At 71.3% G+C, this 113,521-nt stretch carries 100 protein-coding genes, 3 tRNA genes and 1 riboswitch (2 of these 104 only partly in view); of the genes, 48 read left to right on the top strand and 55 right to left on the bottom strand.

Features of this window, described 5'->3' with window-relative positions; all coding sequences use genetic code 11:
• A protein-coding gene (locus AC5L38_RS17940; RefSeq protein ID WP_495243932.1) for a DAK2 domain-containing protein crosses the window boundary here: on the bottom strand, positions 1-747 show its 5' portion. 846 nt of this gene lie to the left of the window's left edge; 747 of the gene's 1,593 nt are visible here — the first part of the coding sequence; its start codon is at positions 745-747; its stop codon lies beyond the left edge, outside the window.
• A gap of 398 nt (positions 748-1,145) precedes the next feature.
• On the opposite strand from AC5L38_RS17940, the gene rpmB reads away from it, so the two are divergent.
• Positions 1,146-1,331 (top strand): 50S ribosomal protein L28, encoded by a 186-nt coding sequence (gene rpmB, locus AC5L38_RS17935; protein WP_012894387.1) that lies wholly within the window; start codon positions 1,146-1,148, stop codon positions 1,329-1,331.
• 130 nt (positions 1,332-1,461) lie between these two features.
• On the opposite strand, the gene thiD is transcribed toward rpmB, so the two are convergent.
• From thiD to AC5L38_RS17920, 3 genes are all read right to left on the bottom strand, one after another.
• Positions 1,462-2,271 (bottom strand): bifunctional hydroxymethylpyrimidine kinase/phosphomethylpyrimidine kinase, encoded by an 810-nt coding sequence (gene thiD / locus AC5L38_RS17930; protein WP_495243931.1) that lies wholly within the window; start codon positions 2,269-2,271, stop codon positions 1,462-1,464.
• 154 nt (positions 2,272-2,425) lie between these two features.
• The gene (locus tag AC5L38_RS17925) at positions 2,426-3,385 is read right to left on the bottom strand and encodes a hypothetical protein (RefSeq protein ID WP_495243930.1); all 960 of its coding nucleotides are present in this window, start codon (positions 3,383-3,385) and stop codon (positions 2,426-2,428) included.
• A 225-nt stretch (positions 3,386-3,610) separates the two neighbouring features.
• On the bottom strand, positions 3,611-4,567 hold the full coding sequence (locus AC5L38_RS17920) for a thiamine-phosphate kinase (protein WP_495243929.1): 957 nt from the start codon (positions 4,565-4,567) through the stop codon (positions 3,611-3,613).
• A gap of 51 nt (positions 4,568-4,618) precedes the next feature.
• Between AC5L38_RS17920 and AC5L38_RS17915 the strand changes: the two genes are divergently transcribed.
• Both AC5L38_RS17915 and AC5L38_RS17910 read left to right on the top strand, forming a co-directional pair.
• A complete protein-coding gene (locus AC5L38_RS17915) occupies positions 4,619-4,852 on the top strand; it encodes an Lrp/AsnC family transcriptional regulator (RefSeq protein WP_389914761.1) in 234 nt (77 codons plus the stop codon).
• 88 nt (positions 4,853-4,940) lie between these two features.
• The gene (locus AC5L38_RS17910; RefSeq protein WP_495243928.1) at positions 4,941-5,387 is read left to right on the top strand and encodes a DUF3515 family protein; all 447 of its coding nucleotides are present in this window, start codon (positions 4,941-4,943) and stop codon (positions 5,385-5,387) included.
• A 56-nt stretch (positions 5,388-5,443) separates the two neighbouring features.
• Here AC5L38_RS17910 and AC5L38_RS17905 read toward each other — a convergent pair whose 3' ends face one another.
• From AC5L38_RS17905 to AC5L38_RS17890, 4 genes are all read right to left on the bottom strand, one after another.
• Entirely contained in the window at positions 5,444-6,553 is a 1,110-nt protein-coding gene (locus tag AC5L38_RS17905; protein WP_495243927.1) for a D-alanine--D-alanine ligase family protein, read from the bottom strand.
• A 50-nt stretch (positions 6,554-6,603) separates the two neighbouring features.
• Positions 6,604-7,830, bottom strand: a complete 1,227-nt coding sequence (locus tag AC5L38_RS17900; RefSeq protein ID WP_495243926.1) for a trans-sulfuration enzyme family protein — start codon at positions 7,828-7,830, stop codon at positions 6,604-6,606.
• A 16-nt stretch (positions 7,831-7,846) separates the two neighbouring features.
• Complete coding sequence (locus tag AC5L38_RS17895; protein ID WP_495243925.1) at positions 7,847-8,857, bottom strand: NAD(P)H-dependent glycerol-3-phosphate dehydrogenase; 1,011 nt, start codon at positions 8,855-8,857, stop codon at positions 7,847-7,849.
• A 250-nt stretch (positions 8,858-9,107) separates the two neighbouring features.
• A complete protein-coding gene (locus AC5L38_RS17890) occupies positions 9,108-9,830 on the bottom strand; it encodes a lysophospholipid acyltransferase family protein (RefSeq protein ID WP_495243924.1) in 723 nt (240 codons plus the stop codon).
• A 79-nt stretch (positions 9,831-9,909) separates the two neighbouring features.
• Between AC5L38_RS17890 and cofC the strand changes: the two genes are divergently transcribed.
• Together cofC and AC5L38_RS17880 are read left to right on the top strand one after the other, a co-directional pair.
• The gene (cofC, locus tag AC5L38_RS17885) at positions 9,910-10,569 is read left to right on the top strand and encodes a 2-phospho-L-lactate guanylyltransferase (protein WP_495243923.1); all 660 of its coding nucleotides are present in this window, start codon (positions 9,910-9,912) and stop codon (positions 10,567-10,569) included.
• A gap of 115 nt (positions 10,570-10,684) precedes the next feature.
• A complete protein-coding gene (locus AC5L38_RS17880; protein ID WP_495243922.1) occupies positions 10,685-10,888 on the top strand; it encodes a hypothetical protein in 204 nt (67 codons plus the stop codon).
• Between the two features lie 204 nt (positions 10,889-11,092).
• Here the strand turns inward: AC5L38_RS17880 and AC5L38_RS17875 are convergent, their stop codons facing one another.
• From AC5L38_RS17875 to leuC, 4 genes are all read right to left on the bottom strand, one after another.
• A complete protein-coding gene (locus tag AC5L38_RS17875) occupies positions 11,093-11,392 on the bottom strand; it encodes an HU family DNA-binding protein (RefSeq protein ID WP_329085236.1) in 300 nt (99 codons plus the stop codon).
• Positions 11,393-11,555: 163 nt separating this feature from the next.
• Positions 11,556-11,810 (bottom strand): SCO5555 family protein, encoded by a 255-nt coding sequence (locus AC5L38_RS17870; RefSeq protein ID WP_362867872.1) that lies wholly within the window; start codon positions 11,808-11,810, stop codon positions 11,556-11,558.
• Positions 11,789-12,376 carry a 3-isopropylmalate dehydratase small subunit gene (leuD, locus tag AC5L38_RS17865; protein ID WP_495243921.1) on the bottom strand — a complete coding sequence of 196 codons (588 nt, stop codon included), beginning with the start codon at positions 12,374-12,376 and terminating at the stop codon, positions 11,789-11,791. The genes AC5L38_RS17870 and leuD overlap by 22 nt, the downstream gene beginning before the upstream one ends.
• Before the next feature lie 12 nt (positions 12,377-12,388).
• Complete coding sequence (gene leuC, locus AC5L38_RS17860; protein WP_495243920.1) at positions 12,389-13,765, bottom strand: 3-isopropylmalate dehydratase large subunit; 1,377 nt, start codon at positions 13,763-13,765, stop codon at positions 12,389-12,391.
• A gap of 70 nt (positions 13,766-13,835) precedes the next feature.
• Between leuC and AC5L38_RS17855 the strand changes: the two genes are divergently transcribed.
• Both AC5L38_RS17855 and AC5L38_RS17850 read left to right on the top strand, forming a co-directional pair.
• Positions 13,836-14,552: an IclR family transcriptional regulator gene (locus AC5L38_RS17855; protein WP_329085241.1), complete on the top strand. Its 717-nt coding sequence runs from the start codon at positions 13,836-13,838 to the stop codon at positions 14,550-14,552.
• Positions 14,553-14,764: 212 nt separating this feature from the next.
• On the top strand, positions 14,765-16,504 hold the full coding sequence (locus AC5L38_RS17850) for a hypothetical protein (protein WP_495243919.1): 1,740 nt from the start codon (positions 14,765-14,767) through the stop codon (positions 16,502-16,504).
• Between the two features lie 86 nt (positions 16,505-16,590).
• On the opposite strand, the gene AC5L38_RS17845 is transcribed toward AC5L38_RS17850, so the two are convergent.
• The 4 genes from AC5L38_RS17845 to AC5L38_RS17830 form a co-directional block, all read right to left on the bottom strand.
• Positions 16,591-17,103: a PaaI family thioesterase gene (locus AC5L38_RS17845; RefSeq protein WP_495243918.1), complete on the bottom strand. Its 513-nt coding sequence runs from the start codon at positions 17,101-17,103 to the stop codon at positions 16,591-16,593.
• A gap of 404 nt (positions 17,104-17,507) precedes the next feature.
• Positions 17,508-17,580 (bottom strand) — tRNA-Glu (locus tag AC5L38_RS17840).
• 13 nt (positions 17,581-17,593) lie between these two features.
• A tRNA-Glu gene (locus tag AC5L38_RS17835) sits at positions 17,594-17,669 on the bottom strand.
• A 62-nt stretch (positions 17,670-17,731) separates the two neighbouring features.
• Positions 17,732-17,803, bottom strand: a tRNA-Gln gene (locus AC5L38_RS17830).
• Between the two features lie 175 nt (positions 17,804-17,978).
• Here AC5L38_RS17830 and AC5L38_RS17825 point away from each other — a divergent pair.
• Positions 17,979-19,958 (top strand): M3 family metallopeptidase, encoded by a 1,980-nt coding sequence (locus AC5L38_RS17825; protein WP_495243917.1) that lies wholly within the window; start codon positions 17,979-17,981, stop codon positions 19,956-19,958.
• Positions 19,959-20,094: 136 nt separating this feature from the next.
• Positions 20,095-21,780: a carboxylesterase/lipase family protein gene (locus tag AC5L38_RS17820; RefSeq protein ID WP_495243916.1), complete on the top strand. Its 1,686-nt coding sequence runs from the start codon at positions 20,095-20,097 to the stop codon at positions 21,778-21,780.
• Between the two features lie 236 nt (positions 21,781-22,016).
• On the opposite strand, the gene gltX is transcribed toward AC5L38_RS17820, so the two are convergent.
• Together gltX and AC5L38_RS17810 are read right to left on the bottom strand one after the other, a co-directional pair.
• Entirely contained in the window at positions 22,017-23,348 is a 1,332-nt protein-coding gene (gltX, locus tag AC5L38_RS17815) for a glutamate--tRNA ligase (RefSeq protein ID WP_495244035.1), read from the bottom strand.
• 28 nt (positions 23,349-23,376) lie between these two features.
• Positions 23,377-24,153 (bottom strand): fumarylacetoacetate hydrolase family protein, encoded by a 777-nt coding sequence (locus tag AC5L38_RS17810; protein ID WP_495243915.1) that lies wholly within the window; start codon positions 24,151-24,153, stop codon positions 23,377-23,379.
• A 235-nt stretch (positions 24,154-24,388) separates the two neighbouring features.
• Between AC5L38_RS17810 and AC5L38_RS17805 the strand changes: the two genes are divergently transcribed.
• From AC5L38_RS17805 to AC5L38_RS17775, 7 genes are all read left to right on the top strand, one after another.
• Positions 24,389-24,883: an Asp23/Gls24 family envelope stress response protein gene (locus AC5L38_RS17805; protein WP_495243914.1), complete on the top strand. Its 495-nt coding sequence runs from the start codon at positions 24,389-24,391 to the stop codon at positions 24,881-24,883.
• A gap of 62 nt (positions 24,884-24,945) precedes the next feature.
• Positions 24,946-25,761, top strand: a complete 816-nt coding sequence (locus AC5L38_RS17800; protein ID WP_495243913.1) for an Asp23/Gls24 family envelope stress response protein — start codon at positions 24,946-24,948, stop codon at positions 25,759-25,761.
• Positions 25,758-25,946, top strand: coding sequence for a hypothetical protein (locus AC5L38_RS17795; protein ID WP_495244039.1), 189 nt, complete (start codon positions 25,758-25,760; stop codon positions 25,944-25,946). Before AC5L38_RS17800 ends, AC5L38_RS17795 begins: the two co-directional genes overlap by 4 nt.
• Positions 25,943-26,581 (top strand): Asp23/Gls24 family envelope stress response protein, encoded by a 639-nt coding sequence (locus tag AC5L38_RS17790; protein ID WP_495243912.1) that lies wholly within the window; start codon positions 25,943-25,945, stop codon positions 26,579-26,581. The genes AC5L38_RS17795 and AC5L38_RS17790 overlap by 4 nt, the downstream gene beginning before the upstream one ends.
• Positions 26,581-27,411: a DUF6286 domain-containing protein gene (locus AC5L38_RS17785; protein ID WP_495243911.1), complete on the top strand. Its 831-nt coding sequence runs from the start codon at positions 26,581-26,583 to the stop codon at positions 27,409-27,411. Before AC5L38_RS17790 ends, AC5L38_RS17785 begins: the two co-directional genes overlap by 1 nt.
• Positions 27,412-27,416: 5 nt before the next feature.
• Entirely contained in the window at positions 27,417-28,001 is a 585-nt protein-coding gene (locus tag AC5L38_RS17780) for a hypothetical protein (protein WP_495243910.1), read from the top strand.
• A 106-nt stretch (positions 28,002-28,107) separates the two neighbouring features.
• Entirely contained in the window at positions 28,108-28,524 is a 417-nt protein-coding gene (locus AC5L38_RS17775; protein ID WP_495244034.1) for an antibiotic biosynthesis monooxygenase family protein, read from the top strand.
• Between the two features lie 102 nt (positions 28,525-28,626).
• On the opposite strand, the gene AC5L38_RS17770 is transcribed toward AC5L38_RS17775, so the two are convergent.
• Complete coding sequence (locus AC5L38_RS17770; protein WP_495243909.1) at positions 28,627-29,223, bottom strand: HD domain-containing protein; 597 nt, start codon at positions 29,221-29,223, stop codon at positions 28,627-28,629.
• 341 nt (positions 29,224-29,564) lie between these two features.
• On the opposite strand from AC5L38_RS17770, the gene AC5L38_RS17765 reads away from it, so the two are divergent.
• On the top strand, positions 29,565-31,199 hold the full coding sequence (locus AC5L38_RS17765; protein WP_495243908.1) for a heparinase II/III domain-containing protein: 1,635 nt from the start codon (positions 29,565-29,567) through the stop codon (positions 31,197-31,199).
• A gap of 272 nt (positions 31,200-31,471) precedes the next feature.
• Here the strand turns inward: AC5L38_RS17765 and cimA are convergent, their stop codons facing one another.
• The gene (gene cimA / locus AC5L38_RS17760) at positions 31,472-33,046 is read right to left on the bottom strand and encodes a citramalate synthase (protein ID WP_495243907.1); all 1,575 of its coding nucleotides are present in this window, start codon (positions 33,044-33,046) and stop codon (positions 31,472-31,474) included.
• Positions 33,047-33,615: 569 nt separating this feature from the next.
• On the opposite strand from cimA, the gene AC5L38_RS17755 reads away from it, so the two are divergent.
• Positions 33,616-34,269, top strand: a complete 654-nt coding sequence (locus AC5L38_RS17755) for an O-methyltransferase (RefSeq protein WP_495243906.1) — start codon at positions 33,616-33,618, stop codon at positions 34,267-34,269.
• Between the two features lie 102 nt (positions 34,270-34,371).
• Positions 34,372-34,959, top strand: coding sequence for a Uma2 family endonuclease (locus tag AC5L38_RS17750; RefSeq protein WP_495243905.1), 588 nt, complete (start codon positions 34,372-34,374; stop codon positions 34,957-34,959).
• A 145-nt stretch (positions 34,960-35,104) separates the two neighbouring features.
• Here the strand turns inward: AC5L38_RS17750 and AC5L38_RS17745 are convergent, their stop codons facing one another.
• Together AC5L38_RS17745 and AC5L38_RS17740 are read right to left on the bottom strand one after the other, a co-directional pair.
• Positions 35,105-36,199 carry a branched-chain amino acid aminotransferase gene (locus AC5L38_RS17745; protein WP_495243904.1) on the bottom strand — a complete coding sequence of 365 codons (1,095 nt, stop codon included), beginning with the start codon at positions 36,197-36,199 and terminating at the stop codon, positions 35,105-35,107.
• Positions 36,200-36,372: 173 nt separating this feature from the next.
• A complete protein-coding gene (locus AC5L38_RS17740; RefSeq protein ID WP_495243903.1) occupies positions 36,373-37,419 on the bottom strand; it encodes a 3-isopropylmalate dehydrogenase in 1,047 nt (348 codons plus the stop codon).
• Between the two features lie 140 nt (positions 37,420-37,559).
• Positions 37,560-37,793: riboswitch (cyclic di-AMP (ydaO/yuaA leader) on the top strand.
• Between AC5L38_RS17740 and AC5L38_RS17735 the strand changes: the two genes are divergently transcribed.
• Positions 37,781-38,389 (top strand): C40 family peptidase, encoded by a 609-nt coding sequence (locus AC5L38_RS17735; RefSeq protein WP_495243902.1) that lies wholly within the window; start codon positions 37,781-37,783, stop codon positions 38,387-38,389. It overlaps the preceding riboswitch by 13 nt.
• A 499-nt stretch (positions 38,390-38,888) precedes the next feature.
• On the opposite strand, the gene serA is transcribed toward AC5L38_RS17735, so the two are convergent.
• Positions 38,889-40,478, bottom strand: a complete 1,590-nt coding sequence (gene serA, locus AC5L38_RS17730; protein ID WP_495243901.1) for a phosphoglycerate dehydrogenase — start codon at positions 40,476-40,478, stop codon at positions 38,889-38,891.
• Between the two features lie 294 nt (positions 40,479-40,772).
• Here serA and AC5L38_RS17725 point away from each other — a divergent pair, with 294 nt between their 5' ends.
• Positions 40,773-41,627, top strand: a complete 855-nt coding sequence (locus tag AC5L38_RS17725; protein ID WP_362693735.1) for a hypothetical protein — start codon at positions 40,773-40,775, stop codon at positions 41,625-41,627.
• 110 nt (positions 41,628-41,737) lie between these two features.
• Here AC5L38_RS17725 and AC5L38_RS17720 read toward each other — a convergent pair whose 3' ends face one another.
• The 3 genes from AC5L38_RS17720 to AC5L38_RS17710 form a co-directional block, all read right to left on the bottom strand.
• On the bottom strand, positions 41,738-44,335 hold the full coding sequence (locus tag AC5L38_RS17720; RefSeq protein WP_495243900.1) for an FtsX-like permease family protein: 2,598 nt from the start codon (positions 44,333-44,335) through the stop codon (positions 41,738-41,740).
• A 76-nt stretch (positions 44,336-44,411) separates the two neighbouring features.
• The gene (locus AC5L38_RS17715) at positions 44,412-45,119 is read right to left on the bottom strand and encodes an ABC transporter ATP-binding protein (RefSeq protein ID WP_495243899.1); all 708 of its coding nucleotides are present in this window, start codon (positions 45,117-45,119) and stop codon (positions 44,412-44,414) included.
• 269 nt (positions 45,120-45,388) lie between these two features.
• Positions 45,389-45,964, bottom strand: coding sequence for a PadR family transcriptional regulator (locus tag AC5L38_RS17710; RefSeq protein WP_495243898.1), 576 nt, complete (start codon positions 45,962-45,964; stop codon positions 45,389-45,391).
• Between the two features lie 88 nt (positions 45,965-46,052).
• On the opposite strand from AC5L38_RS17710, the gene AC5L38_RS17705 reads away from it, so the two are divergent.
• Positions 46,053-46,598 carry a DUF1707 and FHA domain-containing protein gene (locus AC5L38_RS17705; RefSeq protein WP_389914859.1) on the top strand — a complete coding sequence of 182 codons (546 nt, stop codon included), beginning with the start codon at positions 46,053-46,055 and terminating at the stop codon, positions 46,596-46,598.
• Between the two features lie 167 nt (positions 46,599-46,765).
• Here AC5L38_RS17705 and AC5L38_RS17700 read toward each other — a convergent pair whose 3' ends face one another.
• Complete coding sequence (locus AC5L38_RS17700) at positions 46,766-48,154, bottom strand: MFS transporter (protein ID WP_495243897.1); 1,389 nt, start codon at positions 48,152-48,154, stop codon at positions 46,766-46,768.
• A gap of 368 nt (positions 48,155-48,522) precedes the next feature.
• Between AC5L38_RS17700 and AC5L38_RS17695 the strand changes: the two genes are divergently transcribed.
• Complete coding sequence (locus AC5L38_RS17695) at positions 48,523-49,386, top strand: CAP domain-containing protein (RefSeq protein ID WP_495243896.1); 864 nt, start codon at positions 48,523-48,525, stop codon at positions 49,384-49,386.
• A gap of 170 nt (positions 49,387-49,556) precedes the next feature.
• On the opposite strand, the gene ilvC is transcribed toward AC5L38_RS17695, so the two are convergent.
• The 8 genes from ilvC to AC5L38_RS17655 form a co-directional block, all read right to left on the bottom strand.
• The gene (gene ilvC, locus AC5L38_RS17690; protein WP_362845669.1) at positions 49,557-50,537 is read right to left on the bottom strand and encodes a ketol-acid reductoisomerase; all 981 of its coding nucleotides are present in this window, start codon (positions 50,535-50,537) and stop codon (positions 49,557-49,559) included.
• Positions 50,538-50,576: 39 nt separating this feature from the next.
• Entirely contained in the window at positions 50,577-51,101 is a 525-nt protein-coding gene (ilvN, locus tag AC5L38_RS17685; RefSeq protein WP_495243895.1) for an acetolactate synthase small subunit, read from the bottom strand.
• Between the two features lie 2 nt (positions 51,102-51,103).
• The gene (locus AC5L38_RS17680) at positions 51,104-52,876 is read right to left on the bottom strand and encodes an acetolactate synthase large subunit (protein ID WP_495243894.1); all 1,773 of its coding nucleotides are present in this window, start codon (positions 52,874-52,876) and stop codon (positions 51,104-51,106) included.
• A gap of 191 nt (positions 52,877-53,067) precedes the next feature.
• Positions 53,068-55,734 carry a putative bifunctional diguanylate cyclase/phosphodiesterase gene (locus tag AC5L38_RS17675; protein WP_495243893.1) on the bottom strand — a complete coding sequence of 889 codons (2,667 nt, stop codon included), beginning with the start codon at positions 55,732-55,734 and terminating at the stop codon, positions 53,068-53,070.
• 281 nt (positions 55,735-56,015) lie between these two features.
• On the bottom strand, positions 56,016-56,924 hold the full coding sequence (locus AC5L38_RS17670; protein ID WP_495243892.1) for a 2-hydroxyacid dehydrogenase: 909 nt from the start codon (positions 56,922-56,924) through the stop codon (positions 56,016-56,018).
• 169 nt (positions 56,925-57,093) lie between these two features.
• Positions 57,094-58,875, bottom strand: a complete 1,782-nt coding sequence (locus AC5L38_RS17665; RefSeq protein ID WP_495243891.1) for a VanW family protein — start codon at positions 58,873-58,875, stop codon at positions 57,094-57,096.
• A gap of 435 nt (positions 58,876-59,310) precedes the next feature.
• Positions 59,311-60,006 carry a response regulator gene (locus tag AC5L38_RS17660; protein WP_495243890.1) on the bottom strand — a complete coding sequence of 232 codons (696 nt, stop codon included), beginning with the start codon at positions 60,004-60,006 and terminating at the stop codon, positions 59,311-59,313.
• Entirely contained in the window at positions 60,003-61,631 is a 1,629-nt protein-coding gene (locus AC5L38_RS17655; protein ID WP_495243889.1) for an ATP-binding protein, read from the bottom strand. Before AC5L38_RS17655 ends, AC5L38_RS17660 begins: the two co-directional genes overlap by 4 nt.
• A 173-nt stretch (positions 61,632-61,804) precedes the next feature.
• On the opposite strand from AC5L38_RS17655, the gene AC5L38_RS17650 reads away from it, so the two are divergent.
• The 3 genes from AC5L38_RS17650 to AC5L38_RS17640 are packed head-to-tail and all read left to right on the top strand — an operon-like array spanning position 61,805 to position 64,953.
• Complete coding sequence (locus AC5L38_RS17650; protein WP_495243888.1) at positions 61,805-62,770, top strand: tripartite tricarboxylate transporter substrate binding protein; 966 nt, start codon at positions 61,805-61,807, stop codon at positions 62,768-62,770.
• Positions 62,770-63,456 (top strand): tripartite tricarboxylate transporter TctB family protein, encoded by a 687-nt coding sequence (locus AC5L38_RS17645; protein WP_495243887.1) that lies wholly within the window; start codon positions 62,770-62,772, stop codon positions 63,454-63,456. Before AC5L38_RS17650 ends, AC5L38_RS17645 begins: the two co-directional genes overlap by 1 nt.
• On the top strand, positions 63,457-64,953 hold the full coding sequence (locus AC5L38_RS17640) for a tripartite tricarboxylate transporter permease (protein WP_495243886.1): 1,497 nt from the start codon (positions 63,457-63,459) through the stop codon (positions 64,951-64,953).
• Between the two features lie 287 nt (positions 64,954-65,240).
• Here the strand turns inward: AC5L38_RS17640 and AC5L38_RS17635 are convergent, their stop codons facing one another.
• Positions 65,241-65,618 carry an SH3 domain-containing protein gene (locus AC5L38_RS17635; protein WP_495243885.1) on the bottom strand — a complete coding sequence of 126 codons (378 nt, stop codon included), beginning with the start codon at positions 65,616-65,618 and terminating at the stop codon, positions 65,241-65,243.
• Between the two features lie 447 nt (positions 65,619-66,065).
• Here AC5L38_RS17635 and AC5L38_RS17630 point away from each other — a divergent pair, with 447 nt between their 5' ends.
• The 9 genes from AC5L38_RS17630 to AC5L38_RS17590 all read left to right on the top strand — a co-directional run bounded on the left by AC5L38_RS17630 (position 66,066) and on the right by AC5L38_RS17590 (position 75,792).
• The gene (locus AC5L38_RS17630; protein ID WP_495243884.1) at positions 66,066-66,791 is read left to right on the top strand and encodes an alpha/beta hydrolase; all 726 of its coding nucleotides are present in this window, start codon (positions 66,066-66,068) and stop codon (positions 66,789-66,791) included.
• Positions 66,792-66,888: 97 nt separating this feature from the next.
• Positions 66,889-67,533 carry a TetR/AcrR family transcriptional regulator gene (locus tag AC5L38_RS17625; protein ID WP_495243883.1) on the top strand — a complete coding sequence of 215 codons (645 nt, stop codon included), beginning with the start codon at positions 66,889-66,891 and terminating at the stop codon, positions 67,531-67,533.
• A 314-nt stretch (positions 67,534-67,847) separates the two neighbouring features.
• On the top strand, positions 67,848-67,985 hold the full coding sequence (locus tag AC5L38_RS17620; RefSeq protein ID WP_495243882.1) for a putative ATP-grasp target RiPP: 138 nt from the start codon (positions 67,848-67,850) through the stop codon (positions 67,983-67,985).
• 314 nt (positions 67,986-68,299) lie between these two features.
• Positions 68,300-69,310 (top strand): MvdC/MvdD family ATP grasp protein, encoded by a 1,011-nt coding sequence (locus AC5L38_RS17615; RefSeq protein WP_495243881.1) that lies wholly within the window; start codon positions 68,300-68,302, stop codon positions 69,308-69,310.
• Entirely contained in the window at positions 69,307-70,419 is a 1,113-nt protein-coding gene (locus AC5L38_RS17610; RefSeq protein WP_495243880.1) for a TIGR04500 family putative peptide maturation system protein, read from the top strand. The genes AC5L38_RS17615 and AC5L38_RS17610 overlap by 4 nt, the downstream gene beginning before the upstream one ends.
• Positions 70,420-70,709: 290 nt before the next feature.
• Positions 70,710-70,856 carry a hypothetical protein gene (locus AC5L38_RS17605; protein WP_495243879.1) on the top strand — a complete coding sequence of 49 codons (147 nt, stop codon included), beginning with the start codon at positions 70,710-70,712 and terminating at the stop codon, positions 70,854-70,856.
• Entirely contained in the window at positions 70,853-72,991 is a 2,139-nt protein-coding gene (locus AC5L38_RS17600) for a peptidase domain-containing ABC transporter (protein WP_495243878.1), read from the top strand. The genes AC5L38_RS17605 and AC5L38_RS17600 overlap by 4 nt, the downstream gene beginning before the upstream one ends.
• A gap of 191 nt (positions 72,992-73,182) precedes the next feature.
• Positions 73,183-74,016 (top strand): DUF4352 domain-containing protein, encoded by an 834-nt coding sequence (locus AC5L38_RS17595; RefSeq protein ID WP_495243877.1) that lies wholly within the window; start codon positions 73,183-73,185, stop codon positions 74,014-74,016.
• 204 nt (positions 74,017-74,220) lie between these two features.
• Positions 74,221-75,792, top strand: coding sequence for a hypothetical protein (locus tag AC5L38_RS17590; RefSeq protein WP_495243876.1), 1,572 nt, complete (start codon positions 74,221-74,223; stop codon positions 75,790-75,792).
• 70 nt (positions 75,793-75,862) lie between these two features.
• Here the strand turns inward: AC5L38_RS17590 and gatB are convergent, their stop codons facing one another.
• The 9 genes from gatB to AC5L38_RS17545 all read right to left on the bottom strand — a co-directional run bounded on the left by gatB (position 75,863) and on the right by AC5L38_RS17545 (position 88,509).
• Positions 75,863-77,368: an Asp-tRNA(Asn)/Glu-tRNA(Gln) amidotransferase subunit GatB gene (gene gatB, locus AC5L38_RS17585; RefSeq protein WP_495243875.1), complete on the bottom strand. Its 1,506-nt coding sequence runs from the start codon at positions 77,366-77,368 to the stop codon at positions 75,863-75,865.
• 45 nt (positions 77,369-77,413) lie between these two features.
• A complete protein-coding gene (locus AC5L38_RS17580) occupies positions 77,414-77,983 on the bottom strand; it encodes a hypothetical protein (RefSeq protein ID WP_495243874.1) in 570 nt (189 codons plus the stop codon).
• Entirely contained in the window at positions 77,980-79,068 is a 1,089-nt protein-coding gene (locus AC5L38_RS17575) for an AAA family ATPase (protein ID WP_495243873.1), read from the bottom strand. The genes AC5L38_RS17580 and AC5L38_RS17575 overlap by 4 nt, the downstream gene beginning before the upstream one ends.
• Positions 79,069-79,128: 60 nt before the next feature.
• Positions 79,129-80,619: an Asp-tRNA(Asn)/Glu-tRNA(Gln) amidotransferase subunit GatA gene (gene gatA, locus AC5L38_RS17570; protein WP_495243872.1), complete on the bottom strand. Its 1,491-nt coding sequence runs from the start codon at positions 80,617-80,619 to the stop codon at positions 79,129-79,131.
• Positions 80,616-80,915 carry an Asp-tRNA(Asn)/Glu-tRNA(Gln) amidotransferase subunit GatC gene (gene gatC, locus AC5L38_RS17565; protein WP_329085297.1) on the bottom strand — a complete coding sequence of 100 codons (300 nt, stop codon included), beginning with the start codon at positions 80,913-80,915 and terminating at the stop codon, positions 80,616-80,618. The genes gatA and gatC overlap by 4 nt, the downstream gene beginning before the upstream one ends.
• Positions 80,916-81,471: 556 nt before the next feature.
• Positions 81,472-82,935, bottom strand: coding sequence for an AAA family ATPase (locus AC5L38_RS17560; protein ID WP_495243871.1), 1,464 nt, complete (start codon positions 82,933-82,935; stop codon positions 81,472-81,474).
• A gap of 26 nt (positions 82,936-82,961) precedes the next feature.
• On the bottom strand, positions 82,962-85,043 hold the full coding sequence (locus tag AC5L38_RS17555) for a putative bifunctional diguanylate cyclase/phosphodiesterase (protein ID WP_495243870.1): 2,082 nt from the start codon (positions 85,041-85,043) through the stop codon (positions 82,962-82,964).
• Between the two features lie 139 nt (positions 85,044-85,182).
• Entirely contained in the window at positions 85,183-87,363 is a 2,181-nt protein-coding gene (gene ligA, locus AC5L38_RS17550) for an NAD-dependent DNA ligase LigA (protein WP_495243869.1), read from the bottom strand.
• A 141-nt stretch (positions 87,364-87,504) separates the two neighbouring features.
• On the bottom strand, positions 87,505-88,509 hold the full coding sequence (locus tag AC5L38_RS17545; RefSeq protein ID WP_495243868.1) for a methionine synthase: 1,005 nt from the start codon (positions 88,507-88,509) through the stop codon (positions 87,505-87,507).
• Between the two features lie 301 nt (positions 88,510-88,810).
• Here AC5L38_RS17545 and AC5L38_RS17540 point away from each other — a divergent pair, with 301 nt between their 5' ends.
• The 3 genes from AC5L38_RS17540 (at position 88,811) to AC5L38_RS17530 (ending at position 92,769) form a co-directional block, all read left to right on the top strand.
• A complete protein-coding gene (locus AC5L38_RS17540; protein WP_495243867.1) occupies positions 88,811-90,043 on the top strand; it encodes a S8 family serine peptidase in 1,233 nt (410 codons plus the stop codon).
• A 147-nt stretch (positions 90,044-90,190) separates the two neighbouring features.
• Positions 90,191-92,410: a serine/threonine protein kinase gene (locus tag AC5L38_RS17535; RefSeq protein WP_495243866.1), complete on the top strand. Its 2,220-nt coding sequence runs from the start codon at positions 90,191-90,193 to the stop codon at positions 92,408-92,410.
• On the top strand, positions 92,410-92,769 hold the full coding sequence (locus tag AC5L38_RS17530) for a YbaB/EbfC family nucleoid-associated protein (protein ID WP_495243865.1): 360 nt from the start codon (positions 92,410-92,412) through the stop codon (positions 92,767-92,769). The genes AC5L38_RS17535 and AC5L38_RS17530 overlap by 1 nt, the downstream gene beginning before the upstream one ends.
• 293 nt (positions 92,770-93,062) lie before the next feature.
• Here AC5L38_RS17530 and AC5L38_RS17525 read toward each other — a convergent pair whose 3' ends face one another.
• The 3 genes from AC5L38_RS17525 to eccCa form a co-directional block, all read right to left on the bottom strand.
• Positions 93,063-94,001 carry a WXG100-like domain-containing protein gene (locus tag AC5L38_RS17525; protein WP_495243864.1) on the bottom strand — a complete coding sequence of 313 codons (939 nt, stop codon included), beginning with the start codon at positions 93,999-94,001 and terminating at the stop codon, positions 93,063-93,065.
• A complete protein-coding gene (locus tag AC5L38_RS17520; RefSeq protein WP_495243863.1) occupies positions 93,998-94,378 on the bottom strand; it encodes a hypothetical protein in 381 nt (126 codons plus the stop codon). Before AC5L38_RS17520 ends, AC5L38_RS17525 begins: the two co-directional genes overlap by 4 nt.
• Before the next feature lie 87 nt (positions 94,379-94,465).
• A complete protein-coding gene (eccCa, locus tag AC5L38_RS17515) occupies positions 94,466-98,431 on the bottom strand; it encodes a type VII secretion protein EccCa (RefSeq protein ID WP_495243862.1) in 3,966 nt (1,321 codons plus the stop codon).
• 222 nt (positions 98,432-98,653) lie between these two features.
• On the opposite strand from eccCa, the gene eccD reads away from it, so the two are divergent.
• The gene (eccD, locus tag AC5L38_RS17510) at positions 98,654-100,039 is read left to right on the top strand and encodes a type VII secretion integral membrane protein EccD (protein WP_495243861.1); all 1,386 of its coding nucleotides are present in this window, start codon (positions 98,654-98,656) and stop codon (positions 100,037-100,039) included.
• 179 nt (positions 100,040-100,218) lie between these two features.
• On the opposite strand, the gene AC5L38_RS17505 is transcribed toward eccD, so the two are convergent.
• From AC5L38_RS17505 to AC5L38_RS17495, 3 genes are read right to left on the bottom strand one after another with little or no spacing between them, the layout of a single operon-like run.
• Positions 100,219-100,671: a YbaB/EbfC family nucleoid-associated protein gene (locus tag AC5L38_RS17505; protein ID WP_495243860.1), complete on the bottom strand. Its 453-nt coding sequence runs from the start codon at positions 100,669-100,671 to the stop codon at positions 100,219-100,221.
• Positions 100,668-101,477 carry a hypothetical protein gene (locus tag AC5L38_RS17500; RefSeq protein ID WP_495243859.1) on the bottom strand — a complete coding sequence of 270 codons (810 nt, stop codon included), beginning with the start codon at positions 101,475-101,477 and terminating at the stop codon, positions 100,668-100,670. Before AC5L38_RS17500 ends, AC5L38_RS17505 begins: the two co-directional genes overlap by 4 nt.
• An 18-nt stretch (positions 101,478-101,495) precedes the next feature.
• Positions 101,496-101,798: a hypothetical protein gene (locus AC5L38_RS17495; RefSeq protein ID WP_495243858.1), complete on the bottom strand. Its 303-nt coding sequence runs from the start codon at positions 101,796-101,798 to the stop codon at positions 101,496-101,498.
• 203 nt (positions 101,799-102,001) lie between these two features.
• Here AC5L38_RS17495 and eccB point away from each other — a divergent pair, with 203 nt between their 5' ends.
• The 5 genes from eccB (at position 102,002) to AC5L38_RS17470 (ending at position 106,122) form a co-directional block, all read left to right on the top strand.
• A complete protein-coding gene (gene eccB / locus AC5L38_RS17490) occupies positions 102,002-103,429 on the top strand; it encodes a type VII secretion protein EccB (protein WP_495243857.1) in 1,428 nt (475 codons plus the stop codon).
• Between the two features lie 108 nt (positions 103,430-103,537).
• Positions 103,538-103,852, top strand: coding sequence for a WXG100 family type VII secretion target (locus tag AC5L38_RS17485; RefSeq protein ID WP_495243856.1), 315 nt, complete (start codon positions 103,538-103,540; stop codon positions 103,850-103,852).
• Between the two features lie 22 nt (positions 103,853-103,874).
• Positions 103,875-104,180 carry a WXG100 family type VII secretion target gene (locus AC5L38_RS17480; RefSeq protein ID WP_344917995.1) on the top strand — a complete coding sequence of 102 codons (306 nt, stop codon included), beginning with the start codon at positions 103,875-103,877 and terminating at the stop codon, positions 104,178-104,180.
• Positions 104,181-104,289: 109 nt separating this feature from the next.
• Positions 104,290-104,658 carry a hypothetical protein gene (locus AC5L38_RS17475; RefSeq protein WP_495243855.1) on the top strand — a complete coding sequence of 123 codons (369 nt, stop codon included), beginning with the start codon at positions 104,290-104,292 and terminating at the stop codon, positions 104,656-104,658.
• Between the two features lie 6 nt (positions 104,659-104,664).
• Positions 104,665-106,122 (top strand): WXG100 family type VII secretion target, encoded by a 1,458-nt coding sequence (locus AC5L38_RS17470; RefSeq protein ID WP_495243854.1) that lies wholly within the window; start codon positions 104,665-104,667, stop codon positions 106,120-106,122.
• Positions 106,123-106,308: 186 nt separating this feature from the next.
• On the opposite strand, the gene AC5L38_RS17465 is transcribed toward AC5L38_RS17470, so the two are convergent.
• Entirely contained in the window at positions 106,309-106,722 is a 414-nt protein-coding gene (locus tag AC5L38_RS17465; protein ID WP_495243853.1) for a nuclear transport factor 2 family protein, read from the bottom strand.
• A 90-nt stretch (positions 106,723-106,812) separates the two neighbouring features.
• Here AC5L38_RS17465 and AC5L38_RS17460 point away from each other — a divergent pair, with 90 nt between their 5' ends.
• Both AC5L38_RS17460 and AC5L38_RS17455 read left to right on the top strand, forming a co-directional pair.
• A complete protein-coding gene (locus tag AC5L38_RS17460; protein ID WP_495243852.1) occupies positions 106,813-107,355 on the top strand; it encodes a MarR family winged helix-turn-helix transcriptional regulator in 543 nt (180 codons plus the stop codon).
• Positions 107,356-107,380: 25 nt separating this feature from the next.
• Positions 107,381-108,022, top strand: a complete 642-nt coding sequence (locus AC5L38_RS17455; RefSeq protein ID WP_495243851.1) for an MBL fold metallo-hydrolase — start codon at positions 107,381-107,383, stop codon at positions 108,020-108,022.
• Positions 108,023-108,151: 129 nt separating this feature from the next.
• Here the strand turns inward: AC5L38_RS17455 and mnmA are convergent, their stop codons facing one another.
• A complete protein-coding gene (gene mnmA, locus AC5L38_RS17450; RefSeq protein WP_495243850.1) occupies positions 108,152-109,222 on the bottom strand; it encodes a tRNA 2-thiouridine(34) synthase MnmA in 1,071 nt (356 codons plus the stop codon).
• A 165-nt stretch (positions 109,223-109,387) separates the two neighbouring features.
• Positions 109,388-110,551: a cysteine desulfurase family protein gene (locus AC5L38_RS17445; RefSeq protein WP_495243849.1), complete on the bottom strand. Its 1,164-nt coding sequence runs from the start codon at positions 110,549-110,551 to the stop codon at positions 109,388-109,390.
• Between the two features lie 113 nt (positions 110,552-110,664).
• Between AC5L38_RS17445 and AC5L38_RS17440 the strand changes: the two genes are divergently transcribed.
• Positions 110,665-111,171, top strand: coding sequence for a TetR/AcrR family transcriptional regulator (locus AC5L38_RS17440; RefSeq protein ID WP_495243848.1), 507 nt, complete (start codon positions 110,665-110,667; stop codon positions 111,169-111,171).
• 212 nt (positions 111,172-111,383) lie between these two features.
• Positions 111,384-112,586: an MFS transporter gene (locus AC5L38_RS17435; protein ID WP_495243847.1), complete on the top strand. Its 1,203-nt coding sequence runs from the start codon at positions 111,384-111,386 to the stop codon at positions 112,584-112,586.
• A gap of 85 nt (positions 112,587-112,671) precedes the next feature.
• On the opposite strand, the gene AC5L38_RS17430 is transcribed toward AC5L38_RS17435, so the two are convergent.
• A protein-coding gene (locus AC5L38_RS17430; RefSeq protein WP_495243846.1) for an electron transfer flavoprotein subunit alpha/FixB family protein crosses the window boundary here: on the bottom strand, positions 112,672-113,521 show its 3' portion. It continues 104 nt past the right edge of the window; only the last 850 of its 954 coding nucleotides appear in the window; its start codon lies beyond the right edge, outside the window — the gene reads right to left on this strand; it ends in the stop codon at positions 112,672-112,674.

The raw sequence follows: 113,521 nt of genomic DNA, 5'->3' as shown, positions 1-113,521 counted from the left end.
GGCGACCTCCTCCGCTCCGGCGTCCAGCAGGTACATGACCTCGTACCCCGGGCCCTCCCCGCTCTTCCCGGCCTCTCCGGGGGTCTCCGGGACGACCCGGCGGGCCGGGGCCGGGATGTCCACCCGGCCGGTGTAGGAGTCGGTGACGACGGCGGCGAGGCTCTCCAGGATGATCGTCAGGCCCGCTCCGCCCGCGTCGACCACCCCTCCGCGGGCCAGCACGTCGAGCTGTTCCGTGGTGCGGCGCAGCGCGGAGCGCGCCTCCCCCGCCGCCCGTCTCGCGACCGAGGCGAGATCCTCCCGCCCGTCACGCACCGCCACGGCCACGGCCACGGCCGCCAGGACGCTCAGGATCGTGCCCTCGACCGGCCTGGAGACCGCGGCGCGGGCCAGCTCGGCGGCTCTGACCAGGCCTCGTCCGAGGTCGGCGCCGCGCCCCTCGGCCTCCCTGAGCACCTCGGCGAGGCCGCGCAGCGCCTGGCTGACGATCACTCCCGAGTTGCCGCGGGCACCGAGCAGCGCCCCCTGCGCGAGTGCCCGCCAGGTGGCCTCCGCCCCCGCGTCGGCGGGCAGCCCGTCGAGCGCCTCGGCGGCGGAGAGCATGGTCAGGTGCAGGTTGGTGCCGGTGTCGCCGTCGGGCACGGGGAAGACGTTGAGCGCGTCGATCTCCTCGCGTGCCTTTCCCAGCGTCTCGGCGGCCAGCCGCGACCATCTGCGCACCGCGAGCGGGTCGAGAACCTGCAGCATTCCTGTCCTCCTGCTCCCCAGCTCCTGCTCCAGGTCCTGCTCCGGACCTTGCTCCGGGCCTTGCTCCAAGGCCTGCCCCGGGCCCTGCTCGCGCCCGCCGGACGCCCTCACCGGCCTCCGGGCGTCGCCGGTCTGGTTCCTCGGTCCGGTTCTCCGGTCCGGTTCCGCCGGTGCCGCTCTCCCGGCCCGTTCTCCGGAGGAGACCCGCCGTGGCGTGTCCTGGAATGCGCTACGGTTGCCTCCGGAGATTATCCCCGTTCGACCGTTCACGGCGGCTCGCGTTCGCCGCGGGGCCGGACATCGGATATCCTCGTGTGGCCAGCCGGTCGTCCCGGCGTGCCCGATGACCGCCGCCAGTGCGGCGGATCGAGCCTCTCGACTGATATAAGGAGCGAACCGTGGCTTCCGTCTGCGACGTTTGCGCTAAGAAGCCGACCTTCGGCAACAACGTCTCCCACTCGCACCGCCGCACCCGCCGCCGCTGGAACCCGAACATCCAGCCCGTGCGCGCAGTGGTGAACGGCACGCCGAAGCGGCTGAACGTGTGCACCTCCTGCATCAAGGCCGGCAAGGTCACCCGCTAGCCAGACCTTCGCGAAGCCCGCCGTCCCCTCGAAGGGGCGGCGGGCTTCGTCGTTCCCGGCGGCTTTCGTCCCGTCCGGCTTCCCGTCTGGGGGCCGTACCGTCCGGGAAGCCGTCCCGCCGGGGCGCGGTTCAGGGGACGCGCAGGCGCCAGGCGTGGTCCACGGGGCCGATGCCCGCTCCCAGGGGGAAGCCGTGCGCGATCGCGCCGGTGACGTACGCCTTCGCCTTCTCCACGGCGGACGGGACGTCCTCGCCGAGGGCGAGGTGGGAGGCGATCGCGGAGGCCAGGGTGCAGCCCGTGCCGTGGGTGTGCCGGTTGTCGTGGCGCTCCGCGGTGAAGCGGAACTCCCTCGTGCCGTCGGTCAGCAGGTCGACCGGGGCACCCGGCAGGTGGCCGCCCTTGACGAGCGCCCACGCGGGCCCGAGCTCCAGGATCGCGTCGGCGGCCCGGCGCAGGTCGGGCTCGTCCTCGACCTTCACGCCGGTGAGCTGCAGGACCTCCCACAGGTTGGGGGTGACCACCGTGGCGGCGGGCAGCAGGCGCGTCTTCACCGTCTCCACCGCCTCGGGGGCGAGGAGCGCGTCGCCGTGCTTGGAGACCCCGACGGGATCGACCACCACGGGCACGTCCAGCCCCGCCAGGACCCCGGCCACCGTCTCCACCAGCGCCGGTGAGGCGAGCATGCCGGTCTTGACCGCCTGGGCCCCGATGTCGCCGAGCACCGAGTCGAGCTGGGCCCGTACCGCCTCCGGGGGAAGCTCCCAGTAGCCTTGCACGCCGACCGAGTTCTGGGCGGTCACCGCGGCGATCACACTCATGCCGTGCACGCCGAGGGCGAGCATGGTCTTCAGGTCGGCCTGGACACCCGCGCCGCCTCCGGAGTCGGAGCCGGCGACGGTCAGCACGCGAGGGGGGGTCGAAACGGTCATGTTCCCCATCCAACCAGCCCCGCTCCGGCCCTCGAAGCGCTCCCCCGGCCTACCGGCGCTCCCGGGCCTCCACCCCGCTCCCAGAGCTTCCGGCAACCCTCCGAAGGCCCGGACGCGGCCCCGGGCGATCCGGACCGGTTCCGTCGCGGCGACGCGCACCGGGTCAGGCGACGGCGCATTCTCCCTGGTCGCTCCGGCAGCTCCGCGGGATCTCCGCGTCGCCGCTCGCGGTGAAGGTGACGACGAGTTCCTCGCCGGCGCCCAGGCCCTCCGGCGACTCGATCAGCAGGTCGTCCCCGACCTGCTCCCAGTCGGCCCCGTCGACCGAGGTGACCTCCCCGCTGACCGGCACGCTCACATTGAGGCGCTCGACGCTCTCGTCCGCGGCGACCACGAGCTCGACGGTATAGGTCTGCGCCCTGTCCCTCACGATGTCGGCGCCGACCGTGATCGCGGCGCCTCCGGCGAGGGGGGCCGCGCTGGAGGCCGTCTCGCTCGGCACGGGATCGGGGCCGGCGCTGCTCAGGGGCTGCTCGGGAGCCGACGTCCGGTCGTCGACGACGATGGGCTCGGGGGTGGGGCTGGACGCGGGCTCGTCGGCGGCCTCGTCGGAAAGCGACGACTCGTCGGTGTCCACCGGCGCGCGGGTGGCCTTCCGCGTCGGCGTGGGCCGGGGGGTGGAGGTGCCCTCTCCTCCGCCGCGGGTGGAGGGGCGGTCGGGGGCCGGCGTGGACCTCGCCCTCTCGTCACCCGGCCGCGGCGTCTCGTCGCCCGTCTCCGAGGGCTCGTCGGGCGCCGCGTCCTCCGAGGGCTCCTCCGCCACGGGCTCGTCGGTGGTGTCGGCCTCGGGCACCGGCTGGTTCGACGCCGCCGCGACGCAACCGGCGGGCGGGCAGTCCGCGGGGCTCTCCGAGCCGGCCAGGGAACGGACGCCGACCACGGTCCCGCCGAGCACCACGGCCACCGCCGCGACGATCAGCACCGCCTTCCTGATCCGCCCGCCGGGCCGCTCCTCGTCCTCGGGCCATGGGTCGTACGTGGTGGACGCCCCGGTCGAGTCGGACAGCTCGGACTCCGAGCTCCATCCCGATCCCAGGAAACCCGTCCGGGTCTCGGTGCTCACCGACTCCTCGGGACGGAGCCGGCGCCCGATCGGCTCGTCCTCCCATCCCGCCTCCGGAGCGGACTCCGGCTCACGTTTACCCCGGTTCGGGGAAGCCTCTTCCCCGTTTCCACCGTGGCGGCCCATATGGCCCCTTTCTCGAAGGGAATCTCGACCGCCCATCTTCATACCAGTTAGATAAACGTTTGTCGCAATTTTCACAGATGTCACAGGAAGTGGTATGGATCACTCCCGGAAGTGGTCCCAGCCTCCACGGTCGAGTGAAAAGCCCTTGACCTGCACACCTTCCCCCTCGACGACGTGACCGGCCACGTTCCAGCCCTCCGGGAGCCGTACGTGGGCCGGGAAAGTCGCGGCGAGCGCGTGGTCCTCGCCGCCGGAGAGCACCCACTCCAGCGGATCGACGCCGAGCAGCCGGGCGGCCTCCCTCATCGCGGGCGGGAGGGGGAACGCCTCCGGGTCCAGGACGAGCGCGACCCCGGCCGCCTCGGCCACGTGGCCGAGGTCCTGGAGCAGGCCGTCGCTCACGTCGAGCATGGCCGTCGCGCCCAGCCCGGCCGCCTCGGGGCCACGCGCGTAGGGAGGGCACGGGCGGCGGTGGGCGTCGATCAGCTCCACCGGCCCGGCCAGGCCCGCGCGGAGCAGCGCGAGACCGGCGGCGGCGTGCCCGAGGCGACCGGCGAAGGCGACCACGTCGCCGGGGCGGGCTCCCGACCGCGTGACGGGTGCCCGGCCGCCCAGGTCGCCCAGGGCGGTGACGGCGATCATGACGAGGTCGCAGCGGGTGATGTCGCCGCCGACCACGCTGGCGCCGACGAGGTCGCACTCGTCGCGGAAGCCGTCGGTGAGGTCGTCCAGCCATCCGGTGGCGGCGTCCGCGGGCATTCCCAGGCCGACCACGATGCCGGTGGGGTGGGCCCCCATCGCCGCGACGTCGGAGAGATTCTGCGCCGCGGCCTTGCGGCCGATGTCGTAGCCACTGGACCAATCGCGCCGGAAGTGCCTACCCTCAATCAACAGGTCAGTCGTCACGACGACCCGCCCGTCGGGAGCGCTCACCACCGCGGCGTCGTCCCCGGGGCCGAGTATTACGGTCCCACCTTGTGGCAAACGTCCGGCAATACGTGCAACAACCCCGAATTCGCCGAGATCTCCGACTGTGATGACACACCTCCCGTTCATCACAGGGTACGGTGGCCCTTCGGCACTGATCCAATCGCCCGGGAGGTCGTTATGGTGCAGGCCTATATCCTCATCCAGACCGAGGTCGGCAAGGCCGCGAGTGTGGCTTCGGCGATCTCCGGCATCGCGGGTGTCACGCAGGCCGAGGACGTCACCGGGCCGTACGACGTCATCGTGCGCGCCGAGGCCCGGAACGTCGACGAGCTGGGGAAGCTCGTGGTGGCGCAGATCCAGGGTGTGGAGGGGATCACGCGCACGCTGACGTGTCCCATCGTCCATATCTGAGATCGCGTCCGAGCCCGTGTCCGAGCGCGACCTCGCGCCCGGACCCGTGTCCGGGCCCTCATCCGCGTCCGAGCGTCTGGAACGTGACATGCCACTGCGGTTCGCCCGCCGGGCGGGGTGCGCCTGCGCCCTGCTGATCCTGGTGGGGTGCGGCGGCGCCGTCCGGGTCGAGCCGCCGGTCCCCGAGGCGCCCGCCGCCGCCGCGTGCCGGGTGCTCGCCGAGCGGCTCCCGGCGAAGCTCGACGGCGCCGACCGGACGGAGTCGACTCCCGCCTCCCCCTACGTGGCCGTGTGGGGGGAGGCGCGCATCGCCCTGCGCTGCGGGGTGCCGCGGCCGGTGACGATGTCACCGACCGACCAGGTGCCCGAGATCGACGGGGTGGCGTGGTACGCCGACCCGGCCAGGCCGACGCTGTTCACCGCGATCGGCAGGGAGGCCTACGTCGAGGTGACGATCGCGCGGGAGCACGTCCCGCAGAACGTGCTGGTCGATCTCGCGGCCCCCATCAAGAGCGCCCTGCCCCAGACCGGCTGAGCGCCCGCCCCGCGAGCGCCCTGCCGTTCGAAAACGCCCTGCCGCCCAGGAGCGTCCTACCGCAGACCGGGTGAGCGTCCGAGCGCGAGCTGGATCAGCCGGTCGACCAGCTCGGCGTAGGGCACCCCGGTGGCGGCCCACAGCTGCGGCGCCACCGACATCGCGGTGAAGCCCGGCATGGTGTTGATCTCGTTGACGATCAGCCGTCCGTCGGGGGTGTAGAAGAAGTCGACCCGCGACAGACCTTCGCAGCCCAGCGCCTCGAAGGCGCGGACGGCCATCGCCCGCAGTTGCTCGACCGTCTCCTGAGGGATGTCGGCGGGCACCGACAGGGACATGTCGCTTCCGATGTACTTGGCCTCGAAGTCGAAGAACTCGTGGTCGCCGTGGACCAGCACCTCGCCGGGCAGGCTCGCCCTGGGCGCCTCGTCGCCCGGCGACTCCAGCACCGCGCACTCGATCTCGCGGCCCGTGACGGCGGCCTCGACCAGCACCTTGGGGTCGTGCTCGCGGGCGAACTCGATGGCCCGCTCCAGCTCCTCCAGGTTGGCCGCCTTGGAGATGCCCTGGCTGGACCCGGCGCGCGCGGGCTTGACGAAGACCGGCCAGCCGAGCTCCTGGACCTCCTTGAGGACCCGGCCGCGGTCGGTCCGCCAGTCGCGGTCGCGGATCACGACGTACGGGCCGACGGGCAGGCCCGCGGCGGCGAGGACCAGCTTCATGTACGCCTTGTCCATGCCGACCGAGCTGGCCAGCACCCCGGAGCCGACGTAGCGGACCCCGGCCATCTCCAGCAGTCCCTGGATCGTGCCGTCCTCGGCGAAGGGGCCGTGCATCACCGGGAAGACGACGTCGACCTGGCCGAGCTCGACGGGGATGCTGCCGGGGTCGTACGCCACCAGCGAACCGCCTCCGGAGGCCAGCGCCAGCGTCGCGCCCGCCGCGTCGACGGCGGGCAGGTCGCCGCTCTCGATCTCGTAGCGCTGCTCCCCCGAGGCGAGCACCCACCGGCCGTCCGTGGCGATCCCGATGGGGATCACGTCGTACTTGGATCTGTCGATGGCCCCCAGCACGCTTCCCGCCCCGAGAATGGAGACGGCGTGCTCGGAATTGCGACCGCCGAAGACGACGGCGACCCTCGGTAGAGGTTCGTGCTGCTCACTCATGATGACCGAATGTACCCCCTGTTAGGGGGCAATCCGGCTGTTAGACGCGCCTACCTACCTGATGCGGGTAGCGAGTCGAGCGCCTGGGTGACGTCCATGATGAGATCCTCGGCGTCCTCCAGCCCGATGGAGAACCTGACCGCCGCCGCGTCGATCCCCGCCTCCTCACCGGTCCGCCGGCGGGCGGCCGAGGCCACGTGGGCGGCCTTGGTGCGGGTCCCCCCGGCGGAGGTGGCGATCGAGACGAGCTTGAGCGCGTCGGCCAGGGCCACCCCCGCGTCGTAGCCGCCGCGCGGGGTGATCGTCACGCCGGCGCCGTATCTCGTGCCCTCTGGGCCGGAGTCGAACAGGTGCCTGGCGAGCTGGTGGCCGGGGTGTCCCGGCAGCCCCGGGTAGTCGACCCGGCGTACGGCGGGATGCTTGGCCACGGCGGCGGCGAAGACCATCGCGGTGGAGCACATCCGGCGGACCCGCAGCGGCAGGGTCTCCAGCCCCCGGCGGAGCAGGAACGCGTCGTCGGGAGAGAGGGTGCCCCCGGTGTCGATCCTGACCTCGCGCAGCTGGGCGATCAGGTCGGGGCGGCCCACCGCCACGCCCCCGGCGCAGTCGTCGTGGCCGCCGAGATACTTGGTCGCGGAGTGGATCACCAGGTCGGCGCCGTGTTCGAGGGGGCGGCACACGATCGGGGTGGCGAAGGTCGAGTCGACCACCAGCAGCGCCCCCGCGGCGCGGGCGATCCGGTAGAGGCCCCGGATGTCGGAGACGGCCATGGTGGGGTTGGACAGCGTCTCCGCGTAAATGATCTTCGTGTTGGGCTTGATCGCCGCCTGCACCCTGGCCAGCTCGCCGTAGCCGACGAAGTCCGCGTCGACCCCGAACCTGGCCAGCACGTTCGTGATCAGCGAGTGGGTCCCGCCGTACAGCGGGTCGGGGGCCACGATGTGCGCGCCCGCGCGCAGGAACGTCATCAGGACGGCGTTGACGGCGGCCATCCCCGAGGCGAACGCCTGCCCCGTCACGTCCTCGGGCGCCGCGGCGCCCTCCAGGGAGGCCACCGCCGCGGCGAAGGCGGCGGTGGTGGGATTGTCGATCCGGCCGTAGGCGTATCCGGAGCTCTTCTCGTCGAACACCTCGGCGTACTCGGCGGAGTCGCCGAAGCCCCACGCGGAACTGCGCCACACGGGAAGGCCGAGGGGAGGCCGCCGGGGCGTCTCGGGAGCCGGCAGGTGCACCGACCGGGTGTTCTCGCCCTTGCGCCTGCGCATCCGTCTGTTCATCGACCACGCTGTCCGTTCACAGGCCGTACCGTTCCGGCTTGGGGGTCCGCGACATCAGGAGCACCCCGGCCTCGCTGGGGGGCATCGCGTCGTGGACGACGGCGACCACCACCTCGGTGATCGGCATCTCCACGTCGTGCTTTCTGGCCAGTTCGAGCACCGACTCGCAGGATTTGACCCCCTCGGCGGTCTGTTTCGTCGCGGCGATGACCTCGTCAAGCGTCATACCTCGCCCGAGATTCTCCCCGAAAGTACGGTTCCGGGACAATGGGGAGACACAGGTCGCTACAAGATCGCCCATACCCGCGAGCCCCGCGAAGGTGTGCGGGTCCGCGCCGAGCACCGTCCCCAGCCGGGAGATCTCGGCCAGCCCGCGCGTCATCAGCATCGCCCCGACGTTGTCGCCGAGCCCCATCCCCGCCGAGATGCCGACGGCCAGGGCGATCACGTTCTTGACGGCCCCGCCGAGCTCGACCCCGATGACGTCGGGGTTGGTGTACGGGCGGAACCAGGGCGGCAGGTAGCAGGCCGCCTGGAGACGCTCCATCGCCCGCTCGTCGGTGCAGGCGACCACGGTGGCGGCCGGCTGGCCCCGGACGATCTCGCCGGCCAGGTTGGGGCCCGACACCACCGCGACCCGCTCCTGGGGCACCTCGGCGACCTCGCAGATCACCTCGCTCATCCGCTTGGTGGTGCCCAGCTCGATGCCCTTCATCAGGCTGACCAGCACCGCCTCGGGCGGCAGGTGCGGCTTCCAGCGGGTCAGGTTCTCCCTCAGGGTCTGGGAGGGCACCGCGAGCACCACGAAGTCGGCGCCCTCGAGGGCCTCGGCGGGGTCGGTGGTGGCGCGCAGCGTCTCGGGCAGCACCGCGCCCGGCAGGTAGTCGGGGTTCTCGTGCCGCCGGTCGATCGCCTCGACGATCTCAGGCTTGCGTCCCCACAGCGTCGTCCGGGTGCCCGCCCCGGCGAGGATCATGCCGAAGGTCGTCCCCCACGAGCCCGTGCCGAACACGGCCGCCTTGGTCATCGGTTCTCCTCGGACGTGGGGACCCCTGCCCGGGGGCTGGGGAGGGAACGCGGCGCGGCGCCGCCTCCGGTGGTGACGGCGACGCCCCCGCCACCTGGCCGGCGGAGGGGCGGGACGCCTGTGGAACTGGTGTGGAACCTCAAGGGATTTCTCCTGGCGGGCGACCGGCGGTGAATCAGGAACTCTCACGGGCGACCGTGGGAACCCCCTCCCTTCGGGGAGGGGAGGATGTCAACACCGTACGCCGAAGTCAGTTGTCGGACGGTCGCTTGAACGGCGTCCCGGGCGCCTTCTCCCCGCGGATCTCGGCCAGCTGGGCCGTGATCGCCGCCATGATGTCGGCGGTCGCCTCGCGCAGGACGTCGGCGGAGGCGGGCTCTCCCTCGTGCCCCGCGTACTTCGACAGGTCGACCGGCGGTCCCGTCTGCACGCGGAAGGTCTTGCGCGGCAGCAGGCGGGGCCTCTTGGCGCCGTACGGCAGGATCTCCTGGGCTCCCCAGTGGGCGACGGGGATCACCGTCGCGCCGGTGGCCAGCGCGAGCCTGGCCGCGCCGGTCTTGCCCTCCATCGGCCAGAAGTCCGGGTCGCGGGTGCAGGTGCCCTCCGGGTAGAACATCACGCACGCCCCGGCTGCGAGCCGCCGCCGCGACTCCTCCAGCGAGCGCGCCGCGTCGGCGCTCCCCCGGTAGACCGGGATGGCCTGCAGCGCTCTCACCAGGGGGCCGACCAGCGGCACCGAGAAGAGACTCGACTTGGCGAGGATCACCGGCCAGCGGCCGTGGTTGTAGAGGAAGTGCGCGACGAGGATGGGGTCCAGCCACGACAGGTGGTTGGTCACCATGATGATCCCGCCGGTCCTGGGAAGACGGTCGCTGCGCCGCCAGTCCTTCTTGACCAGGAGCCACGAGATCGGCTTGACGATCACGACGGCGAAGGCCACCCAGAATCGCGAAGGCCATCCGGGGCGTCTCATGGGCTCCTCCATATGAGCGGTATGCGTCCCAAGTCTCCCGGTTGGCTCCCGGGGATGTCGAGGCGGGATGCTTAAGGCTATGTCTGCTTCGGATAGCTCCGGCTGGACCCTCGTCGTCCCGGTCAAGACGCTGGTCGCCGCCAAGACCCGCCTGTCGGCCGCGGCGGGCCCGCACCGGGCCGCGCTGGCCGTGGCGATCGCCTGCGACACCGTCGAGGCGGCGCTGAGCTGCGCGCTCGTCGCGCGGGTGGTCGTGGTGACGGGCGACCCGGTGGCCGCGAAGGCGCTCGGCGAGGTCGGCGCGCACGTGGTCGGCGACCCGGAGCGGGGGCTGAACGCCGCCCTGCGGCACGGCGCCCTCGAAGCGGTACGGCTGGCGCCCGCCGACCCCGTCGGCGCCCTCCAGGCCGACCTCCCCGCCCTCCGCCCCGCGGAGCTGGCCCGCGTGCTGGCCGCCGCCGCGGAGTTCGGCCAGATGTTCCTGCCCGACGCCGCCGAGATCGGCACGACCTTCTACGGCGTACGGCCGGGGGTGCCGTTCACGCCGGGGTTCGGCGGCGAGTCGCGGGACCGGCACCTGCGGCGTGGCGCCAAGGAGCTCTTCGTGGACGGGGTGGAGTCGGTCCGTCTCGACGTGGACACCCCGGACGACCTGCGCGTGGCGCTGACCCTCGGCGTCGGCCCCCGCACGCTGGCGACGGCGAGGCGGATCTCGGCGCCGGGGCCGGAGGGCGGGTAGGGCCCGGGCGGAGCGCGAGGCCCGGAGGACGGGACGGCGGGCGGGGCCGGAACCGCGAACGAGGCGGGGGCCGCGGGCGGGGGACGGGCGGCCGGGCGAGGGTTAGGCTGGGCGGGTGCAGGCGACGGTGCGGAACTTCGACCCGGCGACCCGGTCGGGGTCGGTCTTCCTGGACGACGGGACCGAGATCCCGTTCGGCGCGGCGGCGTTCGACGCGGGGCCGCTGCGGCTGCTCAGATCGGGCCAGCGCGTCAACATCGTCATGAACGGCGACGACGTCACCTACGTCACCCTCTCGACCTTCCCCGTTCCCGGATAGGCGGCCCCGGGCGGACGGACGGCCCTGGTCGGACAGCCCTGGCCGGACGGTTCCGGACAGACGATCCCGGACGGACGGTCCGGCGAGCGGCCCCGGCACGATCCCGGAGAAATCCGCGGGCGAGCGTCCTCGCCGGGCGAGGACCCCGGGAAAGCCGGACGCCCGGCCTCCCGTCGCGGGAGTCCGGGCGTCTGTGCCCGAGGCCTACCTCTTCTTCGACGCCTTCTTGCCGCCGGTGTTGACGAGTTCCTTGAAGTCGGAGCCCGGCCGGAACTTCGGCCCCCAGCTCTCGGCGACGCGAATCTCTGCACCTGTCGAAGGGTTGCGGGCGGTGCGGGCCGGCTTGTGCACCATCTCGAAAGCGCCGAACCCCGTGATCGAGACCTTGTCGCCATTCGCGACGGCGGTCTGGATGGCGTCGAGCACCGCGTTCACGGCCTCGGTGGCCGTCTTCTTGTCGCCCACCCGATCCGCGATGGCGTCGACGAGTTCCTTTTTGTTCATAAGGTTGCTCCCCCTGCTTACCGATGTCCGGGAGTGGGTCACGAGGCAGAAAACCCGTCTCACCCGATTTGTCACGGCGAGGGGTCTCATCACAGATCTCTCATCAACGATCACGATGAGAAACCCCTTGCCCGCTTGAAATTAGGGGACGGAGCCGTATGACTCAATCACCTTCCGCAATGTTTCCAGTGCTTGGCGTATCTGAAACCACGACATCAATACTGAGAAGGAACAAATCAAGACGCCCGGCGGCGTGTTCGAGGTCGCGTTTGGCCATATCGCAGATGGCCACCAGACGCCGGGCGAGACGTTTTCTCTCCTCGGCGGGGACGGGCAGGGACCGGACGCGGCGGTGCGCCTCGCGCAACCGCCACGCCAGCTCGTGTTCTGAACTCGTCAGACGGTCGTCGGCAGCCATGGCTGCCGACCATTCTCGTATGCCCCTATGGCGTCGGCGTTGCGCAGGGTCAGCCCGATGTCGTCCAGGCCCTCCGTGAGCCGCCAGCGCGTGTAGTCGTCGATCTCGAAGGCGACGGCCTCGCCGCCCCAGCGGACCTGGCGTTCTCCCAGGTCAACGGTGATCTCCAGGGTGGGGTCCGCCTCCACCGCGCTCTGCAGGGCCTCGACGGTCTCGCCCGGCAGGACGACCGGGAGCAGTCCCATCTTGGTGGAGTTATTACGGAAGATGTCCCCGAAGCGGGCCGCGATCACGACGCGGAAGCCGTACTGCTGCAGGGCCCAGACCGCGTGCTCGCGGGAGGAACCGGTGCCGAAGTCGGGTCCGGCGAGCAGGATCGTGGCGCCCTCGTGGGCGGGGTTGTTCAGGACGAAGCCGGGGTCCTCGCGCCAGGCGGAGAACAGCCCCTTCTCGAAACCGGTCCGGCTGACCTGCTTGAGCCAGACGGCGGGGATGATCTGGTCGGTGTCGACGTTGCTGCGGCGCAGCGGCACGGCCCGGCCGGTGTGGGTGACGAACGCTTCCATCGCGGGGACTCCTTACAGGTCGGCGGGCGCGGTGAGTTTGCCGGTGACGGCGGTCGCGGCGGCGACCTGCGGGGACACGAGGTGCGTACGGCCGCCCTTGCCCTGGCGTCCCTCGAAGTTGCGGTTGGAGGTCGAGGCGCTGCGCTCGCCGGGGGCGAGGGTGTCGGGGTTCATGCCCAGGCACATGGAACAGCCGGCCTCGCGCCATTCGGCGCCCGCGTCCTTGAACACCTCGTGCAGGCCCTCCTGCTCGGCCTGGAGCTTGACCAGCATCGAGCCGGGCACGATCAGCGTGCGCGTGACGACCTGGCGCCCGCGCAGCACGTCGGCCACGGCGCGCAGGTCCTCCAGGCGCCCGTTGGTGCAGGAGCCCACGAAGACCGTGTCGACCTGGACCTCGCGGAGCGGGGTGCCCGCGGTCAGGCCCATGTACTCCAGGGCGCGGGCGGCGGCGGCCGGGTCGTCGGTGTCCTCGGGGCGCGGCACGGCCGTCCCCAGCGGGGCGCCCTGGCCGGGGTTGGTGCCCCAGGTGACGAACGGGGTCAGCGTCGCGGCGTCGATCTCCACGACCGTGTCGAAGACGGCGTCCTCGTCGGTCACCAGCGACTTCCAGTACGTGACCGCGGCGTCCCAGTCGGCGCCGGTCGGCGCGTGGGGGCGGCCCTTGAGGTACTCGAAGGTGGTCTCGTCCGGAGCGATCATGCCCGCGCGGGCGCCCGCCTCGATGGACATGTTGCAGATGGTCATCCGGCCCTCCATGGAGAGCTTGCGGACGGCCTCGCCCCGGTACTCGACGATGTAGCCCTGGCCGCCGCCGGTGCCGATCTTGGCGATGATCGCCAGGATCAGGTCCTTGGCCGTGACGCCGGGCGGCAGCTCGCCGGAGACCTCGATGGCCATCGTCTTCGGCCGGTAGGCGGGCAGCGTCTGGGTGGCCAGCACGTGCTCGACCTCCGAGGTGCCGATGCCGAACGCGATGCCGCCGAAGGCGCCGTGGGTGGAGGTGTGAGAATCACCACACACGATCGTCATGCCGGGCTGGGTCAGGCCGAACTGCGGCCCGATGATGTGGACCACGCCCTGCCCCGCGTCGCCCATCGGGTGGAGCCGGACACCGAACTCCGCGCAGTTCTTGCGCAGCGTCTCGACCTGCACCCGCGACACCGGGTCGTCGATGGGACCGCGTACGGTCGGGACGTTGTGGTCCTCGGTGGCGATGGTGAGCTCGGGGCGCCGGATCGGGCGACCGGCCAGGCGCAGGCCGTCGAACGCCTGCGGGCTCGTGACCTCGTGAATGAGGTGCAGGTCGATGTAGAGCAGGTCGGGCTCTCCTTCAGCGCGTCGCACGACGTGCTGCTCCCATACCTTCTCCGCGAGTGTGCGGCCCATGTCGCCTCCTTGCGATCGGCTGTCCCACTCCCACTTGCTTTCTCATATGTCGAGACGGCAGTATCGGTGTATGGACAACTCTAGCGGAGTCGGCGTACTCGACAAGGCCGTCCTCGTGCTCAATGCCCTCGAAGCAGGTCCGGCGTCCCTCGCGCAGCTCGTTCAGGCCACCGGCCTGGCACGGCCCACCGCCCACCGGCTGGCCGTCGCGCTGGAGCATCACCGGATCGTCTCCCGCGACACACAGGGCCGGTTCGTGCTGGGTCCACGCCTGTCCGAGTTGTCCACGGCCGCCGGCGAGGACCGGCTGCTGGCCGTCGCCTCCCCGGTCCTCACCCAGCTCAGGGACCTGACCGGGGAGAGCGCCCAGCTCTACCGCCGCCAGGGTGACGAGCGGGTCTGCGTGGCCGCCGCCGAGCGCGCCAGCGGGCTGCGCGACACCGTGCCGGTCGGCTCGGCGCTGCCGATGCTCGCCGGTTCCGCGGCGCAGATCCTGCTCGCCTGGGAGGAGCCCGACCGCCTGCACCGGGGCCTGCGCGGGGCCAAGTTCACCGCCGCCACCCTGGCGAGCGTACGGCGCAGGGGCTGGGCGCACAGCGTCGGCGAGCGCGAGCAGGGCGTGGCCAGCGTCTCGGCGCCGATCAGGGGCGCGGGCGGCAAGGTGGTGGCCGCGGTGTCGGTCTCCGGCCCGATCGAGCGCCTGACCCGCACCCCCGGCCGCCTCCACGCCGCCCCCGTGGTCACCGCCGCCGAACGGATCACCGAATCGATGCGCCGCGCCAACTGAGATCCGGCCGGCCGGGGGCGCCCGGGGTCCTGCCAGGGCCACCTGGAGCCGACCGGGGGGCCCACCAGGTGCGGCCGGGGCCGGCCGGGAGCCGGTCCGGGGCCGGCCGGCGTCCGGCCGGTGACGAGCGGACACCTCGCGCCGGTTGACACCGGCCGACCGGAGGGCGATATGGGGAGGCGAGCACCCCTGCGGCCCCCTAGGCTGGGAAGGTGACAGATCGCATCGAGGCAGCCGCGGCTGAACTGCGTCCCCTGCTCCAAAACTTCATCCTCTGGGCGCGTGAGAACGCACCCGGCAGCGATTCCAACCTGGTCGGCTCTGTCGCCCTGTGGCACCGTCTGATCGCCTCCGACGACGTCGGCCGGTGGAAGCAGTCCGACCTGCGCACGGTGCTCCTCGATCGGATGCCACAGGTCGTCGAGGACCCCGACGCCGCCGCCGACGGCATGGTGCCCGCGATCCGCGCCTACCTGACCTTCCTGTCGGAGTCCGACCGGCTGGCCAAGGGCTCCGCCTCGCTGGGCGACCTGCTCGCCGAGCTCGACCGCCTCGAGGACGACTTCGTCGACGCCATGGAGGACCTCGTCGTCGAGGACGACGAGGACGAGGAGTACGACGAGGAGGAGTCCGAGGGGCTCGGCGACTTCGAGCCGTTCGCCGACGAGCTCTCCGAGCTGCCGACGATCCGCCTCCGCCCGGACAGCGAGCTGGCCGCGGCCACCCGCGCGGCGCCCCTGATCGCCAAGGCCCGCGACCTCGCGGTCTGGGTCGGGTCCGAGCGCCGCGTGGGCGAGACGAGCCTGCTCGACGACACCGAGATCGTCGAGGCCCTGGGGGTCCTGGGGTTCCCGGTCCCCGAGAAGGAGGGCGCGTCGCTGGCCGACTCCGTCCCCGCCCTCTGGAACATCTGGAACCTCGCGATCGACCTCGACTTCCTCCAGCCCGAGGGGGAGGACACCGTCAGCGTCGACGCCGACACCGCGGAGTGGCCCTTCGAGGAGGACGACGACGCCCTCGACGCGTGGATGGCGGGCCTGCACTCCATCGACTACGGCGACCCCGAGCTGGAGGACGAGGAGGCCACGATCGCCCTGTCCGGGCTGACCAGGGCGCTGCTGGTCCGGGTGCTGGTGGCGACGGGCTCGAAGCCGCTGGCCGAGCTGCGCGCCGAGCTGGCCGAGGCCGCCGCCGAGTACGACGACCTGGGCGCCGAGGCCTGGGCCGCCGCCACCGCGCAGTACGGCGACCCGCTCAACCCCGTGCTCGACTGGCTGGCCGGATACGGCATGGTCGAGGTGGAGCACGACCAGGTGCGGCTGACGCCGCTCGGCATGGAGGGCGTGGTCCACCTCGTGGACGAGGCCGACATCGAGCTGGACGCCCGGCCCGCCATCGACGCGATGACGGCCCTCGACCTGCTCTCCTTCGGCGCCGAGCTTCCCGAGGAGGAGGCGGACGCCGAGTTCGCGGCCTGGATGGAGCTGCGCGCCCCCGAGCAGGCCGCCAGGGACCTGCTGGAGGCCGCCGCCGAGGACGACGCGGACGCGCTGATCCGGGTCCAGGCGGCCAGCATGGTCGGCTCTCTCGGCGACGTGGCCGTGCCCGCGTGGCGGGAGGCCCTCGACGAGCCGTCCCTGCGCCCGTACGCGGCCACCCACCTGGCACAGCTGGGCGTCGAGGACGCTCCCCCGCCCACCCAGGCCGACACCCACTGGCTGATCCTCGACATGCTGACCATCTCCGCCGGTCTCGGCCGCCCGGAGTTCGTCAGCAGCCTCGACGACATCGGCAACGTGCCGAATCTGGTCAGCCTGCTCGAAGTGATCTGGAAGGTGCCGCACCCGCACCTCGAGGAGCTGCTGGAGGCGATCGGCAAGTCCCACCCCGACAAGCAGGTGGGCAAGGCCGCCAAGCGGGCCCTGTTCAAGGCCCGCTCGGGGCAGAACTAGCCTTCCGGTCCCGCTCCGGGGTCCGGGCCGACCGGCTCCGGGGCGGGGCCCGGCCCCGCCGGGGTGGAAGGCGGCCGGAGCCGGGATCAGCGCATCGGGAAGACCGCGCAGGTCGTGGTGGCGTGGGCGTACAGCTTGCCGTCGCCCTCGCCCACGACCCGCGCCTCCGAGGTGGCGACGGTCCGGCCGACGTGCAGGGTCCTGGCCTCGCAGCGCAGCGGCCCGGTGCTCGCGTGGACCGGCCGCACCATGTTCACCCCGAGCTGGACGGTCGTGTACGCCGTGCCGGCCGGCAGCTCCGTCATGACCGCGCACCCGAGGGCCGAGTCGAGCAGGGTGGCGAGATAGCCGCCGTGCACGCTTCCTAGCGGGTTGTAGAGGTGTTCGCCGGTCTCCCCCACGAAGACCGCCAGGCCGCGCTCGACGTGGGTTATCCGGAAGCCGAGCGTGCTCGCGATCGGCGGCGGCGGGATGCGGCCGTCGACCAGCCGCTCCAGGAACTCAAGGCCCGACAGTTCCGCCACGTCGGCTGGGACCACGGGCGGCGCCCAGGAGTGGGTCCGCGAGGTCGTCGGCTGGGTCTGGGGCGTCGTCGACATGGGCTCCACCATCGTGAGGGACATGACCTGAGTACGGATTACGTACTCAGCAGGGTATTGGATGGACCCGCCCGCCGGGGAGGGGGACCGCACCGGGAGGTCCGCCCGGAGAGGAACACGGTTCGCGGCCAGGGGCCCGCCTGGCGGGGAACACGGTCCGCGGTCCAGGATCCGTCCGGGCGGAGAGCCCGATCCACGCCCCGGAATCCGTCCGGGCGCGGAGCGTGATCCGCGCCGAAACGCGAGGGCGGAAACATCGGGAACACCGGGAACACCGGGAACGGCCGGAAAAAACCGGGAACAGCCGGGAACGGCTGGGAACGATCTGGAACGGAAGCGCGGGAATTCCCTGGAACCCGGAAATGCGAAAACCCCGGAAGCGACCGCTTCCGGGGTTCACGATGTAGCCCCGACCGGATTCGAACCGGCGCTACCGCCTTGAGAGGGCGGCGTCCTAGGCCACTAGACGACGGAGCCTTGCGAGAGACAGTGGTAGTCCCGACCGGATTCGAACCGGCGCTACCGCCTTGAGAGGGCGGCGTCCTAGGCCACTAGACGACGGGACCCTACACACTGTCAGCAGATCCGGAGGGGACCGAATCTGCGGCATCTTCCAGAGAAGATGCAGCTGGGGTACCAGGACTCGAACCTAGAACAACTGAACCAGAATCAGCCGTGTTGCCAATTACACCATACCCCACCGCGCTGGACCCCCTTGCGGGACTCGCTGGCGACTCCGAAAGAATAGCCCAGGTTGGGGGTCAAGACCAAAACGATTGCTGGAGGCCGAATCGCGGTATCACCCGGCTGCCGCCACGAAGGTCCACTGTGTAACGCTGCTGGAGAGATCCAGCCGCATGTGAGGAGTTCCCACCTTGATCGACAACCCGTTCTTCACCCCCAGCGAGCTGCCCTACGGGCTGCCGCCGTTCGCCCAGGTCAGGGAGGAGCACTATCTTCCCGCCTTCGAGCGGGGCATGGCCGACCAGCTGCGTGAGGTGCGGGAGATCACCAACGACCCGGAGCCCGCGACGTTCGCCAACACGATCGAGGCCCTGGAGCGCTCGGGACAGATTCTCAAGCGAACCGTGACCGTCTTCTCCACCATCTCCGCCTCCGACTCGACCGACGGCATCCGGGAGATCGAGACCCAGGTCTCGCCCAGGCTGACCCAGCACGCCGACTCCATCCGCCTGGACCGCGCCCTGTACGCCCGGATCAAGCAGGTGACCACCGACGACGCCGAGGAGGCGTGGCTGCTGGAGAAGTACCGCGTCGACTTCGTCAGGGCCGGGGCCGACCTGTCGGAGACCGACCAGGAGCGTCTCAGGGAGCTCAACGAGGAGCTGACCAAGCTCTCCACCACCTTCTCCCAGAATCTGCTGGCGGCCTCCACGGCCTCCGCGCTGGTCGTCGAGGACGTCAGGCTGCTGGACGGGCTCGCCGAGAGCACGATCAAGGCGATCGAGAAGGACGGCTCCTACGTCCTGGCGCTGTTCAACCACACCAACCAGCCCGCCCTGGCGGAGCTGACCGACAGGGAGACCCGCAGGAGGCTGTACGAGCTGTCCACGGGCCGGGCGCCGGAGAACTTCGAGCTGGCGGCCAGGATGGCGACGCTGCGCGCCGAGCGGGCGGCACTGCTCGGCTACCCCAGCCACGCCGCCTACTCCGTCGCCGACCAGACGGCCAAGACCACCGACGCCGTCGAGGAGATGCTCGGCAAGCTGGTGGGCCCGGCGATGGCCAACGCCCGCCGGGAGGCCGAGGCGCTGAGCGAGGAGGCCGGTTTCCCCATCGAGCCGTGGGACTGGTCCTTCTACGCGGAGCGGGTGCGCAAGGCCCGCTACGACTTCGACGGCGCCGACCTGCGCCCGTACTTCGAGCTGGACCGGGTGCTGCGCGACGGGGTCTTCCACGCGGCGGGCGAGCTGTACGGGGTCACCTTCTCCGAGCGGGACGACCTGGAGGGGTACCACCCGGACGTGCGGGTCTTCGAGGTGTTCGACGCCGACGGCTCGCCGCTCGGGCTGTTCCTGTTCGACGCGTACGCCCGGCCCAGCAAGCGCGGCGGCGCCTGGATGAACAACCTGGTCGACCAGTCGCACCTGTTCGACGAGCGGCCCGTGGTGATGAACAACCTCAACATCACCAAGCCCGCCGAGGGGCCGACGCTGCTCACCTTCGACGAGGTCAACACCGCCTTCCACGAGTTCGGCCACGCCCTGCACGGCCTGTTCTCCGACGTGCGCTTCCCCCGGGTCTCCGGCACGGCGGTGCCGCGCGACTTCGTGGAGTACCCCTCGCAGGTCAACGAGATGTGGGCCACCTGGCCGTCGATCCTCGCCAACTTCGCCAGGCACCACGAGACCGGCGAGCCCGTGCCCGCGGAGCTCCTGGAGAAGATGAGGGCCGCCGAGAAGTTCAACCAGGGCTTCGGCACCGTCGAGTACCTCGCGGCGGCGCTGCTCGACTGGTCCTGGCACAAGCTGGCGGCGGGCGAGACGGTCGAGGACGCCGAGGCGTTCGAGAACGCGGCCCTGGAGCGGGCGGGGATCGCCTTCGACCTGGTCCGCACCCGCTACCGGACCAACTACTTCGCGCACATCTTCTTCAGCGGGGTGGGCGGCTACAGCGCCGGCTACTACTCGTACATCTGGAGCGAGGTGCTCGACGCGGAGAGCGTCGACTGGTTCGAGGAGAACGGCGGGCTCGGGCGCGGGAACGGTGACCACTTCCGCTCCACCCTGCTGTCGGTGGGCGGCTCGCGGGACGTGATGGACGCCTTCCGCGACTTCCGCGGGCGCGACCCGCGCATCGAGCCCCTGCTGAAGCGCCGCGGCCTGCTGGCCTAGTCCTCCGCGTTCCCCGGGTCCTCTGCGCCTCCTGCCCGCGTGGCCCTTCGTCCATCGCCGGGGTGCGGGAAACCACACCCCGGCGGGGGGCGCAAAGCCAGTGCGCGCGACGCGCCGGGCGGGCATCGTAAAGGTCATGAAACCACCACGGAACAGGATCAGTGCCGCGCTTGTCGCCGGTCTGGCGGGAGCCCTGTTACTGGGAGCCGCCGACCCGGCCGCGGCCGGGTCGGAAGCGCACGACACGCGAGGAGCCGCGACCTCCTCCGCCTCCTCCGCGAAGGGGACGACGGTCCGTACCGACGCCGGGTGGGTGCGGGGCGCGGAGGCCGGCGGTCAGCGGCTCTTCCAGGGCATCCCGTACGCCGCGCCCCCGGTCGGGGAGCTGCGCTGGCGGTCGCCGCAGGCCGTCACCCCGTGGCAGGGGGTACGCGAGGCCACCGCGCCCGGCAGCCGGTGCGCGCAGCGCGCCGACAACTGGGGGCTGCCGGCGAGCGAGGCGGAGGACTGCCTCTACCTCAACGTGACCACTCCTACGCGAAATAGCGAGAACCGTCTCAAGCCGGTCGTGGTGTGGCTGCACGGCGGAGGATTGACGAGGGGCGCGGGCAGCGACTACGACGCCCGCAGGCTGGCCGGGCAGGGCGACGTCGTGGTGGTCACGGTCAACTACCGGCTGGGGATCTTCGGGTTCTTCGGCCATCCCGGGCTGGAGAACTCCGGGTCCTTCGGGATCGAGGACCAGCAGGCGGCCCTGCGCTGGGTGCGGCGCAACGCGGCGGCGTTCGGCGGCGACCCGCGCAACGTCACCCTGGCCGGCGAGTCCGCGGGGTCGCACTCGGTGTGCGCGCAGCTCACCTCACCCTCGGCCGCGGGGCTGTTCCACCGGGCGATCGCCCAGAGCAGCCCGTGCCAGGCGGGGAGCTTCGAGGGCACCCCGCTGGCACCGATCCTGAAGGTGCCCCTGTGGCTGCCCAGGGCCTCCCACGAGGGCTACGGGCAGTATTTCGCCACCCTGGTGGGATGCACCGACCCGGAGGCCGCGCTCGCCTGCCTGTACGGCAAGCCGGTGGCCGAGCTGCTCGCCCCCGACCCCCTCCCGCTGCCGGGGTACGGCAACGCGGTGCTGCCCGAGGATCCGGCGAAGGTGCTCCAGGAGGGCCGCTTCCACCGGGTGCCGGTGCTGACGGGCATCACCCGGGACGAGGGCACCTTGTTCGCTCCGGCGATCACCCAGAAGCCGATCACGGCGGAGGAGTACGAGCTCAAGGTCAACGGCGAGTTCGGCGCCGCGGGGCCCGAGGTCCTGGCCCGGTACCCGGTGGGCACCCACGACGGCCCGCCCCTCCAGGCGCTGGGGGCCATCATGAGCGACCTGGACTGGGCCTGGCAGGCGCGCGACACCGACCTGCTGCTCGCCCGGCACGTGCCGACCTACTCCTACGAGTTCACCGACCGTACGGCGCCCCCGCTCTTCCCCCTGGACTACGGGGTCAAGCCGCTCGCCGCGCACGGTTCCGAGCTGTCGTTCCTGTTCGGGGTCGGCTGGGAGTCCGCACCGCTCACCCCCGCGCAGCGGCGGCTCGGGGACACGATGATCGACTACTGGTCGAGGTTCGCCGCCACCGGCGACCCGAACCGGCCGGGCCTGCCCGCCTGGAAGCGCGTGCGCCCCGCCGACGGCACGCCGTACGTGCAGGAGCTGTCCCCGGGGAGGGGCGGTATCAAGCCCTTCGACCGCGCCTCGGCCCACAACCTCGCCTTCTGGGACGAGCTCGCCGCGCGGGGGACGGGAGCCGCGCGAGCGGCGAAGCCCGAATAGGGCGCGGAGAGCCGGTCAGGACGCGGAAGGGGAGCGTTCCTCCGGGGCCCCTTCCCGATCTCTCTCCCGCGGCATCTCTCCCGCGGCTCCGGCCACCGGCGGTCAGCCGGTGACCACCCGTGACCGGTGACCGTTGACGGAAAGCGAAGGCCCGCCCCCGGCGAATGCCCGGGGCGGGCCTTGAAGCGTTCACGTAAGCCCGGGACCGGGGCCCGGCTCCGATCCGTGGGGTCCGGTCAGGCCTGGAGCTTCGCGAGGGCGGCGCGGAGGCGCTCGATGGAGCGCTCGCGGCCGAGGACCTCGATCGACTCGAACAGCGGCAGGCCCACGGTCCGGCCGGTGACGGCCACGCGCACGGGGGCCTGGGCCTTGCCGAGCTTGAGGCCCTGCTCGATGCCGACCTCCTCCAGCGCGGTCTTCAGCGACTCGGTGTCCATGTCGACCGTCTCCAGGCGGGCGAGGTAGCCGGTGAGGATCTCCGCCGCGGAGTTCTTCATCGCCTTGTCCCATGACGCCTGGTCGAAGACGGGCTCGTCCAGGAAGAGGAAGTCGACGTTCGCCGTGATCTCGGACAGGACCGCGATGCGGGTCTGGGCGAGCTCGGCGACCTTGGCGAAGGTCGCGCGGTCCCAGCCGGGCTCCAGCCACGGCTCGCAGCGGGCGGCGAACTCCTCCAGGGGCAGCGCCCTGATGTACTCGCCGTTGAACGCGCGGAGCTTCTTCTCGTCGAAGAACGCCGAGGAGGGGTTGACGTTCTCCAGCTTGAACAGCGGCACCATCTCCGACCAGGGCATGATCTCCCGGTCGTCGCCGGGGCCCCAGCCGAGCAGCATCAGGTAGTTGATCATCGCCTCGGCGAGGTAGCCCTCGTCGCGGTAGGACTCCAGGGCGACCTTGTCGCGGCGCTTGGACAGCTTCTGGCGCTTCTCGTTGACGATCACCGGCACGTGCGCCCAGGTGGGCGGGGTGAGGCCGAGCGCCTCCCAGAGCAGCTGCTGCTTGGGCGTGTTGGACAGGTGCTCCTCGGCCCTGACCACGTGGCTGATCCGCATCTCGACGTCGTCGACGACGTTGGCCAGCACGAACAGCGGGGAGCCGTCGCCGCGCGCGACGACGAAGTCCTCCATCGCGTTGTTGGGGAACTCGACGGTGCCGCGGACCAGGTCCTGGACCACCGTGACGCCCTCGTCCGGGGTACGGAAGCGGACCGCGCCCTCGGTCAGGCCGCGGTCGCGGCAGAAGCCGTCGTAGCCCTGGTGCTCGGAGCCGGTGCGCGCCTTGACCTCGTCGCGGGTGCACGTGCAGTGGTAGGCCCGGCCGCCGGCGACAAGCCCGGCCACGGCCTCGCGGTGCTGCTTCTCGTACGAGGACTGGAAGTGGGGGCCCTCGAAGATCGGGCTGTCGCCGTTGATGCCGATCCAGGCGAGCGCCGAGAGGATGCCCTCGGTCCACTCCGGCCGGTTGCGCGCGGCGTCGGTGTCCTCGATGCGCAGCACGAACCTTCCGCCGGCCTGCTCGGCCAGGGCCCAGTTGAACAGCGCGGAGCGGGCGCCGCCGACATGGAACATGCCGGTCGGCGAGGGGGCGAAACGAACCCTAATCACGGGAGACCACCCGGTTGCTGAGAGTGCCGATTCCTTCGATGAAGACGCTGACCTCGTCGCCGATGTTGAGCGGGCCGACCCCCTCGGGGGTCCCGGTGAGGATGACGTCACCGGGGATCAGGGTCATGACCGCGCTCACGTGGGCGATCAGCGCGGGGATGTCGTACATGAGCTTGGAGGTGCGCGAGTCCTGCTTGACCTCGCCGTTCACCGACGTGACGATGCCGACGTCGCTCGGGTCGAGCTCCGTCTGGATCCACGGGCCGAGCGGGCAGAAGGTGTCGAAGCCCTTGGCCCGGGTGAACTGGACGTCCTTCTTCTGCAGGTCCCGTGCCGTGACGTCGTTGGCGCAGGTGTAGCCGAAGATGACCTCGTGCGCCCGCTCGCGGGGCACCTCGCGGCAGAGCCTGCCGATCACCACCGCGAGCTCTCCCTCGAAGTCGACCCGCTGGGAGAGCGTCGTCGGGTAGGCGATGGCCTCACCCGAGCCGATCACCGAGGTCGACGGCTTGAGGAAGACCAGCGGCTCGTCGGGGACCTCACCGCCCATCTCCTTCGCGTGGTCGGCGTAGTTCTTGCCGATCGCGACGACCTTGCTGGGCAGCATGGGCGCGACCAGCCTGACCTGGGAGAGCGAGTATCGCTCGCCGGTGAACTGGATCGGCCCGAACGGGTGTCCGGAGATCCCGGAGATGAACTCCTCCCCCGGGCCTCCCTCGACCACCCCGAACCCGACACCGTCTCCTGTGGAGAACCTCGCTATACGCACACCACAAGGCTAGTCGCGCTCGGGGTCCCGCCGGACCGTGCCCGCGCCTCCCCGGCCCGGCGTCCGGAACCTCTGCACCATATGTAACTAAAAATGTCGATAAATCCGATTTTATTGATAGTGCCATGTTTGCCCTAAGAAAAGCTATGTCCTGATTTATGTGCTTATGGGGGGTATGACGGCCTCAGAGGCATCGGGGAGGCCAGAAGGCCTTCCTACGGGGGAAGGAACGGACGTGACCGAATCCAGCACGGTGAACAGGCCCAAGGGCGACGAGGCCACGGTGCCCCGGGCACGCACCGACAGTCCCGGATCCCAGGGTGGCCTGGTCACTCCCAAGGGGACCACCACCATCGACAGCGGGGTCGTATCGAAGATCGCGGGTCTCGCGGCCAGGGAGATCCCTGGCGTATACAACATGGGCGCGGGCGCGGCACGCGCTCTCGACGCGGTACGCGGCATGGTGGGCGCCGACAAGAGCGCCACCCAGGGAGTCTCGGTCGAGGTGGGCGAACGGCAGGCCGCCGCCGACCTGGAAGTGATCGTCGAGTACGGGATCGCCATCCCCGACCTGGCCGCCGCCGTACGCCGCAACGTGATCACCGCGGTCGAGCGCATGACCGGGCTGGAGGTCACCGAGGTCAACATCAAGGTCTCCGACGTCCACATGCCCGGCCAGGACAAGGACAGGTCGGAGGACTCGTCCGAGTCGGGGCCTCGCGTCCAGTGAAGGGCCCGGCAGGCGGTGCGGCCGGACCGGGCCGTGAGCCGAGGGACCCGGCCCGCGAGACCGTGACACCCCCGGCACCGGCGGATCCCGGCCCCGGGACGGCCGGTCCCGCTCGACCCGGGGAGCCCGGCAGCGGAACGGCCGGACCCGGGCGGCACGAGAGGCCCGGCGGGACGGCCGCGCCCTCCCAGCACGAGAGGCCCGGCGGCGAGACGCCCGCGCCCGCGCGCGGACCGGGAGAGCCGGCCGGACGCGGACCGGGAGAATCCGCCGGACGCGGGCCGGGGGGACCCGCCAGGAGCGCCGTCCCGACACCGGCGACGGCCATACCCGCGCACCGGCCGGACGATCCGTCCCGCAGGCCCGCCGCCGTACCCCGGCAGAAGGCCGCGCCCGCGCGCGGGCCGGCGGACACCGCTCGCGGACCGGCCGGCCAGAGCCGGGAGGCGGGCCGTGGCCAGGAGACGGGCCGGGAGAGCGGGGAGGCGGCGAGACCATCGCGCGAGCCGGGGGACCCGGCCCGGGCGGCGGCCGCCGCGACCCGGACGGCGCCGGAACCCGCACGCGAGACGGCCGTCGTCACCCGCGGGCCGGAGGACCCGGCCCTCGGGCAGGCCGGCCTCGCGCACAGGATCGCCGACGCCGTGCTGCGCTGCCCCGACGTCGCGGATCTGTCGGGCGGGCCGTTCGGAACCGTGGCGACCTACCTGCCCGGCGAGCGGTTGCCCGGTGTCGCGCTGCGCGAGGACGAGGTGGAGGTCTCGATCGTCGTCAGGCTGGGGCGCCCGCTACCGGAGATCGCCGACGAAGTGCGAGCGGCGGTCGTCCCGATGGCGGGCGACCGGCCGGTGAACGTTCATATCGGAGGTTTGTCATGAGTAATTTCCCAGTGTGGTCCGTGGTCGGCACGATCGTCGGTGTCCTTCTGGGCTTCGCGGCGGCCTTCGGCGGCCTCGGCGCGTTCCTGCTGGTGCTCGTACTGGGCGCCGTCGGATTCCTCGTCGGCCGCTTCGCGGAGACCGGAGAGGTCGACCTGTCCCGGCTGGCGGCGAAACGTCGATGAACACTCCCGTCGAGCACCGTCCCGCGTCCTCCGGGACGGCCGGGGATCCGGACCCCCCGCCCTCGCGGCAGGCGGGTTCCCTCCCCGCGGAGACCGGGCGCTCCGGGCGGTCCGCCGTCCCCGCCCAGCCGTCACGGCAGGCCGTACCGGCCGAGCGACGCGGCAGGACCGACATATCCGACCGGGTGGTGTCACGCATCGCGGCCCGCGCGGCCGGAGAGGTGGCACGGGTACGGGAGGTCGGCGAGCGGGGGCCGCTGTCCTTCCGCCGTGGCACCCGGGCCACCCTCGACGGTGAGCTCGCGACGCTCCGGCTGGACGTGACGGTGGAGTACCCGACCCCGATCCGCGAGGTGGCCGAGGAGGTCAGGCGGCACGTCGCCGAACGGGTCATGGTCCTCACCGGCATGGACGTCGGCTACATCGACGTCCTCGTCACCGACGTGACCCCCGCCCACGACGATCACGGCGGCCGCGGGGCCTCGCGGGCCGGGGACGCCGTACCGGCCGGAGGAGTCCCAGCGGGCGGCGTGGAGCGGGCCGGCGCGGGTGCCCGGGACCGGGCCGCGACGCCCGCCGGTGACCCCGCCGACAACCCCACCGAGGACGTCGTCCCGCTACGTGAGGAGCGATGATGGCCAGGCAGGTACCCGACCCGGCGGAGCCGGTCCCCAGCTCGGAACCGACCCGCGAGATGACGAACGCGCCCCGCGTGGAGCCTCCGGAACCGGCCGCGCCGATGCACGGCACGACGGAACCGGCCGCGCCACCGGCGTACGGCACCACGGAACCGGCTCCCGCGTACAGCACGGCGGAGCCCTATCCGCCGGCGTACGGCACGGAGCCCTCCGCGCCGGCGTACGGCACGGCCGAGCCCTCCCCGCCGCCGATATACGGCACGGTGGCGAAGGACTCTTCCGCGGACCGCGCGGCGGTCAGGGCGTTCCGCCCGCGCCGGGTGCTTCCCTCGGTGATCACGGCCACCCTGATGACCCTGCTCGGCCTTCTCGTCGCGCTGGAGGTCATCTCCGCGCTGCTGGGCCGCCCGCTCCGCCTGGTGCCCTACGACCGGATCCTGTCCTGGGCGACCTCCACCCCGTGGAACGACCCGCGGGTGATGGCGGGCGCGGGCCTGATCGGGTTGCTGGGCCTGCTTCTGGTGCTGCTCTCGCTCGTTCCCGGCCGGCCCACGCTGATCCCGGTGAGGACGGGCGACAAGGACCTGGCCATCGGCATGCAGCGCCGGGGCTTCACCCGGTCGCTGGCCCACGCGGCCGAGCAGGTGCAGGGGATCGAGCACGCCCGGGTGCGGCTGCGGGGCAAGGCCGTGCACGTCGCGGCCGACAGCGGCATGCGGGACACCCGCGGGCTGGCCGACGCCGTACGGGAGGCCGTGAACCTGCGGATCACCGCGCTCTCCCCCGTTGGGAAGTACCCCGTCCGCGTGTCCCTGCGAGAGAAGTGAGTGCCATGGACGACAAGACCGCCCGGGGCAACCGGCTGGGGCTGCTGATCGTGGGACTGGTGCTGATGGCCCTCAGCGCCCTGGCCATCGCGCGCGGCGCGGGGGCGTTCCGGCAGCGGGCGCCCGCGCGCAGCCCTCTCGTGGACGGTTCGGTACGCCAGCCGTTCGCCACCTACGACCCGTGGCTGTGGTGGGTGATCGCGGCGGCGGGCATCGTGCTCGCGCTGCTCGGCCTGCGCTGGCTGCTGGCCCAGGGACGTCGCGGCAAGCTGGGCGGCATGCGCCTGGACGGCGGCCCCGACGGGGTCACCGAGGTCGACACCGGCAGCGTCACCAGCGCGGCGGCCGCCGAGGCGGGCACGCACCCCGCGATCATCAACGCCACCGCCGACATGATCGGCACGAGCCGGCACCCGGCCGTGCGGATGAAGGTCGTGGTCGCCGAGGACGCGCCGATGAGCGCGGTCCGCGAGCAGCTGGGCGGGGTGGTCATCCCGCACATGCGCCAGGCCCTGGAGACCGAGCGCATGCCCGCCGTCGCCCGGGTGAGCCTGGAGGACGCGCCACGCCGCCCGAGGACCATCGCCTGACCCACGTGACGGAGCGCCGATCATAGAGTGATCAGGGAAACCAACGCTTCGAGGAGACGATGTGCCTTCGGTCGTGAAGATAAACGCGCTGACGGTGTCCAAGGAGATGCGCGAGCAGCTGGAAGCCCGCTTCTCCAGCCGTGCGGGGATCGTCGAGTCCGCGGACGGGTTCGAGTGGTTCGAGCTGCTCCGCCCCGTGGACGGCACCGACCGCTACCTGGTCTACACCCGCTGGCGCTCCGAGGAGGACTTCAAGCGCTGGACCGAGAGCCAGGCCTTCCAGCGGGGCCACGCCCAGGCCGCCGCCGAGGCCGGGCGCGGACAGGGGCACGACGACCCCCACAGCGCGGCCCAGGGCCACGGGCACGGCCAGGGGCAGGACGGCCCCGCCCAGGGCTCTGCCCAGGGCCCTGTTCAGGGACACGGCCAGGGACACGGCCACGGGCAGGGGCCCGCCGCCACCGGGGCCGAGCTGTGGTCCTTCGAGGTCGTCCAGAGCACCGGTCCCGCACCGGGAGCCTGACCGGCGAGCGGCCGGGCTCCCGGCGGAGGCCCCAACGGCCCAAGGGGCCGGGCACCCGGCGAGAGCTCTTGGTCGTCAAAAGCCGGGCACCCCGCGGGGCCCTCAGCGGTCCAGGGGGTTGGCGGCGATGCGCTCGGCGGCCCCCGCACGGACGAACCGGGCGGCTATGCTGTCCGGCTTGCGTTCGGCCTGGTCGACGAAGCACGCGGTGAACTCCGGGCCGATCCCCAGCCGGGGGTGGTGCCGCAGCACCTCGGCGCGGAGTTCCGCAGGGAAGTCCTCCGGCCGCCGCCCGGAGATGTCGAGCGCGGTGGACAGTTCGAGCAGGTAACCCTCGGGGTCCTCCTCGGGGTCGACCTTGTCCCACATGTGACGTACGACGATCTCCGACGCGCGCACGCGGCGCTCGACGGGCCACCCGGCCCCGGCGGCGAAGACCCACGCGACGTGGCCGCCCGCCTCCTCGAACGGCACGGTGTGGCTGTCGAACTCCTTGACCAGGCCGATGTCGTGCATCATCGACGCGACGTACAGCAGCTCGTCGTCGAAGGCGATGCCGTTCATCGCGCCGTAGGCCGCCGCGAACAGGTAGGCGCGGACGGAGTGGTTGAGCAGGGCGGGCGAGCAGTACGCGGTCGCCACCTCCAGCGCGCCTCGGGCGGCCGGTGTGTCGGGGATGACGATGTCGGCGAGTCTCATGCTGTCCAGCCTGCCGAAACGCGGCGTCGCCCGCGAGTGCCAGGAGGGTCATCCACCGACGAAATCCCGCCACGGGCGGGACGGGTGAGCACCTGTTGACGTGCGGGAGGGATGGTGAGCCGCGAGAACGCCGTGCGCCCCGCGCACATTGTGAACACGGTGAACGCTGTGAGCAAACTGGGAGACCCGCATCTAGTTGCTAACGATGTTTCAGAAGAGACCATCCCGGCTTGACCGGTTTGTTGGGATTCGGACAGCATGATCCGCCCCCCTCGTTCGGCCCGGAAGGAACTGGCGTGCGCCGCCGCACAAAAGCACTCGCTCTCTGCATCATTCTTCTGATGACCTGCGGCGTCACGGTCGGTACCGCGCAGGCGAGGGAGGCGAGACGCACCGCCGAGTGCCAGGGCGACTGGCTGCCCGCCACGCCGACGGCGACAGACATCATGAACGGCCAGGTCGACTTCCTCGACCTGGACCCGGTGAAGGTCGGCAAGGACGTCAACTGGCGCACCGACCCCTACCGGAACCGCTCGTGGAGCATGGTCTTCCACTCGCTGCGCTGGATGGGCCGTCTCGTCGCCGACTACGAGACGAACGGCAACGAGGCGTACCTGGCGCGGGCCGTCGAGATCGCCAAGGACTGGGTGGCCGACAACCCCCGCGGTGGCGCGAAGACCAGCCCGTACGCCTGGCAGGAGCACCCGATCGCGCTGCGCGCCCCCGCGCTGGTCTGCCTCAGCAAGCACGCCGGCGGCTCGTGGCTCACCGGCAGCCTGGCCGAGCACGCGAAGATGCTCTCCGACCCGAGGCTGTACGAGAAGGGCCACAACCACGGCATCGACCAGGACATCGCGCTGCTCGGCATCGGCTGCCGCTACGGCCGCGACCAGTGGTCCAGCCTCGCGATCAAACGGCTCACCGAGACCGTGAGGCTCGACGTCGACTCCCAGGGGGCGCTGCGCGAGCAGGCCCCGCGCTACGCGCTCTACGTCTACGAGCGGCTGAAGGTCGCGATGGACAACATCAGGGCGTGCAAGCGGAAGGTGCCCGGCGACATCTCCCGGCGGTGGGAGTCGCTGGAGGACTTCATCTCCCACTCCACCCAGCCCGACGGGTTCATGGTCCCCATCGGCGACGGCGGCGCGGACGTGCGCCCGGTCGGCTACAGCCACCCGAAGCAGACCGTACGGGTGTTCGGCGGCGGCTACGTCTACGGGCGCACCGCCTGGGACAAGCCCGAGTCGGCGTTCTACTCCGTCCGCTTCGGGCCCGGCATGAAGTACCACGGCCACGAGGACCACCTGGGCGTGACCTACTACGCCCAGGGCCGTGACGTCCTGGTCGACTCCGGCTTCGACTCGTACGAGAACAGCGGCTACCGCGACTGGACGATGTCCCCCGAGGCGCACAACACGTCGATGGTGGCCGGGGCGAGGTTTCGCGGCAAGACCGCCACCGCGCTGAGCAGGTCCTCGATCGGGCAGGACCGGCAGAGCTACCGGCTGACCGACAGGGCCTACGGCAAGCCCAGGACCCGTTCGGTGCTCGTCAACCACCACGAGGACGTGATGGCCGTGCTGGACACGGTCCCCAAGGGCTCGAAGGTGCGCAACGTCTGGCACTTCTCCCGCGATCTCTCCACCGTCTCCAACGGTGGCGGCCAGGTCGTGGTGAAGGACAAGACGGGGTGGAAGGCCACGCTCGTCCAGGTCTCGATGCCCTCCTGCCGGCCGGTCGCCGGGCTGAAGGTGGTCCAGGGCCAGAAGAACCCGTACCAGGGCTGGGTCTCCTCCGCCTACCTGCAGAGACACCCCGCCCCCGCGGTCGTCGCACCCGCCTCCGGCGCCTCCGTGCTGACCGTGGTGGTGCCCGGCAGCGGGACGCCGTCGCTCTCCTGCTCCGGCGGCAAGGTCAGCCTGGAGACCTCCGGCGGCAAGGTGAGCTTCCGCGTCAGCGGCGCCGACCTCTCCTGACGCGCTCCCCGGCCGTTTCCCGGTGCCTTCCGGCGGGGAAACGGCCGGTGGTCCGACCACGGGCCGGGGCAGACGCGTCAGGCGGCGTGGCCCGCGCGGGAGACCGCAGATATCAGGCGGTATGACCCCGCGCGCAGGAAACTACGGGTGCTGTCAGGCGGCGTGGCCCGCGCGCGGGAGACCGCAGGTATCAAGCGGTATGACCCCGCACGCAGGAGACCGCAGGTGCCCTCAAGCGGTATGAACCCGCACGCAGGAGACCGCGGGTGCCCTCAGGCGTTGTGGCCCGCGCGCAGGAGGCCGTAGGTGACGGCCTGCTCCAGCGCCTGCCAGGAGGCCTCGATGATGTTCTCGTCGACACCGACCGTGGACCACTCCCCGGCCGCGTCGCTGGAGGTGATCAGCACGCGCGTGACGGCGTCGGTGCCGTGCGTGCCCTCCAGGATGCGCACCTTGTAGTCGATCAGCTCGACCGCCGCCAGCTCGGGGTAGAGCCGCTCCAGCCCCAGCCGTACGGCCCGGTCCAGGGCGTTGACCGGGCCGTTGCCCTCACCGGTGGCGACGATCCGCTCCCCCTTGGCGTGCAGCTTCACGGTGGCCTCGCTGACGACCTCGCCGCCCCGGGTCTGCTCGACGATCACCCTCCACGACTCGACCTGGAAGTGACGCTTGCGCTCGCCCGCTACGGTGTCGCGGAGCAGGAGCTCGAAGGAGGCGTCGGCGGCCTCGAAGGTGTATCCCTTCGACTCCATCTCCTTGACCCGGTTCACCAGCTCCCGCGAGGTGTCGGAGGCCAGCTCGTAGCCCAGCTCGCGGCCCTTGAGCTCCACCGAGGCGCGTCCGGCCATGTCGGAGACGAGCATCCGCATGTCGTTGCCGACCTCGGCGGGGTCGATGTGCTGGTAGAGGTTGGGGTCGACCTTGATCGCGCTGGCGTGCAGCCCGGCCTTGTGCGCGAAGGCGGAGACGCCCACGTAGGGAGCGTGGGAGTTGGGGGTGACGTTGGTGACCTCGGTGATCGCGTGGGCGATCCTGGTCATGTCGGCCAGCGTCTCCCTCGGCACGAGGTCGAATCCCCGCTTGAGCTGCAGGTTGGCCACCACGGTGAACAGGTTGGCGTTGCCCGAGCGCTCGCCGTAGCCGTTGGCGCAGCCCTGCACGTGGGTGGCTCCGGCCTTCACCGCGGCCAGGGAGTTGGCGACCGCGCAGCCGGTGTCGTCGTGGCAGTGGATGCCGATCCTGGCCGACGTCCCGACGGCCGCGTGCACGACCTCGGCCAGCTCGTCGGGGAGCATGCCCCCGTTGGTGTCGCACAGCGCGATGACCGAGGCTCCCGCCTCGGCGGCGGTGCGCAGCACCTCCAGCGCGTAGTCGGGGTTGGACTTGTAGCCGTCGAAGAAGTGCTCGGCGTCGAGGAAGACCCTCTGGCCCTCCGTACGAAGGTGGGAGACCGTGTCGCGGATCATCGCGAGGTTCTCCTGGAGGGTCGTGCGGAGGGCCAGCTCCACGTGCCGGTCGTGACTCTTGGCGACAAGGGTCACGACCGGCGCGCCGGATTCGCGCAGTGCGGCCACCAACGGGTCGTCGGCTGCCTTCGCACCGGCCCGGCGGGTCGCGCCGAACGCGGCGAGCTGCGCGTGCTTCAGGTCGAGCTCTGTTTGAGCGCGCCTGAAGAATTCCGTGTCCTTGGGGTTGGCACCGGGCCAGCCTCCCTCGATGAAGCCGACGCCCAGACCGTCCAGGTGACGCGCGATGGTCAGCTTGTCGGCCACCGTGAGGTTGAGGCCCTCCTGCTGGGCGCCGTCACGCAGAGTCGTGTCGTACACGTGGAAGCGATCGTCGGCCATGTCGTTCTCCTTCGCGGGTTCGATGATTCGCCGCGCGCTCATCCGGCTTCTGGAAACAAAAATGACCCCTCACGGACGTGAGAGGTCTGCGCGCTGGCGGTGTCCCTTTTCAGCCAGCGCGCCTGCCGATAATGAGCAGACCGTAGAACATGATGCTTGGGAGTCTGCCATACGCCGACACCATCTGACACATCGATCTCAGGATCCGAGACCAGCGGCGTGTCGGCGCGACCCGAGGACAGGCCCGGAGCAGGCCCGGAGCAGGCCCGGATCCGGGTCCGGGTCCGGGGCCGGGCAGGATTCCGGTACGGGCCGAAAAGATCTCCGAACGGGACTCCTGGCGCGGGCCGGACACGAGCCCCGGCAGGCCCCGGACAGGCCCCGGACAGGCCCCGGACAGGCCCCGGACAGGCCTCGAACAGGGGCCGGGCACGAACCGCGCGGGCCCGGGCACGAGCCACGCGCCGGCGGGGCAAGATCCGAACGAGACCCGGACAGGACCCGGACGAGTCCCGGACACGACCCGAATCACCCCCCGCGGCCGTCCGGCACGGGTGAGAATGGGCCCCATGAAGGCGACTTATCTCGACCCCACCGTGGGGCAGTATCTGCTCGCGCACACCACCCAGCCCGACGACGTCCTCGACGCGCTCGCCCTCGAGACCCGCGAGCTGACCGGCCACAAGGCGTCGATGCAGATCTCCCCCGACCAGGGGCGGTTCCTCACCATGATCGCCCAGCTCGGCGGCGCCAGGAACGCGGTGGAGGTGGGCACCTTCACCGGCTACTCCTCCATCTGCCTGGCCCGCGGGCTCGCCCCCGGCGGCGGGCTCACCTGCTTCGACGTGAGCGAGGAGTGGACGGCGATCGCCAGGACCTACTGGGCCAAGGCGGAGGTCGCCGACCTCATCGAGCTGAGGATCGGCCCCGCGGCCGAACGGCTGCGAGAGCTTCCCGAGCACCCGGCCGTCGACCTGGCGTTCATCGACGCCGACAAGGTCAACTATCCCGTCTACTACGAGATCCTCATGTCGCGCCTGGCTCCCGGCGGGGTGATCCTCATCGACAACACCCTGTGGAGCGGCCACGTCGCCGACCCCAGCAGGGACGACGAGACCGTCAGGCACATCCGCGAGTTCAACGACATGGTCAGCGCCGACGCGCGGGTCACCTCGATCATGCTCCCCATCGCCGACGGCCTCACCATGATTCGAAAGCACTGACGAGAACTTTCCCGAATCGCAGGCGCACGAGAATCTTTCCGATTACTTTACGTGATGTGAAAAACACGTTGCGCCCACCCGCGCGGAGGGAAGGAGGAGCTCATGGGACTGCTCATGGAGAGATCGATCGCCTACCAGATCACAGATCAGGAAGAGCTCGAACGGCTCTACCTGGAGCTCGTCGACCGGTTCGAGAAGCATCGAATCGAGATCATCAACGGTCGGATCGTGGTGAGAGAAATGCCCACGATCGCCCATGCCGACGTCGTCTACCAGCTGATGGCACAGCTCATACCGTTCTCGCTGGAGAAAGGATGGCGCGTCTACCCGGAAGCCAGACTTCTCCTGCAGATTCAGGCCGATCGCTTCGAACCCGACCTCATCGTCGTTCCTCCGAACCCGCCCCTCTGGGATCCCAGCCACGTGTACGCCAATGCCACGCTGCTGGTCGCCGAAGTCGTCTCCCCGAGCAGTGTTCACGATGACCATGTGGTCAAGCCTCGGGCCTGTGCCCTCGCGGGAGTTCCGCTCTATCTGGTCATCGACACCTTCGCGAACCGGTTCAGGCTTCTCAGCCGACCGGGTCCGGAGGGTTACGCCGACGAGGTCACCGAGTCGCTGGGCAAGCCACTTGAACTTCCCGCGCCCTGGGACCTCACGATCGACACCGGCAAGCTGATCGAGGGATAGCCCCCGCCTGGAAGAAGGCCCGGCACAGGGACGCGGAGTGGGAGCCGGGTCTCCTTCACGCGGGGGCCGACCGGCACTCCGGCCGACCGGCTCCCGCGGATCTTCTCCGTATGAAACCAGCGGAACCAGCGGGTTCCGTACGTGGTTAGCAGATCTTGTGGACCCAGCTGTTCGGGTCGGGACGCGACCCGTACTGGATGCCCACGAGTTCCTCGCGGATCTTCGAGGTGACGGGGCCCTGGGTGCCGTCGCCGATCGTCCAGGCGCGGTCGGCGCCCTTGACCGAGCCGACCGGGGTGACCACCGCGGCGGTGCCGCAGGCGAAGACCTCGGTGAGCTCGCCCGTCTCGCAGCCGCGCTGCCACTCCTCGACCGACAGGCGCCCCTCCTCGGCGTGGAGGCCGAGGTCGGAGGCGAAGGAGAGGATCGAGTCGCGGGTGATTCCGGGCAGGAGCGTTCCGGTGAGCGCGGGGGTCAGCAGGCGGTCGCCGTAGACGAAGAACAGGTTCATCCCGCCCATCTCCTCGACGTAGCGGTGCTCGCTCGCGTCGAGCCAGACCACCTGGTCGCAGCCCTGCTCGACGGCCTGGCGCTGGGCCACGAAGGCCGCCGCGTAGTTGCCGCCGCACTTGGCGAAGCCGGTCCCGCCGGGGGCCGCGCGGGTGTACTCGGTGGAGAGCCAGACGGTGACGGCCTTGCCCCCGCCGAAGTAGGCCGCCGCCGGAGAGGCGATGACCATGTACTTGTAGGTCCTGGACGGGTAGTTGACGCCGAGCGCCGGCTGCGTCGCGATCATGAAGGGACGCAGGTAGAGGCTGTGCCCCGGCGTGGTCGGGACCCACTCGCGGTCGGTCTGGACGAGCAGCTCCAGTGACTCGACGAACGTCTCCTCGGGCAGCTCGGGCATCGCCATCCGCGCCGCGGAGGTGTTGAAGCGCGCGGCGTTGGCCTCCGGCCGGAAGGTCACGATCGAGCCGTTCTCCTGGCGGTAGGCCTTGAGCCCCTCGAAGAGCTCCTGCGCGTAGTGGAAGACCGACGTCGCGGGGTCGAGGCTGAGCGGGCCGTAGGGCACGAGCTTGGCGTCGTGCCAGCCCTGCCCCTCGGTGTAGTCGATCGAGATCATGTGGTCGGTGAAGACCTGACCGAACCCAGGGCTCGCCAGTACCTGCTCGCGCTCTTCCGCGGTGCGAGCGTGGTCGGAGAGCTGCACGTCGAAGCTGAGCTTCTGAGCGGTGGTCATCGCACGGATCCTTCTCTTGGTGTCTGGCTTACCCTTGGGTCCATTCTGCGTCGGACCGGGTAACGGGAAACTACTCCATCCATGCCGAAAACCGGCAGTGCTGGAGAAACAAAAACGCGCCTGGCGGCTCGGATGAGCCGCCAGGCGCGTCGGGGTCGAGGAGGGCGGCTTCCTCAGCCGGCTACTCGGGCGGTGATGTCGTCGCCGATCTCGCGGGTGGTCCGGCCGGTCCGGCCGGCCGGCCGCTCGGCCAGGTCGTCTGCGACGGCCCGCTCGACCCTGGCTGCCTCGGCGGCCAGGCCCAGGTGGTCGAGGAGCATGGCGACCGACAGGATCGTGGCGGTCGGGTCGGCCTTGCCCTGGCCCGCGATGTCGGGGGCGCTGCCGTGGACCGGCTCGAACATGCTCGGCGCGGTGCGGTCGGGGTTGACGTTGCCGCTCGCCGCCAGGCCGATGCCACCGGCGACCGCCGCGCCGATGTCGGTGAGGATGTCGCCGAAGAGGTTGTCGGTGACGATCACGTCGAAGCGCTCGGGCTGGCTGACGAAGAACATCGAGGCCGCGTCGACGTGGCAGTAGTCGGTCTGGACGTCGGGGTACTCCAGGCCGACACGGTCGAAGGTGCGGGCCCAGAGGTCACCGGCGTAGGTGAGCACGTTGGTCTTGTGGACCAGCGTCAGCTTCCTGCGGGGGCGGCCCTGCGCCTTGTCGAAGGCGTAGCGCACGACGCGCTCGACGCCGTAGGCGGTGTTCAGCGACTCCTGGGTGGCGATCTCGTGCGGGGTGCCCCGGCGCATGACGCCACCCGCCCCGGCGTACGGGCCCTCGGTGCCCTCGCGGACGACGATCATGTCGATGTCCTCGGGGCGGGCCTTGCCCAGCGGCGTCTCGACGCCGGGGAAGAGCTTGACCGGGCGGAGGTTCACGTAGTGGTCGAGCTGGAAACGGAGCTTGAGCAGCAGGTCGCGCTCCAGGACGCCCGGGGGCACGCTGGGGTCGCCGACCGCGCCGAGCAGGATCGCGTCGTAGCCGCGCAGCTCGTCGAGGACCTGGTCGGGCAGGGTCTCGCCGGTCTCGTGGTAGCGCCTGGCGCCGAGGTCGTAGGTGGTGGTCTCCACCTTCGTGCCGACCGCTTCGAGGACCTTGAGCCCCTCGGTGACGACCTCGACTCCGATTCCGTCCCCGGGGATGACCGCCAGGCGAATGTTACGCGAATCCATGCAGGCACCTTACCGGTCCGTCTCGGTGATCGAACACCGATCTCACCCTGCGGACACATCCGCCCGACGGGACCTCTGATCGTTTTGTCCGTCTTTGCTTGGTATTGACCGTTTCGTGAGGTTTGGTTATGGTCCTCCCATTCACATCACTGCCTAATCCGTACGGGTCATCCCCTAACCGGGCCCGTACGGAGCCGGGGAACCACTCTTTACGGGATCTACCTGGCCTTGGGAACACCGCTCCTCCCCCGGAGCGCCGTTCCCGGTCGTCGTCAGGTGGATTCCTTGGGGCGAATCAGCGCGTTCTCGCGCCGTAGGGCGGCCTCCACGCCCGAGCCCGACAGCTCACCCGGCCGGCCTTATGGAAGGAATCATCCTGTCCGGCACAGTTCTCCCCCGCGTCCTGTCCATCTCCGTCTCCGTGGCCGTCGCCGGCGCCGCGGTCTTCGCGACCTCGACCGCCGCCCTTGCCGCCTCCCCTCCCCCGGCCCCCGGCCCCGCCGCGCTCCACACCCCCGCGCTGAAAGAGGCGCTGAAGGCCGTGGCCGTCAAGCCCGCCTGGCAGAAAGCCGTGAAGTGGGCCCTGTCCAAGCAAGGAACGCCCTACGTCTGGGGCGGCACCGGCCACGGCGGCTTCGACTGCTCCGGCCTGGTGCTCCGGGCCTACGGCGCCGCCGGGATCAAGCTCCCCCGCGTCACCAACGATCAGTACGCGGCCTTCTCCAAGAAGATCGCCTGGAAGAACCTCAAGCCCGGTGACCTGGTCTTCTTCAGCGGCCTCGGCCACGTGGGCATGATCACGAAGCCCGGCTACATGGTTCACGCCCCGCAGACAGGCGACGTGGTCAAGGAGGAGAAACTCGACTCCTGGCGCCGCGAGTCCTTCGCCGGCGCGGTGCGCCCCGACCCGCAGGGGGTCCAGCTGGCCAAGCGGGTCGAGCTCGCGACCGAAACGGTGACCGGCGGATGAGACACGCCGGCGGATCAACGCCGGGAGGCCGTGAAGATCCCGGCGGCGGCGAGAACGGGTTCAGCGAGTGGGGGCACCACCGTTGTCCCTGCGGTCCAGAGCGGTCTGGAGCGCGTCGGCGGCCTCGTCCTCGGTCTCGTCGGGACGGTTCCAGGGATACATGTCGTACATGGCGAATCTCGTCTCGGTCGCATGCCAGCAATGAAGGTGGTCGAGACTCCGGTCGGGACTCCGACCAGGCCTGATGTCGCGGGTCCGGATCACGGACCGGCGGCGGGGGCTTGGAGCCGGCACGCGCCACGACACCGCGGCGAGTCGCCGGCCTGCCCCTGTCAGGCCTCGCCGCGGCAGGTAGGAATTACGAGAACCTGGCGCATTTCATTCCAGGCTACCTGGCCACGGGAACAGCGTCTCGCCCGGCGTACACACTTCCCACATGCTGAGACGAGATGTGGCCGCCGCCCCGGTCTCCGGGACGGCGGCCACATCGGCGGGACGGCTAGTCGGCCAGGTCGACCGAGCGGCCGCTGTCGGCGCCGATCTCCGAGCCGATCTGGTCGATCACCTCGGCCGGGATGGCGGTGTCGACGGTGAGCGCGATGAGCGCCTTGCCGCCCTTGGCGTCACGGGCCACCTGCATCGAGGCGATGTTGATCGAGTGGTCGCCGAGGATGCGGCCGACCACGCCGACGATGCCGGGCCGGTCGGTGTAGGTGAAGAACGACAGGTGGTCGGTCGGCTCGATCTCCATCTGGTAGCCGTTGACCTCGACGATCTTCGTGATCTGCCTCGGCCCGGCCAGGGTGCCGGAGACCGAGACCGCGCGGCCGTCGGCGAGGACGCCGCGGACCGTCACGACGTTGCGCCAGTCGGGGCTGTCGGAGCTGGTGACCAGCTCGACCGACACGCCGCGGTCCTTGGCCAGCAGCGGGGCGTTGACGTAGGTGACCGAGTCCTCGACCACGTCGGTGAAGACGCCCTTGAGCGCGGCCAGCTCCAGCACGCGCACGTCGTGGGAGGCGATCTCGCCGCGTACCTCGACGTCGAGCTTGGTGGCGACCTCGCCCGCCAGGGCGGTGAACACCCGGCCGAGCTTCTCGGCCAGCGGCAGGCCCGGCTTGACGTCCTCGGCGACGGCGCCGCCCTGGACGTTGACCGCGTCCGGCACGAACTCCCCGGCGAGCGCGAGCTTCACGCTGCGCGCGACCTGGGTGCCGGCCTTCTCCTGGGCCTCGTGGGTGGAGGCGCCCAGGTGCGGGGTGACGACGACCTGGTCGAGCTCGAAGAGCGGGCTGTCGGTGACCGGCTCCTTCGGGAACACGTCGATGCCGGCGCCGGCGACGCGACCCTCCTTGATCGCGGAGTAGAGGGCGTTCTCGTCGATGATGCCGCCGCGGGCGACGTTGATGAGGCGGACGTTCGGCTTGACCGTGTGGAGCTCCCGCTCACCGATGAGACCGATGGTCTCCTTGGACTTGGGCAGGTGCACGGTGATGAAGTCGGCCTCGCTCAGGGCCTCCTCCAGCGAGACCAGCCGGACGCCCATCTGCGCGGCGCGGGCCGGCTGCAGGTAGGGGTCGTAGGCGATCAGCTCGACGCCGAACGGCTGGAGGCGCTGCGCGACCAGCTGGCCGATCTTGCCGAGGCCGAGGATCGCGACGACCTTCTCGTCGAGCTCCACCCCGGTGTACTTCGAGCGCTTCCACTCGCCGCCCTTGAGCGCGGAGTGCGCCTGGGCGACGTTGCGGGCGGAGGCGAGGATCAGGGCGACGGTGTGCTCGGCGGCGCTGGTGATGTTGGAGGTCGGCGCGTTGACGACCATGACACCGGCCTTGGTGGCGGCCTCCACGTCGACGTTGTCCAGGCCGACGCCGGCGCGGGCGACGACGCGGAGCCGGGGAGCGTTGGCGATCGCCTCGGCGTCGACCTGCGTGGCGCTGCGCACGATGAGCGCGTCCACGTCGGCGAGGGCGGGCAGGAACTGGGCACGGTCGGCGCCGTCGGTGTGGCGGACTTCGAAGTCCGCGCCCAGAACCGCGAGACCGGCCTCGGAAAGTTCCTCAGCGACCAGTACGACGGGCTTGTTCACAGGCTGGATCCTTACTAGACGGTGAGGGGTGCACGGACCTCACGTAGTCTATCGGCGCTTGTGAACGCGTTCACGAGTGTCCCGCGATCCGAGACGCTTCGCGCCGCCCCGAGAGCCCCCGGAGGCTCCCGCGGGTCCCGGGACGCTCGTGGGACGTGAGAGGACTCGGGGGACACAGGAGACGGTTACCCGTCTTGACAGATCTCATGCGCCCAAAATTCAAGTTGGTATTGATCCCAGGAAAACTTCGCGATTACCCTGATAAGCCGTGGTCCACTACCTATCGTTCCTCATATGAGCATCGGGAACCCCGCTCTCGGCAACGTGCTCGCGCAGCACGGCGATCCGCACCGGCTGCTTGCGGCGCTGGCCGAATGGGGACTCCTGGTTGCCGTGCGCCCCGACCGCTCCGTCGTGCTCGGCACGACCCAGGCCGGTGATCGTGTCCTGCTCGGATACACCTCTGCGGACACCTACGCGCGGCACCGTGGCAGCCACTCGCTGTCGGCGTGCGACGCCGACACCATCCTCGACATCCAGCGCGTCACCGGCGTGCGGGAGATCGTGATCGACGCGGCGGGTCCCGCGGCCGCGGCCGTGCCGATCGAGGATCTCCAGCGCTACCTGCTCTCGACGCGCAGCGGCCCCACGCCCGCGCTGTCGAGCGCGGCGCCGACGGCGTACGCGACCGGGGCGATGGCAACGGTCTCGCGCCCCGCGCCCGCGCGCCCGCCGAGAGCGCCGGTGCCCGCCGCGCCCTCCCAGCCGTGGATCCCGGCGCCCCGGCCGCACCTGTCGGGCCCGATGCAGATGGTGGACCCGGGATACCGCCGGTGCGACCACCCGATCCTGCCCGCGCTGCGCGCCGCGATCTCGCAGCTGCTCGTGGACTACCCGCTCGTCCACCACGTCTGGATCTCCGAGGCCAGCACCTCCTCGGGCGCGCCGGGAATCATGCTGCACGTGAAGGTGCACATGTCGGCGGCCGAGGACGTGGTCAGGGACATCCACCGCGGGGTACGGGCCCGGCTGCCGCAGCTCGCCGCGAGCGAGGCGCCGATCCTGATGGCCAGGGTCGCCGACGCGCGCAGCGAGCAGCGGATGGTCGAGCTGGGCGCCCACGTGGTCTGCGCCGACGTCACCGACTGAGCGCTCCGACCGGCCGGGCACGGCGCGAGGTGACACCCGCGCCGTGCCCGGCCGCCCCCGGAGCGCCGGGCGACGGCCGGGCACGGCTGGGCACGACCCGGAACGGCGGGTCAGGTCAGGCGGCGGGTGAGCACCACCCGCGTCCGGACGCACGATCCGGCCAGCAGCGCGGTCAGCAGGGGCAGGCCGACCAGCACGCCTCCCAGCAGGAGCCAGGGCGCGTCGATCACGAAGGTGACCAGGCCGGGCGGCACGCCGTCCATCGTCGTGATCCCGGGGGCCCGTTGTCGGTAGAACCCACCGAGGACGCTCGCCACCCCGGCGACCAGCCCGACGAACATCCCCGCTCCCACCCCCAGGCCGGAGACGAACGCGGCCTGTCCGGCGACGAGAAGGCGCTGAACGCGGCCCGCCGCCCCCACCGCCGCCAGCGTGGCCCGGTCGGGACGCCCCTCCGCCACGGCGAGGCCGGTCGCCGCGAACGTACCCCCGAGAATGAGGATCGCCGCGCCGGCGGCGAAGGCGAGAAGCGTCGCCGTGTCGTCGTCACGGAAACCCCGCTCGACCTCGGCGGCGGCGGTGGAGTTGACCTCCCGGACGGCGGCGTGCAGCCGCTCCTCCTGCTGCGGCGTCGTGCTCACCGCGGCCGGATCGGCGATGAGGGTGTTGTAGTCGACGGTGAGGCCCAGCTTGGCCGCCAGCGAGACGGGAAGTACCGCGGTCACCAGCGGCTCGCCCGGGGGCCGCCGGACGACGGCGGGCACCGAGCGCGTGACGCGTTTCGTGATCTCGGTCGTGAAGACCAGCTTCCCCTCGCGCAACACCCTCGGGTCGAACACCACCGCCTTGCCCTCGGCGAGAGCGGCCTCGGCGGCGGGGTCGGGGCCACGCAGGAAATAGCGGACCAGGTCGGCACCGCCCACCGGCGGGGGGTAGAACGACGCGCGGGAGAGGAACGCCTCGCAATTTCTCGAGCAGCCGGGCTGGACCACGACGTTGACGGGTTGCGACTCCGGCCCGGCGAGCCTTCCCGCCTCGATCAGCGGCACTCCGGGCAGGGCGGAGGTGACGACTCTCCTGATCTCCCGCCAGGCCGCGGGCTCGGGCTCGTAGGAGGACACGACGGTGCTCCCCCTCACGTACTGGGGCAGGTAGCGCTCTCGCGCCTGGGCGGTCTGGCTGGAGACCATCACCGCCGCGGTGGCGAAGACGGCGGTCGCGACGAGCACCGCGGCCACGGCGGGGGCGGTGCGGCCACGGTTGCGCACGGCGTCCCTGGCAGCCATACGGAACGGCAGCGGCGACCGCGCGGCCAGGCGCGCGGCGACGCCGACCAGCCACGGCGTCAGCAGGACGAGCCCGAGCTGCCCGAGCACCGCGCCCAGCAGCATGCTGACCGGCTGCCACGCCCCGTAATGCGACCACCGCCTCGCGAAGGCGGCGCCGAGAAGGACGAACGCCATCGCCACCGCCAGGAGCACCACACCCAGCACCGGCAGGCCACGGCGTTCCCTCGCCCGGCCCCGGCGGCCGGCCAGCACCTCCGCCACGTCGGCCCGCGACGCCTGGACGGCGGGGACGATCGCCGCGAGCAGCGCGCTCACCACCCCGAGGAGCACGGCGAGCGCGATCAGGCCGACGGGCACCTCCAGGGGGCCGCGGTGGACGAACGGCGCGACGGCCGCGCCGATCCCGATCCCCCCTGCGGCTCCGAGCAGGGAGGCCGCGAGCCCGAGGGTGAGCCCGTCGGCGAGGACGACACCGCGCAGGTGGCGGGGTGAGCCGCCCTGCGCGGCGATCAGCGCGAGCTCGCGCCGGCGCCGCCGGATGCCGACGGCGAACGCCGGTCCGGCCAGGAAGACGACCTCCAGCACGACGACGACCGCGCCGAGGGTGACCATCACGACCTCGGAGGCCCGCATCGACCCGTAGGGGAGAGGATCCTCCGGGCCGTCACCCGCGGGAGGCGGATCGTCGACCACCGCTCGCGAGAGGACCCTGACACCGTGCCGGTTGATCTCGCGAACCCGCTGCCAGGAGACGGGGGCGGGAGTGTCGACGAGCCAGCTCGTATTGACCTTCCCGGGGTCGTCGAACACGGTTCCCGGAGGCGCGACCAGACTCTCCGGCTTGCGCTGGGACTCGACGACGCCGACCACGGTGACGGCGGTGCTCGTACCGGCCGGGGTCAGGGTTCTGCCCTCCGGCAGCCCCAGCCCGATGTCTGCCACGACCTCCCCCGCCGCGCGCGGCAGGCGCCCTGACCGGAGTGTGTACATGCCCGCGGTGATCGGGTCGTGCAGGTCGATCTCCCAGAGGTCGGCCTCCCGGTAGGTACCGGCCGTCTCGTAGCCGGTCCAGAGGCCGCGCAGGGGGACCGCGCGGCTGCCCGGCCCGAGGAGGGTGAGGACCTCCTGTTCCGTGAGGGTCCGCTCCTCGAAGTTGCGGCCCTTCACGTGGAAGATGTCGGCGCCGACGCCCTGCCGCACCGGGCTGTCGAAGGCCGCACCCCGTACGTGCGCGTCGGCCGTGCCGATGTTCCAGTCCAGCCCTTCCCTGACCGTGATGTTCTCGGTGGCCTGCCAGGTCAGGCCCGCCGCGAGGAGCATGACCGGCAGGCCGACCATGACCATGATGAGCGCGCTGCGTCCCTTGGCCCGCCCGATCTCCCGGCGGGAGAGGCGCAGGGCGGCGAGGATCGCGCTCACGCGGGCGCCCCCGCCCATCGTCGGGGATCCGCTCGCCGGGAATCCGCGGGTGTGCTCGGCGTGTCCGGTCGCTCGCTCATCGGGCACTCTCCAGAGGGGTGGCGGTGGAGTCGGCGATCTCTCCGTCGCGCAGGAAGACCACGCGGTCGGCCCAGGCGGCGTAGCGGGGTTCGTGGGTGACGAGCAGCACGGCGGCTCCCGCGTCGCAGCGGGTGCGCAGGAGCCGGAGGATGTCGTCGCCGGTCGGGGTGTCGAGCGCGCCGGTGGGCTCGTCGGCCAGGATCAGCCGTCGCTCCCCCACCAGCGCGCGGGCGATGGCGACCCGCTGGCGCTGGCCGCCGGAGATCTCGTCGGGGAAGCGGCCGGCGACCTCGCCGAGGCCGACCTCGGCGAGCACCTCCATCGCCTCGCCGCGGGCGTTCCTGAAGGCGATCCCGTCCAGCTCGCGCGGGAGGGTCACGTTCTCCAGCGCGGTGAGCGACGGGATCAGGTTGAGGTCCTGGAAGACGTAGCCCACGCGCCTGCGCCGGAGCCCGGCCAGTTCCCCGGCCGTCAGGCTCGCCAGCGGCGTGCCCTCCACAACCACGGAGCCGGAGGTGGGCAGGTCGAGGCCTCCGGCGAGGTTGAGCAGGGTGGACTTGCCGGACCCCGAGGGGCCCATCACCGCGACGAGCTCTCCGGCGCCGACGTCGAGGCTCACCCCGCGCAGCGCCGCCACGCTCTGGGGTCCGTCGCCGTGTGCGCGGGTCACGTCCGTGAGCCGTACGACCGGGTCGAGGGTCATCTGGGTCCCTCCGGCGCGCGGGTTCCGGGGTGTGGTCGTGGCTGTGGTCGTGGGGAGGATGTCAACTGTCCGTCTCCTGCGTCTGGGGATCACGCGTCGGGAGATCACGTGCGTGGGGATCTCGTGTCCGGGTGTTCCGTGGCCGGGTGTTCCGTGTCCGGGCGTTCCTGGTCCGGGTGTTCCTGGTCCGGGACTCAGGCGTTCGGGCGTCCCGGGGCTGGGACATCCGCGTTCGGATGGCCCGGGGCCGGGACATCCGTGGTGAGGTGTTACGGGTTCGGGTGTTCCGGGGGCGGGATATCCGCGTTCGGGTGTTCCGGGGCCGCGGGTGTTCGGGGCCGGGTGGTGGCCGTGAGCACGGCCTCGCAGTGGTCGAGCCAGCGTTGCTCGGCCTCGGCCTGGAAGATCATCGAGTCGAGCACCAGCCGCTGGGCGGGGTTCTCGGCGCTCGCGCGCCTGGCGCGGACGAACGCCTGCAGCGTGCGCATGGTCGCGGTGCGCTGGGCCTGGATGATCGGCCGCACGTCCGTGGCGGCGGTCACCGCCAGGGCGAGCTTGATGACCAGCTCGTCCCGAGGCCGGTCCGACTGGGCGACGGGGGTGCCGAACCATCGCTCCATCTCCGCCCGACCGGCCTCGGTGATCGAGTAGACGACCCGTCCCTGCTCGTCCTGCTCGCCGGGGCTCACCAGGCCGTCGCGTTCCAGGCGGGAGAGCGTCGTGTAGACCTGGCCGATGTTGAGCGGCCAGGTCGCCCCCGTCGACGCCTCGAACTCGGCACGCAACTGGTAGCCGTAGCGAGGCCCCTGACTCAGCAGGGCCAGGAGCCCCTGTCGGATCACCATGGATACTGAGTATGCATACTCAGTATCCATGGGGCAAGAGATCTGCATATTCTGGACAGGTTCCGCCCTTGGGGCCGATACTCGGAGGATGAGCTCGACGCACCCCCCGGCCCGCGCCTCCGACGGGGACCGCGATCGCGCGATCAACGAGCTGCGTGACCGTGCCGTCGAGGGGCGCCTGTCGCACGACACCTTCCTTGGCCGTGTCGACATGGCCCTGCGTGCGCGCAACCAGGGCGAGCTCGACAATCTGGTCGCCGACCTGCCGCAACGCGGCCGGTTGCGCCGCATGGTCACCGAGGCCGTCGCCTCCGCCTCCGACTTCACCAAGCGCGTGGAGTCGGCCTGGCGACGCCCCAGGCTGCCCCGGCTCGCGCTGCCCGGCGACGGCAGGACCCGTTACGTGGTGGGCCGCGGCTCCGCCTGCGACCTTGTCCTCGCCGACCTGACCGTCTCACGGGTGCACGCCGAGCTGCGCCGTGACGAGGAGGGCTGGGTCCTGGTCGATCTCGGCTCGCTGAACGGCACCCGGCTGAACGACTGGCGCCTGGTCGGCCCGGCCAAGGTCAGGCCGGGCGACGTCGTCTCCTTCGGCGACTGCGGCTTCCTGATGATCACGCCTCAGATGCTCTGACCGTCCGCGCCCGCGCCGTCCCGAGCCCGGGTCTTCCCGGCCCGTGCCCCGGCCGCCCCGGGCCGCGCACCGGAGTCCCCCGAGTCACGTCACGGCCGCCCCGGGCCGCGCCATGATCACCCCGGACCGTGACGCGGGCTCCGGGTGGGAGCCGGGTGGGAGCCGCCTCAGCCCTCCTTGGTCTCGACGATGCCGGCCGGGGTCTCGGCGGCGGCGTCCTGGGCCTCCTTGATCTTCGCGGCCGTCAGGGTGTAGCGCATGGTCAGCAGGATGCTGACCCCCATCAGGATCGCGGGCAGCAGCGTGGTGCCGTACAGCACCGCCGTGGTCGCCGACCCGGGCTGCGCGACGGGGGCGGAGGGGTCGGACTCGACGAAACCGGTCGCGGCCAGCAGCCACCCGAGCACGAGCGCGCCGAACGCGAAGACCACGGTCTCCGCGGCCGTCCAGAGCCCGGTGAACACCCCGGCCCGGCGCTTCCCGGTGACCAGGGCGTCATGGACGATCACGTCGGAGAGCATCGAGAACTGCAGCAGCTGGAGCCCCGCGTAGCCGATGCCGACGAGGAGCACGCACGCGTGCGCGTACGCCGAACCGAGCGCGCCGGAGAAGGCCATCCCCACGGTGCCCGTCATGAACAGCGCCGACGACAGGATCATCGCGCCGCGCTTGTCGTAGCGCTTGGACAGCCAGACCCAGAGCGGCATGGTGATCAGCAACGGGCCGACGATGCCCACGAAGAGCGTGGTGGTCGCCGCCGGGTCTCCCAGCGTGTAGGTGGCGTAGTAGGGAGCACCGGCGAGCATGACGCCGGCCGAGAACATCTGGGCGCAGCTCAGGCCGAGCAGCACCATGAACGTCTTGTTCGAGCGGGCCGCGGTGAACTGGGCGGCGATCGACGGCTCCGCCTCGGCCCGCGCGATCACCGGGGCGCGTGCCGTGCCGAAGAAGGCGGCGAGCATCGACAGCAGCAGCACGACGCCGATGATCATCCCCATGGTCCGGTGACCGGCGACGTCGGTGCCCGCGATCGCCGGAGCGCCGGCCCCGGCGAGCAGGATGCCCAGGCCGACGAAGACCATCTTCCATTGCAGGAGTGAGGAGCGCTCGTGGTAGTCGTCGGTCATCTCCGCCGGCATCGCCTTGTACGGGACCTCGTAGAAGGCGTAGGCCGTCGCGGTGAGGAAGTAGAAGAAGGCGACGTACAGGGCGGCGGAGACACCGGTGAGCGGGGGGCCCGCGAAGGTGAGGGCGAACGTCACCGGCAGGGTGACCGCGCCCAGGAGCATCCAGGGGCGGCGGGCACCGAAACGGGAGACCGTCCGGTCGGAACGCTGGCCCACCCAGGGGTTGATGAACATGTCCCAGAGCTTGGGCAGGAAGACCACGATGCCGGCGATCCAGGCGGGAACCGCGAGCACGTTCGTCATGTAGAACAGCAGCAGCAGTCCGGGGACCGTGGAGAAGGTGGCGGTGCAGATCGAGCCGACACCGTAGCCGACGCGGACGCCGCGCGACACGGTGACGACGGCGGGAGGGGGCGCCGGGGAGACCATGCCACATTCAATCGCAGCGAGTCGGGCGCCCGGTAGATCCTGAGGCAGGGCGGTACGCGGAAAGACGAGAATATTTCGGCTCCTCCCGGCCGAGGCTCCGGGCGGGTGCGGCCGTCCTCCAGACCGCGTGATCCGGTGGAACTCCTCTCACCGACACGGCGAATGTCCAGCTCATGGCACATATAGAGGGAAATATCCGGATTAAGGGGACTGGGGCGCGAGTTCGTGCATCAGTGGCCCCAGACGCCTCTGCGACCACTCTGGTTTACCTGGGGCCCATAGTTAATGTCCGTAATTTGCTGACAAGACCGATCCGTCCCCGACAGAATGCGGAGTCGTCCAGCGTCTAACCAACTGGAGGAACCGACATGCGTAGACCGCTAGGGGCGCTGCTCTGCCTCGGGAGCCTGGCGGCCCTCAGCACGCCGATCGCCACGGCTCACGCCGCGGCCGCTCCCCAGGCCGAGTGCCGTGTGTACGCCGCCAAGCCGTACGTCACCCCCGCCGGACGGCTCCAGGCCTCCGCCGCGCGGCTCGGCTGCGACGAGACCGCCCTGGTCCGCATCCGCATCAAGCGCGCCGTGGCCGGGAACGACCCGATCGTCAAGAGCGCGTCCCGCAAGGGGACCAACGGGCGGGTGACGGTGAGGCTGCGTTGTGCGCCCGGCGTCTACTACGCCGTCGTCACCGACTACCGGGGCAACAGCGGCCGTTCCAAGCCCGTCAGGATCAGCAGCTGCTCCCCCGTCACCCCCACCCCCACGCCGACCGGCACCACCAAGCCGACCCCGGCGCCGACCCCCTCGGCCAGCACCTCCCCCAGCACGCCTCCCAACTCCAACCCGGGGTCCTCCCAGTCCGAGGAAGTGGTGCGCCTGACCAACGTCGAGCGGCAGAAGAACGGTTGCGGCCCGCTCGTCTCCGACCCGCAGCTGCGCTCGGCCGCGCAGGGCCACTCGGACGACATGGCGGCCAAGAACTACTTCAGCCACACCTCGCAGGACGGCCGTGACATGACCGCCCGGATCAAGGCGAGCGGGTTCAGCCCGATGCGGGCCTGGGCCGAGAACATCGCCAGGGGCCAGCGCACCCCGGCCGAGGTCGTCACCGGCTGGATGAACAGCCCCGGTCACCGGGCCAACATCGTGAACTGCGCCTACACCCACCTCGGGGTGGGCGTGGCCAACAGCCCCCAGGGCATCTACTGGACCCAGAACTTCGCCAAGCACTAGGCACGACCGGGCCGCCGGGCATCCGGCGGAAACCGGACAGGCGACAGAACGGCCCGTGCCCCCCGCGACGTGAACGCGTCGCGAGGGGCACGGGCCGTTGTCTCATCCGGTGTCTCGTCCGGGCGCGGCCACCTGACCGCTGTGGCCCGAACGCCGCGAACCGGGCGCCGCTACTTGAGCCAGCTCATCATCGGGCGGAGCTTGGCACCGGTCTTCTCGATCGGGTGCTCGGCGATCTCCTCGCGGTAGGCGGTGAACTTCTTCTGGCCGCCGTCGAACTCGTCCACCAGCTCCTTGGCGAACTCGCCGGACTGGATCTCGGCGAGGATGCGCTGCATCTCCTTCTTCGTCTCCGGCGTCACGATGCGCGGGCCGCGGGAGTAGCCGCCGTACTCGGCGGTGTCGGAGACCGACCAGTACATCTTCGAGATGCCGCCCTCGTACATCAGGTCGACGATCAGCTTCATCTCGTGCAGGCACTCGAAGTAGGCGACCTCGGGCTGGTAGCCCGCCTCGATCAGCGTCTCGAAACCGACCTTGATCAGCTCGGACACGCCGCCGCACAGCACGGCCTGCTCGCCGAACAGGTCGGTCTCGGTCTCCTCCTTGAAGGTCGTCTTCAGCGCCCCGGCGCGGGTGCCGCCGATGCCCTTGGCGTACGACAGCGCGAGCTCCAGGGCGTTTCCGCTGGCGTCCTTCTCCACCGCGACGAGACACGGCACGCCGCGGCCCGCCGTGTACTGGCGGCGCACGAGGTGACCGGGGCCCTTGGGGGCGACCATGGCCACGTCCACGCCCTCGGGCGCCTCGATGAGGCCGTAGCGGATGTTGAGGCCGTGCCCGAAGAAGAGCGCGTCGCCCTCGACGAGGTTCGGGGCCACGTGGTCGGCGTACAGGTGGCGCTGGATGTGGTCCGGCGCGAGGATCATGGTCAGGTCGGCCTCTTCGACGGCCTCCGAGGGCGTGAGCACGCGCAGGCCGTCGGCCTCCGCCTTCTCCCGGCTCTTGGACCCCTCGGGCAGGCCGACCCTGACGTCCACGCCGGAGTCACGCAGCGAGAGCGCGTGGGCGTGGCCCTGGCTGCCGTATCCCAGAACGGCGACGTGCCGGCCCTGGATGATCGACAGGTCGGCCTGGTCGTCGTAGAAGATCTCAGTCACTTGCTTAACCTTTCGGGTTTCTCGTACGCGTTACGCGGTCCGGTCCAGGGCCCGGAGAGAACGGTCGGTGATGGAACGGGCGCCGCGGCCGATGGCCACCATGCCCGACTGGACAAGCTCCTTGATGCCGAACGGCTCCAGGACCTTGATGAACGCGTGCAGCTTGTCCGGCGTGCCGGTGACCTCGATGGTCACCGCGTCCGAGGAGACGTCGACGCAGCGCGCCCGGAACAGGTTGACCAGCTCCAGCACGCTGGAGCGGTTCTCCGCGTCGGCCCGCACCTTGATCAGCGTGAGCTCGCGCTGCACCGACTGCGCCGGGTCGAGCTCCACGATCTTCAGCACGTTGACGAGCTTGTTGAGCTGCTTGGTGACCTGCTCCAGCGGCAGGTCGGCGACGTTGACCACGATGGTCATCCTGGAGATGTCCGCGTGCTCGGTCGGCCCCACCGCCAGCGAGTCGATGTTGAACCCTCTGCGGCTGAACAGCGCCGCGACGCGCGCGAGCACGCCCGGCTTGTTCTCCACCAGCACGGAGAGCGTGTGCCTGCTCATGCCTAGTCCTCGCTGTCCCAGACGGGCGCCATGTCGCGCGCGAACTTGATCTCGTCGTTGCTGGTCCCGGCCGCGACCATCGGCCACACCATGGCGTCCTGGTGCACCACGAAGTCGACGACCACAGGCACGTCGTTGATCTCCATGGCCTTCTTGATCGTCGCGTCCACGTCCTCCGGACGCTCACACCGCAGCCCCACGCAACCGTACGCCTCGGCGAGCTTGACGAAGTCGGGAATCCGGCGGACCGTCTGCAGGTCGGTGTTGGAGTAACGCTGGTTGTAGAACAGCGTCTGCCACTGCCTGACCATGCCCAGGTTACCGTTGTTGATGACCGCGACCTTGATCGGCACACCCTCGATCGTGCAGGTGGCGAGCTCCTGGTTGGTCATCTGGAAGCAGCCGTCGCCGTCGATGGCCCACACCGTGGTGTCCGGACGGCCCATCTTGGCCCCCATCGCCGCCGGGACGGCGAAGCCCATCGTGCCCGCGCCCCCGGAGTTGATGAACCTGCCGGGGTTCTCGTAGCCGATGAACTGCGCGGCCCACATCTGGTGCTGGCCGACGCCCGCGGTGTAGATCGCGTCCGAGCCGACCAGCGCGCCCAGCCGCTCCATGACGTACTGCGGGGCGAGGGAGCCGTCCTCGAACTCGGTGTAGCCGAGCGGGTAGGTCGCCTTGTAGGCGTTGAGCGCCGTCCACCATTCGGTGTAGTCGCCCTTGCGCTCCTCGTTGCGCACCACGTTGATCAGGTCGGAGAGGACCTCCTTGCAGTCACCCACGATCGGGACGTCCGCGTGCCGGTTCTTGGAGATCTCCGCCGGGTCGATGTCGGCGTGGACGACCTTCGCGTGCGGCGCGAAGGTGGACAGCTGGCCGGTGACGCGGTCGTCGAAGCGGACGCCGAGACCGATGATCAGGTCGGATCTCTGCAGCGCGCCGACCGCCGACACCGAGCCGTGCATGCCGGGCATGCCCATGTGCTGCGGGTGGCTGTCGGGGAAGGTGCCCCGCGCCATCAGGGTGGTGACCACCGGGATGCCGGTCAGCTCGGCGAACTCCAGCAGCTGCGCCGACGCCCCCGCCCGGTGCACGCCGCCTCCCACGTAGAGCACGGGCCGCCTGGCCTCGACGATCAGCTTCGCCGCCTCACGGATCTGCTTGGAGTGCGGCCGGGTCACCGGGCGGTAGCCGGGCAGCTGCATGACGACCGGCCACTGGAAGGTCATCTTCGACTGGAGCGCGTCCTTGGCGATGTCGACCAGCACCGGCCCCGGACGTCCGGTCGAGGCGATGTGGAACGCCTCAACGATCGTCCTGGGGATGTCGTCCGGGTCGGTGACCAGGAAGTTGTGCTTCGTGATCGGCATGGTGATGCCGGAGATGTCGGCTTCCTGGAAGGCGTCCGTGCCGATGGCGTTGCTGGCCACCTGGCCGGTGATCGCGACCATCGGGACCGAGTCCATGTACGCGTCGGCGATCGGGGTGACCAGGTTGGTCGCGCCGGGACCGCTGGTCGCCATGCAGACCCCGACCTTCCCGGTGGCCTGCGCGTATCCCTGCGCCGCATGCCCCGCGCCCTGCTCGTGCCGTACGAGCACGTGCCGGACCTTGGTCGAGTCGTAGAGAGGATCGTAGGCGGGGAGAATCGCGCCGCCCGGGATCCCGAACACAGTGTCGACCCCGACGTGCTCCAGCGCCCTCACCAGGGCCTGGGCTCCTGTCATCTGTTCGGTCATCGGCTCGTTCCTTGTGGCTGAGCATGCTGATGGCATAAAAAATGCCCCATTCCGCCTGGACGGCGGAGCTGGGGCGGCGCGCAGGTCGTAGTGCTTCGGCTATCGGCCCGCGCGCCGGCGAAGTACTACGAGAATCCCACGGTGAAGCTGCATGGCTCCACCATGGCCGACGGGGTACCCCCGCGTCAAATTCATGGGACACATATCTCAGAGTCCGAGATGCGAGATCACGCGGGAGTGCCGAGACTGGAGAGGCTGGTGCGCATCAGCGAGTCGACGCCGCGCGCGGCCATCGGGCGCGCCACCAGGAAACCCTGGCCCCGGGTGCAGCCCATCTCGCGCAGCAGCTCCAGCTGCTCGGGCCGCTCGATGCCCTCGGCGACCACGATCAGCCCCAGGTCGTGACCGAGCCGCACGATCGTGCGGGTCAGCAGGGTCAGCGTCTCGTCGCGGCCGAGCCCGGACACGAAGGACGGGTCGATCTTGATCATGTCTACCGGGAGCTGCCGCAGGAACGCCAGCGAGGCGTAGCCGGTGCCGAAGTCGTCGATGGCCAGCCGGACCCCGAGGGCACGCAGCTCGGAGAGGCGGGTGATGATCTCCTCCGCGTCCTCGACCAGCATCTCCTCGATGACCTCCAGGGTCAGCGCGCTGGGCGGCAGGCCGCTCTCGACCAGGACCGCCCCGACGGTCTCCACGAAGCGCGGCGCCATGATCTGCCGGGCCGACAGGTTGAGCGAGAGCCCGATGTCCCAGGCGGAGGCGCGCCAGGCGGCCACCTCCCGGCAGGACTCGCGCAGGATCCACTCGCTCAGCGGGACGATCAGGCCGGTGTCCTCGGCCGGGCCGAGGAACTGCTCCGGCGGGACGAACTCGCCTCCCCTGCACCAGCGCACCAGCGCCTCGACGGCGGTGACGCGCGAGGTGGCCAGGTCGACCACCGGCTGGTACTCGATCGCGAACTGGTTCTCCAGCAGGGCCCGCTGCAGGTCGGCGGCGAGCTCCAGGCGGCGTACCACGTCGGCGTGCATGTGCGCGGCGAACACCTCGACCCTGCGCCCGCCCAGCTCCTTGGCCCTGGCCATCGCCACGTCGGCGTTGCGGATCAGGTCGGCGGAGGAGACGTCGTCGGCGGCGAAGGCCACCCCGACGCTCGCGGTCAGCGCGATGTCGCGGTCGGCCACCCGGAACGGCTCGGACGAGACCGTGCGGACCAGCCGCTCGGCCAGGTCGACCGCCGTCTGGGCGTCGACCGGCGCCTCCAGCAGCACCGCGAACTCGTCGCCGCCCCAGCGCGCCAGGGTGTCGTCGGCCCGTACGGCGGCGCGCAGCCTGCGGGCCGCCTGGCCGAGCAGGTAGTCGCCGCTGGCGTGACCCACCGAGTCGTTCACCGCGGTGAAGCCGTCGAGGTCCAGGAAGACCACCGCGACGTTGCTCGCGCCCGGACGGGCCAGCACCTCGCGGGTGCGCTCCTCGAAGTAGGCCCGGTTGGGCAGGCCGGTGATGCCGTCGTGGAAGGTGAGGTGGGCGACCTGGCTGCGCAGGGCCTCCTGGTCGCTGATGTCGCGGGTGGTGACGAGCAGCAGGTCCTCGCCGCGCACGTGCCGGGTGGCCACCGACTCGGCCGGTCGCCAGGTCCCGTCGGAGGCCCGGACCCGGCAGGCGACCATGCACGCCCCCGGCCCCTCCTCGGCCTCCTCCTCCAGGCTCATCGCGCTCAGCGCCGCCTGGATTCCCGGCACGTCCTCGGGGTGGATGTAGTCGAAGATCCTCCCGCCGACCAGGTCTTCGGCCCGGTAGCCGTAGGTGATCTCGACGCCCTCGCCGATCTGCCGCACCACGCCGTCGTAGTCGCACAGCAGGACCACGTCGCCGGCGCTCTCGGCGAGGTCGTGCAGCTGCCGCTCGCCGAGATGGAGCAGGCTCCGCAGCCGCCCGGTCTCCAGCAGCGTCACGAACAGGCGTACCAGCAGGACGGCGACGATCGACGCGCACACCGAGGCCAGGACCGCCGGCGGCCCCTGCACCCCGCCGCTGATCACGCGCAGGAGCACCACGACGGTGGCCACGGCGACGAGGAACAGCGGCACGGCCGCGATCAGCGACGACGTGCTCTCGCGGACGGCCGGCTCGTCGTCGTCGGCGGCGGGCTTGAGCGGCCGGGTCGCGGGCCCGCTCCACGGGACCGCGGCGAGCACGAGGAACGCGGCGGGGGCGAGCCACACCCAGGTCAGGGATGGCGTGTCGCCGCCCACCCGGGCCAGCGCGGTGATCGTCTCGGAGGTCGCGACGGCACCGAGCACGGCCAGCGCGGCCAGGCCGACCGGCCAGGCCGACCGCCGGATCGGCACCACCGCGGGGCCCACGACGCAGGCGAGGATCAGGCAGAACAGGGGCGAGGCGAAGCTGACCGCGGCGTCGCCCGCGTCGCCGGCGTCGCCGTAGACCGGGCCCACCAGCGACACCCAGAGGATCACCATGATGGCGGCGGCGCACACGTAGGAGTCGGCGAGGTCGCGCAGCAGGGCGCGCCCGCGCGCGGGCCTCGCCGCCGACAGCGCGGTGCCGACCGCGATCATGGCCGTACCTGCCAGGAGCACCAGGTCGGCGAAGGTCACCACGAAGGGCGCGCCGTCCGCGATCGGCCGTACCCCCACCCCGGCCAGCCAGGTGACCGAGCCTCCGGCCAGCCAGCGCCAGGCCAGCGCCCTGCGCCGGTCGGTCGTCCTGGAGGCGGCGGCGAACAGCGAGCCCGCGGCGGCCGTGGCGGTGACGACGCCGGCCACCGCCTCGACGACCACGGCGGGAGCGCCGCTGACCAGGGCGGCAACGAGCCCCACCACGCCGACGGCGGCGGCGGTCAGCGGTACCCGGGGGTCACGCCAGCGGATCAATGTCGTCTGCCCATCAGTGTCGTTTGGTGTGTCTCGTCGATGTGTTTCGCTTTCGCAGCATCCCTTGCTCGCTGCACTCGCGCTGCCCGCGCGAGCACGTCGTCCTTCGTCCTCGGCGCTCGCACCGGCACAGGGCCAGTGTGTGCCGTCCGGTCCGCGCGAGGGGTGACAACGCCGCAGTCGTCACCGATCTGATAACCGCGCGGTCCGCGGAGATCACTTATTACCGACGGTACGCACCGCAGGTCACGAGGTAGCCACGGTCCGGATTCCTTTGCCGGTCAGTAGGAACCCGTGATCACATTTTTGAGCGGTTCGCCCGCGAGGTAGCGCAGCAACTGGGAGCGGAGCAGCTTCAGCGTGCGACGTACCGAGGCCGGATTGCTGCCCGCGACGTGCGGGGTCACGAGGACTCCCGGCGCCGTCCACAGCGGGTGGTCGCCGGGCAGGGGTTCGGGGGCGGTGACGTCGAGCGCGGCGAGGATCCTGCCCTTGCGCAGCTCGGCGACGAGGGCGTCCGTGTCGACCACCGTGCCCCTGGCCGCGTTCACCAGCAGGGCGCCGTCCTTCATCGCGGCCAGGAACCCGGCGTCCACCATGCCGGTGGTCTCGGGCGTCGAGGGGACGAGCAGCACCACCACGTCCGCCTCGGGCAGCAGGGCGGGCAGCTCGTCCAGGCCGTGCACGCCGGGCCTGGCGGTCCTGGCCACCCGGACGACGTCGACCTCGAAACCGTCGAGCCGCCGCTCCAGCGCCTCGCCGATCGAGCCGTAGCCGACGACCAGGACCGTGGAGTCGGCCAGCACACCGGTGTGGTGGTAGGTCCACTCGCCCCGGAGCTGCGCGCGGACGAAACCGGGGAACTCCCGGAGCACGGAGATCATCGCGCCCACCACCCACTCGGCGGTGCCCGCGTCGTGCACGCCCCTGGCGTTGCACAGCGTCACCCCTTCCCGCAGGTGCGGCCGGTAGGCGTCGACACCCGCCGTGACGGTCTGCAACAGCCGCAGGCCGGTCATCCGGGCGAGCAGCCCGGGGAGGTCGGCCACCGGCATCAGAGGCGGGATCCAGACCTCGGCCTCCTCCGCCCCCTCGGGCACCGGCTCCGTGCCGTCGTAGACGACGCACTCCACCTCCGGGAGGTCGCACAGGACGTCGGCCGCGGCTTTGGAGGGGACCCAGATCTTCATGGACGCATTATCCAGCCGCGCCGCCCATGACGCCGCCGCTCCGGCCGCGCCGGAATTGCCGGAAAAGCCGGGAACACCGGACCCTGGCCCCGGGGTGCCGCCGGCCGCGGAGGGAAAGGGTCGTGCGGGACAGGGCCGTGCGGAGAGGACGCGGCCCTGTTGTCCGGGGTTACTCGGGCACGCACTTCAGGTCGAGCTCGGGACGGTAGACCGTCGTCTTCTTGACGCGCTTGATCTCCTTGCCGTCCTGCTTGAAGACGCGCCAGACGTCGATCGTGAAGCCGTTCTGGCCGACCATCTCGATGCAGTCGGGACCGCTGTCGGTGTCGCTCTCGAACGGGGTGACGTTGTATCTCTCGGACGAGATCGACTCGATCTCGTAGCGCTTGGTGCTCCAGAAGCCGACGGTGACCCCGCTGTCGTTGAAGGAGGTCTTCACCAGCACCCCGTACGGCGAGTCGTTCTTCCAGCGGAAGTCGGGCTCGGGCCAGGAGACCGTGGACTCGCGCCCGGCCGGGTAGCGGGAGATGTAGAACTCGTGCGCCACGTGCTGGACGTCCTCGAGGCCGCCGAAGAACACCGCGTTGTACATGGTGGTGACGAACTGGGAGATGCCGCCGCCGACCGAGTCGACCAGCCTGCCGCCCTGGATCATGGGGGCGGGGACGAAGCCGCGGGCCGTGTCGCGCTGGCCGATGACGCCGTTGAGCGAGAAGGTCTCGCCCGGCTTCACCAGGTAGCCGTCCAGGAGCTTGGCGATCGTCCTGATGTTGGTGACCCGGGACGGGCAGCACTCGTAGGGCGTGGTGAACTGGCTGATGCGCTCCTTGATGCCGAGCTTGCGCGCCTCGGCGTCGGACATCCGCGGCTTGACCGTGGCCAGGAGCACCGGGATCGTCCGGTCGCCGTCGCCCTTGATCATCTCGGCCATGTCCGAGGCGAGCCGCTCGTCGTCGATGCCCTTGCCCTTGCGGCCGGGCACCAGCTTCGGCTTGCCCCCGACGATCTGGAACGTGGGGTCGCGCGGGGCCAGGACCGGGTCGACGAGGTCCCCCTCCACCGAGGCGACGGCGCTCCTGGCGTCGAACTCCGGGCTCATGCCGCCGGCGCCGTCCGGCTTGAAGGACAGGTGGGCGGCGAGGGTCTCCACCGGCAGCTGGACCCGCTTGCCGGCGAAGGTCAGGGTGACCGGCCCGGACAGGGCCCTGGCCGCTCCGGCCGCGGCCCTCTTGACCGCCTCCTGACCGGCCATCGGCTTGATCACCGAGACGGGGAGGCGGACCTCCTTCGACGGGCCGAGGAAGGCGTCCGTGATCGCGGTGACCGCGGCCTCCCGCTCCAGCTCCCTGCCGTCGCGGGGCATCACGACGACGGGCTTGACGCCCTCGAACGTGACCGAGCCCTCGCGCACCTTGAGGTCGATCTTCTTGGCCAGGCTCGCGACCGCGGTCCGCATGCTCTCGGCGTCGGCGGAGACCTGGGGCTCCAGCTCGGTGGTGCCGGTGAAGGCCCGCCAGACCTGGGAGGGGCTGGGGAAGTCGCTGGGCGCCCGGTTGATGGTGGCGACCACGTCGAACTCGAGCCCCGACTTGACGGGGTTGAACGGGTAGCGCTTGCCCGCCGCCAGGAGGGTCATCTCCCCGGAGGCCTCGCCCGTCAGGCGGTCCCTGAGCTTGTCGGCGGCCTCGGTGGCGGTCAGGCCGCCGATGTCGACGCCCCGCACGGTGGTGCCCGGCAGCATCCTGCCGGACATGATGACCGCGGGCACCGCGTAGGCGAGCCCGACGACGAACAGCACGGCGAAGACGATCAGGAAGAGCCTGCGGGCCCCGCGGCGGCGCGGGGGCGGCTCCTCGTAGCGGAGCCCGTCGGGCTGCGGGAACCCTCCGTCGCCACCGGGGACGAGCGAGGGCTCGTCGCGGTGGGAGGGGCGCTCCGGCGGGAGGGCCATCTGCCAGGGCTGCGGGGGCCGGGGGGCGGGCGGGAGCGTCGTGCCGCGGGGCGGCGCGGGGGGACCGCCGGGACCGGGATGGCCGCCGAGTCCGGGGGGACCGCCGAAACCGGGGGCTCCCGCGGCACCGGTGGGGCCGAAGATGTCGGGCGAGACGCCCGGCGGAAGCCCTGAGCCGCCCTGGGGGTGGGCGGCCTGAGGGGCGGTCTGGGGACGGGGGGCCTGAGCCTGCGGGCCGGCGGGAGGGAATCGCGGGTCGCGGGCGCCCGGCGGGACGGGGCCCGAGGGAAGCGGCACTGCCTCAAAGGGGTCCGGCGGCGGGTTCACAGGCGCTCCGGCGTTCCGCACGGCCTCCGTATCCTCCTGCTTCGCAACTTCCACCTCCGGCAACCTTAAACCACATTGGTCAACCGCCGTCCCAAAAGGAGTAACAAATCAGCCCGTCCAGCGGTAGCGGTGTTCCGGCCTTCCCGCGGTGCCGTACTTCGGGCGGAGCTCCGCCTGGCCCGCCGCGCACAGGTGTTCCAGGTACCGGCGGGCGCTGACCCTGGAGAGGCCGGTGAGCGTCGCCGCCTCGGCCGCCGACAGGTCGCCGCCGCTCTCCCTGAGGGCCGCGGCGACCAGGGAGCACGTGGTGCCGGACAGCCCCTTGGGCAGCGGCGGCGGGACCCCCCTGACCGCGCCGAAGAGCCGGTCGATCTCGTCCTGGCGGGCCTCCTCCCCGAGGGTGGCGAGCTGCCTGCGGATCTCGGCGTACTGTTCGAGGCGCTCGGCCAGGGCGCGGGCGGTGAAGGGTTTGATCAGGTAGTTGACCGCGCCGCCGCGCATCGCCGCCCGGACGGTGGCCACGTCCCGCGCGGCGGTGATAACCAGGATGTCCACCGGATGCACGGCCTCCCTGAGCTTCGCGAGGACGTCGAGTCCTGACATGTCCGGCAGGTAGATGTCGAGCAGCACCAGGTCGGGCCTGCGCGTCGCGGCCGACGCGATCGCGGCGCCCCCGGTGTGGACGACGTCGGCGACCGTGAAGCCGGGCATCCTGGCGACGTAGCCGCCGTGGATCCTGGCCACCATGAAGTCGTCGTCCACGACCAGGACACGGATCTCCCCCGCGTGCCCGTTCCCGGTCACCTCGGCACCCTCCGTTCCGCGGATTCCCCGGCGGAGGGGGACGGCACGGGCTCTCTGGTGGGCAGGAGGGCGGTGAAGACCGCTCCGCCCGCGTTGTGCACCCGCACCCAGCCGCCCCGGCGCGAGCACGCCTGGCGGGTCAGGGCCAGGCCCAGGCCGCGCGGCCCCGCGTGGGCGGCCTTGGTGGTGAAGCCCTCCCTGAACACCTCGTGGACCAGGCTCGGGGTGATTCCCGGGCCGGAGTCGCCGACCCGGACGCGCAGGCCGTCCGCCTCGGTGCGGACCGAGACCTCCACCGTCCCGCCGGTCTCCTGCAGCGCGTCGAGGGCGTTGGCGACCAGGTTGCCGACCACCAGGACGGCGTCGTGCGGGTCGCCGAGCATGCCCGCCTCCACCCGGGAGTCGTCGGACAGCACCAGGGTGGCGCCCCGCTCGGCCGCCTCGGCCGACTTGGCCAGCAGCAGCGCGGCCAGCGTCGGGTCGGCGACCTTCTCCCTGATGCCCGAGGCGTGCCTGCTGTAGGCCTCGGTGGTCTGGGTGATGTAGCTGACGGCCGTCTCGTGCTCGCCGAGCTCCAGCAGGCCGACCACGGTGTGCATCCGGTTGGCGAACTCGTGGGCCTGCGCGCGCAGCGCGCCGGTCGTGGTGCTGGCCTGGTCGAGCTCGCGCGCCAGCCGCACCAGCTCGGTGCGGTCCCGCAGGGTGACCACCCAGCCGCTCTGCCGCTCCCGTACGGCCACCGGGGTCCGGTTGAGCACCAGCACCCGGTCGCGGTGGAGCACCACCCGGTCGTCGCCGGAGTCCACGCCGTCCAGCACGTCCCGCATCCGGTCGGACAGGGGCATCTCCCGCAGGCTGCGGCCGACGTCGTACTGGGAGAGGCCGAGCAGGTCGCGTGCCGCGTCGTTGACCAGCGTCACCCGTCCCTGGAGGTCGAGGGCGAGCACGCCCTCCTTGACGCCGTGCAGCACGCCCTCGCGCTGTTCGAGCAGGGCCGCGATCTCACCCGGTTCCAGGCCGAACGTCTGGCGTCGTACCCGCCGGGCGATCAGCGCGGCGGCGGCCGACCCGGCGACGAGGACCGCGAGGACCGTCCACAGCAGCGGCGGGAGCGCCTCGCCGAGCTGGTCGGCGACGGTCCCCTCCAGGATCCCGACCGAGGCCAGGCCGATGACCTGCCCCGAGGAGTCGAAGATCGGGGCCTTGCCGCGTACCGAGCGGCCGAGGGTGCCCGTCTGGATGCCGGTCCAGTGCCGCCCGTTCGTCATGACCTCGGAGCCGTCGGTGGACAGCCTCTTGCCGATCAGGGCCGCGTTGGGGTGGGCGTAGCGGATCTGGTCGCGGTTCGCGATCACCACGTAGTCGGCGCCGGTGGCCGCCTGCACCCCGAGCGCGATCGGCTGCAGGCTCAGCTCGGGCCGGGGCAGGCCGAACGCCTCACGCACCTGGGGAAGGCCGGCCACCGACTCGGCGATCGCCAGGGCGCGCTGCTGGTACTGGCGGTCCAGCAGGACGCGCGTGTGCTCCATCCAGACGCCCGCCGTACCGCCCACCGCGAGGAACACGATCACGGTCTGCAACACGAAAAGCTGGGTACCGAGCGAGGCGTTGATTAAGCGTCGCACGAGTCAACTCCCTGGTCAGGGCCTCGATGAAAGCAGTTCGAGATAACGGCGAGGTCGCGAGGAGGTGTGACCAATATGACCGATACGACGGCAAACACGCAAAGGATCGACAGGGTGGCCTCCTGAAGTCACCATCCTCACCACGCTTTGTTTACGTTTGTTTGGAGCAGACCATGCGTCTTCGGAGACTGGCCGCCCTCGCGGCGCTGTCCCTCGCCGCCCTCACCGCCTGCGGTTCCGATGGCGGCTCGGGTACGAGCGCGCTGAGAATCATGGCGCCGGCCTCGCCGGGAGGCGGCTGGGACCAGACCTCCCGCGTCGCCGGGGAGGCGCTCAAGGCCGCCGACCCGTCCCGCAAGATCGAGGTCTACAACGTGCCCGGCGCGGGCGGCACCATCGGCCTGGCCCAGCTCGCGGGTGAGAAGGGCAACGGCGACCTGCTGATGACCATGGGCCTGGTCATGGTCGGCGCGGTCGAGCAGAACAAGTCGAAGGTCACGCTGGCCGACACCACGCCGATCGCGAAGCTCACCGAGGAGTACGAGATCGTCGTGGTTCCCGCCACGTCGCCGTACAAGACGCTGGCCGACCTGGTGACGGCGTGGAAGACCGACCCGACGAAGATCGCCATCGCGGGCGGCTCCGCCGGGGGCACCGACCACATCGTGGCGGGCCTGATGGCCAAGGCGGCGGGCATCGACCCCAAGCAGGTCAACTACATCGCCCACTCCGGCGGCGGCGAGGCGCTCAACGCGCTGCTCGGCGGGAAGGTCGCGATGGGCATCTCCGGCATCGGCGAGTTCGCCGAGCACGTGAAGTCCGGCAAGCTGCGCGCCCTGGGCGTCAGCTCTCCCGAGCGGCTCGGCAACGTGGACGCCCCGACCATCAAGGAGGCGGGCCTGGACGTGGAGCTGGCCAACTGGCGCGGCTTCGTCGCGCCCGGCGGGCTGGACGACGCGGCGAAGCAGAAGCTCACCGACCTGGTCACCAAGATGCACGACTCCCCGGCGTGGAAGGACGCGGTGATCAAGAACGGCTGGACCGACGTCTTCCAGACCGGGCAGCCGTTCGCCGACTTCCTCGCGACGGAGCAGACCAAGGTCAAGGCCGTCATCGCGGAGATGGGCCTCGTCTCCTGATGTCTCCCGCAGAAGACCCTTCCGGTCCCACCGGTAGCGGTCCCACCGGGGCCGGTGCCGGCGCCGGCGACCGTCGTACCGGATCCGGCCCCGAACCCGGCTCCGGTCGCGAGGCCGGTCCCCGGGCCGAGGCCGGCCCCCTCCCGGCTTCCGGCGGCGACGGGGACCCGCGTCCCGGTACGGCGCCCGAGGGCGAGGCCGGGTGGTCGTGGCGGCGGCCCGAGCTGGGGCTGGCGGTGCTGGTCCTCGCGCTGGGGGCGTTCGTGATCGTCGGCACCGCCGACGTGACCGCCGCGGGCTCCGCCCTCGGTCTCGGGCCCCGGTTCTTCCCGGCCCTGGTCGGTGGGGCGATGCTGCTGATCGGGCTGTTCTACGTGGTCGACGTGCTCAGGGGTGGCCGCGGCGACCCCGAGGACGCCGAGGACATCGACTCCGGCGCGCGGGCCGACTGGCGGACGGTCGCGCTGGTCAGCGTGATCTTCCTCGCCTTCGCCGGGCTGCTCGACCTGCTCGGCTGGGTCATCGCGGGCGCGCTGCTCTTCTTCGGCCTGTCCGTGACGCTCGGGGCGGCCCACCGGCTGCGCGCGGGCGTCATCGCGATCGTGCTGTCCACCCTCACCTACCTGGTGTTCGTCAGGGGCCTCGGCGTGACGCTGCCGGCCGGGCTGCTGTCCGGGGTGATCTGAGTGGACTCCTTCCAGCTGTTGATGGACGGCTTCGCGACCGCCCTCACCCCGGTCAACCTGCTCTACGCGCTGGCGGGCGTCACGCTGGGCACGCTGGTGGGCGTGCTGCCCGGCATCGGCCCGGCCATGACCGTCGCGCTGCTGCTGCCGATCACGTTCACCGTCCCCCCGGCGAGCGCGTTCATCATGTTCGCGGGCATCTACTACGGCGGCATGTACGGCGGGTCGACCACCTCGATCCTGCTCAACACGCCGGGCGAGAGCTCATCGATGATCACCGCCCTCGAGGGCAACAAGATGGCCAAACGCGGCCGGGCGGCCCAGGCGCTGGCGACGGCCGCGATCGGCTCGTTCGTCGCGGGCACCATCGCCACCGCGCTGCTGGTCGTCGCGGCGCCCCTGGTGGTGGACTTCGCGATCTCCTTCGGCCCCGAGGACTACTTCGCGCTGGCCGTCCTGGCCTTCACCGCGGTGTCGTCGGTGCTGTCCCGCTCCGTCGTACGGGGGCTGGCCTCACTGAGCCTCGGCCTGGTCATCGGGCTCGTCGGCATCGACCAGCAGACCGGGCAGGCCAGGCTGACCCTGGGCATCCCGCAGCTGCTCGACGGCATCGACGTGGTGATCGTCGCGGTCGGGCTGTTCGCCCTGGGCGAGGTGCTCTACGTCGCCTCGCGGCTGCGGCACGGCCGGCCCGAGGTGGTCCCGGTCGGCCGGGCGTTCCTCGGCCGTTCCGACTGGTCGCGCTCCTGGCGGCCGTGGCTGCGCGGCACCGCGCTCGGCTTCCCGTTCGGCGCGCTGCCCGGCGGCGGCGCGGAGATCCCGACGTTCCTGTCGTACTCGATCGAGAAGCGCCTGGCGCGCGGGGTCGCCCGCGAGGAGTACGGCAAGGGCGCCATCGAGGGGGTCGCCGGTCCCGAGGCCGCCAACAACGCCTCGGCGGCGGGCACGCTCGTCCCGCTGCTCACGCTGGGCCTGCCCACCTCGGCGACGGCCGCGATCCTGCTGGCGGCCTTCCAGCAGTACGGGCTGCAGCCGGGCCCGCAGCTGTTCGACCACAACCCGGCGCTGGTCTGGGGCATGATCGCCTCGCTGTTCGTGGGCAACACCATGTTGCTGGTTCTCAACCTGCCGCTGGCCCCGCTCTGGGCACGGGTGCTGCGCATCCCCCGGCCGTACCTCTACTCGGGGATCGTGCTGTTCGCGGCGCTCGGCGTCTACGCGCTGAACTCCTCCTGGGTGGAGCTGGTCATCCTCTACATCCTGGGGCTGCTCGGTTTCGCGATGCGCCGCTTCGGCCTGCCGGTGGCCCCGGCGGTGATCGGCCTGATCCTGGGCCCGATGGCCGAGATCCAGCTCCGCCGGGCCCTGGCCATCGGCGCGGGCGACGTGACGGTGCTGGTCAGGAGCCCGATCGCGGCGACGCTGCTGGTCGTCTCGCTCCTGGCGCTGTGCACGCCCCTCATCAGGAAGGTGGCCGCCCGCCGTCGCGGCGCCTGAACGGAACCCGCCGCGCCCGGACGCGGCGACACGCGGGCACGGACCTTCGTCCGTGCCCGTTTCCGTTTCCGTTCCGCTCGCCGCTCCTCCGCCCGTTCCCCCGCTCCCCCGTGCGGGCGCGCGCCTCGGTCTCACGGCGGGGTCTCATGACGTACGTGGCCTCGCGACCCACCTCGCGACCTGGCCTCACGACCTGGCCTCACGACCTGCCTCGTGACCTGCCTCGCAACGGGGAACGGCCGCCCGGCCGTGGGGAGCCGGGCGGCCGGGCTCATCCCGGGAAGGGGCTACTCCCGCAGGGTGTCGACGGCGGGGCCGGTGAACTTCTGGCCGTCCTCCCTGGCCAGGTAGGTGCACGAGACCCATCCCGTGGTGCCGGAGGGCAGCCCCGAGGCCGACCTGGCGCCCAGCCGGAACCTGCACCAGCCGCCCGTCGTGCTGAGGATCTGCCCGTAGTCGCCGTAGTAGAGGTAGCCGATGACCGTCGATCCTCCGGCACTCGACCGCAGGCGCACCCCGTCGGCGACGACCACCGCGTCCACGCCGGGAGCCGCCAGGACGACGGAGGCCCCGTTCACGGGAGTCGCCTGGGCGGGAACGGCCGCGACGGCCATTCCCGCGGCGGCCGTCAACGTCACGGCGGCGAATGTCAGGAGCCTTTTCATTGAACGCTCTTCCGATCGTGAGGTCAGGTCATGTCGGAGTGAAAGCTGAGACTGCAGTGATTACTGTGCAAGTTGGTATGAATTTCGTCAATACCTATTTAATTCCAGAAATGTGAATTACCACATCAAAAAGGACCCTCCGATCACCGGAACGCACGCGACCGAAAGGAGCTTCGCCCCCGCCCCTCGAACCGGGGCCACGACGTCCCCGAGGACCCCGCGCCACGCCCCTCACCAGGCCGTCCCGTCTCGGGCGGACATCGCGACGCGACCATACAAGCTGTCTATACATAGTGTATGGTCTGCATGTACGACACCGCCGGCCAGGACCGCCTCCGGCGCGCACGAACTCCGCGCGGGGCGGTCACGGGTCGTGGCCCGCCGTACCGCCGAGCGCGCGGGGCGGCCACGTTCTCTTCGGCGTGGACCACCGAACAGGGAGATCTCTTGCGGGAAATCGCGAACCGCGCCACGTTCCTTCTCGTGCACGGGGGCCATCACGGACCGTGGAGCTGGGAAAGGCTGCAGAACGTGCTCGACGAAAGGGGCTGGGCGAGCCGCACGGTGAGTCTGCCCAGCGCCGTCGGGGACGAGCCCGGCGCCGAACCGCTCCCCGGCATGTACGACGACGCCGCGGTCATTCGGAAAGCCCTCGACGACATCACCGGACCGGTGATCGTGGTGGCCCATTCGTACGGCGGGGTACCGGCCACCGAGGCCGTCGCCGGGGCGGCCGGTGTCGCGCACATCGTCTACGTGGCCGCTTACATGCCGGACGTCGGTGAAGGCATGTTCCAAACGCACGGGATCCCCGTTCCGGATTCCCTCGCCGGGCTGCGGCCCGCGGAGAATCCCGACCTCAACCTGCCCGCCGCCTTCTACGACGGCGACGCGACGAATCCGGAGACCGCCGAGGCGATTTCCCGCCTGGTTCCGCAGACCGTGCGTGCCGACTTCGAGGTGGTGACACAGGCCGGCTGGCGCACGACGCCCAACAGCTATGTCATTCCGGACGGAGACGTCTCCATTACCGGAAGCATCGCGGAGCGAATGGCCGCGCGCGCGGAAACCGTCTACCGCTGCCCGGGACACCACGCGCCGTTCCATTCGAATCCCGAGGAGTTCGCGGACATCCTCATGGACGTCGCCGCGCGGTCGTCCACGGCCGGGTAGGGCCTCCGCGCGCGACCGTCCGGCACGGGCGCCGGGGCGGCTCCGCAGGTGGTGGAGCCTGCCGGGACGCGCCCCGGACCGGCCCTAGTATGTGGCCATGACCTCTGTGACCCGCAGGCGCAAGGACGGTGCCGAGGGGCCGGCCCCCGCCGAGGCGCAACTCCTGGCCGCGGTCGAGCGGCTCCTCAAAAGGGGTGAGGTCTTCACGGAGATCAGCGTGCGGCAGATCCTCGAGGAGGCGGGCCTGTCCCGCGCCACCTTCTACGCGCACTTCCGTGACAAGTCCCAGCTGCTCATCCGGCTTTCCGACACCCTGAGAAGCAGGCTGGTGGAAATGGCCGGGAAATGGGATCCGAGCGCCGGGGAGGACGGCGCGGCCAGATACGCGGAATTCTTCATGGAGGTCATCGCGATCCATCGGGAGAACTTCGCGATACTGTCCGCGATGAGGGAGCTGGCCTCCTACGACCCGGCCGTACGAGACTTCTACACCGCCGATCTCGAGGAATTCGACGAGGCCGTTCACAAAACGCTCGTCGACGAGCAGGCATCGGGCTCGACGCCCTCCGACCTGGACGCCACGGCGGCGAGCCGGGTGATCGTCTGGGGCGGCGCGCAGGCGATCGCCCGGCACATCGGCGTGGACGACGGAAGCGGCGACGCGGTCTTCGCGCGCGAGCTCGGCAAGATCTGGTGGTACGGCGCCTACCGCCGTCCCGGCGAGCGGCCCGCCCCCGACTGACCGCCGGCGCTCCGCCCCGCGATCGCGTCCGCCCGCCCGCCCTCGTACGACCACGGCGCCCTCACTCGGCCCACGACGCCCTCGTACGACCACGGCGCCCCCACGCGACACGACGCCCTCGCACGACACGGCACCCTCGCGCGGCCACCGCGCCCGATCCCGCGCGTCCCAAGCGGGGCGCAAGTGGTCCACAAGTGATCGTTCCTAGATTCCTCCGTACAGCCGGGGACCGAACGCGGGAACCCGGCGCCCGGCTCTCGGCACCGAGGCCGGAGGACCAGCGGGTCGCTACGACGCGACCGAGAGGAATGATCATGTCGAGGATCACGATTGACGACCTGCCCTTCGAGGGCGCAGAGCTGGCCGAGGCCGAGCTGGGCCAGGTCTCCGGCGGCAGGTGGTCGGTCAGCGCCTGGAAGAAGGACCTGCCGTGCGAGTGGTGGCAGTACTAGCCAACGCGTACGACCACCCCACCTCACACCGCCGGCCGGGACGATCGCGCCGAGGATCACGATCGACGACCCGCCCTTCGAGGGCGCGGAGCCGGCCGAGGCCGAGCCGGGTCTCCGGCGGGATGCCCGGGTGGGTGCTGACCTACGGCCCCCGGGGCCGTGTGCGCGAGTCCGCCTGATCGGGCGGATCCACCGGCACCGGGAACCCGCCCGCGGTGAGACGGGCCGGGCCTTCCGCGGACGGCACATCGGATGAACACGGCACGGCGGAACGGAGGACCCGTTCCGCCGTGCCTTCGAGACGGGACCGGACAGTGATTCTGATCATCAGCAGGCGGGGGGACGGGGCGGTCGAGCGGGTCATGACCGCGCTCCGGCGGCGCGGCGCCCGCCCGGTGGGTCCGGACACCGCCGCGAACGCCCCAGGGACCCCGGTGCTGTGGTGGGACACCGGCGACTTCCCGGGCCGCAGCCGGATCACCGCCTCGTTCTCCGGCGGGGAGCGACGGCTGCTGCTGGACACCGGCGCCGAGACGATCGACCTGTCCCGCGTCACCGCGGTCTGGCGCAGCCGGCCGAGCGCGCCCCGCGCGGCCGGCACCGTGACCGAGCCGAGTCACCGCGCGCACGTCGACCAGCAGGCGGAGTTCATGCTGGACGGGGTGTGGAGCCTGCTGCCCGCGCGCTGGCTGCCCGGACGCCGGGCGGACGAGCGCCGCGCGCACAACAAGATCTTCCACATGGCCAGGGCGATCGAGCTGGGCTTCTCCGTACCCGACACGGTCTACACCAACGACCCCGCGCAGCTGGCGGGCGCGTACGAATCGGCGGAGCGGCTGGTCGCCAAGCAGATCACCGCCGAGCCCTTCCAGGTCGACGGCGCCGAGCACCGCGCGTTCACCACCGTGGTCACCCGCCGCCACCTGGCCTCCCGGCACCGGGTGCAGCACGAGCCGGTGATCCTGCAGCCCTACGTTCCCAAGGCGGTCGAGCTGCGGGTGATCGTCGTGGGAGAGCGGGTGTTCGCCGCGGAGATCGACGCGTCGGCCTCCCGCGCGGCCAGGGACGACTGGCGGCACTACGACAACGACCGCGTCAGGTACGGCGTGCACGAGCTGCCCGCCGAGGTGGCGTCGCGCTGCGCCCGGCTGGTCGCCGATGTCGGCCTGACCTACGCGGCACTGGACTTCATCGTCACCCCCGGCGGCGAGTACGTCTTCCTGGAGCTGAACTCCAACGGCGCGTGGGGGTTCGTCGAACTGTGGACCGGGCTGCCCGTCAGCGACGCGATCGCGGACTGGCTCATGAACGGAGGAACACCGTGACCGATTTCGCGAAGGCCCTGCAGTCGGGGGTCTCCCTGCTGCGTACGCTGCCCCGCCGGGGCGCGGGTGTCGCCGAAGCCCGCCGCGCGACCGGCGAGTGGGCGGCACGGTATCCGGAGGTGCGGGCACAGCTCGTCGTCGACCGGCGTCCCGGAACCCCGGTGGTCGACTACGACCTGCTCCTCGACCACCCCGACGGCGGCACGGTCGCGCTGACCGCCGCCCCCGAGGACGGGGTGCCCTGGCTGATCGACCACTCGACGCACTGGGCGGCCGGGTACCTGGTCAGCGTCAACGAGGTCGACGTGACGGTCCCCCAGGCACTGACCATGCTGCGCTCGCTCTCCCGGCGGGACGCGTCGCCGTACCAGGAGATCGTCGACCAGTGCCTGCTCGTCGAGGCCGCCGGGGACGCCGGAGACACCACCGAGACCGCACCGCTCACCGCCGCCGACCTCCAGGCCACGGCCGACGAGTTCCGCAGGGGCCGTGGGCTGCACGACCGCGCGTCGACCCTGGCCTGGATGACCGAGGCGGGCATGTCGGGCGAGCGGTTCGAGGCGTACATCACCGAGATCGCCCGCCGCCGCCGGTTCCGGCAGGACAAGGAGGCGGAGCTGGCCCCGGGCCACCTGGCCGCGAACCCCGGCGACTTCGCCCGGGTCGGGGCCGTGTGGGTCACCGGCGACGAGAAGGTGACCGCCGCCACCACGACCGGCCTCCTCACCGTCCTCACCTCCCTCGGAGAGACGATCACCTCACCCGGGGAGACGGCGGTGACCTCACCCGGGGAAGCGGTAGTGGCCTCGTACAGGGAAGCGACGGTGACCTCGCCCGGGGAGACGGCGGTCACCTCGCTCACGGAGACGGCGGTGACCTTCGCGACCCGCTGGGAGGCGGAGCTGCCGGAGGCACTGCGCGGTGCCGAGCCCGGCCGGGTCGTCGGCCCGGTGGAGCTGCCCGACGGCGGCTTCCTGACCGGCGCCGTCCTCTCCAGGAGCCCGGCCACCGGCGACGCGGAGACACTGGCCGCCGCCGGACGGGCCGCGTTCACCGGCTGGCTGGCGGAGCGCCGCGCCGCGGCCACGGTCGAGTGGCACTGGTCGTGATCGATCCGGACCGCACCCAGGCCGTCCCCGCGCCTGGCCGACACAGGGTCAAGCACTGGGAGGACGCCGAGGGGTACCGCGCGCGCCCCCCTTACTCACCTCCCACCTCCGAGCACTCACCTCCCGCGTCCGCGCCGCGGTCCCCGGCGGCGGCGACCGCCACCGAACCCCGAACGCAGTCCCCCGCGACCCCTCCCGCCACTCCGCCGCGGCCCGGCCCTCCCTCCGCTTCCGGGGACGATCCTCCCTCGGGGGGCGGCCAGGGGCGGCTCGTCTACCGGGAGGAGGCGATGCGCCGGCACGTCGAGGCCCGCGGCGCCGCCCGGATGCCGCTGGTGATCAGCGGCCCGTCGTTCCTGCTGCTGTGGATCGCGGTGGCCGCCGTCCTGGCGGCCGGTGCCGCGCTCGTCACCCTCGTGCTGGGAGCGGGCGGATGAGGAGTCGCGTACCGGTCCTGACGCAGAACACCGCCACCGAGTGCGGCGCGGCGTGCCTGGCCATGGTGCTCTGCCACCACGGCCACCGCACCACGCTGCACCAGGTGTCCGAACGGCTCCAGGTCGGCAGGGACGGGCTGAGCGCCAAGGCCATCGTGGAGGGCGCCCGTGAGCACGGCCTGAAGGCGCGCGCCTTCTCCCTCGCGCCCGAGGACCTGGCGCGCGTACCGCTCCCCGCGGTCGCGCACTGGGAGTTCAACCACTTCGTGGTGGTCGAGCGCTGGTCCCCCGACCGGGTGGACCTCGTCGACCCCGGCCGGGGCCGCCGCCGCCTGACGCCGGAGGAGTTCAGCGCCGGGTTCACCGGTGTGCTGCTGGTCTTCGAGCCCGGCGAGGGGTTCCACCGCGGCACGTCCTCGATGGCGAGCGCCTGGCGCCGCGAGTTCGTCCGTACCCTGTTCCGGCGCCGCCGCGGCCTGCTCGCGCAGGTCATCGCGGCCTCGCTGCTGCTGCAGCTGCTGGGGCTGGCGCTGCCCCTCCTCTCCCAGCTGCTGATCGACAAGGTCATCCCGTCGCGGGGAGCGGACCTGCTGCCCCTGCTGGGCGGAGCCGTGCTGCTGGCCGGGGTGGCCCAGTTCGTGATCGGCTACCTGCGGGCGGCGCTGCTGGTGGCCGTACGGGCCCGTGCCGACCAGGAGCTCACCGAGGGGGTGATCGGCCATCTGGTGGCGCTGCCGTACCGGTACTTCGCGCAGCGCGGCAAGGGCGACCTGCTCACCCGGGCCGCCAGCGTCTCCACGCTGCGCGACATCCTCACCGGACAGATCGTGGCGGCGCTGCTGGACGGCCCGCTGGCCGTCGGCTACCTCGTGCTCGTGTACGTCTGGGATCCCGTCTTCGGGCTGGCGCTGACCGGGGTGGTCGCCGCCCAGGGGCTTCTGGTCCTGGCCACCACCCGCCGGATCAACCTCCTCACCCAGCAGGAGCTCACCGCCTTCTCCGCGTCGCAGAGCAGCCTCATCCAGGCGATCACCGGCATCGAGACGCTGAAGGCGTCCGGGTCCGAGAACCGGGCGGTGGAGCAGTGGTCGGCGCACTTCAGCCGTCAGCTCAACGCCGACGTGCGCAGCGGCCTCACCCAGGGCCTGGTGGAGGCCGCGCTGTCCGCGATCCGGGTGGTCGCCCCGCTCGGCCTGCTGTGGCTCGGCACGTGGCGGGTCCTCGACGGGGAGCTGACCGTGGGCGCGCTGATCGCGCTCAACGCCATCGCGCTCGGCGCCCTGACCCCGCTGGGCTCGCTCATGACCGGCCTGCAGAGCCTGCAGCAGGCGGGCGCGCACTTCGACCGCCTGTCCGACATCCTGGCCTCGGAGCCCGAGCCCAGCGACGGCATCGAGGTGCTGCGGCTGCGCGGCGCGGTGGAGCTGCGCGGCGTGAGCTTCCGGCACGACCCCCGTGGCCCGTGGGTGGTGCGGGACGTCTCGGTCTCCATCCGCCCGGGGCAGAAGGTCGCCCTGGTGGGCGCCTCGGGGTCGGGCAAGAGCACGCTGGCCAGGCTGCTGCTCACCCTGCACACCCCGGTGGAGGGCGAGATCCTCTACGACGGCGTCCCGGCCTCCGAGCTCAACCTGCGCACCCTGCGCCGCCAGTTCGGCGTGGTCGGCCAGGACTCCTCCCTGTTCAGCGGCTCGATCCGGGAGAACATCGCGCTGAACTCCCCCGACGCGCCCCTGGAGCGGGTGGTCGCCGCGGCCCAGGTGGCGGCGCTGCACGAGGAGATCATGGCCATGCCGATGGGGTACGAGACGATGCTGACCGACGGCGGCGGCCTCTCCGGCGGCCAGCGCCAGCGGCTCTCCCTGGCCCGCGCCCTCCTGCCGCGGCCGAAGATCCTGCTGCTCGACGAGGCCACCAGCAGCCTGGACAGCGCCACCGAGGCGACCATCGAGTCCAACCTGTTCTGGCTCACCCAGACCCGGATCGTGATCGCCCACCGGCTGAGCACGATCCGGGACGCCGACCTGATCCTGGTGGTCGACTCCGGCCGCGTCGTGGAACGCGGCACCCACGACGAGCTGATGGCCGCCGGCGGCAAATACGCGAACCTCGTCGCCGCCCAGGCCACTCCCGCCTGATCCCATTCTCATATGATGATAAATCACCACAAAATTTCTTAGATAACTCGATTGAATGACAGGCGCTTACTAACCTGCCGTCAAGTTCCCGATCACACGGCATTCACAAAAAGGCCGGAGAAATCGCGGATCGCGTCATCCAAGTGGACATCCAGGGCGTCCCCTATGCACCTTTAGCCCCAGGAGCACCGATGGCGAATCAGCACGGCCCGCAGGATCCGCACCAACGACCGTACGGGCAGCCACCACCCCCGCAGAGCGGCTACTCACAGAAGTACCAGCAGCCCTACGGCCAGTCCTATCCGCCACCCGGTCACGGATACGAGCAGCCCTATGGCCGGCCTTACCCACCACCGGGTGGCGGATACGGACAACCGCCGCGCAAGCCGGGCAAGGGGGCCGCGTTCTGGCTGCTCGTCGCCTGCGCTCCCGTCCTGTTGCTGTTCGGCTGCGTCGCGGCCGTCGTGAGCGTCAGCGACGACACCACGGTGACGACGCGAAAAGACCGGCCGACCGCCGCCCAGTCGGCTCCCGTCGCGGAAACCGAGGCCAAGACCGAAGCGGGAACCGAGAAGGCGCCGACTCAGGAGCCGGAATCCGGACCCGCGACGGCGGCCGTAGGTGGCACGATCAGCCTGAAAGGCATCGACTCCGATCTCCAGGTCGCCGTGACCCTCGAAAAGGTCGTCGAGAACGCGACACCGAAGGTCGACTTCCTCAAGCCGAAAGACGGAAGTCGCTTCTTCGCGATCCAACTGACCCTCGAGAACACGGGCCGGAAGGCATACAGCGACAGTCCGTCCAACGGCGCCATACTGATCGACACCGAGGGCCAGCAATACAGGTCGACGTTCGGCGACGTACAGGAAGGCGTCTCGTTCGCCGGTTCGGTCACGATGAGCAGCGGCGACAGCCGTAAGGGGGTCATCGTCTTCGAGGTGCCCAAGACCACGAAAATCGAGAAGCTTCAGTTCGCACTGGACAGCGGGTTCTCCGATCACAAGGGCGAGTGGCTGACCAAATAGAAATATGTCTCCAATGCGCCGATCCTGCAGAAAAATCCTCCAAACGGGATCGGCGCGTTCATCGAAGCGCTGTCGGCATCGGGAACCGTGGTCCACGGTTCCTGCCATCAGCCCCGGCGGGGTGGCCCGTGATTGCGGTCCGGACTCCCGATGGGTCATCATGGCGGGCATGACCTACAGGAAGGGCGGCCACCGCCCCGGCCGGTGAACCCCGGCACCTGGAAGCTGGGCGACGATCCCCTCGGCGATCGCCCCACCTTCCTCGCTCACGCACTCGCGATGTCCCTGCGGTACGGCCCCGGCCCGTGGCCCGAGGAGGCCTACCGGCTCCCCGACGACCAGCCCCGCCCCACCGGCGACAAACCGTTCATCAGCAGCGTCGTCATGGACGGCATCCAGAGCCATCACTTCGGCGTCAAGCCGGACGACGACGCCGTCATCGAGATCGCCGACCTGGTCGGCAGGCTCGTCACCGACGACCCGGCCCGCGACGATCTCCTGCGGCTGCACGATCGGCTCGGCACAGTATCGGCACTCGGTATCGCCGACGGTCTCATCGACCAGATCCGGCGACGGCGCCTCCCCCGTGACCGAATCGGCGAGGTCGGACGGCATCTGGCCGAGCACGGCACCCGCCGCGACGCCGTCAAGATCGGCCTTGTGCTGCTCGGCGCCTGCGGGGACGAGCGGGACCGGGAGCTGCTGCTCCTGCTCGGCACGCTGGAGGAGCTCACCCTGTACGCGGTGGTGGCCCTGCGGCGCACCCAGCCCGACCCTCAACATGCCACCTACGAGCTGGCCCGCCGAGTGCGGGGCTGGGGGCGTATCCACGCGGTGGAACGGCTCAAGGGGTGCGACGATCCGCAGATCAAGGACTGGCTGCTCCGCGACGGTTTCCGCAACAGGATCATGAACGAGTACCTGGCCCACCTCGCGGCCACGACCGGCGACCTGTACTCGGCCCTGCTGGAACCGGACGTCGACGACGCCCTGCTCGACGGCGCCGCGGACATCCTGGCCGCCCTGGCACTGGGCGGCCCGGCCGAGGACATGGGCGACTACGCCGACGCCGTACCGGCCATGCATCGCCTCGCCGACCTTCTCACCGACCGGCGGGCCACGCTCGGCAGGCTGGACGCCGTACTGAGAATCCTGACCTTCCTGCGCCGGCCCGGCGACGATTCGGCCTGGTCCCCGGACACGATCGCGCGACTCCGTCATCGCTACGAGGAACTCGTCGTGCGACCTCGGTGGAACGACCTCGTGCTGGAGTGCCTGGCCGATCCGCATCATGCCGATTTCAGCCGCGCGATGTGGGCCGCCGACAGGCTTCGCCTACAGGTGGTCCCGCAGATCGTCGCCCGCCTGGACACCGATCCGCTGGACGAGTCCGCCTGGCACCACGCCTTCGGGCTCGCCACCGCCGAGGAGGCCGAACAGCTCGTCGACCTGGCCCAGCGCCTCCTTCCCCTGGCCGGCCTGGCCGACGGGCCGGGGGAACACCTCGGCATCGGCGAGGAGTACAGGCCGGATCGAGCGCTGGAGTCCGTCGTGGGTGGGCTGAAGGCATTTCCCGGCGTCGGGCCGGCACTGATCGACGTGGCGCTGCGCAACCGGGTCACCAGGGTCCGGCGCGCGGCCCTGGCCACGCTGACCGCCTGGCCGGCCTCAGCCGTACCGGACGAGGCGAGAAATTGGGTGAGGCGGGCGGCATCGGTGGAACCGCACGAGGAGACCAGAACCGAAATGATCGATTTCATTCGACGCCGAGGCTGACGCCGTCCGGGCGGGTACAGGCCTCCCGGGAGGCCCTTCGCGCGGGCTCCCGGGAAACCTGGGGCGTGGACTATCCGGAGACGCCGAGGCGCTCCAGGATGAGCTCGCGGGCGCGGCCCGCGTCGGCCTTGCCCCTGCTGGCCTTCATGACGCCGCCGACCAGGGCGCCGACGGCGGCGACCTTGCCGTTGCGGACCTTGTCGGCCGCGTCGGCGTTGCTCGCCAGGACCTGGTCGATGATCTCCATCAGCTCGCCCTCGTCGTTGACGATCTGCAGGCCGCGGGCGGCCACCACCTCGTCGGGAGAGCCCTCGCCGTTCAGCACGCCCTCCAGCACCTGGCGGGCCAGCTTGTCGTTCAGCGCTCCCCCGGCGACCATCGCGCACACCCTGGCGATCTGGTCGGGGGTGATGCTCAGCGCGCTCAGCGGGAGACCGGCCTCGTTGGCGCGGCGGGCCAGCTCGCCCATCCACCACTTGCGGGCGTCCGCGGGCGGGGCGCCCGCGGCGACCGTCGCCTCGACCAGGGCGATGGCGTCGGCGTTGTGCATCGCCGCCATGTCCAGGTCGGACACGCCCCACTCCTGCTGGAGCCGCTTGCGCCGCGTGCCCGGCAGCTCGGGCAGGGCGGCCTTGAGCTCGGCGACCCACGCCGGGTCGGGGGCGATCGGCACCAGGTCGGGCTCGGGGAAGTAGCGGTAGTCCTGCGCCTCCTCCTTGGACCGTCCCGAGGTGGTGGTGCCGGTGTTCTCGTGGAAGTGGCGGGTCTCCTGGATGATCCGGCCGCCGTCGGCCAGGATCGCGGCCTGGCGCTCGATCTCACCCCGCACGGAGCGCTCGACGCTGCGCAGCGAGTTGACGTTCTTGGTCTCGGTGCGGGTGCCCCACTCCGAGGAGCCGCGCGGCATGAGGGAGACGTTCACGTCGAAGCGCATGGAGCCCTCCTCCATGCGCACGTCGGAGACGCCGAGGCCACGCACCAGCTCGCGCAGCTCGATGCCGTACGCGCGAGCGACCTCGGGGGCGAGCCTGTCGGTCCCCGGGATCGGCTTGGTGACGATCTCCACCAGCGGGATGCCCGCCCGGTTGTAGTCGACGATCGAGTAGTCGGCGCCGTGGATGCGGCCGGTCGCGCCACCGACGTGGGTGGACTTGCCGGTGTCCTCCTCCAGGTGGACGCGCTCGATCTCGATCCTGACGGTCTTGCCGTCGACCTCGACGTCGAGGTAGCCGTCGAAGCAGAGCGGCTCGTCGTACTGGCTGATCTGATAGTTCTTCGGCATGTCCGGATAGAAGTAGTTCTTCCGGGCGAAGCGGCACCACTCGGCGATGGAGCAGTTGAGCGCCAGGCCGATGCGGATGGTCGCCTCGATCGCGGCGGCGTTCGCCGTCGGCAACGAGCCGGGCAGCGCCAGGCAGACCGGGCAGACGTGCGTGTTCGGCGGGGCGCCGAACGTGGTCGGGCAGCCGCAGAACATCTTCGACGCCGTACCCAGCTCGACGTGCGTCTCCAGGCCCAGCACCGGCTCGAAGCGCTCCAGCGCCTCGTCGTACGGCATCAACGTCTCAGCGCTCATCGTCGCTCACCACTTCCTGCTTCATGGAAGACGTCATAGAAAACGTCATAAATAACCAAGTCCCTTCAACGCGTTCCTCGTCTCGGCCACCCAGTTCGCGTAGGCGGGCACCTGGGCCAGAACGGCGAGATCGATGTTGCGTCCTATGTACTCGAAGTAGTCGCGGGCCGGCTTGCCGCGCCGGGGGACGGTCGTGGCCAGCACCCCGGCGGGGTCGGAGATCCTCTCGACGTCGCGGGGCCGCGCCGGCAGCCTGCTGAGGTCGCTGCCCTCCAGTTTCGCCCATGCGGCGGGGTCGGCGAGCAGCCAGCCCTCCGTCTCCCCCAGCCCGATCACCGGCACCAGGTAGTGCGAGTGGTAGCGGACGCCGTCCCTGCGGCGGCGCTCCCGCTCGTCGTCGTGCGTGAAGAGCAGGTGGCAGTCGGCCGCGAGCTCCTCCAGCGCGGTGACCAGGTGCTCCCGGTCGCAGGAGACGACCTCCGTCGCCTCGACGTCGACGGCGTACGGCGACATCCAGGTGAGCTCGCGCAGCTGCCTGGAGATCACGATGCCGAGGAAGCCCTCGTCGGCCTCCCCCTCCGCGATGAGCCCCGGGACCAGCGGCCGGCTGCTCATGCCGCCGCGCCCAGGTACTTGCGGACCTGCCGGGGCGAGACGAACGTGCCCGGCTCGCCGTCCGGCTGGATCGGCTTGGCCACGGTCACCCGCGACACCCGGTCGTTGTCGGGGTCGACGCGGACCGCGGTGTCGAGGAAGGTCAGCGCGTCCGGCTCGGTCCGGTATACCTCCGCGACGACGATCGGGGACTGGCTGGTGAGGATGAGCTGCCGCAGCGGCTCAGGCCCCCCCGGCGCGGTGATCCGGCGGCGCACCCGCCGGAGCAGCTCGCCGAGACGGGCCGGGTGGACGCCGTTCTCGATCTCCTCCACCAGCAGCGTGCCCGGATGATCGGGATCGTGCAGGGCGGCGAGCAGGCCGAGGATCCGCAGGGTGCCGTCGGACAGCAGCGCCGCCGGGACCACCCCCTGGCCGTCGACGAGCAGGTCGAAGGAGCACTCGCCGCGCTCGACGCGCGGCAGCAGCCCGACGACGTCGGGGACCACCCCCGCGAGATCGGCCGCGAGGTCGGCCAGCGCCTCCGTACCGGCCATCCGCCCGAGCACCGCGGCCAGGTTCGAGCCGTCGGCCGCGAGCGGCCCCCGGTCGGCCGAGGGACAGCGGCGGCGCATCGCCGCGGGCGACGGCGAGTAGCGGCGCCACGACTGGACCGTGCGAAGAGGCGTGCCCTCGGGGTCGGGGTCCTCGACCATGAGCTCCAGCAACTCCTCGGGGATGCGCTGGACCGCGTGGCTGACGACGGCCCCGCTGGACCTGGGGATCTTCAGCACCATCTCCGCGCCCACGTCGAACCTGATCGGCACCACCGAGCCCGGCTCCGGGGTGACCAGCGCCTCCACCGAGACGACGAACCCGGGCACCGCCGAGCCGTGGGCGACCCGGTGGAACTGCTCGCCCGGCAGCCCGCGGGTCGCCCCGAGCAGCCCGCCGGAACCCTCGATCTCGGCCGCCACGAACCCCACGGCGTCGAAGAGGTTCGACTTGCCGCTCGCGTTGGGGCCGACCAGCGCGAGGAAGGGCGGCACATCGAGATCGAAGCTCAAGAAGGACTTGAACCCGTCGATCTCGATACGAGTGATCATGCCGCCGTTCTCCCTGTCACCTGTCGCCCCCTCGCCCTCGCCCCGAACCCCGGAAAAGCCTTACAGCTCCGGGGCTTGAGACAGCAGGTCGCCGCCCCACCGGCTCCGCAGGGCCCTCTCCACCGCCGCGCCGACCCGGTAGCAGCGGTCGTCGCCGAGCACCGGGGCCATGATCTGCAGGCCGACCGGCAGGCCGTCCTCGTCGGCCAGGCCGCACGGCACGGAGATGGCCGCGTTGCCCGCCAGGTTGCTCGGGATGGTGCACAGGTCTGCCAGGTACATCGCCATGGGGTCGTCGGCGCGCTCGCCGATCGGGAACGCCGTGGTGGGCGTCGTCGGCGAGATGAGCACGTCCACCTGCTGGAAGGCGGCCTCGAAGTCGCGCGCGATGAGCGTGCGGACCTTCTGCGCCTGCCCGTAGTAGGCGTCGTAGTAACCGCTGGACAGCGCGTACGTGCCCAGGATGATGCGGCGCTTGACCTCGGGGCCGAAGCCCTGGGCCCGGGTCAGCGCCATGACCTCCTCGGCGCTGCGCGTGCCGTCGTCGCCGACGCGCAGGCCGTAGCGCATGGCGTCGAAGCGGGCCAGGTTGGAGGAGCACTCCGAGGGGGCGATGAGGTAGTACGCCGGGAGGGCGGTGGTGAACGACGGGCAGGAGACCTCGAAGACCTTCGCGCCCAGCGACTCCAGCAGCTCCACGGTCTCGTTGAAGCGCGCGAGCACGCCCGCCTGGTAGCCGTCGCCGCCGAACTCCTTGACCACGCCGATGCGCAGCCCCGCCACGTCGCCGTTGCGGGCCGCCTCGACGACCGAGGGCACCGGGGCGTCGACGGAGGTGGAGTCCATGACGTCGTGCCCGGAGAACGCCTCGTGCAGCAGCGCCGCGTCGAGCACGTTGCGGGCGAAGGGCCCGGGGGTGTCGAGCGAGCTGGCGAAGGCGATCAGGCCGTAGCGGGACGAGCCGCCGTAGGTCGGCTTCATGCCGACGATGCCGGTGACCGCGGCGGGCTGGCGGATCGAGCCGCCGGTGTCGGTGCCGGTGGACAGCGGGGCCTCGTACGCGGAGACCGCGGCCGAGGAGCCGCCGGAGGAACCGCCGGGGATGCGGGTCAGGTCCCACGGGTTGCGGGTGACGCCGTACGCCGAGTTCTCGGTGGAGGAGCCCATCGCGAACTCGTCGAGGTTGGTCTTGCCGAGGATCACCAGCCCGGACTCGCGCAGGCGGCGGGTCACGGTCGCGTCGTACGGCGGCCTCCAGCCTTCGAGGATCCTCGACCCGGCCGTGGTCGGCATGTCCCGGGTGGTGAAGACGTCCTTGTGCGCGATCGGCACCCCGGCCAGCGGGCCGAGCTCCTCGCCGGCGGCCCTGCGGGCGTCGACGGCGCGCGCCTGCTCCAGGGTCGTCTCGGCGTCGACGTGCAGGAAGGCGTTGACCTTCGGCTCGACGGCGGCCATCCGGTCGAGATGGGCCTGGGCGACCTCGACGGCGGAGACCTCTCCGCTCGCGATCAGCGCGCCCAGGTCGGCGGCGGACTTGCGGACGAGGCTCATGCTTCCTCCCCGAGGATTCGCGGGACGCGGAAGCGGCCGTCCTCGACCGCGGGGGCGCCGGACAGCGCCTCCTCCGGCGTCAGGCTGGGCCGCACCTCGTCGGGGCGGTAGACGTTGGTGAGCGGGAGCGCGTGCGAGGACGGCGGGATGTCGTCGGCCGCCACCTCGGCGACGCGGGCGACCGCACCGATGATCACATCGAGCTGGGCGGCGAAGTGGTCGAGCTCCTCGTCGGCCAGCGCCAGCCTGGACAGCCGGGCGAGGTGAGCGACCTCGTCGCGGGTTATGGCGGACATGAGTCGTTGAACCCGTTTCGTGGAATGGCAATTGGACACTGTCATCCTATGGCTCGCGACCTGAGGGTCCCGACTCATTAACACTGCCGCAACCAAGCGAAGATCTCTCACTCCCGGCGGCCGGCCCGCCCCTGGATCACCTCCGGGCCGCCCTCGGACCGTCGAACCCGGAGAAAGCGGCCCCGAAGCCCCCGGCACGGGCCCGGACGGGCCCGCGCTCACGTCCACGCGGACCCGCGATCACGCTCACGCGGACCCGCGATACGTCCCACGGTCTCCCGGCCGCCCCGGCCCATGCGAGAGATCGTTTTCCGGCGCGAACCCGGCGACGCCCCGAGAGGGCAGCCGTACCCGGCGGTGGAGACCGCCCCCGCGCTCTGGTCCGGACCGCCGGTTCTCACCGGCTTCAGAAAGATCATCGGCCTCGTCGCACCCCGAACAAGGCGAGGAGCGTACTTCGACGAAGTACGCTCCTACTTCCACTGGCGATACTATCGCGCGCGATAGTATCGCCAGTGGAAGTATTCCGGCCAAAGGAACCATCCGAGAACCCCTGTTACGCGTACAGATCGGACAGCCCGATCGTGCGGACGTCACTCTCGGCTCGAAGTGTCGGCTCGAATCCGGCGGCGCTGTAACAGGCGAGCACGGTGTTCCGGGTGTCATACCCCTTCTGGGCAAGCAGTTCTTTCGCGCGGCGCAGCTTATCAACATGCCGTTTCCCCATGACATCTCCCCATTTGGCCTCCCCCAAGGACAACACTTTGCGTGGCTCGCCCGGGATCGCGGGAGCGAACACTACGACGTCCACCTGAATCTGGGTTTTCCTGACGGGATCGGTCAGGGTTCCCGCCCCGACCTCACCCGGCAGGCCACCGAAAACGGGTTCGACGAGAGCGAAGTGCCGACACAGTTCCTCGAAGTGCGGCCCCATGATCTGGGACTGGAAACGTGCTTTCGCGTCCGCCCAGACGAGCCGGGCGCGCCCGCTCTCCAGCAGTCCCCATCGAGGGCGCATGACGACCTGATAGAAGTTGATCAGAGGTTCCGCTATCCGATAGACCGAGCGACCCGGGTGAAAGATGTCCGGCTCGCGGCGGAGCAGGCAACTGTCCTCCAGGACGTTGAGGTGGTGGCCGATGTCACTGGTTTTACGTCCGATGTAGCTCGCGATCCCGCCCCGGACGTTGTTTCCTGCGGCGACGGAGGCCAGTACGGAGTGATAGAGCGCGGTGTCGCGAATGTCAGTCTCCTCCTCAAGGAGGTAGCGCGCCTCGCGGAACAGCGGCGTGCCCGGGTCCAGGACGGTGCGCACCACCCAGTCGTCGAAGTCTTCGGAGGACGTGGGCACGTCCCCGTTGAGGAATCGAAGGTAGGCGGGCGTCCCGCCGACCACCGCGTGGACCCGGGCGGAGAGCGCGGGATCGCTCAGCTTCCAGTATTTGGCCGCGAGTGGATAGTCGAAGGGTCTTATGACCAGTTCAAGGGTCGCGCGACCACGCAACGGCGCGTCTCCTGACAAGAGCCCGCCCATGACCGACATCGCGGAACCGCACAGGAGGAACGACAGACGCCCGCCGCGCGAGATCGCACGATCGATCTCCCTCTGCACGATGGACGGCAGGGCGGGCGACACCTTGCTCAGGTAAGGGAACTCGTCGATCACCACAGGCCGGCCCGACTCGTCGGCGATGGCGAACATCTGGGTGATCGCCTCGTCCCAGCTGGCGAATCTGGTCAGGACGGGGCTTCCCGTGTGGTTCCACAACGCGGTCGAGAACATGCTCAGCGCCTCGGCCTCCGTCGCCTCCGTCGCGCTGAAGTAGAAGCCGCCCATCTCGCGGGTCAGCGCCTCAAGCAGGAACGTCTTGCCCTGCCGACGACGGCCGCTGACCACGCCGAACTGGACGGATTCGGCGCCCCGCGCGGCGAAGGACGCGAGGTGGCGCCACTCGAATTCCCGGGCGAAGATCCTGTCGGGCTTGGGGATCAAGGCGACCTCCAACACATAGAAGTACACTTCTGCGAAGTGTACTTCTATGTGTCTCACGCCCTCTGGGGGTCGAGGATCTCGGCGCGGCGCAGGAAGCCGAGGTCGTGCGTGGCGAGAGCTCGATGTTTGCGCAACCATACGGTCGCGTCGGCGGCGGACATGGGTTCGGCGAACAACCAGCCCTGCCCCAGGTCACAGCCCATGTCGGCCAGGCGTTCGGCCACCTCCGCCGACTCGACGCCCTCGGCGACCGAGCGCAGGCCGAGGGAGCGGACCAGGTCGACGATGGAGCGGACGATCCGCTCGTCGTCCTTGGACTCGCCGATGCGGCGGACGAAGGAGGAGTCGATCTTGACCTCGGCGACCGGCAGGCGCTGCAGGCGGACCAGCGAGGAGTAGCCGGTGCCGAAGTCGTCCAGCGCGAGCGGCACCCCCAGCGCGGTCAGGGCCCGGACGGCTCCGTCGGTGTAGGCCTGGTCGGTCATCAGGATGCGCTCGGTGACCTCCAGCTGGATCGCCTTGGGCGGCAGCCGGTAGCGCGCCAGCCCCTCGCCCAGCTGGTCGGAGAGGGCGCAGTCGAGGAGGTCGCGGGCCGAGACGTTGACGGAGATCTGCTCGTGCAGGCCGGTGTGCCACCAGTGGGCCGCCTGCTCCAGCGCGGCGTCGATGACGTACCCGGTGAGGTGCCGCATCAGGTACGACTGCTCGGCCATCGGCACGAACTCGCCGGGGGGGATCATCCCCCGCTCCGGGTGGCGCCAGCGCAGCAGCGCCTCCACCCCCCGCACCTGCCCCCCGGCCAGGTCGAGCTTGGGCTGGTAGTGCAGCCGCAGCTCGGAGCGGTCGATGGCCCTGCGCAGGTCGCCGAGGAGGTTGAGCCGCTCGGGACTGTTGCGGTCCTTGTCGGGGGAGTAGATCTCCACCCCGGTCCTGCCCTCCTTCGCGAGGTACATCGCCACGTCGGAGCGCTGCAGGAGCATCTCGAAGTCGGGCGCGTGGTCGGGGTAGATCGCGATGCCGAACGAGGCGTCCAGGTCGAAGCTCATGCCCTCCAGCCGGACCGGCTCGGTGATCGCCACCCGCAGGCGCGCCGCCACCTCCCTGGCCGCCGCGGCGTCCCTGACCGAGGGCAGCAGGACGGCGAACTCGTCGCCGCCGAGCCTGGCCACCACGTCGCCGGGACGGACGCTGTGGGTGAGGCGGTGGGCGACCAGCTGCAGGAGCCTGTCGCCGACCGGGTGCCCGAGGGTGTCGTTGATCTCCTTGAACCGATCGAGATCGAGCAGGAACAGGCCGACCCGCTCGCCGTCGCGCGCCTCGGCGAGCGCCTCCTCGGTGCTGAGCACGAGCATCTTGCGGTTGGGCAGCCCGGTCAGCACGTCGTGCGTCGCCTGGTGGTCACGGCGGACCGACATGGTGGCGGTGAAGTAGACCGCCACGATCGGCGCCAGGAACAGCGGCACCAGGGCCGGCGAGTGGTTCATCACCACCACGACGAGGGGGGCCAGGCCGAGCAGGCCGGCGTAGACGAGGCTCTGGTGGCCGATCGTGGTCCTGATCACCCGGTGGATCGACCTGCGCTCGTGCAGCGCCACCGCGCCGGAGACCAGCAGGGCCCGGACCACGAAGTAGGTGAGCCCGGCCAGCCCGATCGCCAGCAGGTCGGAGCCGTCGGGCACCCAGGAGGTCACCGCGACGGACCGGTCGCCGAACAGCCCGAGCACCAGCCCGGCCGCGCCGCAGGCCAGCGTCACCTGCGCGATGTTGAACATGACCCGATGGCTCGCCTTGCGGGTGACGGCCCCGTTGACGACCATGGCCACCGCCTGCAGCAGCACGGCGACCGGCAGGCCGTAGTGGAGCAGCGCGGCGAAGGTGAACATGGTCGACGGGTAGGTGCCGCCCACCGTCATCGACGACGACAAGACCACCGGTCGCAGCTCGCCCAGCACGACCAGGGTCGCGAGCATCCAGAACAGCGGGCTGCGGACGAGCTCCGCCGCCTCGGCCACGTCAATGCCCAGCACGGACACGACGAGCGCGGTGAACCCGATCGTGATGACGGCGGCGAGGTAGGCCCACAGGGGCGTTCCGGGTCGCGGTCCGGTGTCGCGGGTGTCGGTTGGGTCGGCCATGAGTAACAAAACCCCCATTAGTTCATTATGGGAGAGTACGGCCTGCGGGCCACTTCGCGAAACCGATTGCGCACGTTCCGTCACTGACAATTCGCACGTTTTCAAGACACAACGCTTCGAGGCACCGGCGGGACGGCCCCTACTCCTCGGGTCTGACCGTCTTCTCCGAGGCCGCCTCGGGCCCCTCGTCCAGCAGAACCCGCAGGCCTTCCTCGTCGAGGATCGGCACGCCGAGCTTGACCGCCTTGTCGAACTTGGAGCCGGCGTTCTCCCCCACCACCACGAAGGAGGTCTTCTTCGACACCGACGCCGAGACCTTGCCGCCCCGGCCCGCCAGGGCCTCGCCCGCCTCGTCGCGGGTGAAGCCGGCGAGGGTGCCGGTCACCACGAAGGTCAGGCCCGCCAGGGTCTGCGGGAGCTGCTCGGCCGGGGGGTCGTCGACCATCCGGACCCCGGCGTCCGCCCACCGGTCGACGATCTCCCGGTGCCAGTCGACGGTGAACCAGTCGTGGATCGCCGCGGCCACGCGCGGGCCGACGCCCTCGACGGCGGCCAGCTCCTCCTCCGTGGCGTCCCTGATCGCGGGGATCGAGCGGAACTCGTCGGCGATCGCCTGGGCCGTCGGGGGGCCGACGTGCCGGATGGAGAGCGCGACGAGCACCCGCCAGACCGGCTGGTCCTTGGCCTTCTCCAGCTGCTCCAGCATCTTCTCGGCGTTCTTGCTCGGCTCGCCGCTCTGGTTGGCGAAGAAGGTGACGACCTTCTGCTCGCCGCTCTCCGGATCGGTCTTGGGCAGGCCGGTGTCGGGGTCGCGGACCACCGACCTGATCGGCAGCAGCTGCTCCATCGTCAGGTCGAACAGGTCCGCCTCGGTGCGGACCGGCGGCTCCTGCGGCGGCAGCGGCTGGGTCAGCGCGGTGGCCGCCACGTAGCCCAGCCCCTCGATGTCGAACGCCCTGCGCCCGGCCGCGAAGAAGATGCGCTCGCGCAGCTGGGCGGGGCACGCCCTGGTGTTGGGACAGCGCAGGTCGGCGTCGCCCTCCTTCTCGTACGCCAGCTCGGTGTCGCACTCCGGGCAGCGCCGCGGCATCACGAACTCGCGCTCGGTGCCGTCGCGCAGGTCGGCGACCGGGCCGACGATCTCGGGGATGACGTCGCCCGCCTTGCGCAGCACCACGGTGTCGCCGATCAGCACGCCCTTGCGCGCCACCTCGGAGGCGTTGTGCAGCGTGGCCCGCTCGACCGTGGAACCGGCCACGACGATCGGCTCCATGACGCCGTACGGGGTGACCCTGCCGGTGCGGCCCACCGCGACCTGGATGTCGTGGAGCTTGGTGTTGACCTCCTCCGGCGGGTATTTGTAGGCGATCGCCCAGCGCGGGGCCCGGCTGGTGGAGCCCAGGTTGTTCTGCAGCTCGATGCGGTCGACCTTGACCACGACGCCGTCGATCTCGTAGGCCGGGTCGTGGCGGTGCTCGCGGTAGAACTCGATGAAGGCGTTGATGCCGTCGAGGTCGTCGACGACCTTGTAGAGGTCGCTGACCGGCAGGCCGAACCCCTTCAGCCGCTCGTAGACCTCGGACTGGGCGCGGGGCGCGGTGGCGCCCTCCCACTTGCCGATCCCGTGAACGATCATGTAGAGCGGCCGCTGCGCGGTGACGCGCGGGTCCTTCTGCCGCAGGGAGCCCGCGGCGGAGTTGCGCGGGTTGGCGAACGGCGCCTTGCCCGCCTCGACCAGCTGCTCGTTGAGCTTCTCGAACTCCTCGACGGGGATGTAGACCTCGCCCCTGACCTCCACCACGTCGGGCACGTCGTCGCCGGTCAGGCGCTGCGGGATGTTGGCGATCGTGCGGACGTTGGCCGTCACGTCGTCGCCGACGCGGCCGTCGCCCCTGGTCGCCCCCCTGGTCAGGCGGCCCTTCTCGTAGAGGAGCGCGATCGCCAGGCCGTCGATCTTCAGCTCGCACAGGTAGGGCGCGGGGTTCCGCTCGGCCAGCCGCTCGGCCCGCGCCTGCCAGGAGGCGAGGTCGTCGGCGTTGAAGGCGTTGTCGAGGCTCTCCATCCGCTGCAGGTGCTTGACCGGGGTGAAGTCGCTGGAGATCGGCGCGCCGATCTTCTGGGTGGGCGAGTCGGGCGTGCGGAGGGCCGGGCTCTCCTCCTCCAGCTCGCGCAGCTCGCGCATCCACCCGTCGTACTGGGCGTCGCTCACGGTGGGCGAGTCGAGCACGTGGTAGCGCCAGTTGGCCTCCTCGACCAGCTCGGTCAGCTCCGCGTGCCGCTCCAGCGCCGCCACCGGCACGCCCTCGACCTCAGCGCCCATCGCCCGCTTCTCCCATCGTCGTCGCCCAGGACAAACGTATCTTCGGGCACCGACAATGTGACCCCGCCATTGCCCCGAGTTGGACAAGCCCTCGCCGCTCCCGTACGACACCGGCCCGGCGGTGCGCGGGGCCCGTACGGATCACTCGCCGGGCTCGTCCTGCAGCACCCGGGTGGCCTTGCGGCAGGCGGCCAGGGCCGCCCTGGCGTAGGCGGGCGAGGCCCCGGCCAGGCCGCAGGCGGGGGTGAGCACGACCTGCGAGGCCAGGGTCGAGGAGGGGAAGCCGAGGCGGCGCCAGAGCTCGACGGCGGGCCCGGCGACCACGTCGACGTCCGGGATCCTGGCGTCCACGCCCGGTACGACACCGAGGAACAGCGCGGTCCCGGCCTCGACGGTCTCGCCGATCGCGTCCTCGTCGCGCCTTCTCATGAGGTGGGCGTCCAGCGAGACGCCCCCCACGCCCGCCGTGCGCAGCACCCCGAAGGGCACGCCGGGGGCGCAGCAGTGCACGACCGTGAACGTCCCGGCGGGGAGCACCGCCCCGAGCCGGTCGGCGACGATCTGGCGGTCGACGGCGGCCAGCCGCCCGAAGCCCGAGGCCGTCGGCACCGTGCCCGTCAGGACGCCGGGCAGCCCCGGCTCGTCGAGCTGGACCACGATCTGCGAGGCGCGCGGCACCCTGCGGCGCACGTCGGCGACGTGCGCCGCGAGCCCCTCGGTCAGGGAGTCCACCAGGTCGCGCACCGCTCCCGGGTCGGCGAGCGTCTTGTCGCCGTACCGGAGCTCGATCGCCCCCGCCAGCGTCCACGGCCCGCACACCTGGATCTTGAAGGGCCCCTCGTACCCCTGGGCCACCTCCTCCAAGCCGTCGAGGTCGCGTACGAGATGGTCGCGGGCGCGCTTGGAGTCGCGGCCCGGCCTGTCGGCGAACCGCCAGCCCGACGGCTGCACCTCGACGGGCATCTCCAGCAGGAGCGACGCGGTGCGCCCGATCATGTCGGCGCCGACGCCGCGGGCGGGCAGCTCGGGCAGGTACGGCAGCGCGGGCGACTCGCCGAAGGCGACCCTCACCGCCTCCGCGTGGTCCTCCCCCGGATGCGACCCGATGCCGGTCGCGGTCGCCTCGCCCCATGGGTACTGGCTCAAAGACTGCTCCTGGTCTCGCGGGCTCGTGGTCTCGCGTCGGGACGCGGGCGGAACGTGAACGGAATCCACCGGTGTCTGCCCGGCTCGCTCGCCCGGACCAGCTTATGACCGCCGGATCGCGCCTCCGGCCGGGAGAATCCCGCGGCACCGTGACGGCACGCGATCAAGCTGAGTAGGGTGCTGCCCGGTATTCACCCGATTTCTGGGGCCTCGTCGCCCCGGAGGCGTCTCGGCGCGGGGGCCGTTTCGCCCGGGGGCCGTTGGTTCTGGGTCGTTCTGGGGGCGTTTCGTGATCGGTCGAATGCTCGTCACGGTACTGGTACTGGCGGCGGTCGCGGCGCCACCGGCCGTGGCCGGGGTGAAGGCGGGAGCGGCGGCCGGGGCGGAGGCCACGGGAGCCGCCGCGCCGGTGGAGGCCAGGACGGCCCTGGCGGGGGCGGGGGCCGGGGGGACGGCCGCCGCGCCGGCCAGGTGCAATCCCGAGCGCGGTACGACCAGCATCGGGGAGTCCTGGGCCCAGCGGCGGCTCAGCCTGCCCGAGGTGTGGGAGCTGACCAAGGGTGCCGGGGTGACCGTCGCGGTCGTCGACAGCGGGGTGGACAGCAGGCACCCCCAGCTGCGAAGGACCCGTTCGGTCGACCTGACCGGCTCCGGGGCGCGCGACTGCCTCGGCCACGGTACGGCGGTGGCGGGCATCATCGCGGCGGCCGCGATGAAGGGGGTTCCCTTCACCGGGGTCGCGCCGCAGGCGAGGTTGATCTCCATCAAGCAGACCGAGGACGGCACCGGCGACGTGGCCCGGCTGGCCCTGGCCATCGTGCGGGCCGCCGAGCTGGGCGCCGACGTGATCAACGTGTCGGTCGAGGCCCGCGACCAGGCCGACCTGCGCAACGCGGTCAACTACGCCCTCGCCATGGACGCGGTCGTGGTGGCCGCGGCCGGCAACGTGCAGAAGGAGGACGGCAGCCCGGGGCCCGCCTACCCGGCCGCCTACGAAGGGGTCCTGTCGGTCGGGGCCGCCGGTCCCGACGGGGTGAGGGCCGACTCGTCCAACGCCGTCACCCCGGTCTCCGTCCTCGCCCCCGGCAAGAACGTCACGAGCACCTGGGCCGGGCGGGCCTACCGGGAGGACCTGGAGGGCACCAGCTTCGCGGCCCCGTACGTGGCCGGGGTGGTCGCGCTGGTCCGCGCCCGGCACCCGGAACTGGACAACGTGCGGGTACGGCGGCGCGTCGAGCTGACCGCCGACGGCGGCGCGGGGGCGGGCACCGGGGCGGGGATGGTCAACCCGCTGCTGGCGGTCTCGGCGATCCTGCCGTCCGAGCAGGTGGCGCTCGCGCCGCGCCAGCCGGCCCCGCTGCCGGGGAACGCGGTGCGGCCGGCGCCTCCCGAGGATTCCCGGGCCGTCTCGATCTCACTCTGGGTCGCACTGGGGGCGCTCACCGTGGGCGTTTTGGTCACCGTGGCGGGCATCGCCGTCCCGATGGGACGCCGGAGAGGCTGGCGGCCCGGCTCCGTCGAGAACCAAACATGACAAACGTATTAAAAACCCGTTCTAGTGCGTCAAATTTGGTTGGATGGTGCCCGATTAGCTTAAAGCGGCTTTATTGACAGCTGTGCTGGAAGGAACGCAATGGGGTATTTGCACCCATTACTGCCTGAAGATCCCAAGCGTATCGGCGTGCACATCCTGGTCGGCCGGCTCGACCCGGATCCAGGACACGCCGTCTACCTGGGACATCTTCCCGACGACGACACCATCCGTGTCATCCGCCTCCTGGCCGCCGAACCGGAGGCCCCCGATCCCCGGGTGCGAGAGCGGATCACGAACGAACTGCACGCCGCCAAGCGCGCGTCCGGGGCGCACACCGCGAGGCTGCTGGAGGTCGGCTGGTTCGACGACCGCCCGTACGTGGTCCGCGAGCACATCGAGGGGCCCACGCTGCGGCAGGCCGTGGCCGAGGACGGCCCGCTCACCGGTGACGCGCTGGAGCGGTTCGCCGTCGGCACGCTCACCGCGCTGACCGCCCTCCACCTGTCCGGCCTCGCCCACGGGTCGCTCACCCCCGACACCGTGCTGCTCGGCCCGGACGGTCCCCGCGTCTTCGACATCGGGCTCGACCCCGTCACGGGCGAGCGGGAGCCGGACTACCGCGCTCCCGAGCACATCCGCGAGGAGGTCGCCTCCTCCGGGTCCGCCGCCTCGGCGCCGGAGGCGAGCAGGCCCGCGGACCTCTTCGCCTGGGCGGCCACGGTCGTCTACGCCGCGACCGGGCGGCCGCCCTTCGGCGGCCGGCCGGAGAAGGTCCTGGAAGGTCCCGCGGACCTGACCGGCCTGCCCGCGGAGCTGCGGCCCGTCCTCGCCTCCTGCCTGGACAAGCGATCGCAGGAGCGCCCGGACACCAGGGCCGCCATGCTGCGCCTGCTCGGTGAGGCCGAGGCCGCGGACGCGCCGGTCCCCCTCCCCGGCGCCGCCGCACCTCTGCCCGGCCTTGTCTCCGGCACCGTCTCGGGTGCCGGGGTCCCGGACGGCGGGATCTCGGGTGGCGGAACGGGCGTCGGCACGGGGGCCGTCGGCGGGAACGACGTCCCGGCGAACGGGAACGCCCCCGGCGCGGCCGTACCGCGACAGGCTGAACCCTCGACACCCGCGACACCCGCGACGTCCGTCTGGGGAGCTCCGCAGCTTCCCCAGGGCGCGTCCCCCGTTCCCGGGGCCCCGGAGCCCGCGAAGGCCGCCGGGAACCGTCCGAGGACGGGCAACTTCTCGATGGCGCTGGCCGCCTGCGTCGGCGTGATCGTCCTGCTCTCCGGGCTGGGGCTGTGGGCCGCCGGGCGGTACACCGCCCTGAGCGAGCTGGAGCGGGCCTCCGCCGACGGCGCGATCCCCGAGGTGTCGCTCGGGCTGGCCGACCAGTCACGGGACGAGCCCCAGGGACAGGACCCGGTGCAGAACACCGGGGACAACCCCACGGGCAAGGTGACCGTGCCCTGGGGGACGACGCCCGATCCCCAGGTCCCGGAGGTGGGGCCGCTGCAGCTGCCCAGCGACGCCCCCACCGCCCTGCCCCAGGTCCCGACCATCGGCGCGTACACCAATCCGCCGGTGCCGGTGCCGACGGCGCCGCTCACCACGGCCCCGACCGCGCCCGTGGCTCCGACTCCCACGACCGGGGTGCCCTCCGCCGCCGCGTCCACGACGGCGGCCCAGCCGACCCCGACCCCGTCGTTGACCGTCCAGCCGGAGGCGCCCCCGACCGGGACGCCGACCCCGATCCCGAGCCCCACCCCCACCCCGGCCCCGCCGGGCACCCCGACGCCGACGCCGACCCCGCCCCAGGGAACTCCCGGCCCGACCCCCACCCCGACTCCGACGCCCACCCCGACCCCGACGCCCGCCCCGGCCAAGCCGTCCTTCAAGCCCTCGCAGACCGCGAGGCCCTCACAGACGGCAAGGCCCACGCGGACCCCCAAGCCCTGGCAGACGGCCAAGCCCTCGCAGACGGCCAGGCCGACGGTCCGGCCGTCCACGCCCGCGACCGTACGGCCGTCGTTCTCCCCGCCGCCGGCGCAGCGCGCCAACCCCCACACTCCGGAGAAGGTTTGCGGGCTGAACTACTCGGTGCAGCGACAGGCACCGTTCCAGGGGGGGACCATCTACCAGCTCTTCAACAGCGTCACGAAGAACACCTGCGTGGTCGCCCTGAAGAGTGTGGACGTGGGCGTCGCGTCCCCGGTCTGGGTCACCCTTGAGGTCAAGGGCGGCCCGACCAAGACCGACCGCGGCAACTACGAGTACTACGCGGGCCCGGTCGTCCTCCCCGCCCAGGGCAAGTGCGTGCGCTTCAACGGCGGCAGCCCCTCCGGTTCCTCCGCTATCGACTGGGGGAACTGCAAGTAATGCGCGACGAGCGAGAGCCCTCGCGGGGCATGTCCCGCGAGCCGTACTCACCGACCGGTGATCCGGAGACGGACCGGCTTCTCAGCGTGATCGGGGAGCAGACGAGCCGGATGGAGGAGGTCGGCCAGGGCCTGGCCGAGGCCAGGGGACGCGGCGAGGCGGCCGGCGGCCACGTGTCGGTGGAGGTGCTGACCAGCGGCTCGCTGGCGGCCCTCCACATCGATCCGCGCGCCCTGCGCCTGGGCTCCGAGGCTCTCGCGGAGGCGATCCTGGCGGCCTCGGACGAGGCCGTCAGGGACGCGGCCGAGCAGGCGAGCACGCTGCTGAACTCGCTCCTGGAGGACCCCTTCAGGGGGTGATCCCGGGTACGAGGTCGTACGAGGTCCGGCCCCGGGCGAAGGCCCGGGGCCGGACCTCTGGAGCCGTCCTTCCGGAGCCGGACTTCCGGGGCCGGACTTCCGGGGCCGGACTTCCAGAAGCGGACTTCCGGAGGCGGCCCTCCGCAGCCGGACTTCCGCAGCCGGACTTCCGGAGGCGCCGGAGACGGCGGCCTCGCTCGAAGCAGGTGGCCCCGGCCGCGCGGGGGCTCCGCACGCGAAGCGGGCGGCCTGGCCGCGCGGGAGCCGTGCGCCCGAAGCGGGGAGCCCCGCGCTCAGGCGGGCGGCTTGGCCGCGCGGGAACCGTGCACGATGATCTTGGAGATCCACTGCTCCCAGCTGGGGAGGCCGGGATCCCCCTGCAGCGTGTTGTCCGCCACGGTGTACGTCCCCGAACCGATCAACCGGGAGGCCAGGTTGCCCACCGCGCTGGGAGGGAACATCTTGCCCCACGGGCCGATCTTGGTCAGGTCGTAGGCGCCGTTGAAGGCCATGTTGCTGGCGAAGCCCCTGCCGAACTGCTTGAAGTTCTCGCCCACGCCGGTGACGTCGTTGCCGGTGAGGTCCTTCTCGACCCCGGTGAGCTCGAAGATGCTCCACTGGAGCACCTGCTGGCCGCCCGCGTAGCCCAGGCTGTCGCCCAGGTAGTAGAACGAGTTATAGATGATCTTCTCGACGCTGATCTTGAAGAGCTTCTTCTGCAGGAGCGCGCGGCCCTTGAGGAACCTGTCCATGATCTGCTTCTGCACGGCCGCCCCGATGCCCGCGGTGGCCCAGCCCCAGGCCACCGTGTAGACCATGTTCACCCATGCCTGCACGGCGAGCACGATCAGCACGTGCCGGGTGATCTCCACGGCCTTGGCGTAGTCGCGGCAGGCCTGGGCGATCGCCCGGCAGAATCTGGCGACCTCGACGGGGTAGGGACGGAACTTGCCCGTCCACAGCGTCTTGAACTCCTGCACGGACGCGCCGCCGTTGTTCTTCCACACCTGCTCGGCGACGCCGTTCGCCTCGTTGCCGGTGCGTTCGATGGTGTCGGCCAGGTCGTCCCAGATGTCCGCCGCCGCGCGCAGCTTGTCCGGGTCGCCCTCCGGCCAGCTCACGCCGAGCATGGAGGTGACGAACGCGGCGCCGCCGATGGAGCCGGCCCCCATCGCGCTCTTGACCGGGTTGGCCTTGACGAACGCGCCCACCGCTCCCAGGGGATTGCTCATTCGAGCTCGGCCTTGTTGGTGACGCTGATCTCGGGGCCGACGACCGCCTTGATCATCCCCTCGATCGTGGCCCAGTTGGCCCCGGTGACGTTGTCGCCGACCAGGCCCAGGTTGTCGCCGATCTTGCGGTAGCCGTCCCTGATGCTCCCGACGTGGCTCCTGGCCTCGCCCGTGGCGGCGAAGTAGCCCTTGCCGTGCGAGGTGCCCGCGAACTCCTGGCCGACATCGTCGTTGCCCCAGAAGTTGCCCAGGGCCTCGAGGTCGGCCATGGCCTTGGTGAAGGCCCTGCCGAGCTCGTCGCTCTCGGCGTGAAAGTCTTCCTTGCGCTTTTTCAGATCAGCCGGACTGATGTCCGTCGGCTCCGGCGGAAATGACAAGACAGCCCCCCTGAACGTGACACACGTTTAGAGAGTGATGTTAGTCATCTCTTGTTACTAAAAAACACCCTTTAAGTCGATTCCTGTTCACTTCTCGGCGTCGGGCTGGGAGACGAACGCGGTCTGGATGAGGCGCACGCCGCTCCTCCGGTCGGAGAGATAGGCGCGTCCCGGCGGCAGCGCGTGGGGGCGCACCCCGAACACCACTCCCTCGTCCTTGTGGCCCGACATCATGACGGCCGGGGTGGCCATGTCCTTGAGCCGCTGGAGCACCGGGTCGAACATGGCCCGTCCCGCGCCGCCCATCGCGCGGGCCAGCACCAGGTGCAGGCCGATGTCGCGGGCCTGGGGCAGCAGGTCGAGCAGCACCCCGAGCGGGTTGGCGCCCGAGGCCACCACGTCGTAGTCGTCGACCACGATGTAGATGTCCGCCCCCTTCCACCAGCCGCGCGAGCGCAGCTCCTCCGGCGAGAGGTTCGCCGGGGGGAGCCGCTTGACCAGCGACTCCCTGAGCTCGGTGAGGAACTCGGTGGCGGCGGTCGAGGAGGCCGCGTACCCGATGCGGTGCTCGGTGTAGGCGGCGTCCAGCAGCGAGCGGCGGTAGTCGATGACGACGAGGCGGGCCTGCGCGGGCTCGTGACGGGCCACGACCCCCTCGGCCACCAGGCGCAGCAGGTTGGACTTGCCGCTCTCGTTGTCGCCAATGACGACCAGGTGGGGATCGGCGTCGAAGTCGGCGAGCACCGGCGAGAGGGTGCTCTCGTCGATGCCCAGCGGGATGCGCGCGCCGGTCTCCTCCGGTCCCGGCAGGCTCTCCGGCGCGAGGACGGCGGGCAGCAGCCGCACCCTGGGGGCGGGCGGCCCCTGCCAGGCGGCGGCGACGGACTCGACCATGGCCCGGGTGGCGACGGGCAGGTCGTCGCTCCGGTCGCCGCCGTCGACGCGCGGCAGCGCGCTCAGGAAGTGCAGGCCGTCGCGGGTCAGGCCGCGCCCCGGCACGCCCTCGGGAACCGCCAGCGCGGTCCTGCGGTTCACCTCGGACTCGTAGGCGTCGCCCAGCCTCAGCTCCACGCGCGAGCCGAACAGGTCGCGGATGGACGGCCGGAACTCCGACCACTTGTTGGTCGCCGCCACCACGTGGATGCCGTAGCCGAGGCCGCGGGCGGCCAGCTCGGTGATCGTGGGCTCCAGCGACTCGAACTCCTGGCGGACCGTGAGCCAGCCGTCGACCACGAGGAAGACGTCCCCGAAGCCGCCGGGATCGACGGTCCCCGCGGCGATCCGGCGCCGGTAGGTGGTGATCGAGTCGATCCCCAGCTCGGCGAACTGTCGCTCTCGCAGCGCCAGCAGCGCGGTGACCTCCGCGACGGTACGGCGGACCCGGTCGGCGTCCAGCCGGTTGGCCACCCCGCCGACGTGCGGCAGGCCCTCCAGCGAGGCGAGGGCGCCGCCGCCGAAGTCCAGGCAGTAGAACTGCGCCTCTGCCGGGGTGTGGGTGAGGGCGAGACCGGCGATCAGCGTGCGCAGCACGGTGCTCTTGCCGCTCTGCGGGCCCCCGGCCACGGCCAGGTGCCCGGCGGAGCCCGACAGGTCGAGCCAGTACGGGTCACGCCGCTGCTCGAAGGGCCGGTCGACGACACCGAGCAGCGCGTGCAGCCCCCCGCGCCCCTGCCAGTGCGCGGTCGTCAGCCCGTGGTGCGGGGTGACGGACAGCGGCGGGAGGAGCTGGTCCAGTGAGGGCGGCTCGGCCAGGGGCGGCAGCCAGATCCGGTGCGCGGGCGGGCCCTGCCCGCCCAGCCTGCGGACCACGACGTCGAGCAGCGTGTCGCGCCCCGCGCTGACGACCTCCGGCTCCTCCTCCGGCTCGGCCTGGACGGGAGGCGCGATGTAGGCGGGACCGTAGGGGACGATCTGCCGCCCCTCGGCGCGCTCGCGCCGCACGACCCGCCGCTCGGGGGTGTAGGGCCCGGAGACGTACGCGGCCTTGAAGCGGACCATCCCGGTGGTGTCGAACTTCAGGTAGGCGTTGCCCGGCGCCGAGGGCAGCTCGTAGGCGTCGGTCACGCCGAGCACCACCCGGCTCTCCATCGCCGAGAAGGTCCGCAGGCCGATCCGGTACGACAGGTGGGTGTCCAGGCCGCGCAGCCTGCCCTCCTCCAGCCGCTGCGAGGCCAGCAGCAGGTGCACCCCCAGGGACCTGCCGAGACGGCCGATCATCACGAAGAGCTCGATGAACTCGGGCTTGGCCGACAGGAGCTCGCTGAACTCGTCCAGCACCACGAACAGGGTCGGCATCGGGCGCAGGTCGGCCCCCTGCTCCCTGGCCTGCTCGTAGTCGCGCAGCGAGGCGTAGTTCCCGGCGGCGCGGAGCAGTTCCTGGCGCCGTACCATCTCGCCGTGCAGGGCGGCGTGCATGCGGTCGACCAGCGGCAGCTCGTCGGCGAGGTTGGTGATGACGGCCGCGACGTGCGGCAGGGAGTCCATGCCCAGGAAGGTCGCGCCGCCCTTGAAGTCGACGAGCACGAAGTTCAGGACCTCGGACGAGTGCGCGACGGCCAGGCCGAGCACCAGCGTGCGCAGCAGCTCGCTCTTGCCGGAGCCGGTGGCGCCGATGACCAGGCCGTGCGGGCCCATGCCGCCCTGCGCCGACTCCTTGATGTCCAGCTCGACCGGGCGCCCGTCGGTGCCGACGCCGATCGGCACCCGCAGCCGGTTGCGCGGCGCCCGGGGACGCCAGAGCAGCGCCGGGTCCAGCCCCGCGGCGTCGCCGAGCCCCAGCAGCTCGGCCAGCGTGGTGTCGGCCGCGAGCGCGTCGCCGCCCCCCGCCCCGGCCGGTGAGCCGCGCAGCGGGGCCAGCCGCCTGGCGAGCCCGTCGGCCTGCAGGTAGGAGAACCGGTCTGGTCTGCCCAGCGGCGTGACGACCTCCTTGCCCGCCTGGTCGGTGGTGACCCGGCTGAACAGCTCCTCGGTGACGCGCAGCCTGAGCATCGTCTTCTCCCCGGCGGGGGTGGTGGTCCCGTCGAGGTCGATGAGGGTGACCCCCTCGATCGCGTCCGCGCCCAGCGGGGAGTCCTGCGGGACGTGCCCGCCGTCGATGATCACGATGTGGTACGGGAGCGCCTCGGCGGAGACGCCCGGCTTGAACCGGGCCCGGTTCTTGAAGTCGGCGCCCAGCAGCCGGTCGAGGTCGCCCAGGTCGTCGGTCATGAGGCGGACGGGCCCCGCGGCGTCGGTCTCGTGCGGGTGCAGGGCGTGCGGGAGCCACTTGATCCACTCCCAGTGGGCCATCCACTCCTTGGACGCGCACACCGCGATCCTGAGCTCGTCCGGCGAGTGGAAGACGGCCAGCTGGCCGACGAGCGCCCTGACCATGTCACGGACGGCCGACTCCGGGCCGGTGGGCCTGATCCTGGCGAAGGAGTGCAGGGAGATGGCGATGGGCAGGTCCGCCACCGTCGAGTGGGTGCGGACGAAGCGGCGCAGCGCCCCGGCGGACATGGCGTCCAGGTCCTCGACCGGCTTGGACTCCGGCGGTATGAGCTGGACGGCCAGGCGCTGGGAGCCGGTGCCCACCCGGACGGCGCCGAAGTCGGCGTCCGAGGGCCGCCGCTCCCACAGGCGGGCGCTCAGCGCGATCGCCCAGAGGGCGTCGGGGTCGGGGCCGTTCCAGTCGAGCGCCTCGCGCTGCCTGCCCGCCGCGCGCCTGACCTTGGCGCGGGTCTGGGACAGGTAGCGGAAGTAGTCGCGGCGCAGGCCGTTGAGCCGCTGCTTGCGCTCCCCGCCCGCCCGGCCCATCTGGCCGATGGTCATGCCGACCATGGAGAGCGCGAACATGCCGCTGGCCACGTACATGATCGGGTTCCCGCCGCCGCCCCCGGCGAACATCAGCCCCATCGCGGCGCCGCCGGCCACCATCGGCAGGTACATGAGCACCTGCGTGAAGCCCGCCGAGACGGTCTCGGGGATCTCGGGCGGCGACTCCAGGAGGATCTCGCCGCGCGGCGGTGCCGGAGGTGGACGCCGCTCGGGACGCCGGACGACCACGATGCCCACTTCGCCCCCGATGTGAGTTAAGCCGGATATTGCCCAGTCCGGGCTTACCGTAGCGAAACCGATCCCCGGGTTCGACGGAATCTTCGAGAACGCCTCGCGACCGATACCGGATCACCAGAACGGCCCCCGTACCGCACGAGCCGGTGATCACGGGGTGAACACCGCGAATCGCGCGACCCCGGCCGATACCGGGTGATCGCGGAGGTGACTACCATGCGCCCTGTGAACCAGGTGACCGCAATCCCCCTGTGCCGCATCACCGTCGTCACCCCGCGCCGCCGGGTCGACCTGGCGGTGCCCTCGGACCTCCCCCTCTCCCACCTGCTGCCCGACCTGCTCGCCGCTACCGGCGAGAGCGCCGAGGAGGTCGCGCCCGCCGGCGGCTGGGGGCTCCAGCGGATCGGCGCGGCCCCCATGCCCCCGGGCGCGGGCCTGTCCGAGCTGGGCATCAGGGACGGCGAGGTCCTCTACCTGCTGCCCCGCTCGTCCCAGCTGCCCGAGGCGATCTTCGACGACGTCGCCGACACCGTGGCGACCGGCGTCAAGGAACGGACCGGCCGCTGGCTGCCCGCGCACACCAGGGGCGTGGGGCTGGGCGCCGCGGCGCTGTCGATGATCGCCGCGTTCGCGGTGCTCGCGGCGAGCGGGCCGCCCTGGGCACCGGTCGTCGCCTTCGCCGGGGCGTGCGCGATCCTCGCCGTCGTGGCGGGCGCCGCGCTCTCCAGGGCCGTGGGCGACGGCCGGGCCGGGGCGATCATCGGCTACACCGCGCTGCCCCACGCCTTCCTGGCCGGGGCGTGCGTACCCGCTCCCCCCGCCGGTCCCGCCGTGTTCGGGGCGCCCAACCTGCTGGCCGGGTTCGCGGTGACCGCGCTGGTCGCCACCGTGACCGGCTGGATCGTCGCCGAGGGGCTGCCCAACTTCTTCGGCGTCGGGCTGGCCGCGGTGATCGGGACGATCTGCTCGGCGGTCGTCATGTTCACCGGGGTGCCCGCCCCCGGGGTGGCCGCGCTGGCCGCCACGATCACCCTCGCCTGCGCTCCCCTCATCCCGACGATGTCCTTCCGGCTGGCCCGGCTCCCGCTGCCCGCGCTGCCCACCAACGCCGAGGAACTGCGCGTCGACACCGACGACATCGACGGCGCGGACATCCGGCGGCGCGCGGCGGAGGCCGAGCGGTTCGCGACCGGCCTGACCTCGGGCGTCGCCCTGGTGGCGCTGGGCACGCTGCCGGTCCTGCTCGCCGCGAGCGGGTGGACCGCCCCCGCGACCCTGGTCACGCTCTCGCTGGCGCTGCTGATGCGCGCCCGCGTCTTCCAGGGGACCGGCCAGCGCCTCTGGCTGCTCGGCTCGGGTCTGACCGGGCTGCTGGCACTGATCCTGGGCGTGGCGTTCACCGTGCCGGACTCGGCCTTCGCGGTGACGATCGGCCTGGTGTGCGCGGCGGCGCTGACGGGCGGGATGGCGCTGTTCCTCCCGCGGCGGCGCCTGTCCCCGTTCTGGGGACGCGCGGGGGACATCGTGGAGTTCTGCCTGATCCTGGGCCTGCTCCCGCTCGCGCTCGGGGTGATGGACGTCTACGCGGCCATCAGGGGCCTGTCGGGCTGACCGGGCCTCCACCGGCCCGGCGGACCTCCGCCGCACACGGCCGTCGGAGGTCCGCCGGGCCGGCCGGGCTTCCGTGCGGTCCGGGGGCCGTGCCGTCCGCGTCCCGCCCGCCCGCCTGTCCGTGCGAGCGGACGGGCAGACGTGCGGGCAGACGTGCGGGCGAGCGGACGTGCGGGCGGTCAGTCGCGTGTCAGGTCGTCCAGGGTGCGGACCAGGTCCTGGCCGATGTCCTCGAAACGGCGGCGGGCCTCGCCCATGTCCAGCGGGAGCGGGTCGCCGCCGGTGGCGGCGCGGAGCAGCTCCTCGTTCGCGCGCCCGGCGGCCTCCTGGGCGGCGCGGACCGCCTCGGTCACCGCTTCGGCGACGGCCTGGCTGTCCAGGCGCATGATGCGCGGCTCAAGGGTGATCTCCCTGATCCGCCCGGCGCCGTCCACCAGGGCGCGGGCCAGGCCGTCGGCGCCGGTCCCCTCCCCGGTGACGGTCTCCAGCTCGCCGAAGACGCCGCCGAGGCGCCGCAGCGTCTCCTCGCTCTGCCGTACGACGGCGTCCAGGTCCTCCAGGCGCAGGTTCTCCAGGTTATCCAGGTTCTCCAGGTTTTCCGGGCGCGGGCTCTTGGGGGTGCGGTCGCTCACTTGTACGGCTCCGGCATCTCTTTCTTGGGGGACAGCCACTCGAACGTCCCGCCCTTGGGCAGCTGGGGCACCTGGCCGGGCGCGCCCGTGGGCGCCTGCTGGTACGGCAGGAGCGAGGGGTCGATCCTGGCCTTGGTGAAGTCGACCTTGGCCGAGCCGGTGGGCTCCAGGTTGAACGACTGGACCCACGCCTTGCCGGAGAAGTAGACCGACATGCTCCCGGCCACCGAGGCGACGAGCTTGCCCAGCGCGCCGGTCGAGACGGCGATCACCTGGCTGGCCAGGGTGCCCAGCATCCTCAGGTTGACCATGGCACTGGCCGCGTACGGGGTCGCGAGCATGGCCGCCGCGATCGTGGCGAGGGCGAGCAGGGTCGCCGCGATCTTGGCGATGGCCAGCCAGTACGCGCGGTAGGCGTCTCCCAGCTCGTCGACGATGCCGGCGACGTTCTTGATGTAGGCGCGCAGGCTCTCCAGCGCCTCCTGCATCCGCTGGACGGCGTCGTCGAACGCCTCCCTGTCGTCGGCGATCCAGCCGTCCTTCTCCTTGGTGAGCAGGATGGCGACGTAGCTCTTCACCGCCGTGTCCAGCCGCGAGTGGACGGACTCCCAGTTGTTGTAGGCGTCGGCCATGCCCGGCACGTTCGCCACGGCGGTGCCCGCGATCGCCACGCCCGCCCAGGCCGTGGGCGCCAGCCTGGCGCCGCCCCTGAGGGTGGACAGGACCTTGGTGGAGTTCGTGATCACCCCCTTGGCGCTCTTGCCCGCCGTCAGCGGGCTCGGTCTCCCACCCGGTCTCGCGGTCACGTCAGATCTCCCCCCGGCTCACCGGTACACGACGGTGCTGTTGTCCTCCGCGGTGCGCCAGTTGACGCGGGCGGTGGTCAGCGCGGCCGTCCACGACTCCAGCACCTCCACCGCGTCGTCGAACTTCTCCCCGACGTCCCGCTGGACCTCCCGGTAGCGCATCCCGACCGCGACCTCGCCGACCGCCCCCCAGCCGGGAAACCCGACCGTCGTGTCGCCCAGCATCGCGTGCATCTCCCTGATCCTCGGGATGACGTCCTCCTCGATCTCCTTGCGAATGCTCTCGATCGCCTTGGAGGTGACGTACTTCTCCTGGGTCATCCGGCCTCCGTGATCACGTGTTCCCGGACATCTCCTACCATCCCGCTCCGGCTCTCCTCTCCCCTTCGGAAGCCTGTTCACGGGGTCGCCGACGGCCGGAAACGTCCGGTACCGCCGCCGTTCACCGTCGGCGTCCCGTACACCGCCCGGCGATCACGCTTCTATGCTGTCGGCGACCGCGCATCCGGCGAGACGGAGGTGGGATGCAGACCCGTCGTGATCTCTATCAGGCGCACCGGCTGATGACCCAGCGTCTGGGGATGGCCCTGCTTCAGGGCGAGCCCGACGTGCCCGAGTCGCCGATGCGCAGGCACAACGTCGCGACGTTCTGCGGCGTGCTGGTCGCGGTGCTGGTGGCGGTGGGGTTCGGCATCTACGGCCTGCTGAAGCCCGGCGGCGCCACCGCGCTCACCGCGCCGGGGACGGTGATCGTCGAGGAGGAGACGGGCGCGACCTTCGTCTACAGCGCGACGCGGGGTCAGATGATCCCGGTCGCCAACGTCACCTCGGCCCGGCTGCTGCTCGGCGGCGGCCAGGGCGTGACGGTCCGCGCGGTCACCACGGCGTCGCTCCAGCGCTTCCCGCGGGGCCTCCTGGTCGGCATCCCCGGCGCCCCGGAGTCCCTGCCGCCCCGCGGGCGGCTGGTCCGCGCCCCCTGGTCGGCCTGCGTGGTCGAGGGCGTCGACACCGCCGGGACACGCACCCCGCACACCTCGCTGATCGGCGGCTTCCCGGTCGGCGGCACCCCGCTCGGGCGGGACACCGCGATGGTCGTGGAGGAGGGATCGCAGACCTGGCTGCTCTGGTCGGACCGGCGGATGCGGGTGCCGCAGGAGAGCCTGCGGGCGCTGACCGAGGAGCAGCCCCGGCAGGTCCCCGCGGCCTGGCTCAACGCGCTGCCCATCGGCCCCGACTTCCGCTCCCCGGCGCTCGCCGCCCGCGGCAGGGTGGTGCGCGGCCCCGACGGCAGGCGTTCCGTCGCGGGCCGGATCTACACCGTGCGGGCGGCGTCGGGCGACACGGCCAAGTGGTACGTCCTGCTGCCCGACGGCCTGGCCGCCCTCACCCCCGCCCAGGCCGACCTCCTGCTCCAGGACCCGGCCAGCAAGAAGGCGTACGGCAGGGCACCGGTGCGCGCCGTGGAGATCGACGCGGCGACCGCGAACGGGATGCGGCGCTCGGCCACCCGCTTCGATCCGGCGGGGCTTCCCACGGCCATGCCCCGGGTCGTCGCCCCCGACCCCGCCTCGCCGGTGTGCGCGGTCTACGCCGACACCGAGCGCGGATCGACCAGGGCGCGGCTGACCGTCGGCAGCACCATGCGCATCCCCGCGCCGCCCGCCGGGCGGTTCGACCAGGACTCGGTGGACCAGGTCGTGCTCCCGCCGGGCACCGCGTCGCTGGTGGGGGTGCTGCCGGGCAACGGCAGGCTCGACTCGGTCACCTCGGTCTTCCTGATCAGCGACCAGGGGCGGCGGCACGCGATCACCGCGACGGAGTCGCTGGCGAGCCTCGGCTACACCGCCGCGGACGTCGCGCCGCTGCCGGCGCACATCGTGCATCTGATCCCGCAGGGGCCCGCGCTCAACCGGACGGCGGCGGGAATCCCTGTGCCCGTGGGACAACCGTGACTCCCGTTACCAACGGTACATCTGTTCGTTATTGATGAGAGACGCGGCGGCTGTCCACTTTGTAATGATCGAAAGTCCCATGCCAGTCGAGCACCATGGAGGTGTCACGTGGTTCAGAAGACCTCCGCGTACCATTCGCGGCTTGGCGAGTCGTCGCAGAAGACCGACGACGCCAAGAACACGATCAACCAGATCAAGACCCAGCTCGAAGGTCACCGGGGCGAGCTGCGCTCCGGCTGGGACGGCCAGTCCGCGGTCTCCTTCGACGGCGTGTTCAACGCCTGGAGCACCGAGATGACCAACATCCTGCGCGAGCTTGAGGGTCTGTCGATCAAGCTCAAGAACATCCAGAAGAACTACGAGACGGCCCAGGAGAACCAGAGCGCCGTGTCCAGGCGCCTCGGGGCCGACATCAACAGCTGACGGATTCGGAACGGGGATCACCATGGCTAGCGACTTCGACCGCACTCTTGTCGACTTCGGCCAGATGGACCGCTCTGCCGGCGACTTCGCCCGGCAGTGGCAGATGCTTGAAGGCACCCTCCAGAACCTGGAAGGGGACCTCGACCGGCTCCTCGGCGACTGGGAGGGCGACGCGCGCACGGCCTACTACGGCGCCCGCGCCCAGTGGGACGCCGCGTCCGGCCGGATGGCCGCGCTGCTCCAGCGTCTCGGTGGCGTCATCGAGATCGGCAGGGAGAACTTCGCGATGACCGAGAAGGTCAACGTCACGATGTTCGACGGACGCTGACCCCAGGAACCGGGTGGGCCACGGCGGTGCCGCGGCCCTCTCCGTGGCGGGGAGAACCAACCGGGTCGCGGCGCGGTGCCGCGCCCCCTCAGTAACGGGGAGAAGAGGCATGCCACCTCCCGAGCAGGAAAATCCGGTCTGGCCGGGCCTCGACAAGAACCGCCCGTCCGTCGAGATCAAGCGCGACCGGATCAAGAAACTGCTCCAGGCCCTCGAAGAGGATCTGGAGCGTCTGGAAGGCTCCAACGAGGGATCGCTGTCGGACATGCGGTCCCTGACCAACCTGACCGAGGCCCAGTTCGGCAACTGGGACACCGCCAAGGCCGTAGCCGCCACCACGCAGAAGGCTCACCAGAAAATCGGCCTGGTGTATCAGGACACGGTCACCAAGTACCGGGCGGCGCTCAACCTGCTGCGGGTCGCCGCCTACAACTACGAGAACGCCGAACAGTCCAGCACCACGAACGGGACGGGGTGAGACGCGATGGGCAACGACCGGGCGCGTCACACCATCAAGGCCGACTGCGTGGTCCCGGAGACCGGCAGCCGAGACCACTACAGCGGCTACAGCGCGGCCGAGATCAAGGAGATGCTGGAGGCCACCGACCCGCGGGCCATCAAGGAGGCGGGCTACGCCTACAACTCCGCGGCGACCTCTCTGAACGACAGTCACAGCCTGATCAAGGATGTCGCCGTACAGCTGGCGCAGGTATGGAGCGGTGACGCCTCCATCGAGGCACAGCAGGCGCTCAGCCTCGTCCACAAGACGATCACCGAGCTGTCCACCCGCTGCGACCAGCTCGGACCCGCGCTGACCCACTACGGCGGGAACGTCCTGCCCCAGTACATCGAGTTCGCCCGTGACAGGCCGTCGCTCGGAGGGTTCCTCGACGCGGTCGACTTCCTCCCGGGGGACGACACCTCCTTCGGGAAGATCGGCGACACGTACCTCTTCAGCAACAAGTCGAACAACGACTTCGCCCGCGACGACCTGGTGAAGCTCAACGAGGAGCTGGTCAAGCTCTACGTCCAGATCCCCGCGACCGTGGACAAGGACCTGCCTCGGCTGAGCGACCCGACCGCCCCTCCGCTCACCAACCAGAACTACCCCGGCGGCGGGAACTACCCGGGCGGGAGCGGTTACCCCGGGGGCAGTTATCCCGGCGGCGGCTACCCCGGTGGTGGCTACCCGGGCGGGGGCGGTTACCCCGGCGGAGGCGGCTACCCGGGTGGTGGTTACCCGGGAGGCGGCGGTTATCCGGGAGGTGGCGGGTATCCCGGCATCTCCAACCCCGCCTATCCGGGCGATCCCGGCACGGGTGTTCCCGGTGGCGGCGGTCCCGGTGGCGGCGGTCCCGGTGCGGGCGGCCCTCCGGGGAACGGCACCCTTCCGCCCGGCTACTCCACCGACCCGCCGGGCCTGAACCCGTACGACCCGAACAACCCGAACAACCCGAACCCGGTCCTGAACCCGAACAATCAGAACCCGGGCCTGGATCCGAACGACCCGCGCAACACCAAGCTGGCCGGTTTCGAGCCCACCGTGCCGGGCGGCCCCGGCACCGGGCTCGGCCCGGGCACCGGGCTCGGTCCCGGAACGGGCCTCGGCCCGGGGACCGGCCCCGGCCTCCCCTACACCGGGGGCGGCGGCGGAGGCGGCGGCGGCGTGGGTCCCATCACCTCGCTCGGCCCGAACGGTCCCGCGGGGCCGAGTTCCTGGGTCGGCACCGGCGGTGCCGCCGGGACCGGCGGCGGCTTCGGCGCCGCCGGCGGCCCGCGGGCCGACGGGCGCGGCGGCATGGGCATGGGCGGCATGCCGTTCATGCCGATGGGCGGCTCGGCGGGCGAGGGGAACCAGGACCGCGAGCGCTCCACCTGGCTCGTCGAGGACGAGGACGTCTGGGGCGGTGACGGCCGCACGGCACCGCCCGTGATCACCTGATCGGACCGCGCGGGAGGCGCCGCCCTCTCGGGCAGCCTCCCGCGCGCGTTCCGCCCCCCGGCCTCTCCCCGTAAGGCCCACGAAGCCGGTAAAGCCCCCGAAGCCCGCACGCGGGCCCTTCGGGAAGGCCCTCGCACGTTCCGCCCGCCTCACTCCCGGGGCACACCCCCGGAGATCACGCCCGGCTCAGGCGCTCTCATCGCCCCAGAAGGCGTCGACCTCGTACTGGTCGCGGCTGTGGAACCAGCCCTCGGCGATCTTCCCGTCGCGCATCGTCATGACGTGGGCGAGGTTGTTCTCCAGCGGAAGGTCGCGGTCGGGCCGGGAGGCGGTGTAGGTCGTCAGGGCCACGGCCGTCTCCTCGTCCGACAGCACGCGGTGCACGGTCAGCTTGAGGGTGCCGCCGGTGACGGTGAAGGCGTGGGCGACGAACCCGAGGACGGCGTCGCGGCCGACGTAGTCGCCGGTGTTGGCACCTCGCCCCGGGACGTGCAGGACCGAGTCGGGGGTGAGCGCCCTCCCCGCGCCCTCCAGGTCCCCCGCGCCGAGGGCGTCGTAGAGGTCCCGTACGGCCTGTGCGTTGCGCTGTGCGTCGTTCATGATGACCCTCTCAAATAATTTCGACGTGGAAATAGTTGCATCCAGGTATTTCGATGTCAAACTATTGGGACCGAGACGTGAGGAGCGCGCATGGAAGACCCGGACGCCGGTGTCCAGCGGATGATCGAGCAGTGGAACAGGGAGATGCCCGACGTTGACCCGCGGCCGATGGCCCTGTTCGGCCGCCTGACCCGTGCCGACACCCTCGCGGGCACGGCCATCGCCGCGACGCTGCGCGCCCACGGCCTCAACCGGGGAGAGTTCGACGTGCTCGCCACCCTGTACCGCTCCGGAGTCCCCGAAGGCCTGTCGGCCGGAGCCCTGTCCTCCTCGATGCTGCTCTCACCCGCCGCGACCACCAACCGCGTCGACCGGCTCGAAGCGGCGGGCCTGCTGGTCCGCGCCCCCGATCCCTCCGACGGACGCGGGGTACGGGTCCGGCTCACCCCCGAGGGACGCGACCTCGTCGGCGGCGCGTTGGGCGACCACCTCCGCGGCATGGAACGGATGCTCTCCGGCCTGTCGCCGGCCGAGCGCGAGCAGCTCTCCGGCCTGCTGGCGCGGCTCCTCCACAGCATCGCCGACGGAGGCCGGAACGAGGGCGCGACGGTGCCGCCCTCCACGAGGCCGTGATCCGGCCCGCCCATACAGTGAGGGGATGAGACTCACGAAGTTCGGGCACGCGTGTGTCCGCCTGGAGAAGGACGACTCCGTCCTCGTGATCGACCCGGGCTCCTTCAGCGGGGAGTCCGCGCTCGACGGGGCACAGGCCGTGCTCATCACCCACGAACACTTCGACCACGTGGACGCCGGCCGGCTGCGCCGGGCCGCCGAGGCCGACCCGTCCCTGCGGATCTGGACCAACGAGGGCGTGGCCGCCGCGCTCGCCGACGTCCCCGCGAAGATCCAGGTCGTACGGCACGGCGACACCTTCGAGGCGGCCGGTTTCGAGGTGAGGGCCGTCGGCGAGTGGCACGCCCCCAACCACCCCGACCTGCCGATCGTGCGCAACGTCGGCTTCCTGGTGGATGAGGAGGTCTTCTACCCCGGGGACGCGTTCACCCCGCCGGGGGTCGAGGTGCCCACCCTTCTGGTGCCGACCAACGCGCCGTGGATGAAGGCGTCGGAGATGGTCGAGTATCTCCGCCAGGTCCGTCCCGCCCGCGCCTTCTCCACGCACGACGGCCTGCTCAACGACATCGGGCTCGGGCTGGTCGACATGTGGCTGGAGATGGAGTCGGACAGGCAGAAGGCCGACATGCGCCGCCTCAAGCCCGGCGAGTCGGTCACCCTGCCCTAGCGCTTCGACACCTCGGCGCCCCGGCCGGACCGGCCCGCCCGGACAGGGGACCCGCGCCCGTCCCGCGGCGAGGCCCACACGGGACGGGACACGACCGTCATGACGGCCGGCCGCGCCTGGGGGGCGGGCTCAGGAGGCCGAGGCGATGGTGGCCGAGCCGATCACGGTGTCGCCGAGATAGAGCACGGCCGCCTGGCCCGCCGCGACCCCGGTGGCCGGGCTGTCCAGCGTGATGTGGACCTCCCCGCCGGAGAGCTGGGCACGGCAGCCGTACACCTCGCCATGGGCGCGGAGCTGGACCGTGCAGGCCAGCGGCTCGCGCGGCTCCTCCGCCGGGCCGTTCCAGACCGGCCGCTCCGCGACGATGGTCGTGACCTGGAGGGACGAGCGCGGGCCGACGGTGACCGTGTTGGAGACCGGTTCGATGGACAGCACGTAGCGCGGGCGGCCGTCGGGGGCCGGGCGGTCGATGCGCAGGCCCTTGCGCTGGCCGATGGTGAAACCGTAGGCGCCCTCGTGGTCGCCCACGACCTCGCCGGACTCGTCGACGATCGGGCCCCGCTCCGCGCCGAGGCGGTCGGCGAGGAAGCCCCGGGTGTCGCCGTCGGCGATGAAGCAGATGTCGTGGCTGTCGGGCTTGTCGGCCACCATCAGGCCGCGCCGCGCGGCCTCCTCGCGAACCTGGGCCTTGGTGGAGTCACCCAGCGGGAAGATCGCGTGACCGAGCTGCTCCCTGGTGAGCACGCCCAGGACGTACGACTGGTCCTTGCCCTGGTCGGGGCTGCGGCTCAGGACACCGTCCACGACCCGCGCGTGGTGCCCGGTGGCCACGGCGTCGAAGCCCAGCGCGAGGGCCCGGTCGAGAACCGCCTCGAACTTGATCTTCTCGTTGCAGCGCAGGCACGGGTTGGGCGTGCGTCCGGCGGCGTACTCGCTGACGAAGTCCTCGACCACGTCGCGGTGGAACCGCTCGGCCATGTCCCATATGTAGAAGGGGATGCCGATCACGTCGGCGGCCCTGCGGGCGTCTCGCGAGTCCTCGACCGTGCAGCACCCGCGGGCGCCGGTCCGATAGGACTGGGGGTTGGCGGAGAGGGCGAGGTGGACACCGGTGACGTCATGGCCCGCCTCGGCGATGCGGGCGGCCGCCACGGCGGAGTCGACGCCACCGGACATGGCGGCAAGCACACGAAGACTCATAACCCCCTGAGCGTACCCGCGCCGGCACCCACCTCGTCGATCCGGGCGGCCCGGAACCATCCGCCGGTTCGCCCGGGAAACGACGGAAAGCCGGAAAGCCGGCTTCCAGGGAACGCCGGACGGGATCGGCTCAGGCCTGCATGACGAACGCCCGCACGACGCGGATCAGCTCAGGCCCGCCCGGCGGGCGCGTTCGACGACGAGGCCGATGACCTCGGCCAGCCGGTCCACGTCCGCCTCGGTCGAGGTGTGACCGAGAGAGAAGCGCAGCGAGCCGCGCGCCCGGAACCCGTCGGCGCCCATCGCGAGCAGCACGTGGGAGGGCTGCGCCACCCCCGCCGAGCAGGCCGAGCCCGTCGAGCACTCCACCCCCTTGGCGTCCAGGAGCATGAGCAGGGCGTCGCCCTCGCAGCCGGGGAAGGAGAAGTGGGCGTTGCCGGGAAGGCGGTTCACCGGGTCGCCGTTGAGGATCACGTCGGGCACAGCCTGGCGGACCCGGCGGATGAGATCGTCGCGGAGCCCGGTCAGCCGGGCCGAGTTCTCGGCCTGCCGGGCCACCGAGGCCCGTACCGCCGTGGCGAATCCGGCGACGGAGGGGGCGTCGAGCGTGCCGGAGCGGACGTCGCGTTCCTGTCCGCCGCCGTGCAGCACCGGCACCGGGTCGACGCCCCTGGCGAGCAGCAGGGCGCCGACGCCCATCGGGCCGCCGACCTTGTGCCCGGAGAGCGTCAGCGCGTCGACCCCCGAGTCGGCGAAGAGCACGGGGAGCTGGCCGACGGCCTGGACCGCGTCGGTGTGGAAGGGGATGCCGTACTCCCCGGCGATCGCGGCGAGCTCGTGGACCGGCTGGACGGTGCCGACCTCGTTGTTGGCCCACATGACGCTGACCAGGGCGACGCCGTCCGGGTCGCGCTCGATGGCGTCGCGGAGGGTCTGCGGGTGCACCCGGCCGAGCTCGTCGACCTCCAGCGGCTCGACGGCCGCGCCCTGGTGGGCGCTCAGCCAGTGCGCGGGATCCAGGGCGGCGTGGTGCTCCACCGCGCTGATCAGGATCCTGCCGGCACCACCGGCGCGGCGGGCCCAGTACAGGCCCTTGACGGCGAGGTTGTCGGCCTCGGTGCCGCCCGCGGTGAAGACGACCTCGCTGGGCCTGGCGCCGAGCGCGGCGGCGATGGTCTCCCGCGACTCCTCCACGACCTGGCGGGTACGACGGCCGGCCGCGTGCAGGGCGGACGCGTTGCCGACCTTGCCGAGTTGGGCTGTCATCGCCTCGATCGCCTCGGGAAGCATCGGCGTGGTCGCCGCGTGATCGAGATAGGCGGACTTCACGGCCGCATTCCCCTCCCCCAACTCGCTGTCAACCTTCCAAGCGTATCCGCGCCCGCGGAGGGCCCGATCCGCGGAGTTGACCACTAAACCGTCCAGACGGTACAGTAACCGGCATGAGACGGGAAGAGCTGTTGGACGCGGCAGAGGATCTGCTCTGCGACCAGGGCTCTCAGGCACTCACCCTGGCGACCGTCGCGGAGCGCGCCGGATGTAGCAAGGGCGGCCTGCTCTACCACTTCGGTACGAAGGAAGCCCTGATCAAGGGCATGGTCGAGCGGCTGATCGAGGAGTTCGACGAGATCGTCGCGGCCCAGGGCCACGACACCTACACCAAGAACTACCTGGCGGCCACGTTCGCCGCCGTGCAGAGCGGCAGGCTGCGGCGCTGGGCCGTGGTGACCGGGGCATCCGGCAACCTCTATCTCCTGGCACCGCTGCGGGTGGCGATGGCCCGCTGGCACCGCGAGGGGCTCGACAGCGAGCCCGACCCGGAGGCCGCGCAGATCGTGCGCCTGGCCTGCGAGGGCCTGTGGGATGTGGCGAGCCACGACCCCGACCTCTACGACGCCGAGCACTTCGAGGTGCTGAAACGGCGCCTGCTGGCCCTGCTGCCCGCCTGACGCCCTCGCCCTGACGCCCTCGCTCTGACACCCCTGCCCGCCTGATCACCCCGGCACCGCGACGCGCCGGTCCGCGGGCACCCGTCTGATCATTCACCTGACCAGGGGAAACACTCACAAAGATTGGTGGTCGCTTTCGCACGCGCGAAAGCGACCGATTTCAATGTGCCCGCTCCCCGGTTTGTCAAAACATTTATTGAAGGGATTGAGTCATGACCCGCGACCTGAGAGCGGCTCGAACCGGAGCGGTTCTCACATTCGTGCTCGCAGGCCTGCTGTGCGGATCGATGACCGTGCGCATTCCGGCGCTCTCCGACAAACTCGGGCTTTCCGAGGCGTCGGTGGGCGCCACCCTCCTCGTGTGGGGGCTGGGAGCGCTCATCACCATGCAGTCGATGCGCGGGGTGATGACACGCTTCGGCAGCCGGAACATCCTGCGGGTCGCGGCTCCCCTGACCGCGACCACCCTGGCGCTGCTCGCGGTGGCGCCGTCGTTCCCCCTGGCGCTGGCCGCGAGCGGCCTGTTCGGCATGGCGTTCGGCGCGGTGGACGTGGCGATGAACGCGCAGGGATCGACGGTCGAGCGCGCCTACGGGCGTCCGCTGATGAACGGCATGCACGCCGGCTGGTGCGTGGGGGCGATCTCCGCGGGCCTGCTGGGCACCGCGGCGATCGCGGCGGGACTCTCGATCACGGTCCACCTGACCCTGGTCGCCCTGCTCGCGCTCCCCGTGGCGGTCCTCGTCAGCCGCTCCTACCTGCCCGACCCGGTCACGGCCACCGGCCGTCCGGCCGAGGGCCGGGGCACGGCGCGGCGCCGGATGCCCCCGGTGATCTACCTTCTCGGCGCGATCGCCTTCTGCGCGTTCATGGTCGAGGGTACGGTCGCCGACTGGAACGGCCTGTACCTGCGGAACGTGCTGGGCGCGCCGGAGGCGCTCGCGGCGCTGGGATACCCGATCTTCGAGGCGGGCATGCTGGCCGGGCGCCTCACCGGTGACCGCGTCCGGGCCCGCTTCGGTGCCCGCGGCATGATGGTCGCCTCCGGCCTGGCCACCGCCGCGACCTTCGGCGTGGTCCTCACGGCCCCCACGGCGCCGATCGCCGTCTCGGCGATGCTGTTCGTGGGCGTGGCCGTGGCGACGGTCTCGCCGACGGCCATGTCCCTGGCGGGCGGCGCGACCGGCGACCCCGGACCGGCCATCGCCCAGACCGGCGCGATGGGCTACGCGGGACTGCTCCTCGGCCCCGTGATCATCGGTTTCCTCTCCGATCTGGTCACGCTCAGGGTCGGCCTCGGCATCGCCGTGGTGCTCGGCGTCCTGATCGCGGTGGCCGCGTGGTTCCTGCCCCGCCCCCGCGCGGTCGTCGTCCCGATGGAGACCGCCAGGCGCGAGCTCTCCATCGCGGCCTGACCCCGCCCCTGCCTGGACGAACCGGGGGTACGGGCACAGTGTGCCCGTACCCCCGGATGCGCCGTGATGCGCTGTGACCTGCCGGTCACTTGCGCTTGGTGACCTCCTGGGTCAGCTGCGGGACGATCTGGTGCAGGTCGCCCACGACGCCGTAGTCGGCGAGCTCGAAGATCGGCGCCTCGGGGTCCTTGTTGATCGCGACGATCGTCTTGGCGGTCTGCATCCCGGCCCGGTGCTGGATGGCCCCGGAGATGCCCGCCGCGATGTACAGCTGCGGCGAGACGGTCTTGCCGGTCTGGCCGACCTGGAACTGGTGTGGGTACCAGCCCGCGTCGGTGGCGGCACGGGAGGCGCCGACGGCCGCGCCGAGCGAGTCGGCCAGGTCCTCGATGATCGAGAACTTCTCGGCCGAGCCGACGCCCCGGCCACCGGAGACCACGATCGCGGCCTCGGTGAGCTCCGGGCGCGCGCCCTTCTCCTCCTTGACCCGCTCCACGATCCTGGCGCCCTTGGCGGCGTCGGACACGGTGAAGGCGACGCGCTCCTCGGTGCCCGCGCCCGCGGCCGCCTCGACCGGGGTGGCGTTGGGGCGCACCGCGACGATCGGGGTGCCCTTGGTCACGCGCGACCGGACGTTGATGCCGCCGCCGAAGATGGACTGGTCGGCGACCAGGCCGTCCTCGATGCCCACGACGTCGGTGAGCACACCGGAGTCGATCTTGATGGCGAGACGGCCGGCGATCTCCTTGGCCTCGGCCGTCGCGGCGACGAGCACCGCGGCCGGCGACCTCTCCCCCACGAGGTGGGCGAGCAGCTCCGCCTTGGGGGCCACGACGTAGTCGCTGACCTCGTCGGAGTCGGCCAGGTAGATCTTCTCCGCGCCGTACTCGGCCAGCCTGGCCTGGGCCTCGGGAGAGTAGCCCGCGCCCGTCCAG

Source organism: Streptosporangium nanhuense, assembly GCF_059358815.1.
Note: the sequence above shows the minus strand (reverse complement) of the source record. Positions and strands in the feature narration are given on the sequence as shown.

Bases quoted from the DNA above. Each gene is read 5' to 3' on its own strand.
- thiD (WP_495243931.1), bottom strand. From the start codon at position 2,271: ATGGGGAACATGACCGTTTCGACCCCCCCTCGCGTGCTGACCGTCGCC.
- AC5L38_RS17920 (WP_495243929.1), bottom strand. From the start codon at position 4,567: ATGAACGGGAGGTGTGTCATCACAGTCGGAGATCTCGGCGAATTCGGG.
- AC5L38_RS17915 (WP_389914761.1), top strand. From the start codon at position 4,619: ATGGTGCAGGCCTATATCCTCATCCAGACCGAGGTCGGCAAGGCCGCG.
- AC5L38_RS17910 (WP_495243928.1), top strand. From the start codon at position 4,941: ATGCCACTGCGGTTCGCCCGCCGGGCGGGGTGCGCCTGCGCCCTGCTG.
- AC5L38_RS17905 (WP_495243927.1), bottom strand. From the start codon at position 6,553: ATGAGTGAGCAGCACGAACCTCTACCGAGGGTCGCCGTCGTCTTCGGC.
- AC5L38_RS17900 (WP_495243926.1), bottom strand. From the start codon at position 7,830: ATGAACAGACGGATGCGCAGGCGCAAGGGCGAGAACACCCGGTCGGTG.
- AC5L38_RS17895 (WP_495243925.1), bottom strand. From the start codon at position 8,857: ATGACCAAGGCGGCCGTGTTCGGCACGGGCTCGTGGGGGACGACCTTC.
- AC5L38_RS17890 (WP_495243924.1), bottom strand. From the start codon at position 9,830: ATGAGACGCCCCGGATGGCCTTCGCGATTCTGGGTGGCCTTCGCCGTC.
- cofC (WP_495243923.1), top strand. From the start codon at position 9,910: ATGTCTGCTTCGGATAGCTCCGGCTGGACCCTCGTCGTCCCGGTCAAG.
- AC5L38_RS17875 (WP_329085236.1), bottom strand. From the start codon at position 11,392: ATGAACAAAAAGGAACTCGTCGACGCCATCGCGGATCGGGTGGGCGAC.
- AC5L38_RS17870 (WP_362867872.1), bottom strand. From the start codon at position 11,810: ATGGCTGCCGACGACCGTCTGACGAGTTCAGAACACGAGCTGGCGTGG.
- leuD (WP_495243921.1), bottom strand. From the start codon at position 12,376: ATGGAAGCGTTCGTCACCCACACCGGCCGGGCCGTGCCGCTGCGCCGC.
- leuC (WP_495243920.1), bottom strand. From the start codon at position 13,765: ATGGGCCGCACACTCGCGGAGAAGGTATGGGAGCAGCACGTCGTGCGA.
- AC5L38_RS17855 (WP_329085241.1), top strand. From the start codon at position 13,836: ATGGACAACTCTAGCGGAGTCGGCGTACTCGACAAGGCCGTCCTCGTG.
- AC5L38_RS17845 (WP_495243918.1), bottom strand. From the start codon at position 17,103: ATGTCGACGACGCCCCAGACCCAGCCGACGACCTCGCGGACCCACTCC.
- AC5L38_RS17820 (WP_495243916.1), top strand. From the start codon at position 20,095: ATGAAACCACCACGGAACAGGATCAGTGCCGCGCTTGTCGCCGGTCTG.
- gltX (WP_495244035.1), bottom strand. From the start codon at position 23,348: ATGTTCCATGTCGGCGGCGCCCGCTCCGCGCTGTTCAACTGGGCCCTG.
- AC5L38_RS17795 (WP_495244039.1), top strand. From the start codon at position 25,758: ATGAGTAATTTCCCAGTGTGGTCCGTGGTCGGCACGATCGTCGGTGTC.
- AC5L38_RS17790 (WP_495243912.1), top strand. From the start codon at position 25,943: ATGAACACTCCCGTCGAGCACCGTCCCGCGTCCTCCGGGACGGCCGGG.
- AC5L38_RS17785 (WP_495243911.1), top strand. From the start codon at position 26,581: ATGGCCAGGCAGGTACCCGACCCGGCGGAGCCGGTCCCCAGCTCGGAA.
- AC5L38_RS17780 (WP_495243910.1), top strand. From the start codon at position 27,417: ATGGACGACAAGACCGCCCGGGGCAACCGGCTGGGGCTGCTGATCGTG.
- AC5L38_RS17775 (WP_495244034.1), top strand. From the start codon at position 28,108: ATGCGCGAGCAGCTGGAAGCCCGCTTCTCCAGCCGTGCGGGGATCGTC.
- AC5L38_RS17770 (WP_495243909.1), bottom strand. From the start codon at position 29,223: ATGAGACTCGCCGACATCGTCATCCCCGACACACCGGCCGCCCGAGGC.
- AC5L38_RS17765 (WP_495243908.1), top strand. From the start codon at position 29,565: ATGACCTGCGGCGTCACGGTCGGTACCGCGCAGGCGAGGGAGGCGAGA.
- cimA (WP_495243907.1), bottom strand. From the start codon at position 33,046: ATGGCCGACGATCGCTTCCACGTGTACGACACGACTCTGCGTGACGGC.
- AC5L38_RS17755 (WP_495243906.1), top strand. From the start codon at position 33,616: ATGAAGGCGACTTATCTCGACCCCACCGTGGGGCAGTATCTGCTCGCG.
- AC5L38_RS17750 (WP_495243905.1), top strand. From the start codon at position 34,372: ATGGGACTGCTCATGGAGAGATCGATCGCCTACCAGATCACAGATCAG.
- AC5L38_RS17745 (WP_495243904.1), bottom strand. From the start codon at position 36,199: ATGACCACCGCTCAGAAGCTCAGCTTCGACGTGCAGCTCTCCGACCAC.
- AC5L38_RS17740 (WP_495243903.1), bottom strand. From the start codon at position 37,419: ATGGATTCGCGTAACATTCGCCTGGCGGTCATCCCCGGGGACGGAATC.
- AC5L38_RS17735 (WP_495243902.1), top strand. From the start codon at position 37,781: ATGGAAGGAATCATCCTGTCCGGCACAGTTCTCCCCCGCGTCCTGTCC.
- AC5L38_RS17725 (WP_362693735.1), top strand. From the start codon at position 40,773: ATGAGCATCGGGAACCCCGCTCTCGGCAACGTGCTCGCGCAGCACGGC.
- AC5L38_RS17715 (WP_495243899.1), bottom strand. From the start codon at position 45,119: ATGACCCTCGACCCGGTCGTACGGCTCACGGACGTGACCCGCGCACAC.
- AC5L38_RS17710 (WP_495243898.1), bottom strand. From the start codon at position 45,964: ATGGTGATCCGACAGGGGCTCCTGGCCCTGCTGAGTCAGGGGCCTCGC.
- AC5L38_RS17705 (WP_389914859.1), top strand. From the start codon at position 46,053: ATGAGCTCGACGCACCCCCCGGCCCGCGCCTCCGACGGGGACCGCGAT.
- AC5L38_RS17700 (WP_495243897.1), bottom strand. From the start codon at position 48,154: ATGGTCTCCCCGGCGCCCCCTCCCGCCGTCGTCACCGTGTCGCGCGGC.
- AC5L38_RS17695 (WP_495243896.1), top strand. From the start codon at position 48,523: ATGCGTAGACCGCTAGGGGCGCTGCTCTGCCTCGGGAGCCTGGCGGCC.
- ilvN (WP_495243895.1), bottom strand. From the start codon at position 51,101: ATGAGCAGGCACACGCTCTCCGTGCTGGTGGAGAACAAGCCGGGCGTG.
- AC5L38_RS17680 (WP_495243894.1), bottom strand. From the start codon at position 52,876: ATGCCATCAGCATGCTCAGCCACAAGGAACGAGCCGATGACCGAACAG.
- AC5L38_RS17670 (WP_495243892.1), bottom strand. From the start codon at position 56,924: ATGAAGATCTGGGTCCCCTCCAAAGCCGCGGCCGACGTCCTGTGCGAC.
- AC5L38_RS17665 (WP_495243891.1), bottom strand. From the start codon at position 58,875: ATGGCCCTCCCGCCGGAGCGCCCCTCCCACCGCGACGAGCCCTCGCTC.
- AC5L38_RS17650 (WP_495243888.1), top strand. From the start codon at position 61,805: ATGCGTCTTCGGAGACTGGCCGCCCTCGCGGCGCTGTCCCTCGCCGCC.
- AC5L38_RS17645 (WP_495243887.1), top strand. From the start codon at position 62,770: ATGTCTCCCGCAGAAGACCCTTCCGGTCCCACCGGTAGCGGTCCCACC.
- AC5L38_RS17635 (WP_495243885.1), bottom strand. From the start codon at position 65,618: ATGAAAAGGCTCCTGACATTCGCCGCCGTGACGTTGACGGCCGCCGCG.
- AC5L38_RS17625 (WP_495243883.1), top strand. From the start codon at position 66,889: ATGACCTCTGTGACCCGCAGGCGCAAGGACGGTGCCGAGGGGCCGGCC.
- AC5L38_RS17620 (WP_495243882.1), top strand. From the start codon at position 67,848: ATGTCGAGGATCACGATTGACGACCTGCCCTTCGAGGGCGCAGAGCTG.
- AC5L38_RS17605 (WP_495243879.1), top strand. From the start codon at position 70,710: ATGCGCCGGCACGTCGAGGCCCGCGGCGCCGCCCGGATGCCGCTGGTG.
- AC5L38_RS17600 (WP_495243878.1), top strand. From the start codon at position 70,853: ATGAGGAGTCGCGTACCGGTCCTGACGCAGAACACCGCCACCGAGTGC.
- AC5L38_RS17595 (WP_495243877.1), top strand. From the start codon at position 73,183: ATGGCGAATCAGCACGGCCCGCAGGATCCGCACCAACGACCGTACGGG.
- gatB (WP_495243875.1), bottom strand. From the start codon at position 77,368: ATGAGCGCTGAGACGTTGATGCCGTACGACGAGGCGCTGGAGCGCTTC.
- AC5L38_RS17580 (WP_495243874.1), bottom strand. From the start codon at position 77,983: ATGAGCAGCCGGCCGCTGGTCCCGGGGCTCATCGCGGAGGGGGAGGCC.
- AC5L38_RS17575 (WP_495243873.1), bottom strand. From the start codon at position 79,068: ATGATCACTCGTATCGAGATCGACGGGTTCAAGTCCTTCTTGAGCTTC.
- gatA (WP_495243872.1), bottom strand. From the start codon at position 80,619: ATGAGCCTCGTCCGCAAGTCCGCCGCCGACCTGGGCGCGCTGATCGCG.
- gatC (WP_329085297.1), bottom strand. From the start codon at position 80,915: ATGTCCGCCATAACCCGCGACGAGGTCGCTCACCTCGCCCGGCTGTCC.
- AC5L38_RS17555 (WP_495243870.1), bottom strand. From the start codon at position 85,043: ATGGCCGACCCAACCGACACCCGCGACACCGGACCGCGACCCGGAACG.
- ligA (WP_495243869.1), bottom strand. From the start codon at position 87,363: ATGGGCGCTGAGGTCGAGGGCGTGCCGGTGGCGGCGCTGGAGCGGCAC.
- AC5L38_RS17540 (WP_495243867.1), top strand. From the start codon at position 88,811: ATGCTCGTCACGGTACTGGTACTGGCGGCGGTCGCGGCGCCACCGGCC.
- AC5L38_RS17530 (WP_495243865.1), top strand. From the start codon at position 92,410: ATGCGCGACGAGCGAGAGCCCTCGCGGGGCATGTCCCGCGAGCCGTAC.
- AC5L38_RS17525 (WP_495243864.1), bottom strand. From the start codon at position 94,001: ATGAGCAATCCCCTGGGAGCGGTGGGCGCGTTCGTCAAGGCCAACCCG.
- AC5L38_RS17495 (WP_495243858.1), bottom strand. From the start codon at position 101,798: ATGACCCAGGAGAAGTACGTCACCTCCAAGGCGATCGAGAGCATTCGC.
- eccB (WP_495243857.1), top strand. From the start codon at position 102,002: ATGCAGACCCGTCGTGATCTCTATCAGGCGCACCGGCTGATGACCCAG.
- AC5L38_RS17480 (WP_344917995.1), top strand. From the start codon at position 103,875: ATGGCTAGCGACTTCGACCGCACTCTTGTCGACTTCGGCCAGATGGAC.
- AC5L38_RS17475 (WP_495243855.1), top strand. From the start codon at position 104,290: ATGCCACCTCCCGAGCAGGAAAATCCGGTCTGGCCGGGCCTCGACAAG.
- AC5L38_RS17470 (WP_495243854.1), top strand. From the start codon at position 104,665: ATGGGCAACGACCGGGCGCGTCACACCATCAAGGCCGACTGCGTGGTC.
- AC5L38_RS17465 (WP_495243853.1), bottom strand. From the start codon at position 106,722: ATGAACGACGCACAGCGCAACGCACAGGCCGTACGGGACCTCTACGAC.
- AC5L38_RS17460 (WP_495243852.1), top strand. From the start codon at position 106,813: ATGGAAGACCCGGACGCCGGTGTCCAGCGGATGATCGAGCAGTGGAAC.
- AC5L38_RS17455 (WP_495243851.1), top strand. From the start codon at position 107,381: ATGAGACTCACGAAGTTCGGGCACGCGTGTGTCCGCCTGGAGAAGGAC.
- mnmA (WP_495243850.1), bottom strand. From the start codon at position 109,222: ATGAGTCTTCGTGTGCTTGCCGCCATGTCCGGTGGCGTCGACTCCGCC.
- AC5L38_RS17440 (WP_495243848.1), top strand. From the start codon at position 110,665: ATGAGACGGGAAGAGCTGTTGGACGCGGCAGAGGATCTGCTCTGCGAC.
- AC5L38_RS17435 (WP_495243847.1), top strand. From the start codon at position 111,384: ATGACCCGCGACCTGAGAGCGGCTCGAACCGGAGCGGTTCTCACATTC.